At 50.8% G+C, this 115,343-nt stretch carries 107 protein-coding genes, 1 pseudogene and 1 other annotated feature (2 of these 109 only partly in view); of the genes and pseudogenes, 57 read left to right on the plus strand and 51 right to left on the minus strand.

The window, feature by feature from the left end:
- Positions 1-2,254 carry the 3' portion of a DNA polymerase II gene (locus tag JIG40_RS13975; RefSeq protein WP_100268325.1) on the plus strand. The gene continues 110 nt to the left of window position 1, outside the view, so the window shows 2,254 of its 2,364 coding nt (coding positions 111-2,364); the start codon falls outside the window, past its left edge; the stop codon is at positions 2,252-2,254.
- Here the strand turns inward: JIG40_RS13975 and JIG40_RS13980 are convergent.
- Positions 2,236-4,332: an EAL domain-containing protein gene (locus JIG40_RS13980; protein ID WP_100268324.1), complete on the minus strand. Its 2,097-nt coding sequence runs from the start codon at positions 4,330-4,332 to the stop codon at positions 2,236-2,238. The two genes, JIG40_RS13975 and JIG40_RS13980, sit on opposite strands and share 19 nt — an antisense overlap.
- 106 nt (positions 4,333-4,438) lie before the next feature.
- The gene (locus tag JIG40_RS13985; RefSeq protein ID WP_100268323.1) at positions 4,439-5,206 is read right to left on the minus strand and encodes a nucleotidyltransferase domain-containing protein; all 768 of its coding nucleotides are present in this window, start codon (positions 5,204-5,206) and stop codon (positions 4,439-4,441) included.
- A gap of 200 nt (positions 5,207-5,406) precedes the next feature.
- On the opposite strand from JIG40_RS13985, the gene yeiP reads away from it, so the two are divergent.
- Both yeiP and JIG40_RS13995 read left to right on the plus strand, forming a co-directional pair.
- Entirely contained in the window at positions 5,407-5,973 is a 567-nt protein-coding gene (yeiP, locus tag JIG40_RS13990) for an elongation factor P-like protein YeiP (protein ID WP_020327612.1), read from the plus strand.
- Between the two features lie 4 nt (positions 5,974-5,977).
- The gene (locus JIG40_RS13995) at positions 5,978-6,298 is read left to right on the plus strand and encodes an HI1450 family dsDNA-mimic protein (protein ID WP_020327614.1); all 321 of its coding nucleotides are present in this window, start codon (positions 5,978-5,980) and stop codon (positions 6,296-6,298) included.
- A gap of 66 nt (positions 6,299-6,364) precedes the next feature.
- On the opposite strand, the gene yqfB is transcribed toward JIG40_RS13995, so the two are convergent.
- Positions 6,365-6,679, minus strand: a complete 315-nt coding sequence (yqfB, locus tag JIG40_RS14000) for a N(4)-acetylcytidine aminohydrolase (RefSeq protein ID WP_024374212.1) — start codon at positions 6,677-6,679, stop codon at positions 6,365-6,367.
- A gap of 318 nt (positions 6,680-6,997) precedes the next feature.
- Between yqfB and hutC the strand changes: the two genes are divergently transcribed.
- The 5 genes from hutC (at position 6,998) to hutH (ending at position 13,455) form a co-directional block, all read left to right on the plus strand.
- On the plus strand, positions 6,998-7,717 hold the full coding sequence (gene hutC / locus JIG40_RS14005) for a histidine utilization repressor (protein ID WP_100268322.1): 720 nt from the start codon (positions 6,998-7,000) through the stop codon (positions 7,715-7,717).
- Between the two features lie 156 nt (positions 7,718-7,873).
- Complete coding sequence (gene hutI, locus JIG40_RS14010; protein WP_199465533.1) at positions 7,874-9,076, plus strand: imidazolonepropionase; 1,203 nt, start codon at positions 7,874-7,876, stop codon at positions 9,074-9,076.
- Positions 9,069-10,073 (plus strand): formimidoylglutamase, encoded by a 1,005-nt coding sequence (gene hutG / locus JIG40_RS14015; protein WP_047458917.1) that lies wholly within the window; start codon positions 9,069-9,071, stop codon positions 10,071-10,073. The genes hutI and hutG overlap by 8 nt, the downstream gene beginning before the upstream one ends.
- 137 nt (positions 10,074-10,210) lie before the next feature.
- Complete coding sequence (gene hutU / locus JIG40_RS14020) at positions 10,211-11,908, plus strand: urocanate hydratase (protein WP_024374208.1); 1,698 nt, start codon at positions 10,211-10,213, stop codon at positions 11,906-11,908.
- Positions 11,909-11,913: 5 nt separating this feature from the next.
- Positions 11,914-13,455, plus strand: coding sequence for a histidine ammonia-lyase (hutH, locus tag JIG40_RS14025; RefSeq protein ID WP_171933550.1), 1,542 nt, complete (start codon positions 11,914-11,916; stop codon positions 13,453-13,455).
- A 36-nt stretch (positions 13,456-13,491) separates the two neighbouring features.
- Here the strand turns inward: hutH and JIG40_RS14030 are convergent, their stop codons facing one another.
- On the minus strand, positions 13,492-13,638 hold the full coding sequence (locus tag JIG40_RS14030) for a DUF2256 domain-containing protein (protein WP_081035108.1): 147 nt from the start codon (positions 13,636-13,638) through the stop codon (positions 13,492-13,494).
- A 179-nt stretch (positions 13,639-13,817) separates the two neighbouring features.
- On the opposite strand from JIG40_RS14030, the gene JIG40_RS14035 reads away from it, so the two are divergent.
- The gene (locus tag JIG40_RS14035) at positions 13,818-14,543 is read left to right on the plus strand and encodes a DUF3581 domain-containing protein (protein ID WP_100268320.1); all 726 of its coding nucleotides are present in this window, start codon (positions 13,818-13,820) and stop codon (positions 14,541-14,543) included.
- A gap of 28 nt (positions 14,544-14,571) precedes the next feature.
- Here JIG40_RS14035 and JIG40_RS14040 read toward each other — a convergent pair whose 3' ends face one another.
- Both JIG40_RS14040 and JIG40_RS14045 read right to left on the minus strand, forming a co-directional pair.
- Entirely contained in the window at positions 14,572-15,033 is a 462-nt protein-coding gene (locus JIG40_RS14040) for an isoprenylcysteine carboxylmethyltransferase family protein (protein WP_020327623.1), read from the minus strand.
- A 79-nt stretch (positions 15,034-15,112) separates the two neighbouring features.
- On the minus strand, positions 15,113-18,151 hold the full coding sequence (locus tag JIG40_RS14045; protein ID WP_100268319.1) for an FAD-binding and (Fe-S)-binding domain-containing protein: 3,039 nt from the start codon (positions 18,149-18,151) through the stop codon (positions 15,113-15,115).
- Between the two features lie 358 nt (positions 18,152-18,509).
- Between JIG40_RS14045 and JIG40_RS14050 the strand changes: the two genes are divergently transcribed.
- From JIG40_RS14050 to JIG40_RS14080, 7 genes are all read left to right on the plus strand, one after another.
- Positions 18,510-19,190 (plus strand): DUF3334 family protein, encoded by a 681-nt coding sequence (locus JIG40_RS14050; RefSeq protein ID WP_020327627.1) that lies wholly within the window; start codon positions 18,510-18,512, stop codon positions 19,188-19,190.
- A gap of 113 nt (positions 19,191-19,303) precedes the next feature.
- Positions 19,304-19,987, plus strand: coding sequence for a DUF2786 domain-containing protein (locus JIG40_RS14055; protein ID WP_032080123.1), 684 nt, complete (start codon positions 19,304-19,306; stop codon positions 19,985-19,987).
- A gap of 105 nt (positions 19,988-20,092) precedes the next feature.
- The gene (locus tag JIG40_RS14060) at positions 20,093-20,761 is read left to right on the plus strand and encodes an OmpA family protein (RefSeq protein ID WP_180953965.1); all 669 of its coding nucleotides are present in this window, start codon (positions 20,093-20,095) and stop codon (positions 20,759-20,761) included.
- 96 nt (positions 20,762-20,857) lie between these two features.
- A complete protein-coding gene (locus JIG40_RS14065; protein WP_100268317.1) occupies positions 20,858-21,871 on the plus strand; it encodes a J domain-containing protein in 1,014 nt (337 codons plus the stop codon).
- 166 nt (positions 21,872-22,037) lie between these two features.
- A complete protein-coding gene (locus JIG40_RS14070) occupies positions 22,038-22,223 on the plus strand; it encodes a hypothetical protein (protein WP_020327630.1) in 186 nt (61 codons plus the stop codon).
- Between the two features lie 380 nt (positions 22,224-22,603).
- Positions 22,604-22,999 (plus strand): hypothetical protein, encoded by a 396-nt coding sequence (locus tag JIG40_RS14075; protein WP_100268316.1) that lies wholly within the window; start codon positions 22,604-22,606, stop codon positions 22,997-22,999.
- A gap of 263 nt (positions 23,000-23,262) precedes the next feature.
- Positions 23,263-24,366: a phosphoribosylaminoimidazolesuccinocarboxamide synthase gene (locus JIG40_RS14080; RefSeq protein ID WP_020327632.1), complete on the plus strand. Its 1,104-nt coding sequence runs from the start codon at positions 23,263-23,265 to the stop codon at positions 24,364-24,366.
- 159 nt (positions 24,367-24,525) lie between these two features.
- Here the strand turns inward: JIG40_RS14080 and gabT are convergent, their stop codons facing one another.
- From gabT to JIG40_RS14120, 8 genes are read right to left on the minus strand one after another with little or no spacing between them, the layout of a single operon-like run.
- Positions 24,526-25,797, minus strand: coding sequence for a 4-aminobutyrate--2-oxoglutarate transaminase (gene gabT / locus JIG40_RS14085; protein ID WP_199465534.1), 1,272 nt, complete (start codon positions 25,795-25,797; stop codon positions 24,526-24,528).
- An 11-nt stretch (positions 25,798-25,808) separates the two neighbouring features.
- Positions 25,809-27,242 carry an NAD-dependent succinate-semialdehyde dehydrogenase gene (locus JIG40_RS14090; protein ID WP_172570850.1) on the minus strand — a complete coding sequence of 478 codons (1,434 nt, stop codon included), beginning with the start codon at positions 27,240-27,242 and terminating at the stop codon, positions 25,809-25,811.
- 21 nt (positions 27,243-27,263) lie between these two features.
- Positions 27,264-28,352, minus strand: a complete 1,089-nt coding sequence (gene aguA / locus JIG40_RS14095) for an agmatine deiminase (protein WP_199465535.1) — start codon at positions 28,350-28,352, stop codon at positions 27,264-27,266.
- 14 nt (positions 28,353-28,366) lie between these two features.
- Positions 28,367-29,236, minus strand: a complete 870-nt coding sequence (gene aguB, locus JIG40_RS14100) for an N-carbamoylputrescine amidase (RefSeq protein WP_024374605.1) — start codon at positions 29,234-29,236, stop codon at positions 28,367-28,369.
- A gap of 28 nt (positions 29,237-29,264) precedes the next feature.
- Positions 29,265-30,542, minus strand: a complete 1,278-nt coding sequence (locus JIG40_RS14105; protein ID WP_199465536.1) for an FAD-binding oxidoreductase — start codon at positions 30,540-30,542, stop codon at positions 29,265-29,267.
- A 12-nt stretch (positions 30,543-30,554) separates the two neighbouring features.
- Complete coding sequence (locus JIG40_RS14110; RefSeq protein WP_199465537.1) at positions 30,555-32,042, minus strand: aldehyde dehydrogenase; 1,488 nt, start codon at positions 32,040-32,042, stop codon at positions 30,555-30,557.
- Positions 32,043-32,067: 25 nt separating this feature from the next.
- Positions 32,068-32,622: an HTH-type transcriptional regulator PuuR gene (gene puuR / locus JIG40_RS14115; RefSeq protein WP_020327640.1), complete on the minus strand. Its 555-nt coding sequence runs from the start codon at positions 32,620-32,622 to the stop codon at positions 32,068-32,070.
- On the minus strand, positions 32,579-33,379 hold the full coding sequence (locus tag JIG40_RS14120) for a gamma-glutamyl-gamma-aminobutyrate hydrolase family protein (protein ID WP_199465538.1): 801 nt from the start codon (positions 33,377-33,379) through the stop codon (positions 32,579-32,581). The genes puuR and JIG40_RS14120 overlap by 44 nt, the downstream gene beginning before the upstream one ends.
- Positions 33,380-33,574: 195 nt before the next feature.
- On the opposite strand from JIG40_RS14120, the gene JIG40_RS14125 reads away from it, so the two are divergent.
- Positions 33,575-34,921, plus strand: a complete 1,347-nt coding sequence (locus tag JIG40_RS14125; protein WP_020327642.1) for a glutamine synthetase family protein — start codon at positions 33,575-33,577, stop codon at positions 34,919-34,921.
- A 20-nt stretch (positions 34,922-34,941) separates the two neighbouring features.
- A complete protein-coding gene (locus tag JIG40_RS14130) occupies positions 34,942-36,414 on the plus strand; it encodes a Na+/H+ antiporter NhaC family protein (protein ID WP_020327643.1) in 1,473 nt (490 codons plus the stop codon).
- 43 nt (positions 36,415-36,457) lie between these two features.
- Here JIG40_RS14130 and JIG40_RS14135 read toward each other — a convergent pair whose 3' ends face one another.
- Complete coding sequence (locus JIG40_RS14135; RefSeq protein ID WP_020327644.1) at positions 36,458-36,850, minus strand: hypothetical protein; 393 nt, start codon at positions 36,848-36,850, stop codon at positions 36,458-36,460.
- A 215-nt stretch (positions 36,851-37,065) separates the two neighbouring features.
- Positions 37,066-39,414: a helicase-related protein gene (locus tag JIG40_RS14140; protein WP_199465539.1), complete on the minus strand. Its 2,349-nt coding sequence runs from the start codon at positions 39,412-39,414 to the stop codon at positions 37,066-37,068.
- 203 nt (positions 39,415-39,617) lie between these two features.
- Here JIG40_RS14140 and JIG40_RS14145 point away from each other — a divergent pair, with 203 nt between their 5' ends.
- Positions 39,618-41,306, plus strand: a complete 1,689-nt coding sequence (locus tag JIG40_RS14145; RefSeq protein ID WP_020327646.1) for an NAD-dependent malic enzyme — start codon at positions 39,618-39,620, stop codon at positions 41,304-41,306.
- A gap of 94 nt (positions 41,307-41,400) precedes the next feature.
- Here the strand turns inward: JIG40_RS14145 and JIG40_RS14150 are convergent, their stop codons facing one another.
- The 4 genes from JIG40_RS14150 to JIG40_RS14165 form a co-directional block, all read right to left on the minus strand.
- Entirely contained in the window at positions 41,401-41,841 is a 441-nt protein-coding gene (locus JIG40_RS14150; RefSeq protein ID WP_024374186.1) for a hypothetical protein, read from the minus strand.
- Positions 41,842-41,984: 143 nt separating this feature from the next.
- Positions 41,985-42,803: a hypothetical protein gene (locus tag JIG40_RS14155; RefSeq protein ID WP_020327647.1), complete on the minus strand. Its 819-nt coding sequence runs from the start codon at positions 42,801-42,803 to the stop codon at positions 41,985-41,987.
- Positions 42,804-43,097: 294 nt separating this feature from the next.
- A complete protein-coding gene (ampC, locus tag JIG40_RS14160) occupies positions 43,098-44,234 on the minus strand; it encodes a class C beta-lactamase (RefSeq protein ID WP_199465540.1) in 1,137 nt (378 codons plus the stop codon).
- Positions 44,235-44,327: 93 nt separating this feature from the next.
- Complete coding sequence (locus tag JIG40_RS14165) at positions 44,328-44,813, minus strand: DUF4865 family protein (protein WP_199465541.1); 486 nt, start codon at positions 44,811-44,813, stop codon at positions 44,328-44,330.
- A 104-nt stretch (positions 44,814-44,917) separates the two neighbouring features.
- Between JIG40_RS14165 and JIG40_RS14170 the strand changes: the two genes are divergently transcribed.
- The 4 genes from JIG40_RS14170 (at position 44,918) to JIG40_RS14185 (ending at position 47,364) form a co-directional block, all read left to right on the plus strand.
- Positions 44,918-45,787, plus strand: coding sequence for a LysR substrate-binding domain-containing protein (locus JIG40_RS14170; protein ID WP_199465542.1), 870 nt, complete (start codon positions 44,918-44,920; stop codon positions 45,785-45,787).
- A 157-nt stretch (positions 45,788-45,944) separates the two neighbouring features.
- A complete protein-coding gene (locus JIG40_RS14175) occupies positions 45,945-46,247 on the plus strand; it encodes an antibiotic biosynthesis monooxygenase (protein WP_075988665.1) in 303 nt (100 codons plus the stop codon).
- 26 nt (positions 46,248-46,273) lie between these two features.
- The gene (locus JIG40_RS14180; RefSeq protein WP_024374182.1) at positions 46,274-46,657 is read left to right on the plus strand and encodes an amino acid-binding protein; all 384 of its coding nucleotides are present in this window, start codon (positions 46,274-46,276) and stop codon (positions 46,655-46,657) included.
- 59 nt (positions 46,658-46,716) lie between these two features.
- Positions 46,717-47,364, plus strand: a complete 648-nt coding sequence (locus tag JIG40_RS14185) for a helix-turn-helix domain-containing protein (RefSeq protein ID WP_199465730.1) — start codon at positions 46,717-46,719, stop codon at positions 47,362-47,364.
- A gap of 56 nt (positions 47,365-47,420) precedes the next feature.
- Here the strand turns inward: JIG40_RS14185 and JIG40_RS14190 are convergent, their stop codons facing one another.
- Positions 47,421-48,167 carry an NUDIX domain-containing protein gene (locus tag JIG40_RS14190; RefSeq protein WP_199465543.1) on the minus strand — a complete coding sequence of 249 codons (747 nt, stop codon included), beginning with the start codon at positions 48,165-48,167 and terminating at the stop codon, positions 47,421-47,423.
- A gap of 123 nt (positions 48,168-48,290) precedes the next feature.
- Positions 48,291-49,493: an MFS transporter gene (locus JIG40_RS14195; protein WP_100268306.1), complete on the minus strand. Its 1,203-nt coding sequence runs from the start codon at positions 49,491-49,493 to the stop codon at positions 48,291-48,293.
- A 115-nt stretch (positions 49,494-49,608) separates the two neighbouring features.
- Here JIG40_RS14195 and soxR point away from each other — a divergent pair, with 115 nt between their 5' ends.
- From soxR to JIG40_RS14220, 5 genes are all read left to right on the plus strand, one after another.
- A complete protein-coding gene (gene soxR, locus JIG40_RS14200; protein ID WP_020327655.1) occupies positions 49,609-50,049 on the plus strand; it encodes a redox-sensitive transcriptional activator SoxR in 441 nt (146 codons plus the stop codon).
- A 232-nt stretch (positions 50,050-50,281) separates the two neighbouring features.
- Positions 50,282-50,605: a DUF3392 domain-containing protein gene (locus JIG40_RS14205; RefSeq protein WP_038126994.1), complete on the plus strand. Its 324-nt coding sequence runs from the start codon at positions 50,282-50,284 to the stop codon at positions 50,603-50,605.
- The gene (locus JIG40_RS14210) at positions 50,578-51,384 is read left to right on the plus strand and encodes an ElyC/SanA/YdcF family protein (RefSeq protein WP_180953963.1); all 807 of its coding nucleotides are present in this window, start codon (positions 50,578-50,580) and stop codon (positions 51,382-51,384) included. The genes JIG40_RS14205 and JIG40_RS14210 overlap by 28 nt, the downstream gene beginning before the upstream one ends.
- Before the next feature lie 93 nt (positions 51,385-51,477).
- Positions 51,478-52,305: a DUF2797 domain-containing protein gene (locus JIG40_RS14215; RefSeq protein WP_199465544.1), complete on the plus strand. Its 828-nt coding sequence runs from the start codon at positions 51,478-51,480 to the stop codon at positions 52,303-52,305.
- A 131-nt stretch (positions 52,306-52,436) separates the two neighbouring features.
- Positions 52,437-53,204, plus strand: coding sequence for an IclR family transcriptional regulator (locus tag JIG40_RS14220; RefSeq protein ID WP_100268304.1), 768 nt, complete (start codon positions 52,437-52,439; stop codon positions 53,202-53,204).
- Between the two features lie 10 nt (positions 53,205-53,214).
- On the opposite strand, the gene JIG40_RS14225 is transcribed toward JIG40_RS14220, so the two are convergent.
- The 7 genes from JIG40_RS14225 to JIG40_RS14255 form a co-directional block, all read right to left on the minus strand.
- Positions 53,215-53,967: an IclR family transcriptional regulator gene (locus tag JIG40_RS14225; RefSeq protein ID WP_158151259.1), complete on the minus strand. Its 753-nt coding sequence runs from the start codon at positions 53,965-53,967 to the stop codon at positions 53,215-53,217.
- 176 nt (positions 53,968-54,143) lie between these two features.
- Complete coding sequence (locus JIG40_RS14230; RefSeq protein ID WP_199465545.1) at positions 54,144-55,640, minus strand: CoA-acylating methylmalonate-semialdehyde dehydrogenase; 1,497 nt, start codon at positions 55,638-55,640, stop codon at positions 54,144-54,146.
- Positions 55,637-56,803, minus strand: a complete 1,167-nt coding sequence (locus tag JIG40_RS14235) for an iron-containing alcohol dehydrogenase (RefSeq protein WP_199465546.1) — start codon at positions 56,801-56,803, stop codon at positions 55,637-55,639. The genes JIG40_RS14230 and JIG40_RS14235 overlap by 4 nt, the downstream gene beginning before the upstream one ends.
- A gap of 208 nt (positions 56,804-57,011) precedes the next feature.
- Entirely contained in the window at positions 57,012-58,238 is a 1,227-nt protein-coding gene (locus JIG40_RS14240; RefSeq protein WP_024374170.1) for a cysteine desulfurase-like protein, read from the minus strand.
- The gene (locus JIG40_RS14245; protein WP_020431537.1) at positions 58,222-58,878 is read right to left on the minus strand and encodes a 2OG-Fe dioxygenase family protein; all 657 of its coding nucleotides are present in this window, start codon (positions 58,876-58,878) and stop codon (positions 58,222-58,224) included. Before JIG40_RS14245 ends, JIG40_RS14240 begins: the two co-directional genes overlap by 17 nt.
- A gap of 454 nt (positions 58,879-59,332) precedes the next feature.
- Positions 59,333-59,731 (minus strand): ACT domain-containing protein, encoded by a 399-nt coding sequence (locus JIG40_RS14250; protein WP_055451944.1) that lies wholly within the window; start codon positions 59,729-59,731, stop codon positions 59,333-59,335.
- Between the two features lie 46 nt (positions 59,732-59,777).
- Positions 59,778-60,092: a DUF4144 family protein gene (locus JIG40_RS14255; protein ID WP_061056625.1), complete on the minus strand. Its 315-nt coding sequence runs from the start codon at positions 60,090-60,092 to the stop codon at positions 59,778-59,780.
- Between the two features lie 304 nt (positions 60,093-60,396).
- Between JIG40_RS14255 and trxB the strand changes: the two genes are divergently transcribed.
- The 3 genes from trxB (at position 60,397) to cydC (ending at position 65,037) form a co-directional block, all read left to right on the plus strand.
- Positions 60,397-61,356: a thioredoxin-disulfide reductase gene (gene trxB / locus JIG40_RS14260; protein ID WP_199465547.1), complete on the plus strand. Its 960-nt coding sequence runs from the start codon at positions 60,397-60,399 to the stop codon at positions 61,354-61,356.
- 179 nt (positions 61,357-61,535) lie between these two features.
- Entirely contained in the window at positions 61,536-63,323 is a 1,788-nt protein-coding gene (gene cydD, locus JIG40_RS14265) for a cysteine/glutathione ABC transporter permease/ATP-binding protein CydD (protein WP_199465548.1), read from the plus strand.
- The gene (gene cydC, locus JIG40_RS14270; RefSeq protein ID WP_199465549.1) at positions 63,316-65,037 is read left to right on the plus strand and encodes a cysteine/glutathione ABC transporter ATP-binding protein/permease CydC; all 1,722 of its coding nucleotides are present in this window, start codon (positions 63,316-63,318) and stop codon (positions 65,035-65,037) included. The genes cydD and cydC overlap by 8 nt, the downstream gene beginning before the upstream one ends.
- A gap of 542 nt (positions 65,038-65,579) precedes the next feature.
- On the opposite strand, the gene JIG40_RS14275 is transcribed toward cydC, so the two are convergent.
- Positions 65,580-66,116 carry a HEPN domain-containing protein gene (locus JIG40_RS14275; RefSeq protein ID WP_199465550.1) on the minus strand — a complete coding sequence of 179 codons (537 nt, stop codon included), beginning with the start codon at positions 66,114-66,116 and terminating at the stop codon, positions 65,580-65,582.
- A 92-nt stretch (positions 66,117-66,208) separates the two neighbouring features.
- Here JIG40_RS14275 and JIG40_RS14280 point away from each other — a divergent pair, with 92 nt between their 5' ends.
- The gene (locus JIG40_RS14280) at positions 66,209-67,234 is read left to right on the plus strand and encodes an IS110 family transposase (protein WP_199465551.1); all 1,026 of its coding nucleotides are present in this window, start codon (positions 66,209-66,211) and stop codon (positions 67,232-67,234) included.
- A gap of 276 nt (positions 67,235-67,510) precedes the next feature.
- Here the strand turns inward: JIG40_RS14280 and JIG40_RS14285 are convergent.
- From JIG40_RS14285 to JIG40_RS14310, 5 genes and pseudogenes are all read right to left on the minus strand, one after another.
- Positions 67,511-67,628, minus strand: a pseudogene (locus JIG40_RS14285) (DUF3265 domain-containing protein).
- Positions 67,618-68,511 (minus strand): CBS domain-containing protein, encoded by an 894-nt coding sequence (locus JIG40_RS14290; RefSeq protein WP_140259276.1) that lies wholly within the window; start codon positions 68,509-68,511, stop codon positions 67,618-67,620. Before JIG40_RS14290 ends, JIG40_RS14285 begins: the two are co-directional and overlap by 11 nt.
- 142 nt (positions 68,512-68,653) lie before the next feature.
- Entirely contained in the window at positions 68,654-69,640 is a 987-nt protein-coding gene (locus JIG40_RS14295; protein ID WP_199465552.1) for a hypothetical protein, read from the minus strand.
- Between the two features lie 151 nt (positions 69,641-69,791).
- The gene (locus JIG40_RS14300) at positions 69,792-71,252 is read right to left on the minus strand and encodes a hypothetical protein (protein ID WP_199465553.1); all 1,461 of its coding nucleotides are present in this window, start codon (positions 71,250-71,252) and stop codon (positions 69,792-69,794) included.
- A 643-nt stretch (positions 71,253-71,895) separates the two neighbouring features.
- The gene (locus JIG40_RS14310; protein ID WP_199465554.1) at positions 71,896-72,111 is read right to left on the minus strand and encodes a DUF6434 domain-containing protein; all 216 of its coding nucleotides are present in this window, start codon (positions 72,109-72,111) and stop codon (positions 71,896-71,898) included.
- Between the two features lie 320 nt (positions 72,112-72,431).
- Between JIG40_RS14310 and JIG40_RS14315 the strand changes: the two genes are divergently transcribed.
- Positions 72,432-73,391, plus strand: coding sequence for an integron integrase (locus tag JIG40_RS14315; protein WP_199465555.1), 960 nt, complete (start codon positions 72,432-72,434; stop codon positions 73,389-73,391).
- 495 nt (positions 73,392-73,886) lie between these two features.
- On the opposite strand, the gene rluB is transcribed toward JIG40_RS14315, so the two are convergent.
- The 3 genes from rluB to JIG40_RS14330 form a co-directional block, all read right to left on the minus strand.
- Entirely contained in the window at positions 73,887-74,843 is a 957-nt protein-coding gene (gene rluB / locus JIG40_RS14320) for a 23S rRNA pseudouridine(2605) synthase RluB (RefSeq protein ID WP_020327673.1), read from the minus strand.
- 146 nt (positions 74,844-74,989) lie between these two features.
- Positions 74,990-75,610: an L-threonylcarbamoyladenylate synthase gene (locus tag JIG40_RS14325; protein WP_020327674.1), complete on the minus strand. Its 621-nt coding sequence runs from the start codon at positions 75,608-75,610 to the stop codon at positions 74,990-74,992.
- A 2-nt stretch (positions 75,611-75,612) separates the two neighbouring features.
- Positions 75,613-76,485, minus strand: coding sequence for a PHP domain-containing protein (locus JIG40_RS14330; RefSeq protein ID WP_024373590.1), 873 nt, complete (start codon positions 76,483-76,485; stop codon positions 75,613-75,615).
- Positions 76,486-76,581: 96 nt separating this feature from the next.
- On the opposite strand from JIG40_RS14330, the gene JIG40_RS14335 reads away from it, so the two are divergent.
- The 13 genes from JIG40_RS14335 to JIG40_RS14395 all read left to right on the plus strand — a co-directional run bounded on the left by JIG40_RS14335 (position 76,582) and on the right by JIG40_RS14395 (position 87,542).
- Positions 76,582-76,692: a Trp operon leader peptide gene (locus tag JIG40_RS14335; RefSeq protein WP_075988675.1), complete on the plus strand. Its 111-nt coding sequence runs from the start codon at positions 76,582-76,584 to the stop codon at positions 76,690-76,692.
- Positions 76,639-76,740, plus strand: a sequence feature (Trp leader region). It overlaps the preceding gene by 54 nt.
- A gap of 113 nt (positions 76,741-76,853) precedes the next feature.
- Positions 76,854-78,419, plus strand: a complete 1,566-nt coding sequence (locus JIG40_RS14340) for an anthranilate synthase component 1 (RefSeq protein WP_199465556.1) — start codon at positions 76,854-76,856, stop codon at positions 78,417-78,419.
- 11 nt (positions 78,420-78,430) lie between these two features.
- Positions 78,431-79,030, plus strand: a complete 600-nt coding sequence (locus tag JIG40_RS14345; RefSeq protein ID WP_020431554.1) for an aminodeoxychorismate/anthranilate synthase component II — start codon at positions 78,431-78,433, stop codon at positions 79,028-79,030.
- 91 nt (positions 79,031-79,121) lie between these two features.
- Positions 79,122-80,120: an anthranilate phosphoribosyltransferase gene (gene trpD / locus JIG40_RS14350; RefSeq protein WP_100268624.1), complete on the plus strand. Its 999-nt coding sequence runs from the start codon at positions 79,122-79,124 to the stop codon at positions 80,118-80,120.
- Positions 80,121-80,128: 8 nt separating this feature from the next.
- Complete coding sequence (trpCF, locus tag JIG40_RS14355) at positions 80,129-81,559, plus strand: bifunctional indole-3-glycerol-phosphate synthase TrpC/phosphoribosylanthranilate isomerase TrpF (RefSeq protein ID WP_199465557.1); 1,431 nt, start codon at positions 80,129-80,131, stop codon at positions 81,557-81,559.
- Between the two features lie 86 nt (positions 81,560-81,645).
- A complete protein-coding gene (trpB, locus tag JIG40_RS14360; RefSeq protein ID WP_020327680.1) occupies positions 81,646-82,836 on the plus strand; it encodes a tryptophan synthase subunit beta in 1,191 nt (396 codons plus the stop codon).
- Positions 82,836-83,642, plus strand: a complete 807-nt coding sequence (gene trpA, locus JIG40_RS14365) for a tryptophan synthase subunit alpha (protein ID WP_044362935.1) — start codon at positions 82,836-82,838, stop codon at positions 83,640-83,642. Before trpB ends, trpA begins: the two co-directional genes overlap by 1 nt.
- 318 nt (positions 83,643-83,960) lie before the next feature.
- Positions 83,961-85,220 (plus strand): dicarboxylate/amino acid:cation symporter, encoded by a 1,260-nt coding sequence (locus tag JIG40_RS14370; RefSeq protein ID WP_061056638.1) that lies wholly within the window; start codon positions 83,961-83,963, stop codon positions 85,218-85,220.
- 140 nt (positions 85,221-85,360) lie between these two features.
- Positions 85,361-85,612, plus strand: a complete 252-nt coding sequence (locus tag JIG40_RS14375; protein WP_020327683.1) for a hypothetical protein — start codon at positions 85,361-85,363, stop codon at positions 85,610-85,612.
- An 87-nt stretch (positions 85,613-85,699) separates the two neighbouring features.
- Positions 85,700-86,245 carry a septation protein A gene (locus JIG40_RS14380; protein WP_020327684.1) on the plus strand — a complete coding sequence of 182 codons (546 nt, stop codon included), beginning with the start codon at positions 85,700-85,702 and terminating at the stop codon, positions 86,243-86,245.
- Positions 86,246-86,359: 114 nt separating this feature from the next.
- Entirely contained in the window at positions 86,360-86,761 is a 402-nt protein-coding gene (yciA, locus tag JIG40_RS14385) for an acyl-CoA thioester hydrolase YciA (protein WP_020327685.1), read from the plus strand.
- A gap of 93 nt (positions 86,762-86,854) precedes the next feature.
- On the plus strand, positions 86,855-87,151 hold the full coding sequence (locus JIG40_RS14390) for a YciI family protein (protein ID WP_024373581.1): 297 nt from the start codon (positions 86,855-86,857) through the stop codon (positions 87,149-87,151).
- 1 nt (position 87,152) lies between these two features.
- On the plus strand, positions 87,153-87,542 hold the full coding sequence (locus JIG40_RS14395; RefSeq protein ID WP_024373580.1) for a GspS/AspS pilotin family protein: 390 nt from the start codon (positions 87,153-87,155) through the stop codon (positions 87,540-87,542).
- Between the two features lie 91 nt (positions 87,543-87,633).
- On the opposite strand, the gene metE is transcribed toward JIG40_RS14395, so the two are convergent.
- Complete coding sequence (gene metE / locus JIG40_RS14400) at positions 87,634-89,922, minus strand: 5-methyltetrahydropteroyltriglutamate--homocysteine S-methyltransferase (protein ID WP_199465558.1); 2,289 nt, start codon at positions 89,920-89,922, stop codon at positions 87,634-87,636.
- Between the two features lie 264 nt (positions 89,923-90,186).
- Between metE and metR the strand changes: the two genes are divergently transcribed.
- On the plus strand, positions 90,187-91,098 hold the full coding sequence (gene metR, locus JIG40_RS14405; RefSeq protein WP_020327687.1) for an HTH-type transcriptional regulator MetR: 912 nt from the start codon (positions 90,187-90,189) through the stop codon (positions 91,096-91,098).
- A 5-nt stretch (positions 91,099-91,103) separates the two neighbouring features.
- Here the strand turns inward: metR and JIG40_RS14410 are convergent, their stop codons facing one another.
- Positions 91,104-91,304, minus strand: a complete 201-nt coding sequence (locus JIG40_RS14410; RefSeq protein ID WP_020327688.1) for a DUF4250 domain-containing protein — start codon at positions 91,302-91,304, stop codon at positions 91,104-91,106.
- A gap of 114 nt (positions 91,305-91,418) precedes the next feature.
- On the minus strand, positions 91,419-92,099 hold the full coding sequence (locus JIG40_RS14415; protein ID WP_055451997.1) for a hypothetical protein: 681 nt from the start codon (positions 92,097-92,099) through the stop codon (positions 91,419-91,421).
- Positions 92,100-92,341: 242 nt separating this feature from the next.
- Between JIG40_RS14415 and JIG40_RS14420 the strand changes: the two genes are divergently transcribed.
- Positions 92,342-95,095: a M16 family metallopeptidase gene (locus JIG40_RS14420; protein ID WP_199465559.1), complete on the plus strand. Its 2,754-nt coding sequence runs from the start codon at positions 92,342-92,344 to the stop codon at positions 95,093-95,095.
- 55 nt (positions 95,096-95,150) lie between these two features.
- Here JIG40_RS14420 and JIG40_RS14425 read toward each other — a convergent pair whose 3' ends face one another.
- Genes JIG40_RS14425 through JIG40_RS14445 form a run of 5 tightly spaced genes read right to left on the minus strand, consistent with a single transcriptional unit; the run spans position 95,151 to position 97,733 of the window.
- The gene (locus tag JIG40_RS14425) at positions 95,151-95,339 is read right to left on the minus strand and encodes a hypothetical protein (RefSeq protein WP_199465560.1); all 189 of its coding nucleotides are present in this window, start codon (positions 95,337-95,339) and stop codon (positions 95,151-95,153) included.
- A 42-nt stretch (positions 95,340-95,381) separates the two neighbouring features.
- Positions 95,382-95,813 carry a GNAT family N-acetyltransferase gene (locus tag JIG40_RS14430; RefSeq protein ID WP_020431568.1) on the minus strand — a complete coding sequence of 144 codons (432 nt, stop codon included), beginning with the start codon at positions 95,811-95,813 and terminating at the stop codon, positions 95,382-95,384.
- Between the two features lie 14 nt (positions 95,814-95,827).
- Positions 95,828-96,433: a glutathione S-transferase gene (locus JIG40_RS14435; protein WP_199465561.1), complete on the minus strand. Its 606-nt coding sequence runs from the start codon at positions 96,431-96,433 to the stop codon at positions 95,828-95,830.
- Between the two features lie 33 nt (positions 96,434-96,466).
- Positions 96,467-97,117: a glutathione S-transferase family protein gene (locus JIG40_RS14440; RefSeq protein WP_199465562.1), complete on the minus strand. Its 651-nt coding sequence runs from the start codon at positions 97,115-97,117 to the stop codon at positions 96,467-96,469.
- A gap of 10 nt (positions 97,118-97,127) precedes the next feature.
- Positions 97,128-97,733: a glutathione S-transferase N-terminal domain-containing protein gene (locus JIG40_RS14445; protein ID WP_158148216.1), complete on the minus strand. Its 606-nt coding sequence runs from the start codon at positions 97,731-97,733 to the stop codon at positions 97,128-97,130.
- Between the two features lie 354 nt (positions 97,734-98,087).
- On the opposite strand from JIG40_RS14445, the gene JIG40_RS14450 reads away from it, so the two are divergent.
- Positions 98,088-99,614, plus strand: coding sequence for an EAL domain-containing protein (locus tag JIG40_RS14450; RefSeq protein ID WP_199465563.1), 1,527 nt, complete (start codon positions 98,088-98,090; stop codon positions 99,612-99,614).
- A 54-nt stretch (positions 99,615-99,668) separates the two neighbouring features.
- Here the strand turns inward: JIG40_RS14450 and JIG40_RS14455 are convergent, their stop codons facing one another.
- From JIG40_RS14455 to JIG40_RS14470, 4 genes are all read right to left on the minus strand, one after another.
- The gene (locus tag JIG40_RS14455; RefSeq protein WP_032082309.1) at positions 99,669-101,318 is read right to left on the minus strand and encodes a methyl-accepting chemotaxis protein; all 1,650 of its coding nucleotides are present in this window, start codon (positions 101,316-101,318) and stop codon (positions 99,669-99,671) included.
- A 326-nt stretch (positions 101,319-101,644) separates the two neighbouring features.
- Positions 101,645-102,052 (minus strand): GFA family protein, encoded by a 408-nt coding sequence (locus tag JIG40_RS14460; RefSeq protein WP_199465564.1) that lies wholly within the window; start codon positions 102,050-102,052, stop codon positions 101,645-101,647.
- Positions 102,049-102,231: a hypothetical protein gene (locus JIG40_RS14465; protein WP_024373567.1), complete on the minus strand. Its 183-nt coding sequence runs from the start codon at positions 102,229-102,231 to the stop codon at positions 102,049-102,051. Before JIG40_RS14465 ends, JIG40_RS14460 begins: the two co-directional genes overlap by 4 nt.
- A gap of 12 nt (positions 102,232-102,243) precedes the next feature.
- Positions 102,244-102,936, minus strand: a complete 693-nt coding sequence (locus tag JIG40_RS14470; RefSeq protein WP_020327699.1) for an aspartate/glutamate racemase family protein — start codon at positions 102,934-102,936, stop codon at positions 102,244-102,246.
- A gap of 189 nt (positions 102,937-103,125) precedes the next feature.
- On the opposite strand from JIG40_RS14470, the gene JIG40_RS14475 reads away from it, so the two are divergent.
- From JIG40_RS14475 to JIG40_RS14510, 8 genes are all read left to right on the plus strand, one after another.
- Positions 103,126-103,548, plus strand: a complete 423-nt coding sequence (locus JIG40_RS14475) for a VOC family protein (protein ID WP_020327700.1) — start codon at positions 103,126-103,128, stop codon at positions 103,546-103,548.
- A 137-nt stretch (positions 103,549-103,685) separates the two neighbouring features.
- Positions 103,686-105,074 carry a DUF3404 domain-containing protein gene (locus tag JIG40_RS14480; protein ID WP_199465565.1) on the plus strand — a complete coding sequence of 463 codons (1,389 nt, stop codon included), beginning with the start codon at positions 103,686-103,688 and terminating at the stop codon, positions 105,072-105,074.
- The gene (locus tag JIG40_RS14485; RefSeq protein ID WP_020327702.1) at positions 105,071-105,721 is read left to right on the plus strand and encodes a response regulator transcription factor; all 651 of its coding nucleotides are present in this window, start codon (positions 105,071-105,073) and stop codon (positions 105,719-105,721) included. The genes JIG40_RS14480 and JIG40_RS14485 overlap by 4 nt, the downstream gene beginning before the upstream one ends.
- Complete coding sequence (locus tag JIG40_RS14490) at positions 105,718-106,533, plus strand: DUF2861 family protein (protein ID WP_199465566.1); 816 nt, start codon at positions 105,718-105,720, stop codon at positions 106,531-106,533. The genes JIG40_RS14485 and JIG40_RS14490 overlap by 4 nt, the downstream gene beginning before the upstream one ends.
- 122 nt (positions 106,534-106,655) lie before the next feature.
- Positions 106,656-108,881 (plus strand): glycoside hydrolase, encoded by a 2,226-nt coding sequence (locus tag JIG40_RS14495; protein WP_244662685.1) that lies wholly within the window; start codon positions 106,656-106,658, stop codon positions 108,879-108,881.
- Positions 108,882-109,095: 214 nt separating this feature from the next.
- The gene (locus JIG40_RS14500; RefSeq protein ID WP_020327705.1) at positions 109,096-109,668 is read left to right on the plus strand and encodes an NADPH-dependent FMN reductase; all 573 of its coding nucleotides are present in this window, start codon (positions 109,096-109,098) and stop codon (positions 109,666-109,668) included.
- 264 nt (positions 109,669-109,932) lie between these two features.
- Positions 109,933-111,528, plus strand: a complete 1,596-nt coding sequence (locus tag JIG40_RS14505; protein ID WP_020431592.1) for an ABC-F family ATPase — start codon at positions 109,933-109,935, stop codon at positions 111,526-111,528.
- 516 nt (positions 111,529-112,044) lie between these two features.
- Positions 112,045-114,378 (plus strand): YgiQ family radical SAM protein, encoded by a 2,334-nt coding sequence (locus JIG40_RS14510; RefSeq protein ID WP_199465568.1) that lies wholly within the window; start codon positions 112,045-112,047, stop codon positions 114,376-114,378.
- A gap of 139 nt (positions 114,379-114,517) precedes the next feature.
- Here JIG40_RS14510 and serC read toward each other — a convergent pair whose 3' ends face one another.
- Positions 114,518-115,343, minus strand: partial view of a 3-phosphoserine/phosphohydroxythreonine transaminase gene (gene serC / locus JIG40_RS14515; RefSeq protein WP_199465569.1) — the 3' portion only. It continues 269 nt past the right edge of the window; only the last 826 of its 1,095 coding nucleotides appear in the window; the start codon falls outside the window, past its right edge; it ends in the stop codon at positions 114,518-114,520.

Genomic DNA, 115,343 nt, shown 5'->3' on the forward strand with positions numbered 1-115,343 from the left:
TCGCGGCGAGCACCCCGTGTTCTTTATTCTTCAGCAGGATATCGAAGCCGCGCAATCCATCGCCAAGCAACATCAGTTGAACGTTGACATTCGCCCGCTAGAGCTAAAGTCTTTCGATCAGGAACCGCTGGCGGCCTGTTACTGCACGCTGATTCAACATGCACAAGCATTGGCTGGCCATTTGGAACAAGCGCAACTGCTGACGCTGGAAGCGGATATTCGTCTCGCTGATCGCTACCTGATGGAGCGTTTTGTCAAAGGCAGCGTCGAATTTACTGGTCAGGTCACCACTCACACGGACTATCGTCAGGTGCGTCAAGCTAAATGCCGTCAGGGGGATTATCTGCCGTCACTGAAAGTGGTATCGCTGGATCTCGAGTGTTCGGAAAAAGGCATTCTCTATTCCATCGGCTTAGACAGCCCGATGGACAGCCGCGTGATCATGATTGGCGATCCGCAGCAAGCCGACACCCCAATGCAATGGGTGGAAGATGAGTATGCGCTGCTCAATGCTATGGTTGACTGGTTTGAACGTTTCGATCCCGATGTCATTATCGGTTGGAACGTCATCGATTTTGACTTCCGCCTGCTGCACAAACGCGCTGAATGGCACAAGATGAAGCTCATGCTCGGGCGAGGAAAACAACCAAGTTTTTTCCGCAGTGCCAGTCAGACTCAACAGGGATTCATCACCATTCCAGGTCGTGTGGTGCTCGACGGCATCGATACGCTCAAAACGGCAACCTACCATTTCCGCTCCTGGTCGCTGGAGTCTGTGTCTCGTGAACTATTGGGCGAAGGTAAAGAGATTCACAACGTGCATGACCGGATGGACGAAATCAACCGCATGTACCGTCACGACAAACCGTCGCTGGCGAAATACAACCTGCAGGACTGTGTGCTGGTAAATAAGATTTTCACTCACACGCATCTGTTGGATTTCGCCATTCAACGTTCGCGCCTGACTGGCGTTGAACTCGATCGCGTCGGAGGCTCGGTGGCGGCTTTCACGAACCTTTACCTGCCGCAGCTGCATCGCGCAGGTTACATCGCGCCGAATCTGCATTCGGAAGATTGGCTCGCCAGCCCCGGTGGCTATGTGATGGATTCCGTTCCCGGTTTGTATGATTCCGTACTGGTTCTCGATTTCAAAAGCCTGTATCCATCGATTATCCGCTCATTTCTGATTGACCCAATGGGGTTGATTGAAGGTTTGCAGATCCCGATTGGCAACGCGCCTGACCAAGCGGTCCCGGGTTTTCGTGGCGGTCAGTTCCACCGCAGCAGACATTTCTTGCCGCAGATGATCGAAACCTTATGGGCGGCGCGCGATGTAGCGAAGAAGAACAATGAGAAAGCCTTTTCTCAGGCGATCAAAATCATCATGAACTCGTTTTATGGCGTGCTCGGTTCATCGGGGTGCCGCTTCTTTGATACCCGTTTGGCTTCGAGTATTACCATGCGCGGGCATGAGATCATGAAACAAACCAAACAACTGATTGAAGCGCAGGGCTATCAAGTCATATACGGCGATACCGACTCGACGTTTGTTTCGCTCGGACGCGAACATTCCCAGCAAGATGCTGACATGATCGGGCGTGCGCTGGTTCAGCATATCAACCAATGGTGGACCGATCATCTCCATCAGCAATACGCGCTGACCTCCATTCTGGAGCTTGAGTACGAGACCCACTATCGCAAGTTTCTGATGCCGACCATTCGCGGCGCGGAAACTGGTTCGAAAAAGCGCTACGCAGGTTTGATCGGAGAAGGCGACAAAGAGCGCATGGTGTTCAAAGGATTGGAAAGCGCCCGGACAGACTGGACACCACTCGCGCAACGTTTTCAGCATCAGTTGTACTGGATGATTTTCCACGGCGAGAATCCGGACGACTACATTCGTACCACGGTGGAAGCCACGCTGACTGGGGAATACGATAGCGAGTTGGTGTATCAGAAGCGCCTGCGCCGCAAACTGCACGAATACCAGAAAAATGTACCACCGCAGGTGCGAGCGGCACGCATGGCGGACGATATCAATGCCCGTCTTGGCCGTCCGCTGCAATACCAGAACCGCGGCCTAATTGAGTACTGTATTACCGTCAACGGCCCAGAGCCGAAAGAGTACATGAAAAGCCCGATCGATTATCAGCACTATATCGATAAACAGCTTAAACCGGTCGCCGATGCGATTTTGCCGTTCATTGGCCGACAGTTTGAACAGATCAGCGCCCCTCAGCTCGGCTTGTTCTGACTGGATTTCACCGGACTGGCGTTGATGAAATCAATAAAACGCTCGGCAGGCAATGACTTGGCGTAGTACCACCCCTGAATAGAGAGTACGCCGTTGGCCTTAATCGCATCCAACTGCTGCTTGGTTTCCACCCCTTCAACGATAACCGCCAGATCGAGTGCATGCGCGACCGACTGCAAACTGGCAAACACCTTGCGCCCTTTGGGATTGTCTAAAGCCAGCACAAATGAACGGTCAATCTTGATGGTGTCAATGTCGAAGCGGTTAAGATAGCTCAATGACGAATAGCCGGTTCCGAAATCGTCGATATGGATTTTCACCCCGAGCTGATGCAGTTGGTTAAACGCCATCATCAGCGACTGCTCGTCCGCCAGCAGTGACGCCTCGGTGATCTCGATATCGATTTGACCGCTCAGAGGCTCGATGAGTGAAGCGATGGTTTCCATACACGCCTCATCCATCAAGGTTTCCGGCGTAATATTGATGCTCACTGGCACCATCACGCCTAGACGATTCCAACGTTCTATGTCTCTTGCTGCCCGGCGAAACACCCACAGGTCCATCTCTTTCATCAGCCCCGCCTTTTCTAGCCAGGGTAAAAAGGCGCCGGGATACTGCATCTGGCCACTTTCATCCATCGCACGAATCAGCGCTTCGCAGCCCGTCACCCGCCCGGATATTGGCTCTACCTGCGGCTGGTATTCCAGGCAGAACTCTTTGCTACTGATACCCAGCAGTTGCTGTTCGACGGTTTCCAGTTCACGCTCCTTTTGCTGCGCCATCAAAATCGGATCATCCTTAAGAACCTGCGCCTCTTCCTGACGACGCATATACGTGGTGTTGAGTGAAGAGATTTTGATTTCGCTCGCGCTGTAAATCTGGTTCATGCGCCGCACGGCCGGAAAATAAATTGCGCAGCCCACCAGCACATTGAACAACTGGAGCAGCACCGCATTCCAGTCACCATCAGTAGCAACCCAGGCATTAAACAAAATGGGACTGTTAAACGGCACGGAGACACTCGGCGCAGTCACCCAACCCATCTGCACGGCTCCGAGTCCCAGCAATACATTGACCAATGGAGTGAGGACAAATGGCAGCAGCAGACGCGGGTTGTAAATGATCGGCAGGCCAAACAGCAGAATCTCATTCACGTTGATCAGAGCAATCGGTACGCTCGCCATTGCAATCAGACGCAAGGTGCGCTGTTTAGCAAACAGCAGCAACGCCAACACTAGTGACAGTGTCGAACCACTACCGCCAATAAACACAAACGACCCCATAAACGACAGGTTCATCGGATAAGGTGCAATCCCGCCTGCCATCATAGTGGAGTAGCTGAGATTGCTCGCTTCCTGCAACATGTCGACCATCGGCAACAAGGCGTAATAACCATGGATGCCGAAAAACCACAGTAGAGAATTGAGCGAAGCGAACGTCAGCCCGAAGACATAAGGATCATTGGCATAATCCATCAGCATCAGCTTGTCCAACGAGATATCCGATACCGCCGTAAGGAACAGACTGTTAAACGCCATGACCACGAATGCCACCACAATGGCAGGAATCACCATATTCAGTGATTCACGGACAATCGAACCAGCGCTGTCGGATGACGTCATTTTCAAGACTTTGATTGCCATCAGTTTCGCCATCAACGGGGTGATATAGAGCGGAGTAATAATAGCCAGAATAATATGGAAGGTGATCAGGGTGGTGCCAGAATGGGTCATGGCGGACGCCATCACCAGATAAACGATCGCCAGCAACGCCATCGGCGGGCGAGGTAAACGCCACTGCATCGCCAGTACATAAGCAATCGTCGCCGTCATTAAGTAAGGGAAAAAGTCCGCAACTACTTGGTTGGTTTGGTAGAGAACTTCAACCCAAGTCGGTCGATTACCTAGCAACAACTCGCCCATACTGGCGAGCAAAAGCGCAAACGAAGAGAGCATTAAACACGGAATGAGCCACACCATGCTTTCCCGAATGGCATGCATTGAGCTGAGCACGTAACGAGAGCTGGTATCCAGCACCCGCTCCCACCGAATCGTAAAGTGCTTTGACAATGCAGGCATGGCGCAATTCCGTTTGCAGAGATACTACTAACCTTAGCACATCTATTGATAAGTCTATTAAATAACTACACTTTCTCGTGATTTTGTGGATAAAGTCGAGCGTCAATCAGCCAATACGAAATTCGGTTTTTTCGTACTGTTTCACCAGCCATGGGCCAAAGCTGTCGAGCAGCCCAATCACCGACCGTTTAGGAATCACGCGCCCGCTGAGCAGGATAGCCAGCCGATCAATATCGAGTTGTTTTTCAGGGTGGTAACGTAAAAATTGGGCGCCGCATTCCAGTGGATCTTCCAGCCACTGTTTATCGCGATACATGATCAACGAATAACTGGCTCGCAGCAGTTTTTTCGCAATGGTCTTTTGCGCCGCGCTCTGCTCGGCGGCACTGCCCGCTTTGGCAATTTTGTCACGATAGAAGGTCAGCCAGTCGCCGACATCCTGATTCCAGTGCTTGGCGATTTCCCAGCTCGGTTCATAATGGCCAAAACACTCAGCCAGATCGTCGCCATACACACACACGCAGCAGTGACGCAGCATAAATCCCCATGAAAAAATGCTGTCGAGCGTCGCAACGTCACTCACCAATGCCGTTTTGACCGAGACATCAGTAATCAGCGGAAAACTTTTTTGAAAGCGCCAGCGGATAGTATTGAGCAACGTCGCCTTCGTGTCCTCAAAAGGCTGCTTGGTTACTACCACCACATCCAGATTTGACTCACCCGGTTTGGCGGTTTTGCGCGCCACACTGCCGTACAGATAAATGCTGTGCAGGCGCTCGCCAAGCCCGGCGCGCAGAAATTTCACCAAATCCGCAACGGCGGGCTGGTATTCTGGCTGAAAAGGCTGTTTAGGATCGATAACCGGCAGTGTCATAGTTGAAGGCAGTTTCCGTGGGTATGGGTTGGCGTTATGTTCGCCCAAGGCTACCGTTGAATCAATACCTTGCCGAATCCGTTGCTGAAGAAATACACATTGGAGTCACGAACATAGGGTTAAGTCGCATCTCAGATATTCCTTTTCCCCCACTGCTTTAGTTATAATGCGCCGAATTTAAGAACCAAGGAACTTATTCCATGCCAAAGGCAAGTGAACTGAAAAAAGGTTTTGCGATCGTTTCTAACGGCAAAACGCTACTGATCAAAGATATCGAAGTGACCACTCCGGGTGGCCGCGGCGGCTCAAAAATCTACAAACTGCGTTGTACTGACCTGACAACAGGTGCACGCGTTGATGAGCGCTACAAGTCTGACGATTTCCTAGATACCGTAGACATGAACAAACGCAACATCTCGTTCTCTTACGTAGACGGTGATGAGTACATCTTCATGGATAACGAAGACTACTCACAATTCGTATTCAAGAAAGACGACATCGAAGACGAACTACTGTTCATCACTGAAGAAATTCAGGGCATGCAGATCGTTCTGGTTGACGGCAAAGCGGTTGCTATTGAACTACCATCTTCAGTTGAAATGGTTATCGAAGAAACTGACCCATCAATTAAAGGCGCTTCAGCGTCTGCGCGTTCTAAACCAGCTCGTTTCGCAACTGGCCTTGTTGTTCAGGTTCCTGAATACATCGCAACTGGCGAACGCGTAATCGTGAACACGGCTGAACGCAAATTCATGAGCCGAGCGTAATTGCATGTCTGATTTAATTTCTTACGACGACGCAATCGAAGCCGCATACGATATTTTCCTCGAAATGGCACCCGACAACCTGGAGCCGGCAGACGTGATTCTGTTCACCGCGCAATTTGATGACCGCGGCGCAGCAGAAATCGTTGAAGTTGGTGATGACTGGGATGAACAGGTTGGTTTCGAAGTCGATAAGGAAGTGTTCACGGAAGTACGTATCGGCCTTGTCAATGAAGAGAACGATGTACTGGATGACGTGTTCGCACGAATGCTGATCAGCCGCGATCCGGATCAGAAAGCTTGCCATATGATGTGGAAGCGCGATTAATCAGCTTCAAAAACGCCAGCCTTTCGCTGGCGTTTTCATTTTCGGTAGGTCACTGAACCAAGGCTATTACACCAACTGGTACGTAATCACATACAACTCTTCGATGCCCGGATAAATATCGCTGATCACGTGTTTCAGTTCATCCAGCGTCATGTTCTCTTGATCAGCGTGATATTCCGTCAACGCCGAGAACTGAACCGGTTCCACACTCTCAATATGCAGGCGGCAGAACCAGCGCCCCTCTTCCAACGTACTGACATCCACAACCGTACCCGGCTGATAATCTTTTTCGCTGGCGTCACGAATCGTGATCACTTTCTTGCCCGCCAGAATGTCGCTCTCAAATCGGGCGAAAAACGTCATGGTAGTAGGAGCTGTCATAACAAACCTTTTTTATTCAAATCAATCACACACTGTGGCCGCCACAGCGTTGCCCCCTGAATTTGCACAGGAGCAAGCATCGGATACCGCGGCGATTATGCGAGATCGCAAGGGGAAAATCACCAGATTAAACGGTGATATTTCACGATCGTGCCTGATTTATCCCGTCGGCATGATCATTTCATCGCACTTTGACGGAACTGCGCCCTCAAAAATCAGACCTTGCTAACACCCTGAAGCAAAAACCCCCGCCATCAATTGCAATTTGTCTTGCAGTTATAGATTATTTGTATATTCAATTAAATTATTCGTAGCGCTATGTCAGAGTCACCCCTTTATTTACAGATCAAACACTTCATTCTGGATAACATCGAATCCGGTCGCTGGCCTGTCGGCCATCGCATCGCGACGGAAATGGAGCTGACGGAGCAGTTCAATGTCAGCCGAATGACGGTCAATAAAGCGATTCGCGATCTGGTGACAGAAGGCAAACTGCAGCGCCGCCCTCGTTTGGGTACTTTCGTTTGCGCGCCGGAAGAGAAAGCCGAATCCCCGCTGCTCGATATTCGTAACATCGCCGATGAAGTGGTCAGCCGGGGTAAGCGCTACGACAGCAAAGTAATTCAACAGCAACAGATTATTGCCGATGAAAGCGTCGCAACCAAGTTGGGGGTAATGCTCGGCACGCCGGTGTTTTACAGCGAAATCCTTCATTACGCCAACGACGCACCGCTGCAACTGGAAGTGCGCTGGGTCAATGCCCGTTATGCGCCTAACTATCTCCAGCAAGATTTCTCGCGCATTACGCCCAACCAATATCTTTCAGAAAACTGCCCGCTGAGCGCGATTGAACACACTGTTGAAGCCATCGTGCCGGATAGCCACATCAAAACCACGTTGTCGCTCAACCCAAGCGAGCCTTGCCTGCTGCTCAACCGCCGCACCTGGAGTGGTGATAAGCTGGTCAGCTCTGCCCTGCTCTATCACCCGGGTTCCAAATACAAGCTCACCTCGAAAGTGTTGCTAACTGAAAATTAAACCTTAAGACTGAAACTTGATCACATTTTTGCAACATCAGTCTTGCCGACTTCCTTCGTTTCCACTATTAATTGTATATACATTTAAACATACAAATAAACTTCACTCCGAAGTGCTCATTTGGTCATGACCGACGCATGACTTACCGAGGGAAACATGGAACTGATTCTGACCAACGCACGAATTGTCAGCATGCAAAACGGAAGCGCTGGCTACCAGCCAAGCGAGCCGATGAACGTGTTGATCCAAAACGGTCAAATTATTGCCATCAGCGCAAAGGTCATCGACGCCGATGCTCAGCGCATTGATTGCAGTGGCAAACTGGTCACGCCTGGACTGATTGATTGCCACACCCATCTGATTTATGCCGGTAACCGTGCAAATGAGTTTGAAATGCGCTTGCAAGGCGTACCGTATCAAACCATCGCGGCGCAAGGGGGTGGCATTATCTCTACGGTAAAAGCGACGCGTGGTGCCAGCTTGGATGAACTGGTTGAATTGGCCTTGCCGCGTCTCGATGGCCTGCTTAAAAGCGGCGTGACGTCAGTAGAAGTCAAATCCGGTTACGGCCTGACGCTCAATGACGAAGTGAAAATGCTGCGCGCAGCCAAAGCGCTGGAAAATCACCGCCGGGTAAAAATCACCACGACGCTGCTGGCCGCCCATGCTCTGCCACCGGAATACATCGGCCGCGCGGACGACTACATCGAGCATGTCTGCCAAACCATCATTCCGCGAGTTGCGGAAGAAAAACTGGCCACCAGTGTGGACGTATTCTGCGAATCGGTTGGTTTTAATCTCGCGCAAACTGAGCGTGTCTTTCAGTGCGCCAAAGAACATGGTTTGCAGATCAAAGGCCATACCGAGCAACTGTCTAATCTGGGTGGCACGGCCTTAACCGCCCGATATCAAGGCTTGTCAGCGGATCATATTGAATACCTCGACGAAGACGGCGTCAAAGCGCTGGCTGAGTCCGGAACCGTCGCCACTCTGCTACCGGGTGCGTTTTATTTCCTGCGTGAAACGCAAAAGCCACCGGTTGCGACATTGCGCGAGTATCAGGTGCCGATGGCACTGGCGACCGACATTAACCCGGGCACATCGCCGTTTGCCGACCTAACCTTAATGATGAACATGGGCTGCACACTGTTCGGCCTGACCCCAGAAGAAACTCTGCGTGGCGTTACCGTTCACGCAGCCAAAGCACTGGGCTTTGCAGAAACACGAGGTCAAGTTGCAACAGGCTTTGATGCCGACCTTGCGATCTGGAACATCGACCACCCGGCGGATCTCAGCTATCAGGTCGGCGTTCCTCGTTTACATGCACGAATTGTGGATGGAGCTTTCTGCCATGACTGATTTTCCTCAAACTTCCCATCACTACCAATGGCTTGGCCGTCACGACGCTGAAGATGGCCAACTGGGCACACGGGTTCACCATGTGATGCAATGCCTGCAAGCCAGTGAACTCAACGGCGAGCAACATGCCGTCTCTCTGGTCGGTTTTGAATGCGATGCTGGTGTAGCGCGCAATAAAGGACGTGTAGGCGCCAGCCAGTCGCCAAACCTGATTAAACAGGCGCTGGCCAACATGGCATGGCATCGCAGCTCAGCGCTCTATGATCTGGGCAATATCCGTTGTGATGATGACGCATTGGAACACGCTCAATCGCGCTGCGCACACGTGGTGGCGAAAGCGCTGTCTCATACGCCAGTGATCGTGTTAGGCGGTGGTCACGAAGTCGCATGGGCAACATTTCAAGGCTTGGCTCAGCATCTGCATGCGCAAGGCATCAAGCAGCCACGCATTGGCATCATCAACTTCGATGCGCACTTTGACCTGCGTGCCTTTGAATCGGAGCTGGCCCCGGTCAAACCGAGTTCAGGCACACCATTTAATCAGATTCAGCACTACTGCGCCGAGCACAACTGGTGTTTTCACTATGCCTGCCTGGGTGTCAGCCGCGCGAGCAATACCGCCGCACTGTTTGAACGCGCCGATGAACTGGGCGTGTGGTATGTGGAAGATCGCGCGCTGTCGCAAGCCAACCACATCTATCACATGACGCAACTGCAACACTTCATCGATGACTGCGATTATCTCTATCTCACCATCGATTTGGACGTGTTCCCCGCCGCGACTGCGCCGGGCGTGAGTGCGCCAGCAGCGCGCGGAGTCAGTCTGGAAACGCTGACGCCGTATCTCGACAGGATTCTGCACTACAAAAACAAACTCATGATTGCCGATATCGCGGAATACAACCCGACTTACGATATCGACAATCAGACTGCCCGCCTCGCGGCCAGATTGTGTTGGGATATCGCCAACACCATGGCCGAGAAAAATGTGCGCTGAATGTCAGCCACGGGCAAAGCAACGCTAAAAAATAAACCCTAAAACGCTCAACGGAAAACGAGCGAAGCAAATGAAACACGGCGAATCCTTACCCTACACAACGGGGTTCGCCAACCCAAACATAAAGGAGTCGTAACATGACGCAGCACCAAGCTCAAGGTACCCGTCTGGACACAAGCCGCACCATTCGTGCACCCCACGGAACCACACTACGCGCCAAATCTTGGCTGACTGAAGCACCACTACGTATGCTGATGAACAACCTTGACCCGGACGTTGCTGAACACCCGCATTCACTGGTGGTGTATGGCGGTATCGGCCGCGCAGCGCGTAACTGGGAATGTTACGACAAAATCGTCGAAGTGCTGGAGCGTCTGGAAGACGACCAAACTCTGGTGGTTCAATCCGGTAAGCCAGTCGGCGTGTTCCCAACACACAAAAACGCACCCCGCGTGCTGATTGCTAACTCCAACCTGGTTCCACACTGGGCAAACTGGGAACACTTTAACGAGCTGGATAAACAAGGCCTGATGATGTACGGCCAGATGACGGCGGGCTCTTGGATCTACATCGGCTCTCAGGGCATCGTTCAGGGTACTTACGAAACGTTCGTTGCAGTCGCGAAGAAGCATTTCGACGGCAACGCGAAAGGTCGCTGGGTACTGACTGGCGGTTTGGGCGGCATGGGTGGCGCACAGCCTCTGGCCGCGACCATGGCCGGTTTCTCTATGATTGCGGTGGAATGTGACGAGTCACGTATCGACTACCGTCTGCGTACCGGTTACGTGGATAAGAAAGCCACCAGCCTGGACGAAGCACTGGCGATCATTTACGAATCGGATGAGCCGGTCTCAGTTGGCCTGCTGGGCAACGCCGCGGACATTTTCCCGCAGCTGCTTGAGCGCAACATCACGCCTGATGTGGTCACTGATCAAACTTCGGCGCACGATCCGCTCAACGGTTACCTGCCACTGGGCTGGAGCATGGAACACGCAGCAGAAATGCGTAAAATCGACGAAGCGAAAGTCGTCAAAGCAGCGAAAGAGTCGATGGCGATTCAGGTTCGCGCCATGCTGGAACTGCAAAACCGCGGCGCTGCAACCCTCGACTACGGCAACAACATTCGTCAGATGGCGCTGGAAGAAGGCGTTGAGAATGCCTTTGATTTCCCAGGCTTTGTACCGGCGTACATTCGCCCACTGTTCTGTGAAGGCATCGGTCCTTTCCGCTGGGCTGCCCTATCCGGCGATCCAGAGGATATCTACAAAACGGATCAAAAAGTGAAAGAACTGATCCCGGATAACCCGCATCTGCACAACTGGCTGGACATGGCGCGCGAGCGCATCCACTTCCAAGGTCTGCCAGCACGCATCTGTTGGGTCGGTCTGAAAGATCGTGAACGTCTGGGTCAGGCATTCAACGAAATGGTGAAAAATGGCGAACTGAAAGCGCCAGTCGTCATCGGTCGTGACCACTTGGATTCAGGTTCTGTCGCCAGCCCGAACCGTGAAACCGAAGGCATGATGGACGGCTCAGACGCTGTGTCTGACTGGCCACTACTGAATGCGTTGCTCAATACGGCTGGCGGCGCGACGTGGGTGTCTTTGCATCACGGTGGCGGCGTCGGCATGGGCTTCTCCCAACACTCCGGTATGGTGATTTGCTGTGACGGTAGTGATGACGCTTCACAACGTATTGCTCGCGTCTTGCATAACGATCCGGCAACGGGTGTGATGCGTCACGCTGATGCAGGCTACGATATCGCGAAACGCTGTGCAAAAGAACAAAAGCTCGATCTGCCAATGCTGAACGACGAGCTGGCTCAACTGAAGTAAGGACAATGGACATGTTGAATTTAGTCATTAAACCGGGTTCGCTCACGCTGAACCAACTGCGTCAAATCAGCCGCTCACCAGTGACACTGTCACTCGATTCAGCAGCAATTCCTGCCATTGAACAGAGCACGCAGGTTGTCGAGCAAGTGATCGCGGAAGGTCGTACCGTTTACGGCATCAACACCGGTTTTGGATTGTTGGCTAATACCAAGATTGCACCGGAAGATCTGGAAATCCTGCAAAGAAGTATCGTGCTTTCGCATGCAGCGGGTATTGGTGAATTTATGTCAGACGAAACTGTTCGTCTGATGATGGTGCTGAAAATCAACAGCCTGGCACGTGGTTTCTCGGGCATTCGCTTGAAAGTGCTGGAAGCGCTGATGGCACTGGTTAACAGCGAAGTGTACCCATGCGTACCACAAAAAGGGTCTGTGGGCGCATCAGGTGACTTGGCTCCGCTGGCTCACATGAGTACCGTACTGCTGGGCGAAGGTCAGGCACGTCACAAAGGTGAAATCGTTTCGGGTCTGCAAGCGCTGAAAATCGCAGGTCTAGAGCCTGTCACGCTGGCGCCGAAAGAAGGTTTGGCACTACTGAACGGAACTCAAGCATCGACGGCGTTTGCACTCGAAGGTCTGTTCATGGCGGAAGACCTGTTTGCGTCGGCGACCGTCTGCGGCGCCATGTCCGTGGAAGCGGCTCTGGGTAGCCGCCGTCCGTTCGATGCTCGTATTCACGCCGTTCGTGGCCACCGCAGCCAGATGGATGCCGCTGCCGCGTATCGTCATATGCTGGATAACCAGAGTGACATCGGTGATTCGCACCAAGGCTGTGAAAAAGTGCAGGATCCGTATTCACTGCGTTGCCAGCCACAGGTAATGGGTGCGTGTCTGCAGCAAATCCGCAACGCCGCTGACACATTGGTGGTCGAAGCGAACTCTGTTTCCGACAACCCGCTGGTATTCGCTGAAGACGGCGACATCATCTCCGGCGGTAACTTCCATGCTGAACCGGTTGCCATGGCGGCGGACAATCTGGCACTGGCGATTGCAGAAATCGGCAGCCTGTCTGAGCGTCGTATGGCCCTGCTTATCGACAGCGCGCTGAGCAAACTGCCACCGTTCTTGGTTGACAATGGCGGCGTGAACTCAGGCTTTATGATTGCGCAGGTAACCTCAGCGGCACTGGCCAGCGAAAACAAAACGTTGGCTCATCCAGCATCGGTGGATAGCCTGCCAACGTCTGCCAACCAGGAAGACCACGTTTCAATGGCCACCTTTGCAGGTCGTCGCCTACGTGAAATGAGCGAAAATACCCGTGGTATTCTGGCCGTAGAATACCTCGCGTCTGCTCAGGGTCTGGACTTCCGTGCGCCAAACAAGTCGTCCGCGCGTGTGGAAGAAGCGAAGCAGATCCTGCGCAACAAAGTACCGTTCTACGACAAAGACCGTTACTTCGCGCCAGATATCGCTGACGCGAATGAGCTACTGAAACAGGCGGTCCACAACCACCTGATGCCCGAGCAAATTCTGCCAAGCTTCCAGTAAGCATCGTAAAAGCCAAAAGAGCCCTGCGGGGCTCTTTTATTTTGCTGGCTTATTGCGGCGGCAGCGCTGCGAGCAATATTTCACGTCATCCCAGCACTGCGCCCACTTTTTCCGCCAACTGAACGATCGCTCGCATACGATACAAATCTTGTGAGGCAGATGAGGTTTCTGATGGCCTGTCATCATCGTCTCCGACTTTGTAGAACAGAGAAAAATACGCAGCCTCGCCTCTCAAGATCACTGCAAATTGTCTCTCTTTTGCTCTCAAAGCTAAGATTTCACAATAAGTTGGCACTGATTGGACCATTAAAACTTTTCAGACGGCTATAATCCGACACAGTTTAGACGAAATAGCGTAAATTATGTTTCTAGCTCCTTACTTCTCATCTCAAGAACACCAGTTCCAGTTTACCCGCGAGCAGGCAAGTCACTTTGCCAAAAAAGTAGCGGGCGACTTTAACCCTATCCACGACGAAGACAGCAAACGCTTCTGTGTGCCAGGCGATCTTCTGTTTGCGGTGCTGCTGCAAAAAGAAGGCATTAGCCAAAAAATGCACTTCAACTTCTCGGGTATGGTGAGTGACGGAACGGCACTTCACATTGAGAACAAGTGCAGCAAAGAAAGCGCCGTGGTTGACGCGTCAGGTAAAGAGTACCTGCACATGAACCGCGAAGGTGATGTTAGCCATAACGCCGCATTCATTGAACACGTGGTGACGAACTACGTGCAGTTTTCAGGCATGAACTTCCCGCACATCATGGTGCCGCTGATGGAAGAGAAGCAAATGATGATCAACTGCCAGCGTCCGCTTGTCATATACGAAAGCATGGAAGTGGAATTCGATCACCTGAATCTGACTCACCCGGAAGTTGCGTTTACTGGCGCGACCTTTGATGTCGATGGTAAGCGTGGTCTCGTGACCCTTAACTTCGCGTTTAAAGAAGAAGGCAAAGTGGTCGGTAAAGGCGTCAAGCGCATGGTGGCCAGCGGCCTGAAACCCTACAGCCAAGAAGAGATTGACGATCTGGTGAATCGCTTCAATGAGCGAAAGGATGCCTTCCTGGCAAAGTTCGCTAAAGCGGCATAAAGAGAAAAAGCTCCCGAGGGAGCTTTTTTCATATCCAGCGACGCACGCGCGCTTTGTAATCCGTATAAGCCCGGCCGAACAAACGCTCGAGCACCCTCTCTTCCGGTTGAATCTGGAATCGGTTCATATAAATCACAAACAGCGCCACCACCAGTAGGCTGGCGACATTCTGATGCCAGTAAGCAAACCCGAGCAGAAGCAGCAACAGTGCCAGATACATCGGGTTGCGGCTGTAATGAAAAATTCCACTATCCACTACGGTTGATGCTTCATGCGGTTTGGTCGGATTCACCGTGGTCTTCGCGCGGCGAAACTGTACCACCCCCGCAATCCCGATCACACCGGACAACACAAAGCACGCCGCGAATACCAGGTATTTGAAGGGCAACGCCACATCCGCAAACATAAAGGCCTGAGCAAGGCGATTGACCATCACCAGCGCAATCAGAAACAGCGCCACAGGCGGGATTTTTAACTCAAGAAATCGCATAACCACTCCCATCATCTCTGCATTCAGTATATGCAAAGCGCGCCAGAAAGAACAAAGCCCGGCAAAGCCGGGCTTTCGATTACAGCAGAGCCAACAGCGCCTGCAACGGATGCTTCGGCTTAACCTGCTCAAAGCGTTTCACCTGACTGCGGCACGAGTAGCCGGTAATCAGGCAACGATCTTTTGGCAGCTTGTCTAAGCTTGGCTTCCAGCTCAGGCCATAAATGTCTTTCGACATTTGCAGCTTATCCACTTCATGACCAAACGTCCCCGCCATACCACAACAGCCGACTGGTACGGTTTGCAGCTTGGCTCCAAAGTGAGCAAAGATAGCGCCCCACTCTTTCTCGGCGTTTGGCATTTTAGTTTTTTCAGTACAGTGTGCCAGCAGATACCAAGGCTCGTCCGTGGCCGCTTCATGCGCGTCGAACTCACGCAGACGCGGCTGCAACCATTCGTGCACGGTCAGTACCTGATAGTCACCACGTTCAGCGCCCAACACTTCGACGTATTCGTCGCGGTAACACAGCACCAACGCCGGATCGACACCCACCAGAGGAATGTTCAGGTCCGCGACCTGTGATAGGAAGGCCGAGGTATTGGCCGCCGTGGTGCGGAACTGTTGCAGGAATCCTTTGATGTGCTGCGCTTTACCGTTTGGCTTGAACGGCAGCAGAATCGGCTTCTTACCCAACTTGATCGCCAGTGCGATGAAGTCTTCCACCACATCCGCATCGTAGTAGCTGGTGAACGGATCTTGCACAATGATCACGTGCTGATCGCGATCCGCCTGCGACAGTGACGCAAGACGCTGCAGGTCGAATTGCGCAACCGGGTGACGACGTGTGCGCTGAGCCAGCGTCGGCACTGACAACAGCGGTGCATCCACATACCCAACCGTCGACGCCGTCAGGCTTTGTACCCATTTCTGCGACATCACACCATTGACCAGCTTCGGAGCTTTACCCATCATCGGTAACATGGTTTCAATATTCGCCACCAAGTAATCCTTCACCGGACGTTGGTAACGGGAGTGATAAATGTTCAGGAAGCGCGAACGGAAACTCGGCACGTCCACTTTAATCGGACACTGACTGGCACACGCTTTACACGCCAAACAGCCATTCATCGCTTCATACACTTCATGTGAGAAGTCGTACTCGTGACGTTTGTTCATGCGGTTACGCACGCGCTCAATCATGGTCTTGATGGTTGGTGCGGTTTCCAGCGTCTGTTTTTCCAGATCGAGAATATCGATGCCCTGCTCGGTCAGTTGGCGCAGCCATTCACGCACCAGACCAGCGCGGCCTTTTGGTGAGTGACGGCGATCTGCGGTGACCTTCATCGACGGGCACATCGGCGAGCTGGTGTCGTAGTTAAAGCACAAACCGTTACCGTTACACTCCATCGCTTGCTTGAAGCTATCACGCACTTGCACATCAATTTGACGATCAAAATAGCCGCGTTTGGTGTCAGACACTTTGACCAATTCAAAATTGGTGTCGAGTGGCGTACAAATTTTACCCGGGTTCATCTTGTTATGCGGGTCAAACGCCGCTTTAACGCGACGTAACTCGGTAAACAGTTCATCGCCGAAAAACTCAGGGCCGTATTCAGAGCGGTAACCTTTACCGTGCTCACCCCACATCAAACCGCCGTATTTCGCGACCAGTTTGACCACCTCATCCGAGACTTCATGCATCATCAGTTCTTGCTTAGGGTCGCACATATCCAGCGCCGGACGCACATGCAGTACGCCTGCATCCACGTGACCGAACATGCCGTAAGCTAGGCCTTTTGAATCAAGTAACTGGCGGAATTCTGCGATGAAGTCTGCCAGATTTTCCGGCGGCACACAGGTATCTTCAGTAAACGGAACCGGCTTAGCACGACCTTTCGCCGCACCGAGCAGGCCAACCGCTTTTTTACGCATGTTGTAGATGCGGTTGATGCTTGGCAGATCGTCACACACCTGGAAGCCGATAATGCCCGCTTCCTGATTCTCAACCATCTTTTCTAAGCGTTCGGTCAGTTTTTCCACCTGCGATTTCACCAACGTTTCGTCCTGGTCCGCAAACTCGACGATGTTGATGCCCTGCATCACTTTACCCGGAACGTCAGTGATCAAATCGCTCACGCTGTGCCAGACGATGTCTTCTTTAGCAAGGTTAAGCACTTTCGAATCGACCGTTTCTACCGACAGCGCGTTCGCTTCCACCATCACGGGCGCGTTGCGCAGTGCGGAGTCAAAGCTGTCATATTTAATGTTGACCAACGTACGGGCTTTCGGAATCGGAGTCAGGTTCAGTTTGGCTTCGGTAATAAACGCCAGTGACCCTTCCGCGCCACACAGCACACGGGTAATGTTGAACTGGTCCGTCTGCTCATCTATTGCATTTTTCAGATCGTAACCCGTCAGGAAACGGTTGAGCGGCGGGAATTTTTCCACAATCTGCGCACGTTTTTCACGGCATACCGCTTCGGTCACCTGCATAGCGACCGCCGCGTATTCACCTTCACTCGGCAAACCACGTGATAAATCGGTTTCCAGCACAGAGCCATCGGCAAATACCGCTTGCAGCGATAACACGTGATCCGATGTTTTACCGTATTTGAGTGAGCCTTGGCCGGACGCATCGGTATTGATCATACCGCCCAGCGTGGCTCGGTTACTGGTAGAAAGATCCGGAGAAAAGAAGAAACCATAAGGACGGACCGCATCGTTGAGCTGATCTTTAATCACGCCGGCCTGAACTCGAACCCAGCCTTCTTCCGGATTCACTTCCAGGATCTGGTTCATGTGACGCGACAGATCAACCACCACACCCTTAGTCAGCGACTGACCATTGGTGCCGGTACCGCCGCCACGGGCCGAAAACGTCACACGTTCAAATTCAGGTTTGGTGCTCAATTTACCGATCAGGGACACATCGTAGGTCGATTTCGGATGAATAACCGCTTGCGGCAGTTGCTGATACACACTGTTGTCGGTTGAAACAGCCAGACGGCTTGAATACTGAGTTTCAATGTCGCCGCTAAAGCCTGCTGCTTCCAGTTCATGCAAAAAGGTCAAAACAACTGGGTCGACATCGGATTGGAGGTGAAGTCTAGGTAACATTTGCTTCCTGCCCGTACTGCGCTGATCCTATCAGCTCTGGGTTGTGAGTTAATTTTGGAATTAATCTTTGAATCAGGTCACTTTACAACATTTAAAAAGGTGATCAAATCAGAATCTCAATGACAGAATGAATTGAAACGGAATTTTTTATCAACCTGCCCCAACAAGCACCAAACCGGGGTCATTTGGTACAAAAATGCGACACAAAACCGTGACGCAAACGTTTAGGTGGTCATTTTAGTCGAATTCGAAAAGTCAGATTTATTGAATGGTTTTACGATTTGGGCTGCCACTTGGTTGATGAAGGGTATATTCTTCTTATTCCGCTTTCGTCTTATCAGCATTTACGGACAAACACATGAAAAAAAACAAAATCGTCACCACTGAAGATATTTTGTTGAAACTTTGCCAATCGGTTTCAACCGTTCTGACTTCAGCCACAGGTTCTAACATCTCCTATTCTGCGATGGTACAGAAGATCAACAAAACCTCATTGAAACCTGATTTCGGCTGCTTCGTTCTGTTTGACGGTGGCTTTACCGGTCTGGTGGTCATCAACTTTACCGCCAAAGCGGCGCTGGAAGTGTATACCAATTACATGCGCAACATGGGCATGCCAGAGGACGAACTGGCGGTGCTGCACACCTCGGACGAAGTGGGCGACGTGTTGGGCGAACTGATGAACCAGCTGGTTGGTGACTTCACCAATAAGGTGCGCAAAGAGCTGCAAACCAACATCACTCAGAACCAACCGAAAATGCTGTCGTTGAACAAACAGGTGATTCTGTCGGTCGATACCAACCTCGATCGCCCGCAAGCGCGCCGCGTGACTTTCTCCACAGCAAACAACAACATCTTCTACCTTGAGCTGGCGATGGACAAAACGGAGTTCATCCAGTTGGAAGAGTTTGAAGTCCAAGAAGATGAAAGCCCGGATTCGATTCTTGAAGCGACCCAACAGAAAATGGCGTCGAACAAAGAGTCTACCAAAAACAACGACATCGACCCTTCTGACCTGCTAGACGAGCTCGGTCTATAATCTCTCAGGGCGTCAATCTTTCACGAGATTGGCGCCCTCGCTTTAATTTCCATGACAGAAACGTTAAAATGGCGGACTTTTCTTAATGCCGTAGAAACGTTTTTTGCATGTCGATGGATAAACAAAAAGCCCTCAAAAAAATCGCAAAATGCCTGGAATTGGGCAATTCAGCCAACGTGAACGAAGCCGCGAACGCCATCAAAATGGCCCATCGCCTAATGCTCAAGTATGGTCTGGATAAAGATGACATTGAGTTCATCAAAATGGGGAAGACTCAGTCGACGCACCTGCTGCCGGCTTCGATCTCTTCGGCCATTTTACGTGTCATTCGCGGTATCAACACCAAATTTGGTGTTGAAGCAGTGCTGCTTAATCACAAAGGCCTCAAACGCGTTGAATTTATCGGCGAAGCGGATCGCGCTATCTTTGCGGCGTTTGCATTCGACATCGTTTACCGCGAAATGAACGAACAAACGGGCCAGTTCCGCAACAGCTTTGCTGGTAGTGGCACGTCAAATCTGGAAGTTCAGCGTCGCGTAAACTCCTTTCTCTCTGGTTGGGTCGAAGGCGCATTGGAAAAACTGCCTGTCATCACACCAGATGAAGATTCCGCGAACAAGATCAACAGCTACATCGATAAAGAATTTAAAAATATCGACCGTGAAACCTTTAAGCAGCAATTGCGCGAAGCGATGAAGAACCTGACGGCCGATTATGAAGTCGGGCTGAAAAAGGGGCGTCGAATCTCGGTCAACCGTCCGATCGACGGCGGACAAGCTCCGAAGTTGTTAAAGTAAATCTTGCGTCAAACCTAGGTAAAATCGTCTAAGCTTGGATTGACGTGAACACGCTTTTCTCGTTTATTGCGAGCGTAAAAAATAATGACTCACGGAGATGATGTTTTGAAAAAAATAACCCTGGCTCTAGCAGTGTTGATCGCACTTTCTGGTTGTGCTGCCACACAACGCCAAAATGCCACGACGGGCGAAACGGAAACGAACTCAGCAACCAAAGGCGCTCTGATTGGTGCCCTAGCGGGAGCGGCGGTGGGCCTTGCCAGCGGCGATGATGCCAAAGAGCGACGTCAACGTGCGCTGATTGGTGCCGCAGGTGGCGCCGCTGTCGGCGGCGGCATTGGTTACTACTTCGACCAGCAAGAAGCCGCACTACGCCAAGAATTGCTGAACTCAGGCGTTCAGGTACAACGTGTCGGTGAAAACCAACTGCTGCTGCGTATGCAAAACGGCATCGGTTTCCAGACCAACTCTTATCAGCTTGACTCTTCTATTCACAACACTTTGCGTGGCGTAGCAAAAATTCTGGTGGAATACCCGGATACCAGTCTGGTGATCGACGGTCATACGGACAGTACCGGTAGCGACACCACCAACCAGATTTTGTCAGAGCGTCGCGCTGAATCCGTTCGTTCGTTCCTGCTTTCACAAGGTGTCGCCGCTGGCCGTGCTGTTGCTCGTGGCAATGGTGAACGTTACCCACTGTGTTCAAACAGTACAGCGGAAGGCCGTTCATGTAACCGCCGCGTAGAGATTCAAATTCTACCGCTAAAATGATTTAATGCCCCGGCCACCTTTATGGGATGTGTCTGAACTTCAATGACTTAAAGCCTGGCCCTGTGCCGGGCTTTTTTATAGGGACCGATAAAAAGAATGAAGCGAGTTGTCCGAGGTTTGATGATTATCGCCAGTGTCATGCTGTCGCTGAGTGCGCATGCCGATTTGTCGGAGCTGATCGCGCAAGCGAATCAGGGCGATCGCAACGCGCAATATCAACTCGCGATTGACTACCAAAGCGGTCAAAACACACCGGTAAGTCAGGACGATGCGTTTTATTGGTTCCAGCAAGCCGCGGAGTCCGGGCACCCCGCCGCCATGATTCAGCTCGCCAACACTTACCTCAGCGGCAGTGGCACAGAAAAAGATATCGACAAAGCGCTGCTCTGGCTGACCAAAGCGTTTGCCACGGGTAATCAGGATGCGGCAATCCAAATTGGCCAATTGTATGAGTCGCTCAATCGCTCTCCCGCGCCGCAAACGATGGCCGAGATTTGGTATCACACCGTTGCTGGCAGCAACCCCAAAGCAGAGCAGCTCTATACCCAATTGCTGGAACAGAAATTCAACCAGCAGCGCGCTCGCCAGGTTTCCTCCATCGAGCAACTGGAATCCACCATTGACCAGTCGGCAACTTCACAAGAGCCCACCGCGACCACCACCAGCCACACCCAGAACCAGACCGAGAGTCTGATGAGCGATTACCTGTTCATTATTCTGTTTGTGCTGGTTATCGTTGCCCTGCTGTCGGTATACCGTTACGTCAAGCAAGCAAGGCGGCAGCAGTCAACCCAGGAGCAGGAAAAGCTGACGACTCAACTCAACGAGCAGTCGGGTGTGGTTAAGCAGCAGAAGCGACAACTGGATAAACTCTATCGTGAGTTGAAAAAGCTGCAATCGACGCAGGCAACGCAGAACCAGGATCATAAACTCGCCCTCGCCTGTGCCATGTTTGGCTTCCACCCTAGCCAACTGCCCGATGAGCGCAACGTCAAAATACGATACAAACAATTATCAAAAATTTACCACCCCGACATGAAGGGCAGTGAAGAAGAAATGAAGCGTTTGAACGGCGCATTAAAGATTATTATCAGTTACGTTAATAAATAGTTACAAATTCTTAATTCCGACTTATAACGCCAGTCATCAATAGCTCCCAGCCCTTATAGCGCAATCGATTACCATCTCAAACAACATAACAAATACTTAACTTCCCCTCGGCGGATATGCGATAATCCGCCGCGAATTGAGCACCTGATCCAGGTGGGGAGAAAACATGTTCACAATCGAAGGCATTTGCGATTGGTGTAAACAACCAAGACTGCTGACCAAACACGAATATATCGACGGAAAATCACATCACTCTTGTGCAAACTGCAATGAGTTTGCTCGTATGGATGTACGACAATTTAATATTGCCGAACAAGCGTTCCGAGAGCGACAGGCCCAGCAGCCGCACTAAGACCTTAATCCGATGAAAAAGCGCCAGGACGGCGCTTTTTTGATCTCCGTTATTCTGCACTTTTCCCTTTCCGCGGCATTCCGACATCCCTCTGCTTGGTAAGCTGATAGCAACGCCATTCCTGCGCAATAGCGTCGTTTTACTGGCTATACAGGTATGCATCCAGTAGTAAACTACCGCTTTGATCACAAAACACCACACTAACAGAACAAAAAACAATCAGATCTAATTTTAAAAATAATGATAAATATCATACAGATAACCTAAATTCCCACTTAATCGAGCCGCAATTCGTGCAATCCATAAGCAAATTACTACTTGATCAGTACCGCATTTAATAATACTGTATACACATACAGCATGTATGAAAGGACAGTATTATGCTTCACGCAGATTTCAATACCACACGTTTTGTAAACCACACTTACAACACCACTCGTTACACCACACAAGGTGCTAACACCGGCATGATGTCTCGCCTGGCTAATTTATCGCAGCAGCAACAGTGGATTCTTTACACTGCTCAGTGCCCGCGTCCTCAATACGATGAGCTTGCCGCTCATCACGTACAGTGCAGAAAAATTATTCATATGAAGCCTTCTCAGTCTCAATCTGAAATCGAAATCGTGATGAAAGCGATTCAGTCCGGCAATGCCAGCGCGATTGTGGCCTCCAGTGAAATCGACATCGTCAGCCAGAAGCTACTGACTCAATTGGCTACGGAACATCACTGCGAAGTGTTCTTTCTGAGCAGCATGCAAACCGCTTTCCATTAATCTTTATTTTCACTGTCTTTTCCCCTCAGTTCCGGCTGAGGGGCTTTTCTATTTCTCTTCGTCATTCACACGTCTAGGAACCTTTGTCGCTGTACACACCTCTGGCCAGACAGTGTGCTGAGTTATTTAGGCAAACGTTTGCTTTTTCTCTGGCGACAGAAAATAGTTCTGGTATGATGCGCTCAGTATTTGATATCTCATCCCGTTTTTACGCTACGGATATCTTCTCTCAACGACGTTTGAAATAAGATAGGAATGTCTAAATGAGCCTTGCTGACCAAGTTCTTGCCGTCAATGACGACCTCCCAATCCGCACTAACCAACCTGTTCACAGCGGAAAAGTCCGCTCGGTATACTGGCTGACTGAAGAAGACAGCCGTCGCCTGATCAAAGAAAAAGGCTACAACGTGGCCGAAGATGCGCCGTTGGCCATCATGGTGATCAGTGACCGAATTTCTGCTTTTGACTGTATCTGGCACGCCGAAGGCGGCGTCAAAGGGGTTCCGGGTAAAGGTGCGGCACTGAACGCGATTTCAAACCACTGGTTTAAACTATTTCAAGAAAATGGTCTGGCCGACAGCCATATTCTGGACATCCCTCACCCGTTTGTGTGGATCGTACAAAAAGCCAAACCAATCAAGATTGAAGCGATTTGCCGCAAGTACATTACCGGTTCTATGTGGCGTGCGTACTCAAAAGGCGAACGTGAATTCTGTGGTATTGAGCTGCCAGAAGGTCTGGAGAAAGATAAAGCGCTGCCAGAACTACTGATGACGCCATCGACCAAAGGTATTCTGAAAGGCATTCCAGGCGTGCCGGAAGCGGACGACGTCAACATCACACGTCAGAACATTGAAGATAACTTTGCGGCATTCAATTTCAGCAAAGCGTCGGACATCGCTCTGTACGAAAAACTGCTGAAAGAAGGCTTTGGCGTAATCAGCGATGCACTGAAAGCGATTGGTCAGATTTTTGTCGACACCAAGTTTGAATTTGGCTACGTGACCGATGCCAATGGCGTTGAAAAACTCATCTATATGGATGAAGTGGGTACGCCAGACTCGTCGCGCATTTGGGACGAGCAGGAATACCAAGCGGGTAAGATTGTCGAAAACTCAAAAGAAGGGTTCCGTCAGTTCCTGCTGAACTACTTCCCGGATCCAGACATTCTGCTCAACAAAGAGCGCATGCCTGAGCGTGAAGCACTCGCACGTGACAACGCGCTGCCTCTGGAATCACTGATGGATATCTCGCGCACTTACCTTGGTATTGCCGAGAAAATCGTCGGCCATAAGATTGAGCTGAGCACGAATCCAAAACAGGAAATCATCGACGTACTGGCAAAAGAGTACGGTTTGATCGATTAAGTGTTTCATCCCGCATGAAATAGAAAAACGGTCCCGCTGATTCAGCCGGACCGTTTTTGTTTGTGTCGATTTGAAGCAAGCGCGATTGAAAACCACCCATCGCACTCGCTTTTATCGACAAGCCATACCTTCGATCTGCCTCAATGAGATCAGCATCAGTTAGATTAGCGTGCTCAGCGCTTGCTTCACTTTGTCTAGGCCTTCACGCAGTACGTCCGCCTCAATCGTCAGTGGTGGCAGGAAGCGAATCACGTTACCTTTCACGCCGCACGAAAGCAGGACAACTCCCTGATCGCGCGCCGCAGCCACCAACGATTTCGTCAGTTCGGCCATCGGTTTGCCATCGTTCGGGTCAATAAACTCCATCGCGATCATTGCGCCCAAATTGCGCACATCCCCGATTTGTGGCCAGCGTTGCTGCCACGATTTCAGTTCAGTTGTCATCACTTCACCGATATCCAGCGCTTTTTCACACAAACGCTCTTCTTCGATGATCTTGAGCACTTCCAGACCCGCCACACAGCCCAGCGGAGAACCCGCATACGTGCCGCCCAAACCACCCGGGGCCGCCGAATCCATCACTTGTGCTTTCCCCACCACGGCTGAGATCGGGAATCCGCCCGCAATGCCTTTGGCCATGGTCATCAGATCCGGTTCAATACCCAGATATTCGGTGGCAAACAGTTTGCCGGTACGAGCAAAACCCGTCTGAATTTCGTCGGCGATCAGCATGATGCCGTGACGATTACACAGCTCGCGCAGTGCATGAGCAAACGCTGGGGGAGCGGCGTAGAAGCCGCCCTCTCCCTGCACAGGTTCAAAGATGATCGCGGCCACACGTGAGGGCTCGATATCACACGCGAACAGATCATCCAGCGCCTGTAAACTTTGCTCAATAGAAATGCCGTGTACGTCATTCGGGTACGGCACGTGGAAGATTTCGCCCGGGAACGGACCAAAGCTGCTCTTGTAGGGCGCCACTTTGCCCGTCAGTCCCATGGTCATGTTGGTGCGGCCGTGGAAGCCGCCTTTAAACGCAATCACGCCCGGTCGACCAGTGTGAGCACGCGCGATTTTCACGGCGTTTTCTACCGCTTCAGCGCCGGTGGTCAGAAAGATCGCTTTCTTCTCCGAAGGACCCGGCGCGCGGCGCGTCAACGCTTCAGCCAGCTCGATGAATGACGCATACGGCGTCACCATCGAACAGGTGTGGGAGAAACGCTGCAATTGCGCGGTCACGGCGGCCACAATGCGCGGGTGCGAATGACCCGTGTTGTTGACCGCAATCCCCGCAGCGAAATCGATGTAACGATTGCCTTCGATGTCCCACAGCTGCGCGTTGTTCGCTTTTTCCACGTAAATCGGACTCAGGTTCGCCATACCATTGGCGATCACCTGCTGCTTTCTTTCCTGCCATTGAGAGTTATTCATCGCTATGTTCCTTATCCTTTGAGTCCGCCAAAGCAGAGGTATTTGATGTCCAGGTATTCGTCGATGCCTTGTTTGGCACCTTCCCGGCCGATGCCGGATTGTTTGACGCCACCAAATGGGGCGACTTCAGTTGAAATCATGCCGTCGTTGATGCCGACCATGCCGTATTCAAGAGCTTCTGCGACCTGCCAAATGCGAGCAATGTTCTGGCTGTAGAAGTACGCCGCCAAGCCGTAAATGGTGTCGTTGGCCATCTCAATCAATTCAGCGTCGCTGTGGAAACGAATCACCGGCGCAACCGGGCCGAAGATCTCTTCCTGCACGATGTCCATATCGTGGCGAACATCAGTCAGAATGCACGGCTGAATAAACAGACCATCCAGCGACGCTTTGCCCGTCAATTGAGTCGCGCCCTGCTCAACCGCAGTTTCGATCAGCGCCAGAATGTTCTCTTTGGCCTTTTGCTCAATGACTGGACCGACCGTCACGCCGTCATCCAAGCCATTGCCCACGACGAGTTTTTCCACTTCTTGTTTGAAACGATTGACGAACGTGTCGTAGACGGAGTCATGCACGTAGAAACGGTTCGCGCATACGCAGGTCTGCCCGGCATTACGAAACTTTGATGCCATCGCGCCTTTGACCGCCAGTTCAATGTCCGCATCGTCAAACACGATGAATGGCGCGTTGCCGCCAAGTTCCATCGACATGCGTTTCACACTGCCCGCGCACTGCGCCATCAGCAGACGCCCAACCTGAGTTGAACCGGTAAATGACAACTTGCGAATCAGCGGGCTGGCGGTAAACAGCTCACCAATCATGGACGACGATTCATTGACCACCAGCTGCAACACATCGCGCGGTATACCCGCCTGATACGCCAGCTCTGCAACCGCATAGGCCGACAGCGGCGTCTGGTTGGCCGGTTTGCAGATGAACGCGCAGCCGGCCGCCAGTGCTGGCGCCGCTTTGCGTGTGATCATCGCAATCGGAAAGTTCCAAGGCGTGATTGCACAAGCCACACCGATCGGCTGTTTGATGGTGACGATGCGCTTGTCACTGGCTGGCGCAGGGATGGACTCGCCATACGTACGCTTGCCCTCTTCGGCAAACCACTGAATGAAACTGGCGCCGTACGCCACTTCACCCTTGGCTTCCGCCAGAGGTTTACCCTGCTCCAGCGTCATCAGGCGACCGAGATCATCCTGATTGGCCATGATCAAGTCATACCAACGCTCAAGAATGGCACCGCGCTCTTTCGCGGTGCGCGTTTGCCACGATTTTTGTGCCAAATGTGCACGTTCAATCGCATCCAGAATTTCGCCTTCACTTTGAGTCGGAAGGTAGCCTAAAACGTCGCCGGTCGCCGGATTTGAGACGGCCAACTCCATGCCGCAGGGTTCACCAAGGAACGCCAGCAGCGCTTTATTTTTTATCTGTTCCATTTTGTTTACCTGAGTGACGTATTAACGAGCGGCGGGAATCTGCTGGGTAATACAGTGTATGTTGCCGCCACCAAGCAGGATTTCTCGCGTGGCGACGCCAATGATCTCGTAACCGGGCAGCGCCGTTTGCAGCACCGCGATCGCTTTGCTATCCATCGTGTCATCCAGCAGCGGCAGAAAAATGCTCTGGTTACACATCAGAAAATTCGCGTATGAGCCGCCGAGTCGTTCACCCGCCGCGCGCTTCATCCCCTGTGAAGCCGCAATGCCCACAGCTTCATGTTCATCAAGATAGAGCGGCCCGGGAATCGGCAGCTTGTGCACCACAATGCGCCGGCCCTGTGCGTCGGTTTCACGCTTGAGCACATCGTACGCTTGGCGCGAAATCGCATACTGCGGATCTGATGCATCGTCGCACCAACTGAGCACTACTTCACCCGGCGCAATCACGTGCATCAGGTTGTCGACGTGGCCGTCAGTTTCGTCGTTAAACAGACCGCGAGGCAGCCAAATCACTTTGCGAATGCCAAGATATTGCGCCAGTTGCAATTCAATCTCTTCACGGCTGAGGTGCGGGTTGCGCCCCGGAGACAGCAAACATTCTTCCGTGGTATACAGCGTACCTTCGCCATCGGTGTGAATCGCGCCGCCTTCCAGCACAAACGGCGCTTGGTAGTGATCGACGTTCAGCTGATTGCAGATCTGTCTCGCCACTTGGTCGTCCTCGCTCCAGTGCGAATACAAACCATTGTATTCACCGCCCCAGGCGTTGAACTGCCAGCTGATACCACGACGTTCGCCGTCGGAGTTCACCACCATCGTCGGGCCGATATCGCGCATCCAGGCATCGTTGTATGCCATTTCCACCACCGAAATCGGTTCAGGTAGCAACGCACGCGCCGCCTCAAGATAATCCGCGATGACCGCGACGGTGACTTTGGCTTTGCGGCTGATCGCTGTCGCGACATCTGCAAAAGCGCGCTGCGCATGCTCGCCGTTGTCGCGCCAGTTGTCCGGGCGAAACGGCCACGCCATCCAAACTTGCTCCTGCGGCGCAAATTCGGCCGGGAAGTAAAATCCGTTCTCTTTAGGTGTGCCGGTAAGTTCCATATCCGACCTCCGCGTTATTTTCCGGTCAGCGACTGAATCGCGCCGTAAAGGTCCGGACGACGGTCGCGGAACAAGCCCCAGCTATGACGCGCCTGAGCAGTTTGCTCAAGGTCGATGGTGGCGTAGAGGATGGTCTCTTCATTGCGCTCCGCTTCCGCCAGTTTCTTGCCGGTGTGGTCGGTGATAAATGACGAGCCGTAGAAGGTGGTTTCGATGCCATCATCGGTTTCAACGCCAGTGCGGTTAGACGCAATCACTGGCACCAAATTCGCCGCCGAGTGGCCTTGCATGGTGCGCTGCCAATGGTCGCGTGAATCCAGCGTGGGATCTTGTGGCTCCGAGCCGATGGCAGTGGGGTAAAAAATGGCTTCCGCGCCCGCGAGTGCCAGGCTGCGCGCCAACTCGGGAAACCATTGATCCCAACAGATGCCGACACCAAAGCGACCAAAACGGGTATCCCACACTTTGAAGCCGGTATCGCCGGGGCTGAAGTAGAATTTTTCGCTGTAGCCCGGCCCATCCGGAATGTGCGATTTGCGGTAGTTGTCCAGCACCGTGCCGTCCGCATCCACCATCACCAGTGAGTTGAAAAAGCTGTTGCCCGCTTTTTCAAAGTAAGACACCGGAATCACCACGTTGAACTCTTTCGCCAGCAGGCTCATCTCTTTAATCAGGCGGCACTGGTCAGTTTCCTCGGCCAGCGAGAAATATTTCGCTTCCTGCTTTTTGCAGAAATACGGCGCGGCAATCAGCTCCTGCAGGACTACCACATTCGCGCCATGTGACGCGGCTTCAGCCACCGCCAGACGGATTTTGTTCAGGTTCTCTTCCATATTCCAGGAGATCGCCAACTGAACGGAAGCAAACGTTACGTTTCTAGACATTGGATTTTTCCTTTTACCCGCAGGCTGGTTAGATAGCTAATTTATCGCGAAGGTTGTAGTAAGCAGCGCCGAGCGCAGTGAACGGCACCTGGAAGTGGCGTCCGCCCGGGAAGGCGTAATGTTTGAGCGATGCAAAGGCATCGAAACGCTCAGCGTGTCCGGTCAGTGCTTCTGCCAGCAATTTGCCCGCCAGATGCGTGCACGTCACGCCATGGCCGCTGTAGCCTTGCAGGTAATAGATGTTATCGGCAAACGCGCCAAACTGCGGCATACGCGAATAAGTCAGCAGGAAGTTACCCGTCCAGGCAAAGTCGATTTTCTTGCCTTTGAGCTGTGGAAACACGGTTTCCATCTTCGGGCGAATCAGTTTTTCGATATCGCTTGGATCGCGCGCGCCATACACCACACCGCCACCAAACAACATGCGGTTGTCAGCCGTCAGGCGGAAATAGTCCAACAGATAGTTGCAATCTTCGACGCAGTAACGCTGTGGCAGCAGCTCGTTCGCCAACTCGTCGCTCAGCACTTCGGTAGTCACAATCTGAGTGCCGCACGGAATCGCCTTGTTGCTGATATTGGGAGCCAAACCGCCAAGATACGCGTTGCCGGCCAACACCAGATATTTGGCTTTGACTGATCCGTTTGCCGTGTGCGCGATAGGGTTCGTCCCTTTTTCGATGCGCGTGACTGCCGACTGTTCAAAGATCTGCCCACCAAGAGACAAAATCACTTCGGCTTCGCCCAGCGCCAGTTTCAGCGGATGAATGTGACCGCCACGCATGTCTAGCAAGCCGCCTTCGTAGGCGTCGGTGCCGATCATGGTTTGCAGCTCTTGTTTGTCCAGCAGCGTCAGATCGTGGTTGCCGTAGCGTTCCCAGTGATGTTTGTGCGCAGCGAGCCCGGCTTGCTGCTTCTTGTTGACCGAGGTAAACAGTCCGCCCTGACGGTAATCACAATCGATGTTGTGATCTTTGATCAGGCCGCGAATGATATCGCCGCCTTCAAAAATCATGTTACACAGTGATTGCGCTACATCCGGTGAGTAACGTTTTTCGATCACTTCCACGTCACGACTGTAGCTGTTCACAATTTGGCCGCCGTTGCGGCCGGTTGCGCCAAAGCCCACTTTGGCACTTTCCAGCACCACGACTTTGAAACCTTTCTGCGCGAGATGCAGTGCTGAAGAAAGGCCACTGAATCCAGCGCCAACAATACAGATATCGCACTCCATGTCGCCTTCAAGCACAGGGAAATCACGATGGTAATTCGCCGTTGCGGCGTAATATGAACTGGTATGATTAATCACAGCTAACTCCTTTTAGTACGAGCCCAGACGTAGCCAGGTCGTCTTCACTTCCGTAAATTTTTCCAATGCGTGCAGCGATTTGTCGCGCCCGTTGCCACTCTGTTTGAACCCACCGAAAGGCACTGTCATGTCGCCTTCGTTGTAGTTGTTGATCCACACCGAGCCCGCTTCCAGTTTGCGCGCCACACGGTGAGCGCGGTCGAGATCGGAGGTCCACAATGCCGCGCCCAATCCGTATGGGGAGTCATTGGCAATCTGAATCGCTTCTTCTTCGGTCGAGAATGGGATCACACACAATACCGGGCCAAAAATCTCTTCCTGCGCCACGGTCATGTCGTTGGTGACGTTATCGAGAATGACCGGTGACACAAACGCACCTTTGCATTGCACGCTGCCGCCGCATAATTGGGTTGCGCCCTCTTCCACGCCCTGACGAATGTAGCTCAGCACTTTGTTCTTGTGCTCTTGGTCAATCAGCGCGCCCATGCTGCTGCTTGGGTCGAGTGGATCTTTCGGAGTGAAGGCTTCGCTCGCGGCAATCACCTTACGCACAAACTCTTCTTTGATGCTCTCGTGCACCAGCAAGCGGGTCGCCGCGACACAGACTTCGCCTTGGTTGTAGAAGCAGCCGGCCGCCGTTTCTTGCGCTGCTTTATCTAAGTTTTTATAGTCAGCGAACACGATGTTGGCGTTCTTGCCGCCCGCTTCCGCCCATACGCGCTTCATATTGGACTCGCCAGAGCAGATCATCAGTTGGCGAGCGACACGAGTGGAACCGGTGAACGCAATACAATCGACGTCATGATGACGCGCCAGCGCATCGCCCACTTCGTGGCCAAAGCCAGGCAGAACTTGAAAAACTCCATTGGGCAGCCCGGCTTGTTGCGCCAGTTGACCAAGGAAGATAGCGGTGAGGGGCGATTTCTCTGACGGTTTGAGGATCAGGCTGTTGCCTGCGGCCAATGCCGGACCAATTTTCCAGCATGCCAGCCACAACGGGAAGTTCCAGGGAACAATGGCGGCCACTACGCCGACCGCCTGATGAGTAATGTAGGCGTGAACATTGTGTTCGGTGGTCGCGACCTCGCCGTAGATCTTGTCGATGGCCTCCGCATACCAACGGAGGCAGGCAGCCGCGCCGGGAATGTCAGTCTGATAGCTGTGACTGATGGGTTTTCCTGTATCTAAGGTCTCCAGCAGAGCCAGAGTCTCTTTCTCCTGTTCAATCAGATCCGCCAGTTTGAGCAGAACCTGTTTTCTCGCTGCCGGTGACTGACCGGCCCATTCTCCGCTTCGGAAAGCGCCCTTTGCATACTCAACTGCGGCTATTGCATCCTGATCACTGCATCGCGCCACATAAGCGATGACTTCTTCAGTGGCGGGGTTGATGACTTCAAACGTCTCGCCGCTGAGTGAATCCTGATATTGACCATTGATGAAGGCTCGTCCTTCAATATTGTGTTGCTGCCGCAAATCCATCCATTGCTGTTGAGTTCTCATCACGCTTCCTTAACAAAGAAAACGTCTAGAAGCTTGGCGGCGTATGAGCACTAATTATCCGGCAAACTCTATCCGTTTTATTGGTAAATTTATGAGGCACGTTGGTATCGAAGAGGTAACACTCACCCTCGCGAATGACATAAGTTTTATCGCCCAGGGTCAGCTCGATTTCACCTTCGAGTACCGTTCCGCTTTCCTCGCCTTCGTGTTTAATACTGATCACACCGGTATCGGTATGAGGTTGAAAACACTCAATCAAGAAGCCCATCCGGCGTTTATCACGACCATCACACACCAATCGCATCGATACACGTTCGTTACCGATTTCAATCAGCTGATCCGGAGCAATCACCACCGGGCGCTCTTCAATTGTCTGGTCCTGAGTGAAGAACTCGGACAGAGACAGATTGAATACTTTCACAATCTTGTGCAGCGAACTGACAGAAGGACTCACTTTGTTATTCTCAATCGACGAGATAGCGCTGTGAGTTATATTGGCTTTCTCCGCCAGTTCACGTTGAGATAATTTGTGTTCCTTACGCAGTTGCGCAATTTTTTGACCAATTGAATCTGTTTCCATTTAAAAGACTCCGACGTTCCGAAGCCGCTATGATAAACCGATCGAATAGAATTCTGGAAAAGATCCTTTTACGAGATTGCCATTCTGGGTGCCATTGCACACCAATGAAGTACGGATGACCCTTGAGACTAAAGGCTTCAACCAACCCATCCGGCGCTTCGGCCTCTTTCGTCAGTCGCGGTGCAAGTTGGTTGACACCCTGGCCATGCAGAGAATTGACCTCAATGTCTTCCTGAGAACCGAGCCAGTGAGCAAAGCTGCCGTTGGACGATATTTTTACCGTATGCACGTAGGCATACTTCTCGTTGAAGTCCGGACTCTGGCTTTCACGGTGATCCATAAAGCCGTCGGTCTCGTGCACTTTCGGGTGCAGTGTTCCACCCAAAGCCACATTCATTTCCTGAAAACCGCGGCAGACACCCAGCAGCGGAATGTTCTGTTCGATGCAGTGATCAATCAGAGTAAAAGAGAGCGCATCGCGGGACTCGTCCGTTTTCGGTTCATCGTGCGTAGCTGCATAACGATGTGGAGCGACGTTTGAGTGACTCCCGGTGAGCAACACGCCATCAAGCATGGTTAGCAATTGCTTGAGCTCTTGTGCATCGGCACCGGCTGGCAGCAACAGTGGCGAGGCTCCGGCATCGCGAACCGCATTCAGATACAGCTCATTCACACTTTGTACGTCATAGCCTTCTACCTGCTTACGACAACAAATCACGCCAATCACGGGCTTGGTCATTCCGTTCTCTTTACTCATCGCGACGTCCTACTCGCTTGTTCAATATATTTACCAACCTAAAACTCAAAAACCAAAAACACAACCCAAAATTAACAAAAAAGACACAAAATATGATCTTCGTTAAAAATTTCTACCAATTCGGCATTAATTATTGCCAAAAACATAAAGCTTGTTAAATATAAGTTACATGTCAGCCATACGGAGTGTCTGAAAATGGACGGATTCATACAAGAAGTTAAAAATTTTAAACAAGAATGGCCCGAGATACGCTTCATCGATCTCATTTTTCCTGATATCAATGCGCGACCTCGCGGCAAACGCATCCCCATTGAAGCGCTCGATAAAGTGTACAAAGGGGTCTATCTGCCGCTGTCGACGCTGTCATTGAGTGTACACGGCAAGGTGGTAGAAGAAGCGGGACTGGGCGAAGCCATCGGCGAACCAGATCATATTTGTTATCCGATTCTGGGCACCTTAACCCCGACCTTTAACCCTGAAGTCGGCCAGATCATGCTCAACATGATGGACCGCAAAGGAGAAAAAGAGACACTGATGTCACCGCGCGTGGTTCTGGCGCAGATGATGGAACGCTTACACGCCAACAATCTTTTTCCGGTCACCGCGATTGAGCTTGAATTTTATCTGATCGACAAAAACCGCAACGACAAAGGCGAAATCCAGCCCCCCGTCAACCCCATTCATCAGGGACGCGAATTCAAATCGGATGTGTACAACATCGAAAACCTGGATGACTACGCCGACTTCCTCAGCGATCTCAACTTCGCCGCGCAAGCCCAGGGCCTCAATACGTCCGGCGCATTGTCTGAGTCCGCACCGGGCCAGTTCGAAATCAACTTCAACCATCAAGCCGATGTCATCAATGCCTGCGATCAGGTCATTTATGCCAAACGTCTGATCCGCCAGGTGGCGCTCAAACACGGGTTTGATGTGACCTTTATGGCGAAGCCATTCGCTGACGAAGCGGGTAACGGCATGCATATTCACCTGAGTGTATTAGACGAACACGGTCATAACCGCTTCTCAGACAGCCAAGGTGATTGCAGCCCGTTTTTTTACAAAACTTTAACAGCAATGCTTGCCATGATGCCGGAATCTATGGCACTACTCTGCCCCAACGTGAACTCCTATCGACGCTTCTGTCCGATGATGTACACCCCAACCCGTGCAGACTGGGCTGAAAACCACCGCGGTGTTGCCCTTCGTATCCCGATGAGTGACAGCAAAAACCGCCGCATCGAGCACCGAATTGCCGGCGCAGACGTGAACCCATATTTGCTGGCGGTCGTGGTACTGAGCGGCCTGCTCGCCAGCCAACAATTCGGGCCGGAGCAATGTCCTCCCGCTCTGGATGAACACGCAGCCTCATTGCCAACGCGCATGGCGGATGCACTCCGAACACTGAGCTCCAGTGAGCTGATTGGCATGTACTTGCCACAGGAATTTGTTTCGCTTTATACCGCATGTAAAGACAAAGAGCTGAGGGAGTTTGAACAAGCAGTAACGCCACTTGAAGTGGAATGGATGCTTCATTCAGCCTAATTGAGAAAGGATCTCTATTTATGACGACTAAAAACCCAGCAATAAAGATGCAACCCGCATTCGACTTTAAAAGTCTGATTGCGGTCCTTGGTATCGCGGTGCTCATTGGCATTTTCGCCACCATCGGGACCAGCCACCAGCCAGATACGGAATACGGTTGGTACAGCATACTGCCAACAGTCTTCGTTCTTGCCTTCGCCCTGCTGACCCACCGTACGGTGGAAGCGCTGTTCAGCGGCGCGATTGTCGGTTTGATCATGCTTAACCCGACCGAAGTGGTTGGCGGCGTGGTCGACATGTCAATGTCGGTCATGATGGATGAAACCATCGCCTGGCTGATTCTGGTGTGTGGCCTGATGGGCGGTCTGATCACGATTCTTGAGAAAGGCGGCAGCATTCTCAGTTTCAGTGAAGCGCTGGTGACGAAAGTAAAAAGTAAGCGTCAGTCGATGCTGCTGACTTTCGTGCTGGGTATTTTGGTCTTCATCGACGATTATCTCAACGCTATCGCGATTTCATCGTCAATGAAGCGCATCACCGACAGCTACCAGATCTCACGCGAAAAGTTGGCGTACTTGGTCGATTCAACGGCTGCGCCAGTGTGTATCCTGATCCCCATTTCAACCTGGGCGATTTTCTTTGGTTCACTGCTGGAAGCCAACAATGTGGCAGACGCAGGGAAAGGCATTCAGGCTTACATCGAAGCAATTCCTTACATGGCCTACGGTTGGGTGACGCTGCTGGTAGTGTTCCTAGTTGCGATGGACAAAATTCCAGACCTCGGCCAGATGAAAATTGCCGAGCAGCGCGCGCAAGCCGGTCAGGTTCAGCCTGATGGTGGCGTGGATATTTCGATGGGCGAAGAAGTCACGGCGCATCCGAACTCAACCATGGGCGTGCTGAACTTCGCGCTGCCGATGGTGGTGTTGGTCGGCGCAAGCTGGTACTTCGATATCGACCTGCTGGCCGGTGTGTTTGTGGCGATTATTTTCACCATTTTCCTGTACGGCGTACAGCGCCTAATGCCAGTCAATTCTATGTTCGAAGCGATTTACGACGGTATCAAAATCATGATGCTGCCATTGGCGACCGTAATTGGCGGTTTCATGCTCAAGAACGTGAACGACCAACTTGGCCTGACTTCCTACGTAATTGAAGCGGTTACGCCTTGGCTGTCACCCGCCCTGTTCCCGGCGATTATCTTCCTGGTAATGACCGGCCTGGTCTTTGCGACGGCGTCATCCTGGGGTTTGTTTGCAGTTGCGATGCCGATTGTATTCCCGCTGGGCGAGCAAATGGGTGTGCCAGTGTCGCTGACTATCGGTGCTCTGCTCTCTGCATCAGCGGCAGGCAGCCACTCGTGTTTCTTCAGTGACTCCACAGTGCTGTCGGCACAAGGCAGTGGCTGTACTTCGATGCAACACGCCATTACGCAGTTCCCTTATGCTCTGATTGGTATCGTTGCTACGACGCTGTTCTTTCTGTTTATTTAGAATTTGACCGATAAAAAAACGGGGCAATCAGCCCCGTTTTTCTTTAAAAGGTAATAATAAATTCTTCCGGTGCACACACTTTTACTTGCGCTTCACCTCGGGTCTGAATCGCAGCGATCTGGTCTGCATCCAATGAATAGGGCATCACCAGTTTGAGCTCTTCAATCCCTTCCAGCTTGGCGAGCTTCACCAGCGTCACCAGATTGGATTCATCGCTTCTGCGGCTGGACAGTCGCTGCAGCGCCATGTCCCACAGCCTCTCTTCATGACTTTTGCCATCTTTCACTGTGTCATGCCACACCGTTCCGAAAACAGGGGCAAATGAAACGAGCGCATCTGAAAAAGTCCATTTTTTTGTACAAGAGGTGCCTAAGAAGCTGGTGTAATCAAACACGACAGAGATTCGATCGGTTTTTTCCATGTTGTCCCCCGACATCAGTGGTCTCGTTTGAGATCAATATTATTCAGGATTTCTTATATAGCAATACGATATATAAAAACATTCTTTTATGCCCCATCTTCAAACCAATGGGCTATATAAAAATCAATCTGGTAACAAAAATTGATCAAAGACAACAAAATAGGTGTGTGGTTGATTAATATTTCGGGCTACAAACAATTTATTCAACAATTATTCACGCCCGAACATCATTACTGAATATCAATCACCCGGCTCGCCTTCCTGAACTGGACCTTGTATCCGCTCCAGCGCGGGAGCTCCCAGCGTTTAGGGACAGTTTTGCGCAGGCCACTTTTGTACACCACCTGCACCAATTTACGTTTGACGAAATATTCAACCGTGAGCTGTAAATCACCCAGACTAAGTTCAAACGGATAGGCCTCAGCAAAATCGCTCAGTTCCCAATAAGGGATTCCCGCGAACGGTATATCATCAGCGTCAAACATCGCCAGATCTTCCGGCGACTCTATCCCTAGCGCCTGAAGTTGCTGTTCAAACCAGCTTTCGAAGGTGATCTCGCCATGTTGTTGCGCATTAGCATCCAACCCCAGCTCGACGTAAAGTTTCCACCACTCGATTTCATAATGGCGTCGCTCAGCAAAACCGGGCAGACACTCGTTTGCTTTCACGGCTTCCACCAAAGGTTTGAGCGCCAATTCACCGCTCGCCTGCACCGTTTTGCTCGCGACCACGCGGCCAGCATAGTGAAGATTGAGAACGGTGCTCAGTACGCCATCTTGCTGCACCGTTTCGCCCTGCTGCCACTGCCCCAATTCCAGCGTTTCAATCAGTGACAGTGGTACCGGCATCATGACCGTTGCCAGCGTCAATGTCTGCTTGACGCCTTTGCCCGGCAAACTGTGTTGATCCAACACCAGCGCAGCTTCAGAACGCACCGGGAAACGACTGTTGCGCCCCGTCAGCACTTCCATTCGCCCGTTGCCGAGCGCTTCTCGACGCCGTTCGCGGCGTACAAACAGCAGCTCAGGATGCAAACGGCCGACCGCTTCTGCCAAAGCTGCATGCTGATAGCGCGAAGCCACCTCCAGCTCAGGCAACTCATAGATATCACGCATCTGCTCGGATAAACCGCGCGCTTCCCGCAGTGCTTCTTCATCGGTTGTAACAGCGGAAAAAGCCTGGCCACGAACAAGCTGAATCAACAATTGTGCGTCACAGCCCAGCGGCTCTTCCTGCTGCAATTTTTCCAGCAGCTCGTCGTTTGAAGAGAGTGAATAGAGACTCGCCGGCACAGCCAATGCCGCCGTGAGGTCAATCATGGCTTCTTTCATCGCTTTCGGTTCGATGCGGGCCACCAAATCGGCGTAGAGCGCATCAACCGGCAAGGGTGCAATGCGGCGGCCGTGCTCGGTAATAGCCAAATGCTCATCCAGCGCACCAATGCCCTTGAGCATCTCCGCAGCTTGGGTCAGCGTCTTTTCCGGCAAAGTCTCAAGGAACGTCAGTGATTGCAGCGGCAAACCACAGCTGCCAGCGGCCAGCATCGGCTCAGTCAGATCTTCACGTTGCAATTGCGGCGGCGTGACGGCATCCAGCGCGGCGTGTTGGCCATATAAACGCACGGCTACGCCGTGCATCACGCGACCAGCCCGACCTGCACGCTGCTTGGCACTCGCTTTGGAAATGTGTTTTAAGACAAGCGCCGTGCGGCCATTGCGCTGTTCGTTGCGGCGCTCTAAGCCGCTGTCGATCACCCTGGCAATATTGGGAATGGTGAGCGAGGTCTCCGCCACATTGGTTGCCAGCACCACTTTTTGCTGGCGCTGCGGATTCAAAGCTAACGAGCGCTCATGTTCACTGACTGAAGCATGCAGAGGCACCACCAGCAGTGAGTCGATCCCGCTGAGAATCTGTTGGCACTGCTGAATCTCTTTGCGCCCGGGCAGAAAGACCAAAATATCGCCCTCGGTAGCTGACATCGCTTCTGTCACTTCGGCTTTTACCCGCTCGGCAAGATAGCGCCCATCGGGTAACTGCCGACTGTCGGACGCACGATACTCAATACTGACGTCATAAATGCGCCCACTCGCTTGCAGCCGCTGAGCTTGTAAATATGCCGCAAGGCGCTCCCCTTCCAGTGTTGCAGAGGTCACGACTAAACGGTGACTCTGACGCTCTTTCAGCAGTGCCACCAGCAAATCGGTATCCCAGCGACGCTCATGAAACTCATCGACCATGATGACATCAAACTGCTTAAGTCCATCTTCTGCAAACCAGCGCAGCGCGACACCCGGGGTAACAAACACCACTTGCGACTGTTCTGAATAACGGTTTTCGAGTTTGATGGCGTAACCAATGTGCTGGCCGATCGCTTCGTCGCGCTGCTGAGCGAGAAATTCAGCCAGAGAAGTACAGGCAATTCGGCGCGGTTCGATGACCAAAACCCGCCCTTGCTGCGCGGCCCAAAGTGGCAGACAAGTCGACTTGCCGGAACCGGTTTCCGCTTCGACAATCACATGATCTTGTTGCAAAGCCTGCAAAAAGGTCTCTTTTAGGGGCTGAATAGGAAGTAACTGCATATTTTATAAAAGAAAATTCTAAGGATGATTTCGATAAATAGTAAGCCGTTTGGGTATTGATTTGGCCAATTTTAACTAGGTTTAGGAAATGTTACTGACTTTAGGCAGAATAATCTCCTGAAGGTTACGGGTTGTCTATTTACAACCTAGCAGATAAGCCGTTATCATTTTTGCGTTTCCCGTCCACCCTACAAAGGCCGAAAATGAATAACGACAAACGTCCGCTTTATATTCCCTACGCTGGTCCAGCTCTGCTCAGTACCCCTCTTCTTAACAAAGGCAGTGCATTCTCCGCTGAAGAGCGTGCATCATTCAACCTGGAAGGTTTGTTACCAGAAGCCACGGAAACAATACAGGAACAAGTAGTTCGTGCCTACCAACAATATCGCAGCTTTGAAAGCGATATGGACAAGCACATTTACCTGCGCAACATGCAAGACACCAACGAGACACTGTTCTACCGTCTGGTGCAAAACCATATTTCTGAGATGATGCCGATCATCTACACGCCGACCGTTGGTGCAGCGTGTGAAAACTTCTCTAACATTTACCGCCGTGGTCGCGGTCTGTTCATCTCGTACGCGAACCGCGATCGCATCGACGATCTGCTGAACAACGCAGCGAACCACAACGTCAAAGTTATCGTCATCACCGACGGCGAACGTATTCTTGGTCTGGGTGACCAAGGCATCGGCGGCATGGGTATTCCAATCGGTAAACTGTCACTGTACACCGCGTGTGGCGGTATCAGCCCGGCTTATACTCTGCCTATCGTGCTGGATGTCGGTACTAACAACCCACAACGTCTGGCGGACCCAATGTACATGGGATGGCGTCATCCACGTATTACCGGCGTTGAGTACGATGCGTTTGTTGAAGAAGTGATTCAGGCGATTCAACGCCGCTGGCCAGAAGCACTGGTGCAGTTCGAAGACTTCGCACAGAAAAACGCGATGCCGCTTCTTGAGCGTTACAAAAACCGTATCTGTTGTTTCAACGATGACATCCAAGGCACTGCAGCGGTTACCGTGGGTTCTCTGCTGGCCGCGTGTAAAGCGGCAGGCAGCAAACTGTCTGAACAACGCATCACCTTCCTGGGCGCAGGCTCTGCGGGTTGTGGTATCGCCGAAGCGATCATCGCGCAAATGGTCTCGGAAGGCATTTCCGACGAACAAGCACGCTCTCAGGTTTACATGGTAGACCGTTGGGGTCTGCTGGAAGAAGGCATGCCAAACCTGCTGGACTTCCAACAACGTTTGGTTCAGAAAAAAGCCAACACCAAAGAGTGGACAACCGAAGGCAATGGTTACTCGCTGCATGACGTAGTTCGTCAGGCGAAACCAACCGTCCTGATCGGTGTATCTGGTGCACCGGGTCTGTTCAGTGAAGAAGTGATCAAAGAGATGCACCTGCACTGCCCTCGCCCAATCGTGTTCCCGCTGTCGAACCCAACCAGCCGTGTGGAAGCAACGCCAAGCGACATCATTCGTTGGACCAACGGTGAAGCACTGGTTGCAACAGGCAGCCCGTTCGATCCAGTGATCAACGAAGGCAAGACTTACCCAATCGCACAATGTAACAACAGCTACATCTTCCCGGGTATTGGCCTGGGCGTTCTGGCCGTTGGCGCAAAACGCGTGACTGACGATATGCTGATGGAATCAAGCCGTGCGCTGGCTGAATGTTCTCCGCTGGCGATCAACGGCCACGGCCCATTGCTGCCGCCATTGGAATCGATCCACTCGGTGTCGAAGAAAATTGCCTTTGCTGTGGCGAAGAAAGCCATTGAACAAGGCGTTGCTCTGGAGATCACCGATGAGGCACTGGAAGTGGCAATTGAACAGCACTTCTGGCAACCGGTATACCGTCGCTACAAACGCACTTCTTTCTAAGAGATTGAATTGATAAAGCCCCTGTAAAGGGGCTTTTTTGTTTTTTGGCGGGAGGAAAGACGCCACCATGTTTATCTGCTAACCCTTGGCGCGTTTACTTCATCCAATAGTTCAATACCACGACGCAAGTGTCATCCGCCGCGACGGTCATCTCCAGACTAGGTTGGTTATTTTCACTCGTACAAATAGGAAGGATATAGACGGCAGAATTTTTGGCTGGATATTGCGATTGGCCATCTTTCACTACGTGCCCGCCAAGGGCGTTGTGTGGGCACATTGCGCCAGTCGCACTAAGTTTACCGGGGTCTGTTCCACATTTATCTCGATATATCGCGATCCAAGAGCTGTGATCTATTTTCGGATCATCCGTTGACCCTATGACATTCCAGAATTTTTGCCCGCTGTTCCAAACGGTCGTATTTTTAAACGTTGACTTTGGCACTATGGAATTAGGGGATTCACTTGTTGCTGATGAGCTACATCCACTAATTATAAAAAAGCTGACGAACAACATAATGAGCGTTTTCATTGTCATATCTAGCCTCCTATCAGATTCCGGGGTTCATAGTTCAGAGAGTTCTTCATTTACATATAAGGTAGTGAATATCCTGAACATAAACATAAGCCCGCAGCTGCGGGCTTGGTTATTACGTCAGTACAACAACGTTTCTCTCAGCGTTATCTTTCTTCCAGACAAAGCGCTTTGACCGTACTGCCCGCTTTCGCTGGCGTCGTCATATCATTGATCCAATCGTCAACCGTCACTTTGTATTGTTGAGCGAAGGCTTCTTTCACGGTCTCCCAGTTCGCCGGAGACAACGAATACATCGCTTGAGAAAGTTCGTATTCAGAATGGAATGTAATAATACCTTTCTTTTCAGTCGCTGAAATCTGGAAAGTGCTGCTGTACAAACTGAACTGCACGTTGCCCGAAGAATCAACCTGCAGTAGGTTCTGAGCAAAGTTAGAGAGTTTCTCAGTTTGATTTGCATAAGATAAAGCCGCCGAAACCAGCCCCTGAACGGACGTGACGATCTGGTCTTTATCGCCTTTCTCAATCCCCCAAAAGCCGTCGACAAAGGAGTTGATCAGTACATCGGCATTTCTGCTCTGTTGTTTGATCTGAGTGGTTGTCGCCCAGTCCAATGTGACAAAAGGCATTGAGCTGATATATTGCGTGAACTGGATAAAGTGCGCCTTGTCACCATTTCCTTCTGGATCTAGTGGGTTATATCCAGCTTTAGTTCGGCACATGTTTACAGCGGTCTGCATACCATCAAACACGCTTTGTGGAGCGGTACCCGGTGTAGAAGCCTTAGCTGCCTGCGCTTTATAGTCGCCAACAGCAGCGGCTCGGGACGGGTTTTCTGTCAAGCTGTCAGTGTCTAACATCTTCAACAACGACTGGCTTGCAAAGACGGATTGCGGTAACAAAATCTTCTCTGCGCCAGTGATATGTCCCAGCCATGCGTTCGTTCTTTCTAGTAGATTACTCATTTATCTATTTCCTATATTTAGATGAATATCAGTACTACTTAAGTCAGAGAACCAATACCGCTGACTGCGTCTCCAACCGCTTCAATATAAAACTAGGTTTATATCAGATTTATGATAAATCCATGACGCACGCCGTTTGGTCGAACAATTTCCAATTTAATTAGATATGCATCCAAATTTATATTTGAAGAGGGCATTTTTGCTCACGAACACAGTGAACCAGCACACAGATCACTGTGTTCAAGACGTGTTGATGCCTACCGAGGCGATTGGGGACAGTAAGAACCGCCCACGTTATTTCATCGCAGCCGTCAAAATCTCATAGGCGACTTTCACACGTTCGGTGTTCGGATAACTCTTGTTAGCCAGAATGACCACGCCCGCTTTCTCACTCGGAATAAAAGCGATGTAGCCACCAAATCCGCCCGTAGAGCCCGTCTTGTTAATCCAGGCGTTGTTCATCCGCTTTCCATCAGCTTTGCTGATCGGTTTCGGATTGAGGATCACGTCCGCTGAATTACCTTCCAGCAGAACATCCAGTTTGACCGGATACGGATACATTTCCCACGCCAATCCTTGTACGAAGGTGCTCGCTCGGTAATACCCCTTGTGCGTGTGATTGATCGCCTCCTGCCACTCTTTATCTCCTGCCGCGCCCAGGTTGGCGTTGATGTACTGAATCAAATCCGACGCCGTCGATTTAATCCCGTAGGCCTCTGCATCCAGCATGCCCGGATTGACGCGCACAGCTTCACCTTTGGCGTTATAACCAAACGCGTAATCGCTCATCTTCTCTTTCGGTACGTTCACATAGGTGCTGTGCATGCCTAATGCTGGCAACATTTTCTGCTCGATAAGTGCAGAGTAATCCGCCTTTAAACTTGTGGCAGCAATGTAACCGAACAGACCAATACTCGGATTTGAATATTGGCGCTGAGTATCAACCGGAAAAGCTTTTGACCAGCTAGCGTAATAGCCCATCATCTCTTCGTGATTGGTGACCTCATCCGGAAATTGCAGTGGTAAACCACCCGCCGTATAGGTGCCAAGCGACAACACTGGCGTGCGACCGATTTCTGAGTTGGCAAGCTCTGGCAAGTATTGCTCCGCTTTGTCTTCAAATGACAAAGCGCCTTGTTGCTGCGCGTAACTGGCTAAAGTCGCTGCAAACGTTTTGCTGATTGAACCGAGTTCGAAAATCGTATTGTCAGTGACCGGTGATTGGGTCGCCGTTTCTGCGAAACCATAGTTGTAGACCTTGGTTACACCGTCCACGGTAACCCCAATCGCCATGCCCGGGACAGCAAACTGCTGCATGATTCGATGGGCTTGTTGATCCACAACCGATTGCAACTGGTCATTGGCTTGCGTCGTGAATGACAACGTTATGAGTGACAACGCAGTGATAAGGTTTTTCTTCTTAGGCAGCATGAATTGATATTTCCACATAATAAAGGGATGACTGATTCGCCGCCTAATTTACGGATTTCATTCATGTTACGCGTGAAGTCTGTGTAAAATCATTCACTCCCCACGGGCCACATACCCCACTGCGTAAATATCACCTTGTATCGGGCTACGATTATCAATCTGGCTGAGCCAAGTTACGCCAAGGGATTGCCAGGTCGTCACGTTGACGCCGCGAACATCAGCGTCCTGCAGCGCTGTGTGTTCGATACAGGCAAACACCACGTTTTCATCAGGTGCGCTTGGGACTTCGTCAACAAACCAGACCTGCACTGCCGGACGACCAAATTGCTCGCACAAGCCTTTAAATCCATCACTGCTTAAGAACGCACGCATTGAGCCGTGATCGCGCCAAACGTAAAACGGCGCGTAACTGTTCACGTCGTTGTGGTACATCGTGGCATCTTTACGCGAATAGAGATACGCCTTAAACAGCAAACCGGGATAACCATCCAACAGATGTCCTTTCTCGCGGATTCGGTTTTCAATGCTCTCCATTGGGTAGTCTGCGGGTAAAACCATTTTGTATTGCATCGCGATCATTGTGTTGCCTCCATTTCGTCTTTAGAGCCAGCATAAGTTGATCTTTTGATACAAAAAATCAAAACTATTGAAAGTAACTATTTTGATTTTCAGGATGATGAACGATGCGAACGCTGGATTTGGATGCGCTGCGATGTTTTGTATTGGGCATTGAGCTCGGCAGTTTCGCGCTGGCCGCCGAGCGACTGAATCGCTCCCCTTCGGCCGCCAGTGCCCAATTGAAAAAGCTGGAACAGCAATGCAATACGGCGTTAGTGACCAAATCAGGCCGCCATCTGCAACCAACCGAGGCAGGTGAAATGGTCCTGTCTTATGCTCGGCGGCTATTGCTGCTCAACGATGAGGCCTTGCAACGGCTCCAAGGCAATGCGCTGGAAGGCAAAGTGAGTTTCGGCATGCAGGAAGATTTTAGTGAAGCACTGCTGCCCCAAGTGCTCGGCTCTTTTTCGCGCGCTCACCCGCAAGTGCAGTTGCAATCGGTGGTCGGCCGCCATAAAGAGCTGCTTGAGGGAATTCAATCTGGCGACATTGATTTTTCCTTAGGGTGGGAAGGCCCGAAAGCCGCCCCTTACAGTGAACGTTTGGCAGAACTTCCCTTGCACTGGTTTGGTCCTGCCAACCCGCACTTGAGCAACACCATTCAAGCTACGCAGCCTCTCCCTTTGGTGATGTTGGATGGCGCCTGTGCGATTCGCCAGCAAGCCACCGAAGCGTTAGATGCTGCGGGTATTCCGTGGAAAATTAACTTTATCGGTCGCAGCCTGAGCAGCCTGTGGAAAGCGGTGGAAGCTGGCTTGGGCGTCACTGTGCGCTCTGCCTTTGGCCAGCCTGACTGTGTAAAAAAATTAACCGACCTGCCCGCTTTAGGCAGCCTGACCGTTTGCCTGGATCGCAGTCAGAATCAACTGGATGAGGTACAACAGCAACTGTACAACGCGCTAAAACAGCAGCTTCAACAGCATCTTGGCCAATAACCCTGCCGCGCACGGCGCTCAAGCCAACTGTGCGCGCCGCCACTCACGCTGCGTGTTCAACGATCCTGCCTTCACATTTCGCTGCGCAGCGAAGTATCCGGTTTTCAACCGATTATGATGGGCTTCATCCATGAGCCACATGCCAAAAGGAAACATCATGATCGCGGTTCTATTTGAAGCTCACGCAGCGTCAGACAAAAAAGAGCGTTACTTCGAGCTGGCAGCCACCCTCAAACCGCTGCTCAGTGAGATTGAAGGCTTTATTTCCATTGAACGTTTTCAAAGTACCACTGACCCCGACAAATTTATCTCCTTGTCGTGGTGGGAAAACGAAGCGGCCATTCAGCAATGGAAGCACAACATTCACCACCAAATGGCGCAGGATGAAGGGAAACGCGACCTTTTTTCTTCCTACACAATCAACGTACTCACCTCGGTTCGCGAATACCGTTCACACTAAGTAAAGAACAAGCAAAGGATAAGCAGATGCAAAACATTCACGTTATTTTCACTCATACTCCCGGCGAGCTCGCCCGTTTTGGCCAAGTATTGGGTGCCAATGGTGTCGGACTGGAAGGAGGCGGCGTATTCGCGGTCGGTGACTGCGCACACGCCCACTTTCTGGTTGAGGACGGCGAGAAAGCTCAAGCGGTACTGATGGAACATGGCTTTGACGTCCAAAGTGTCACCCGGCCATTGATCCGCAAACTGAAACAAGAGCAGCCGGGCGAACTCGGCGCCATTGCCCAAGCGCTGGCGGCTGAAGGCATCAACATTCTCGTCCAATACAGTGATCACGCTAACCAATTGATACTGGTGACCGATAACGATACATTGGCGAAAGACGCAACGCGAAACTGGGCAATTTAAACGTGAGCACACACCATTCGTCTGCCGAGCAGAGTGCAGATTTCAATCAGGAAGTGGATATGGCAGCCTTGGCGGCTGCTCTGTCTGATGCTTCGCGCATGAAAATTCTCTGTGCGCTGATGGATGGACGCGCCTGGACGGCCACGGAACTGAGTGCGGTGGCCGATGTTTCCGCGTCCACCACCAGCGCTCACCTTTCACGCTTGCTTAACGCCAAGCTGGTGACGTGTTTATCACAAGGACGCCACCGCTACTTTCGTCTTTACAGCACCCACATCGCAGCGCTGCTGGAGCAGATGATGGGCATTACGTTTCAGGCCAGTCACACGGTTCGCGCCACGGTGCCAAAAAACTTGCGCAAAGCCCGCACCTGCTACGACCATTTGGCCGGAGAAATGGCGGTCAAGCTCTACGACTCACTCATTGCACACGATTGGCTTACGCAAGATGGCTCTGGCCTGACACCACAAGGGAAAGAGCAGTTTTTGCAGTTGGGTATCGACATCGATGCCAGAACCAAGCGCAAGGCGTGTTGTCCATGTCTGGACTGGAGTGAGCGTCAATTTCATCTTGGCGGACAGGCAGGCGCGGCGCTGCTCCGCTTTTTTGAGCAGCAGCGTTGGATTGAACGTGTGGTCGGTTATCGCGAAGTCACCATCACCGCCAAGGGTAACCACGCGTTGAAAACGCATTTTCATGTCGAATAACGATGAATGTTTACCGCACGGCGCGCCAATCATCGCAAGACAATCCCCCAACCGAATCAGTCGCGGCTTACCTTAGCAAAAAACGTTTCATGTTTTCGGTAAGGCCCGGTGTTGTTCTCAGGCTCAAACGCTTTCAAGCCGTCAGCGTCATGCAACTCATCCACCATTTGGCGATTAAAATGGGCATTGTTGTCATCACCTAAAAACGCTGGCACATCAAGCCACTTCGCCTCGGCAATTTCGTCGGTATCGTGAATGTTTATCGCTTCCGACAGCGCCGTGAGCTTACACACCAAGTACATGTTGGTCTTTCCGAACTGGAACGGATGACGCGTGGTGAACCCCAGAATGGAATCAAACTCAGTTTCAACGCCCGTCTCTTCCAATACCTCGCGAATGATGGCCGTTTCGATCTTCTCTCCCAACTCGATATGGCCGCCCGGCAATTTGTAGCCTTTCATGCCATGCTCTTTGATCACCAACAGTTGTCCGAGATTGTTTTTGACTATCGCGCCAGCACCCAACGTATGCGTGGGGATAAACGGAATAAACGTGGTCGACGGCGCTTTGTGAATAAGGGTGACTTCGTCCTCAAGGCAATTGTGAAACACAAACCCGAGTTCGGTGGCAATCGGCACCAAGTGTGATAAACCAATCGGCAGCGTCAGCCAAATGATGTTCTTTGCTTCAGCGTGGGCCAACGCCACAATGTCTGCCAGTTGTGCGTGAAATGTATCAACATCAGCCGGCACATCTTCCCGGCCGATAATGATGCCGTTGAACTTATCCAACTCGAACTTCAAGGTGATCTCCTAAGTGGTGCTTAATTAGGCCGTCTTAGCCACAAGACAACGAAGCAACCATCTTAACCACCTTTTCTCGCTCAGTGACAGAACAAATTCACCTTCTCTTTAGCGAACAAGATATTACGCTGCGGTGACGGCCAGATCCGGAGTTTTGTTTAAACGCATCATGGTCAAGACTGCCAATACCATGACCGCCGCGGCGAAGAAAAATCCCCACTGAGTCAGGCCATAGTGACTCAGCAACGCAATCGACACATAGCTGAGACTCTGCACCAAGGTTGCGAACATTTGCAGCCCACCGTCTGCGCGCCCACGTTGGTGGATACTGATGCTGTGATGCATCCAGTTAGTTCGAGCGATACGATTCAAGGCGTTAAACGTGCCAAAGAAGAAGGTAAACACCAGTAACCAGAGTGGCGTCGGCGAAACGCTCATACCCACCAGCATGATGGCCGCCAGCCCCATGGTTCCGATCATCATATTGGGATGAGAACTCAGCCCCAGCAGACGGCTCACGAGCAGTCCGGTGACCAATGACCCCGTGCCAAAAGCGATGTTGTAGCCGGCAAACCAATCACCCGACACCCCCGTTTCGGAAAACCAAATCGGCACCAGCTTGGTCAAAAACGTCAGGATGGGATAGCTCAGCGCCGAGAGCATTAAAAACGCATAAAACTGGGGTCTTAATGTAAATATCTCCCGGCTCTCTTTCATCTGGTCAAGAAACGATACCGACGTCGAGTGGCGCAACTGGCGACGGTACGGCGTCATAAGATAGCTGACACACGCAATCGCCGAGGCGATGGCCGCAAAGCTGGAGAATTCAAACATGCCCCACATTTCCAGCAGCACCACACCGAGCGCGCCAGAACCCAGCGTCGTGCCCTGCATGATCACTTCCTGCTTGCCGGATATCGCCGCATATTCGTGTTGATGAAAATTCTCCTGCGTAAAGGCGTTGTTGGTCGCCCAAGCCAAATTACTGGAGGTCCAGAACAGCAATTGCGCCACCGCCAGCAACCAATTCGACTCATACCCGGCCCAATAAACCAAAGCCACCACCCCTGCGGTACTGGCCTGAAGCCCTTGCACCAAGACCAATAAGCGTTTGCGCGAAAATCGGTCGATCAAGGTCGAGAAAAACGGCGTCAGCACAAAAGACACGGCGGTACATGCCAGCGCCACCATCGCCACAAACGCGCCCATATTGGGCGTCGACAGCATGGCCCACGGCAGGGCCATCATAAACAGCCCGGAAGAGATACCGTCAAAGAAGCGTCCGGTCAGATAGGAGCGCGTGCGGGTTTTATTATTCCATTCCATATTTGTATTCCATATCAAGCCAACTTGGTGTTACGGTAATACCTCAAGTTAACTTTAGGTAAAGTACTTTTTTTATCGATTATCAGAAAAGAGTAGCTGAGCAGGAGTCCGGACGATGGAGATGACCGTCGGTGAAGTTGCCCAACGCGCAGGAGTGAAGGTATCCACCCTACACTTTTACGAACAGAAAGGATTGATTCATAGTTGGCGTAATGCTGGTAATCAGCGCCGTTACCATCGCAACGTGTTGCGTCGGATTGCGGTGATCAAAGCCGCGCAAATGGTCGGGCTCACCTTAGAAGAGGTGGCCGAATCGTTGGCGGATTTGCCCAAACATCAAGCGCCAAGCCGACAGGAATGGGAGCAGATGGCGTCAAACTGGAACGCCATGCTGGAGCATCGTATTGCGCAGCTCAAAGCACTGCAGAACGATCTCGGCGGCTGTATTGGCTGCGGCTGCTTGTCGATGGAGTCCTGCGCCATTTACAACCCACAAGATATTCGAGCGCAGACCTTTAGCGAAAAAACACGCCTGACGCACCCGGAAGAGTGGTGAAGATGAACCATTGCGCTCTGCAATAGGGGGAGTACAAGCCCCCTCCGAAAATTGGAGCTCACCCAAACGGTAACTCGCCTGCCGCGCACTGAACCTCATGAAGACTGAACCGCCTTAAAACATTGTTAACCCTTACAAGTTAAGAGCTTGATAGTTCACCGCAATATCCCTTATCATTTTTGCCACTGAAACGTTTACGCCTTTGCAGGCGTTCTACTGATAGATCACGGATATGATGAGCTTTTTTGCCCCGGCGGGACATTACATCGCCCCTTATCTCAGCGAAATTTCTACCGCGCTGATCGCCTGTTTGCTGGTTATGCTGGGCGGAGAAATCAACGCACTGCTGCGTCGCGTGATGCGCAATCAACATTTCATTCTGCGCACCGTCGCTTTTATCTTGATTAACGCGTTTGGTTACGGATTAATCATAATTAAAGCAAGCCCTTACCTGACTCGGACACTCTCTCATTTAGAGCAAGGCATGATGTTTGGCATCATTTTCATCAGCTTTGTTGTGATTGGCCTATGGGCTCAAAGAAACCGTCAAATCTAAATCTCAGAGTGTTGTTCACTCGTCTGAAATCCCGGCTTCGACGTATGAGGCTGGGACTCTGGCTGCGCCGAATTTCGCTGACTCTGCTTGGCTGCGCCGTCGTCATTTATGGCATCGACCGCTGGGTGAGCTGGCAAACTCAAGACAGCATCATCAGCGACATTAATAACGTCCCCAAGTTTCAGGTTGCCGTGGTGCTGGGCACCAGTAAGTACCTCGGCCGCACACTGAATGACTACTATGTGCACCGCATCAATGCGGCCATTGAGCTGTTCGAACAGGGCAAAGTGAATGGCTTTCTGCTCAGCGGCGACAATGCGCATCGCTCCTACAATGAACCTTGGACGATGAAGCGCGATCTGCTGAAAGCGGGCGTTCCGGATGAGCATATTTATCTCGACTACGCCGGATTTCGCACTCTGGACTCGATTGTGCGCGCGAAACGCATTTTCGATACCGATAATTTTCTGATCATTACCCAGCGGTTCCATTGCGAGCGCGCGTTGTTTATCGCTAATCATCACGACATCAACGCCACGTGTCTTGCCGTGCCCGGGCCGACCAACCACTCTGGTTTTCAGGTCAGATTGCGCGAAGTGTTTGCCCGCACGAAGGCATTTTTCGATCTGTATATCTTCGATACTCAGCCGAAATTCCTCGGCCCGAAAGAGCCCATTGTTCTCGATGACACGCAACTGGCTGAAATCGCCGATGATAGCGTCAGCGTGGCCGATGCTTTGCCACTGCCCGAATCTGCCGCTCCACCAGCGAACGAATAACCGACAAACAGCGCCTTCCATTCGGCTTGGCGCCCTTTCTGCTTTTCTTTTCTGATAGACTAGCGCCAAACACTAAAACTATAGAGTAATGTCATGTCGATAATCGCAACGGGCGTGCTGGATAAAATGCGCGCCAATCTAGACGGTACCGTCGCTTACCGACTGCCGGTGGGTGACGCAGAGATCGATCTCAATCCGCTGATGGGCCACACCATCACCCTCAAACACACGGGCAATATCTACTGCTGCTCATGCGGTAAGAAAACCAAGAAAAGTTATTCGCAGGGTCACTGTTTTGTGTGCATGAAGAAACTCGCCAGCTGCGATATGTGCATCATGAAGCCGGAAACCTGCCACTTTGATCAGGGCACCTGCCGTGAACCAGATTGGGCAGAAACGCACTGTATGGTCGATCACTACGTGTATCTGTCTAACACATCGAGCCTGAAAGTGGGCATTACCCGCCACACACAAATCCCGACACGCTGGATTGATCAGGGCGCGACCCAAGGCCTGCCTATCTACAAAGTAAAGACTCGTCAGATCTCAGGATTGGTTGAAGTTGAGCTCGCCAAACACATTGCCGACAAGACCAACTGGCGTGAACTGCTGAAAGGTGATGGCGAACCCCTGTCACTGGAAGAACGCGCGGCAGAGCTTAAACCTCTGCTGGCCGACAAAATTGCAGAAATCAAACAGCAATTTGGTGAAGATGCGGTTGTTGAAGTCTGTGAGCAAACTACGCAGCTTGCCTATCCGGTTGATGTGCATCCGAAGAAAATCACCTCGCACAACTTTGATAAGAACCCGGAAGTCACGGGCGTTCTGCAAGGTATCAAAGGCCAGTATCTGATCTTAGATAGCGGCGTGATTAACATTCGCAAGTTCACCTCATACGAAGTGGAAGTCAGCGCAGACTGAGTGTTGCTGTTTTCACACAGGCCCGATATTCGGGCCTGTGTTTTATCACATCCAGCGCCTGCAACTCTGGCGCCACTCCTCAGAGCCGATATACTGGCTCTCAGCATATCATCCTTCCGAAATGAGTGAGCATGGAAAGCAAAGCAAACGCTGTCAGCCGAATTGTTGAAATCATCGGTGAAAGCACCAAACGTGAGCAGCCTGTGGCCGTTTCAGAGCTGATTTATCACTCCGACATCGCCAAACCGACCTATCACCGCTTGGTTCAGCAACTGGATGAGGAAGGTTTTCTGACCACCGATCAGCGTGGCAATCTCTACCCTGGCGCTGCGCTGCGCAACATCGCGTTGAATCTTGCGAGCAACAACACCCAGCGAGCGCAGTTGCAAGCCATTTTGCATGGACTTTCGCGCCGGATTGACGAAACCTGTGGGATTGCGGTCCCCGATGGCGACGCGATGGTGTATCAGGAACGGATTGAAACCAACTGGCCGCTGCGCATTGTGCTGCCTGTTGGCATGAGAACGCCAGTCTGGGCCACAGCCAGTGGCAAACTGCTGCTCAGCACTCTGAGTAAAGCGCAGCGCGATCGGCTGTTTGAGCGCACACCCATTGAACAGTTAGCAAAAAATACCCACCGCGATCGGGAATCTCTGGAGGCCGAACTGCGCCAAATTCGTAGCCAGCAAGTGAGCGTGGATAATGAAGAGTTCATTGATGGTTTGGTTGCCGTCGCGATTCCCCTGTTTTCACCACAGGGCAAGTTACTCGCTTCACTCTTCTGCCATTGCCCGAAAACCCGCAAATCTCTCCCAACATTACTGAGCTATCTGCCGGATTTAGAACGTGCACGCGAACAGTTACTCAGCCTTTATCAACTCAACGACGATAACAACTAGCTGTTGATTGTCACTGCATCAATGCACCAATCTCTGCAGCGGCTCGGCGCAACTGAGGTAGATAGACTTCCAGTGCTTCGAGTGAATGACGTACTTGAGGACAGTGACAGAAAAGATAACCGAACAGATGTTCGCCACAATGAATCGGCACAGATACCGCTACCATGCCATCAATAAATTCACCATTGTCTCGTCCGTAACCCAGTTGCGCGATTGCATCAAGTTCCTGCGCCAGCGCCGTTTTGTCGACCAAGGTTTGCTGAGTAAACACTTCCAGCGCCAGATTATCCATAATCACCCGGCGTGCGCTTTGCGGTAAGGTCGCCAGATAAAGTTTGCCTGATGCAGTGGCAGCCAGCGGAACCCGGCTCCCTTCCGGCAGGTTAATCTGCAGTGGCCAGTTGGTTTGCACTTTTTCCAGATAGAGCATGTCGATACCGCTGGGGATAGAAATTCCGCAGGTTTCACCGATCTCGTTCGCGAGGGCTTCCAGCACGGTCAGGCGCTGCCGAGCAAAAACGTCGTTGCGCAATACCGCCAGCGCCACTTGTTGCAACTGAGGACCCGCCACCACCTTGCGCAGCAGATTTTCACTGATCATGCCGAGCTCATTCAATTGAGTGAGCAGTTTGCCTGTTGCCAATTCAGGCAAGCCCATCGCCGATGCCAACTGCTGGCGATCATACTGCCCATCATGCTGAGCAATAAACGCGAGCATTTGAAGCACGCGCTCAATCGTTGAGCCTTTTTCTCTTCTGACCACACTGATCCTTTTCAATCTTGTTTTCATGCCGAGCCCAGAGTAACCACTTCGTACAGCGCGTTCAACGTAATGCCTGATAAGACAAAGCGTTTTATTGCGAGTCTCACACACAAACGCTTCATCGCGTCTGTCACAAGGCTGCCTGCAAGCAGAACAGCAGCCCTGTGAAAGGAGGGTTATTTCATGGTTGGCATAACAAAATCCGCCGCCTGATGCTGATGTTTTGGCCAGCGAGTGGTGATGGTTTTCATTCGGGTGAAGAAACGGACGCCATCACTGCCGTGCATGTGCAGCGGTCCGAACAGAGAGCGTTTCCAACCGCCGAACGAGTGAAAGGCCATGGGAACCGGGATGGGTACGTTGACACCCACCATACCCACCTCAACCTGATCGCTGAAACGGCGCGCGGCTTCGCCGTCCGACGTAAAAATGGCGCAGCCGTTACCAAATTCATGAGCATTGATCAGCTCCAGCGCGTCGTTAAGGGAAGCAACACGCATCATCGACAGCACGGGTCCGAAGATTTCCTCGCGGTAAATGGTCATCTCTGGCGTTACATGATCAAACAGCGTTCCACCGACGTAGAAGCCCTCTTCATAACCGGGTACCTGATAATGACGGCCATCGACCAACAGCGTTGCACCTTCACTCTCTCCCCGGTCGATATACGCACTGACTTTTTGTTGATGCTCTTCGGTAATGAGCGGCCCCATTTCGCTTTCAACTTCCTGACCATACCCAGGCCCGACACGCAGTTGACTCAGTCGGGCGCTCAATGCCTGGGCCAGACGATCGCCAACCTCATCCCCCACCGTTACCGCCACAGAAATAGCCATACAGCGTTCACCAGCAGCGCCAAACGCCGCCCCCATTAAGGCGTTAACCGCTTGTTCAATATCGGCATCTTGCATCACCACCATATGGTTTTTCGCGCCGCCCAGCGCTTGTACTCGCTTACCGAAAGCCGAACCTTTGGCATAGATATACTCCGCAATCGGAGTGGATCCGACAAAGCTCACCGCTTTCACCCGCGGGTCAGTCAGCAGTGTATCCACCGCTTCTTTATCCCCTTGCACCACGTTAAATACACCGGGCGGTAATCCTGCTTGTTGCAGCAGTTCGGCCAGTTTCAGCGCCGCAGAAGGATTTTTCTCTGACGGTTTGAGAATGAAGGTGTTGCCCGTAGCCAATGCGATCGGGAACATCCACATCGGCACCATGGCCGGGAAATTAAACGGCGTGATCCCGACGCACACGCCAAGCGGCATCATCATCGAATGCGAATCGACCTCACTACCGACGTTGCGACTGTGCTCCCCTTTTTGCAGATGTGGAATACCGCAAGCAAACTCCACCACTTCAAGCCCGCGAGTCAGTTCGCCCAACGCATCGCTGTGCACTTTGCCATGCTCACGACTGATGAGGTCGGCCAATGCATCCATGTTCTGCTCTAACAGTGCTTTAAAGCGAAACAGGATCCGCGCGCGATTCAGCGGCGTTGTCTGCGCCCAGGATGGCCAGGCAGCTTCGGCTACCGCGATCGCCTGCTCGGTATCATGAACACTGGATAAACCGACTTCGCCGATGAGCTTACCGTTAGCCGGATCGCTAACCTTGGCTGAACGGCCGGACGTCGCCACTGAATGTTCGTTGTTAATGAAATTTCCAATCATTGTTCGCTCCATACTGTTTTATAAAGGTCGATCACTTCTTCCTTGCTTGGGACTCTTGGGTTGTTGCCCGGCGAACCCGACGCCAGAGCCTGCTCGGCCATGATGTCGAGCACACTGAAATAGTGGGATTTTTCAACGCCGAATTCGGCTAAGGTCGGCACATTAAGGTCGGCATTAAGCTGTTTCAGTTCGGCCAGTAAGCATTGCACGGCTTGCTCATCGCTGGTTTTAATATCCGCGAGCCCCATCGCACGGGCACACGCTGCATAGCGCTCTGGGCTTGCGGCCACGGAATACTCTGTAATTGCTGGCAGAAGCATCGCATTGCTCATGCCGTGCGGAACATGAAAGTGCGCGCCAATCGGGCGACTCATGCCGTGAACCAGAGCCACAGAAGCATTGGAAAAGGCCATGCCTGCCAATGTGGCACCGAGCATCAATTGCTCTTTGGCGCCGATGTTGTCCGGTTGCGTGACGGCTGTGCGCAGATTAGGCGCGATAAGGCGCATCGCCGCGAGTGCCTGCTGGTCGGTAAAGCCACTCGCCTTTACGCTGACGTAAGCTTCAATCGCATGCGTCAGCGCATCAATGCCAGTATCGGCGGCAATGCGCGCCGGAACGGAAAGCGTCAGCTCAAAGTCGATGATTGCCGCACGAGCTATCAACCCCGGCCCCATGCAGAGCATTTTCTCGTCACTGTTTTGATCGGTAATGATAGTTACGCGCGTGACTTCAGAGCCCGTGCCCGCCGTGGTCGGTATAGCAATCACTGGCAAAATGGCTTGGTTAACCACGTAAGGCACTTTGTAGTCACGCATGCGTCCGCCATGTTTGGCCAGTAGTCCAATCGCCTTGGCACTGTCGATGGCGCTGCCACCACCAAGCGCAATCAAGCTGTCAAACTGTCCGCTGCGAACCTGATCAACAGCTGGCAGAATCGACGCTTCCGTTGGCTCTGGCTCAGTATCAAGAAATACGCCGCACTGAATGCCCTGACTACTTAGCAGGGTTTCGACCCTTGGCACATAACCCAATTGCGCCATCACCCGGTCAGTGATGATAAGCGGCTTTTGGCAACCAATAAGTGTGAGTAATTCCGCCACTTTATTCAGCGCTCCGGCACCCACTTCCATCAATCCCGGCATAACGATTCGTTGTGTCATTCCTTTAACCTTCTCATTTGTGTTCTTGATTAAAAATTAAACCATAATGAGACAAAATAAATCATTATAATTAAATAATGCGATCTCAGGCAGAATTGGCGTGCGATAACAGAAGTGATGCTGGCAAGGCGGAACAGAGATAACGGAAGAGGTAAAAACGCACAAGGCCCGCATAAAGCGAGCCTTGTATTCAACATCTGAGGAAACGTTATAAGCGCTGCAAAGCGTCAAACAGAGAATCGATTTCCTCGGTGGTGTTGTAGTGCATACAGCCGATACGCACTACGCCGCCTTTGTCTTCCAAATCCAGTTGGCGAACCAACCCCAAGGCATAGAAGTGACCATTCCATACGCAGATGTTCTGCTCGCCCAGTGCTCTGGCGACCAATTCGGGATGGAAGTCATCCAAACGAATGGCAAACGTCGGCGTGCGATTTTCGCTCTGATAATCGTCACGACCATAGAGTGTGGCGCCTTTTAACTCCGCCAGTCTGGCAAGGAAATGCTTGCTCAGCGTCTGCTCGTGTTCGTTGAACTGGGCAAAGCTCTGCTCAAGACGTTCGCGCAGACTCAGCCCCGCCTCTCCCCACTGCGCCAGATAGTCAATAGCCGCAATGACGCCGGCCAGCCCTTCGAAACTCTGTGTGCCGGTTTCAAAACGGCCCGGGCCAATATTGGTCGCCGGTTCGACTTTATAAGGCTTGAGGGCATGCAGCCATTGCGACGAAACGTACGCAATCCCCACATGTGGGCCAAAGAATTTGTACGCCGAACAAGCGAGGAAATCACACCCCAATTCCTGCACATCAATGAGATGATGTGGCGCGTAATGCACCGCATCCACGTAAACCATCGCACCCGCTTGATGAGCCGCTTCGACGATGCGCTTCACATTGACGATAGAGCCTGTGGTGTTGGAGGCGTAAGTGAGCGCCACCAGCTTAGTGTTCGGATTGATGAGCGAAATCAGATGATCTTCATCCAGCGTGCAGTCTACAGGATTGATGCGCGCCTGATGCACAATCGCCCCTTTGTCTTCGGCAGCTTGCTGCCAGCTGGACACATTGGAATAGTGGTCGAGCGCTGTGACAATCACTTCATCGCCCACCTGCCAATCTCGGCTTATTGCGCGGCTGAGCGAAAACGTCAGCGATGTCATGTTCGCACCGAAGATAATGTTGCCGGAAGATTCTGCATTCAGCAGTGCCTGAGCATGTTCGCGCGCCTGCTGCATCAAATCCGTGGTGATCTGACTGGAAAAATAGTGTCCGCCGAGATTGGAGTTGTAATGGCCCAAATAGGCGGTCATTTTCTCCAGCACCGATTGGGGCACTTGCGATCCACCCGGGCCATCGAGGAACACCACAGGTTTGTCGTTAATACGTTGATTGAGCGCGGAAAACTGAACGCGCGCTTGATCAGGAGTGAAGCTCATGATTACTGCCTTTTGCTGTCAGGACAAACAGATCCATATAACCTTGTTCATTGCCGCTCAATGAGCGAATCGGACGGGCGTTATGCCACAACTTGTTGTCCGCCAGCATCGCAACTTCACCATTGCCCAGCACTTTGCGGAAAAACGGGTCGTCGTGACAATCCTGATACAGCAGAATTTCGCCGCCTTCGATATTGTGACGACCAATACCCACGATGGCGATGTGATCGAACCCATCCTGATGCACCCCTTCCGGAGCGACTTGTGTTTCATCGAACACGGTGGCGATGCGAATCTGATGAATCTCGATTTCCTGACCATTTGGCAGGCGGTTGGTTTCTACGAATAGCTTGCACATTTCGCGCATACCATCGCTTTGCAGCGTCGATTTTAAAATCGGCTCGAACTGACGGACGATGTTGCCCTGAAAATGGTTGAAGTGATCAGTTTGCATAAATTCGTTTTTGCCCGTTTCCAGCACAATCCCATCCTGGAATTGAACCACCGAATAACGGCGCAAACGATACTGGCCATCCGCGTGTTCAGTATGCGGCAGATCGACAAACGACGGCGCAAGCTGGTTGATCGCCTGATGACTCAGTTGAGTGATATGTAGGGTATTTTGGTGCGAGTGTAACATCATCGACTCCTTAATGAAGACACATTAATTATCAGTTTTGTTAACAAATAATTTACACACAGAATACGCAATTATTTTGTCAGATCAATTTTTCACCACAAATAAATCCAACGCAATTAAATAAATAACATATAAAACCAAAAAATATCAAATAACCAGAACTAACGACCAGTTTTAACATTGCAGACTTCAAAAAATTGAACGGTTTCACTAAAAAATAATTTTACCATTTAATATCAATAATTTAGTTATAAATACAACTGAACTCAGCACAAGAAAACCAGACCAAACCTTCGTCAAGCCTGACAGTGAATCATGCTATTTATGTCACAAGTATCCGCTATCTTCGGAGATAATCGTCGGTTCGGATTGCAGATAAACAAAACCCGGCAAGATAGCCGGGCGAGATGAGGAGAAGAGAGACTGCCGGACGGCGTTTCATGGTTGCTGATCATTACTCATTGGATAAAGCCTTCAGCGCGTTGAGCGCATCATTGGCGCGCTGAGTCGGGACAAAAATATGGTCGTGATAATAAGCGGCGATGACATTGGCACTGATCTCTTGCTGCGTCAGCGCGGCAGAGACGGCGGCCGTCAGACCAACCGCTTCAAGACTTGAATGGACATTCAGCGTGATCTGCTGAAAACTGCCATCAAATGCCAAGCCGTGGGTTTGCGCTGTGACTTTCGATAGTACCAATGTCAGCCCTTCCCGTTCGTGAAACATCGCCAGTGGCTTCAGCTCGAGATAATCTTGCAGGTCGCCGCTGACACTGCAAAACACCACCTCTTCATCGTTCAGTTCCGGCTGCATACTTTGCAGCAAAACTTGTAACTCTGTAATGCCTGCCATCGGATTTCCTCTCCTTTCTACGCAAGTCCTTTTTAGCGGGTGAAGATTAAAACGCCATTGCCCTGACCGCCTGCTCGACCGTCGGGAAATAAATTTTCGTCACACAGACCTGCGCCGCGGCAAATTCATGCGCCTGAATCAGTTGGCAAACTTCTTCAGCGCTGTAACATTTATCATCAGCCACCAAGGTCAGCCTGTTCTCTGCGCTACGAATGTGATGGCTCTGTCCTTGACAGTCGATAAGATGATCGCCCGTTCCCAAAATCATTTCGTCACACTCTTGATGAAATTGCACTTCGGAAGCGAGATAGACAAGCTCGTCATCACCGTCGAGTTTCAGTAGTGCGGGCCAGTTCACCATGGTTGATCCTTTATTGCTATGCAAAGCGCTACCTTACGCCTGAAGCAAAAACGTGCGCAACCCCAAACTTTATGTGGTCGGGACCAAAGGCAAATCCGCCCATTATTTACACACCATTGATTACGCTTTGCTCGAATCCATCCGCTTGTTGTCAAATCCTTTGTATTTAAAGGGATTTAGTGAGACTCGAAGTTCTAACTAATAACGAATAATTACAGTTTCTCCACGCGTTTAGGCTTTAATTGGTCGCTTATATTCCCTACAATCGATCAAATTTACTGAGCACATTGAACGTGGAGCAATCATGAGCGACGTTAAACATTGCAAACTTCTTATTCTGGGCTCGGGCCCGGCTGGCTACACTGCCGCAGTGTACGCAGCGCGCGCGAACCTAAACCCTGTTCTGGTAACAGGTATGCAGCAAGGTGGTCAGCTGACCACAACAACTGAAGTAGAAAACTGGCCGGGCGATGCTGAAGGCCTGACTGGTCCTGCGCTGATGGAGCGTATGAAAGAGCACGCTGAGCGTTTTGAAACGGAAATCGTGTTTGATCACATCAACCAAGTTGATTTTTCTCAGCGCCCTTACCGCCTGAAAGGCGACAGTGGCGAATACACCTGTGACGCCCTGATCATCTCAACCGGTGCATCAGCGAAATACTTAGGTCTGGACTCGGAAGAAGCGTTCAAAGGTCGCGGCGTATCGGCGTGTGCCACGTGTGATGGTTTCTTCTACCGCAACCAGAAAGTTGCGGTGGTAGGTGGCGGTAACACTGCGGTTGAAGAAGCACTGTACCTCTCGAACATTGCCGCCGAAGTTCACCTGATCCACCGTCGTGACAGCTTCCGTGCCGAGAAGATTCTGATCAACCGTCTGATGGACAAAGTTGAAAACGGCAACATCGTCCTGCACACCGATCGTACTCTGGACGAGGTGCTGGGCGACGATATGGGTGTGACTGGCGTGCGTCTGAAAGACACACAATCCGGTGCCACTGAAGAGTTCGACGTGATGGGCGTGTTTATTGCCATCGGCCACCAGCCAAATACCGCGATTTTCGAAGGTCAGTTGGACATGAAAGATGGCTACATCGTCGTGAAATCTGGTCTGGAAGGTAACGCAACACAAACCAGTATCGAAGGCATCTTCGCAGCCGGTGATGTGATGGATCATAACTACCGTCAGGCGATTACCTCTGCGGGAACAGGCTGTATGGCCGCGCTTGACGCAGAACGCTTCCTTGATGGGCTGAATGATAAATAACTCACGCCCTACCGCTTCATGGTGCAAGCAACACGCTGGCAACGTTAAGTGGATATGACGTACAAGTTTATTTTTCATTTTTGACAAGACAGCAACAAACCCGGCGGTATATCCGCCGGGTTTTCTTTTGTATACTAACGCCCTTCCAAAAACATAATAATTCTCAATAAGCCTTCAAAATGGATAAGAAAAAGCAACGTAGCTTGAATATTTGGCTCAAGCAGCAAAGCAAACTCGCCAAACGCTGGCTGATGCTTGCTGTGGGGCTTGGCGTGTTATCAAGTGTGTTCCTACTCGCCCAGGCCGCCCTTCTCGCCTCTATTCTGCATCAGCTCATTATTGAGCATGTCGACAAACACGAACTGATCCCTTATTTCGTCGGATTGGCCGTCACCATCGCCATTCGCGCCAGCTGTTCCTGGGCCCGAGAATTGGCTGGTTTTCGCGCTGGTCAGCAAATTCGAATCTATATCCGCCAGTTAATTTTCGACAAACTGCGCGCACTAGGCCCAGCCTACATCAAAGGCAAACCAGCGGGTGCATGGGCCACATTGACGTTGGAGCAAGTCGAGAACATGCACGATTTTTTCGCGCGTTACCTGCCGCAAATGTCGCTTTCTGTGCTGATCCCGTTTGTCATTCTTATTGTCGTATTCCCGGTCAACTGGGCTGCGGGTTTGATTTTCCTCATCACCGCACCGCTGGTTCCGCTTTTCATGGCCTTGGTCGGCATTAAAGCCGCTGACGCCGGACGCAAAAACTTCAAAGCACTGCAACGCTTATCCGGTCACTTTTACGACCGTCTGCAATCGATGACCACCATTCGTCTGTTTGACCGCACCAGTGCAGAAACGGAGCAGATGAAAGGCGCATCCGAAGTCTTTCGTAAACGCACCATGGATGTCTTGCGCATTGCGTTCTTGTCATCTGCCGTACTGGAATTTTTCACCTCAATCTCGATTGCGATTACCGCGGTGTACTTCGGCTTTAGCTTTATCGGCGAACTGAATTTCGGCGGCTATGGCGCCAGTGTCACACTGTTTGCCGGTATTTTTGTGTTGGTGCTTGCGCCTGAGTTTTATCAACCACTGCGCGATCTGGGCACCTTCTACCATGCGAAACAGCAAGCGGTCGGCGCAGCAGAAAGCATTGTTGAGTTTTTGAATATCGATGTCAGCCAGGTGCAGTCGGGTTCACAAACCCTGCCTGAGATGCAGGGCGTCGAAATTGTTGCGCGCGATCTGGAAGTGTTCAGCCCAGAAGGCAAATGCCTTGTCGGCCCACTGACCTTTACGCTCAATAGCCAACAGACGACCGCACTGGTCGGCCCAAGCGGCGCAGGCAAAACCAGTTTGATCAATGCCATTCTGGGTTTCATGCCCTACCGCGGCAGCCTTAGCATCAACGGCATCGAACTGAGTGAACTGGATCATGCGCACTGGCGCAAACAGATCAGTTGGGTGGGACAAAACCCGTTGTTGGTGCATGGCACCATTCGTGACAACGTCACTCTCGGTAAATCCAATATCGCGGATGCGCAAGTACAAGCGGTCCTAGACAGCTCTTTTGCGGCTGAGTTTGTCAGCAAGCATGGCCTGGATTACCCAATCAGCGATCGCTCCGGCGGTTTGTCGGTGGGTCAGGCGCAGCGCCTTGCGCTGGCGCGCGCTATGCTGCAAAACGGCCAGTTCTGGCTGTTGGATGAACCGACCGCCAGTTTGGATGCACGCAGCGAACAGCTGGTGATGCAAGGCCTCAATCAACAAATCACGCACAAGACGGCGCTGCTGGTGACGCACCAACTGCTGCCACTCAAGTCAGTGAATCAAATCCTGGTGATGCAGGATGGTCAGTTGGTTCAAGCGGGTGACTATGCCACGCTCAGCCAGCAAGATGGCTTGTTTGCCACCATGTTAGCGTCCAACCAAGCCCTTCAAGAAGCGAATAAGGGGAACCTCGATGCGTGATTTACTGCCTTATCTGAAACTGTATAAAAAGCATTGGTTCGGCCTGACACTGGGCATGCTGCTGGCGTTTGTCACGCTGTGCGCTTCGATTGGTTTGTTAACGTTGTCTGGCTGGTTCTTGTCTGCGGCAGCGGTTGCCGGCCTGACCATCGCCCGTGAAACGTTCAACTACATGTTACCGGGCGCGTTTGTACGCGGCTTTGCCATGGGTCGTACCGCTGGTCGTTGGGGCGAGCGTGTGGTGAGCCACAACGCAACGTTCAAACTCCTGACCGATCTGCGTATCTTCTTCTTTGAAAAGCTGGCACCGATGATTCCGGGCCGCGTGTCGAACCTGCGCGATGCAGACCTGCTCAACCGTTTGGTGGCAGACATCGATGCGATGGACCACGTTTACCTGCGCCTCATTAGCCCGGTGACGGTGGGCGTCTTAGGTATTGCAGCGCTTACGACATTGCTGTGCTGGTTTGACATGGCATTGGGTTTAACACTCGGTAGCGTACTACTGGTTCTGCTACTGGTGTGGCCGGTGATGTTCTACAAGCTGGGGAAACGCAATGGCGCTGAGCTGACACAGCACAAAGCCGAGATGCGCGTTGCCACGCTCGACTGGCTACAAGGCTACAGCGAACTGACCATTTTTGGCGCGGAGTCTCGCTACCGTGACGCGATTTACGCGGCGCAGGAAAAACTGCTGGCGAACCAGAAAGTCAACGCAAGTTTTACCGGCCTTGCCTCTGCCCTGCTTCTGTTAGCGAACGGCTGGACCTTGGTTCTGATGCTGTGGCTGGCGGCAGACGGCGTGAATGGTCAAGCGCCGGATCCGATGATTGCTTTGGTGGTGTTTGCGACCATGGCCAGTGTTGAACTGCTGATGCCAATCGCTGGCGCGTTCCAACACCTCGGCCAAACGCTGACATCAGCACGCCGCCTGAATGAGATCATTCTCTCCGAGCCGGACGTGAAATTCCCAAGCGAAGAGACGCGTCATTCGGGTCAGTTTGATATCACCTTTGAGAACCTGACGTTCAACTACAGCGGCGGCGAACAGCCAGCATTGAAAGACGTGAGCCTGACTATTCCAGCGGGCAACAAAGTTGCGATTGTCGGCCAAACCGGTTCAGGCAAATCGACGCTGATTCAATTGCTGTGTCGCTACTGGGAGGCACAACAAGGCGAAATCCGCATTGCGGGCACGCGCCTGCAAGAGTGGAAAGAGAGCGATCTGCGTGCAGCAATCAGTGTGGTGAGCCAGCGCGTCGACATTCTCAACGGCAGCCTGCGTGACAACCTTATCATGGCCAAACCAACCGCGAATGACAGCGAACTGAGCGCGATGCTGGAACGTGTCGGTCTGGGTAAGCTGCTCGAAGCACCGGGGCTGGATGCTTGGCTGGGTGACGGTGGACGTCAGCTATCCGGCGGTGAGAAACGTCGTATCGGTATTGCCCGTGCCCTGCTGCACAATGGCCCAATCCTGCTGCTGGATGAACCAACTGAAGGTCTGGATAAACAGACTGAACAACAAATCATGGCGCTGTTTCAATCCCATTTCGAGAACAAGACGGTCATCTTCATTACCCACCGCCTAGTCGAACTGGAAACGATGGACGCGGTTTGCCTGATTGAGCAAGGTGAAATCGTCGAGCACGGCAGCCACCGAGCACTCTTGGCACAGCAAGGTCGCTACTTCCAGCTCAATCAAACACTATGATTTGATTATCATTAAATAATAGCAAAAGCCCCGTCGCCGATTGGCCTGGGGCTTTTCTTTGTCTGCTGTGGGAGAGGAATCAAGTTTCAGATGGGTTGTCTTGATCATCTAATAAAACTTGTTTCTGGTTTAGTTTGGTGTGGTTTGTTGCGCTTTGAATTTAACGAACCACGTGGCTTTGGTTACAGCGCACCAGATACTCTTTGCTGGCACAAAGAGTATCCAGAAAGTGCCTTTTGCTTCGTAGTCGCTGGCCGGGACGGTTTTAGGCGTTCCCGACGCCGAAAACCTAAAAATTCATCCATGAATTTTTCCCTGTTTGTGGGGTATAACTCTAACTCGTAACTGGACATTTCCGAGTTTAAGCATTAACGCTAACTCGTCATTTTCGGATGAAAATTTCTATGGGCTAACGCTAAGCTAAGCTAAGGGGCTGAAAACGCATTACGCTAAACCTAAACAAGCCACCTTAAACACAAAACCCAATTTATACTAAAACCGCCAAGCGTTTACAGTCCCTCTTCAGCGCCTTGTTATATGAATTATATCTCTGACAATTTTTTATCTGTTACCGCCACCAACTCTCTGAAAAAGCGTATACATTTGTCCACTTCATCACGCTTTACTATATGAGATGACTGTTTATCAGTATGGGCTCGATGTACTGCTTCCCCTCGCTTACGTAACCATGAGTTTAAAGCTGTCCTTGTATCTTTAGCTGTATGGAAGTTACCCCACACCCAACTTTCCGTAACATCTATACCGAAGAATTCTTGGAATAGATCTTTGGTTTTCTTTGAATCTGGGTTATTGAAGGTTTTAAGGTGTTCGTTTAGCCGTCCCGTGATTACATTACCAATTTGTGAGCCCATCACCATTCCATATTTGCTATTGATAAGCTCAGTAGCAATATCTTCAACATATGTTTCCCAAGCGGTTAAAGTCATTATTAGACTCGCTCGCTTGAGAACTTCTGGTGGACGAGACGCACTATCGCAATGATTTAGAGAATCGTAACAAGCAATTAATTCTTCTGAATCTGAAATTGCCAACTCGAAATCGTTCTTTGCTTGAGACATATAGTTTTCCTTATTCATATAACGAATGACATGGATTCCCCCTCCCGAGGATCTGCCACACTTACGTGGTACTTATTAGCACTGGAGGCACCATGTCTGATTATTCTTATTTTGGCGGTATCGATTTAGCTAAAAACCACTTCAGTATTCATGTCGTTGACTCGAAAGGGAAAGTGGCTCTTCATAAATCGGTTACTCGCTCTAACTTACTGACCACAATAGCAAATATGCCCCCCATGCGTATAGGACTCGAAGCGTGTGGCGGTGCACATTATTGGGCAAGAACGCTTAATACATTAGGACATGATGCTCGCATTATGGCGGTTAAGTATGTTGTTACACATAGAACTAAAGGTAAAAACGACCTCAATGATGCCGTGGCTATCTGCCAAGCTGTACAACATCCATCTACACGATTCGTTCCTGTAAAGTCTCCTGAGCAACAAGCCATACTGTCCGTTCATCGAATGCGTGAGCATTGGGTTCGTGAACGCACGGCTTTAATGAACCGTATCCGCGCCTTACTTTCTGAATTTGGTCTAGTTATTCCTGTTGGGCGCTCTTCTTTAATGAAGCAAGTGCCTCTTATGCTGGAAGATGCCGAAAACGAGCTTCCACACTTAGCGCGAACCGTTATTGCTGACGCGTACTATCACCTTGAACAACTAAACCAACGTATTGCGGATACTGAGCAAGTGTTTGATGCCTTTTCAAAGATTAGCAAGAATGCTCAGCGTATTATGAAGGTCAGAGGAATTGGTCCACAAACAGCAACCGCTATTCTTGCCTCTATTGGTAACGGCTCTCAGTTTGATAAAAGCCGAGACTTCTCCGCTTGGCTAGGGTTAGTACCAAAGCAATATTCAACAGGCGGCAAACCCAGATTAGGCAGAATTACCAAACACGGAGACAAGTATCTACGCACCTTACTCGTCCATGGTGCTAGAACGGTCATTGCTAATCTAGGTGATAAACAAGACAGGCTCAGCCAGTGGTGTCGAGGCGTGTTGGGACGACGAGGAATGAACCGAGCTATTGTCGCTCTTGCAGCAAAGAATGCTCGAATTATCTGGTCGCTATTACACAACCAAACGGAATATGAGAATTACGCTGCTTAAGAAACCATTAAGCCAAGCAGCGTAACAATAGTACACCCACCGGGTCATAGCAGACGCAATGGATGGAGATAGGTTATGACCACTAGCGGAGAGCCTGTTAATGCGGCGGACACATATGATGTCATCTAACGAATAAGGCACTGCAGTCGCGCAAAGTCATCAGGGTCACGATGTTGCGAACCATCGATATAAAGACCGAATGTAGAGCGGCAGTCCAAAACCCATCACTTGAAGTTTAGCGGATGTTTGACAACCGGGGGAATCCATGTAGCCCTGTTAAGGTGTGAGCAACGCAATACCAAAGCCGCCGCATACCACCTTAAACACTAAACGCAACGCATAGCAAAAATGCCAAGCGTTGCGAATCACTCTTAAACAGTTTGTTATACAACAGTTACAGGAACCAAAACTGTCGATTCAAAGTCTTTAGCTTTCTCTTTGCCTTCAGCCTCAATTACGTCATCTGAAAGACTAACGAACTCTTCAGCCTTTGAGACCGTACGGGTAATATGTTCCCAACTTAATCGACCGATTATTGATGACTGACTATGTGCTATTTCGTTACGAACAACTTCCAGTTTTTCCAAAAAGTTTTTAAAGTTTGTTTTACTAAAACCAAACCTAGCTATAAATTCAGGAGTATTTCTAAGAATTTCTTTTTTGTCACAAAGCTGGGCACATTCAACCACAGCAAGGTAATCACTACTCCCTCGACGAAGTTCTATAGTTTCTTGTACTTTAGCTTGCCTATCTTCGTTTAACGCTTGAAGCCAAGTGTCATTGGGATAGTAGTAATTAATCCAAAAATTTATATGTAACTCAACTAAAGAAACCACACCAAATAGATATGTCCTTGGAATTGGCTTATTCAGGTCTGAACGTGTGACAATACCCACTATTTGACCATCTCTAGTCACATACTTAAATTCGGTTCCCTCCAAAATCTGGAGCAGATGAACTAGGGAGGTATTTTCGTCTATTTTTTGCTCTTCTTCTACATCCTTTACATATTCAGCTACCAAGCCTTGATTAAGAGCCTTTCTTTCTATTTGCCCAACAATAACACCATCATCATTAACAACACATGTCACATCAAAATCTCTCGATTTGAGAGCATGTTTTGCGTCGGATGCACTATCAGTATCTTTGCAGCAAAGGACTGGTTCGAGCAATGAAAGTAGCTTCGCATTTTCAAGGAAAATGCCGTGGAGGGACTCAAACCTAGTCCCCTGACGTCGATAACCAGTTTCTGGCGACATCCAAAGTTGGTAACCCATGTAGATAAATCCTAATTGTTGTATAACGCCGCATTAAGGTGTGAGCAACGCGACCACGAAACTTAACCAAACCACCGTAAACACAAAGCCCAACGATGGAATGAAAAATGCCAAGCGTTGGGAATCACTCTTAAATGCTTTGTTATGTGATGATGCTCGGGATCGTTTTCGTTGGCAATGGATTTACCCCTAGCGTAGCAAGTTTATTGGATACCAGTAGTTCCCGAAGATTTGAAATTAAATCGAGAACATGAGAGTCCCAGTTTTGTTTGATCAAATTCAAAACAGGAAGCAACGAAGAGTCATAATTTGCTCTTTGTTGAGGTCCAAGTGTCATAAACATTTGAATCGTTCCTATTGCATTATGAAAATCTTGAACAATGGAATGATCACTATCAACTATAACCACGTACTTCCAACCCAATTCAGTACCAACCCACCTACCGGTTATATGTGCAGGCTCTGGTTCAACTTTCCCTGTCAATATATTTGGTATTTTGAAGGTTCGTTGTTTAATCCCAAACCCAAAAGAATAGTACTCACCTTTTTTTCTGTTCCAAAAGGAATCTAATAACAATTCATGCCCGTGGTTGCCTTCAACCTCTCCCAAGATTCCATAATTTTCATCGTCTCGTTTTAGCAGAATACATAGGTCAGCGTAAGCAACTTTCTTAGCAACATCTTGATGCTGTAACTTTCCATAGCCCAAGAGAAATGGATTAAAAGTTTGTGCAAAGCGCAAACCGCTATTGAAGTCCCTACAACTAATGTGAACTCCGTACTCTTGAGTATTAGACATAAAATCGAAGCTATGGAGATCAGACAATTTTGACACAATATCATTAAATATCGGTCTCCCCTCTTCACTAGTTAAATAGTGACAAAGTAATGCTTGAAGACCAAAATTTTGCAGCGATTGCTTGATATCGTTGAAGAAAGCAAATCCTGCTTTTGAAGCCAAGTTTCCCAATGTAGGTTCGACATTATCCATATAAGGGCGGTTAAAACTATGAGTCATTGTCTTTTGTTCATATAGTGTTTCAAGTATGGAACAATAATGCATAGCCCAATAGGCGTTCAAATTCAGGTGAATTCCTGGCTTTATGATTTCTACTATATTCTCGTTCATTTATGCCGACCATCCAATAAATCACATAACGCTGCATTAAGGTGTGAGCAACGCTGCCACAAAACTTAACCATACCACTGTAAACACGAAACCCAACGATGGAATGAAAAATGCCAAGCGTTGGGAATCACTCTTAAATGCTTTGTTAGAATTATGGTTTCGGCGTGGTAATGAAAGTACCATTTCTAACATCTAATCCTGACTGCAAACTGTATTTAGGTTTCCTAGCATTACTTTGCTGGGTCTCTTGAGCTGATTTTTTTACTTTCCATGCAAAATATGACGGATTTTCTTTCACTTTCTCCTGATATTCCGCGTAAGTTTTAGCACCATGGAATAAGCACGCCAATGTTCCGATGAGACTAACTCCAGACGTAGCAACACCTGCTGATAAAGTAGCCAACGCTACACCAGCATCTGCTATACCCACTTTTTTTACTGATTTTAACTTTGCATTGATTTTTTGAACTTGAGATTCAAACAACTCGTGTTCAATATCTTCAATTTTTCGTCTGATTACGGAGCTATCGCTCTCATGCCTCAGTTCTTTTAGAGAGCTTTCAAGTTCGACACGGAATGTTTTAAACTCTTCACCATCATTTCTTCTAATATTCATTAGGTCAGCAGGTGACACTGATGACAAAAATGGCAAGTCCATCTGAAGTAATCCATCAACGGTATTCTCCTGTATGTTCTTTCCATCTGTGAAAAAATGTGTCGAAAGTAATTGAGCCTCTAGAACCGAACTGCAAGTTAGCGATGAATTAAGTTGATTTGCTAACGTCACTTTCTTACAAGTTTCAGCAAAGTACTCAAATGAACTACGATGAATTGACTGCTCAACCCAACTATCAAATTGCAATTTATCGGGAGGAGTGTCAGGTAATAGCATTCTAGTAACAAGCTTACCAGTCGCATCATTAGCTTCAATTACTTGAGGTTCAAATAAATTATATATTTCAATCTGATTTGAATCATGCCCATCGAACCAAAGTCCAATCGCTCGTCCTAGCTCTAAGCTATCCATTACTTCATAGCTTGAACCTATATGTTTCAAGCTTTTTACTATAGTTTTCTCTTTTAAGAAACTCATTATTGGCTCTGGCAACAAGTCAGAAAACCCAACTTCAGAATACCCAACTGGAATCTCCGTTGGGGGCTCGGAATGCAAAGATACCGGATAGAATTTCAAAAAATCACCTGCGACAAAAGGCCTTAAAGCAATTGCATATGCTGCACTTTCTGCAAGTCCAACCCGATTAATCTCTTGTTTATTTTCTAAACCAACAACTTTTGAAAAAACTTCTGATGGTTCATGCTTGGGTAATGAAAACGGAAATACTGGGTCGGGGAGCACCATTTGATCCATATATAGCGCAGCTCGCTTTAACTCTTGCTCACTATCAAAACCTTTGATCCCAAGGCAGCTAAGGCTAGATTGATGCTTTTGAATATCAAAAGCAATTTGAGGTAAATTCATAATGCAATACTGGCGATATTGTTGTAACTCAGATAATAACCTTGCTTCTGAAACCCCATAGTAATAAGTCTTGATCAAAGTTTCATCGAAAAGAATAGAGTCGTTCAAATAATCGTAAATATAGCTTCCCATGATACCCTCTTAATGAATGATGGTGTCCCAAATAATTCTAACGCCCTGCTAAGGGGTGAGCAATGCACTGCAAAAGCTACCGCACGCCAACTCAATCACAAAACTCACCGCATGCTGAAAATGCCACGCATTGCGAATCCCGCTTAAGCAGTTTGTTAGCTTAAATTTCAGCACCTTAGATTTACTAAGCCCGAGATTAACCTGATTTGGGAAGCCGGCAAACTGCCTAAGTTTTAAAACCCGAAATGACTCAAACTTTGTGGCCGTTCACTTGCTTTGAAACCAGTAGATTTTTGAGAATTCATCTTCGGAGAACTCAAAGCGAAAGCAAAACTTCCAAAGCGACTTTGCGCCAAACTGGCTAACCTCGCGCAAGCCCAAAACTCAATTGAGGCAACAGCTCAAAAATCGCGTTGGTAAACAATGCCGATTTGCCGAGAAACCTGAACGGATTTCCAAGGGAAGAAAAAACAGGCTGCAAACAATTGATTTTCATTGTTTTAAGCTAACGCCCTGTTAAGTAGTGAGGCATGCAATACAAAGGCTTCTGCACTACTCCGTAAACACTAAAATCACTGCAAACCAAAAATGCCACGCATGCCGAATCTGCTTAAACAGTTTGTTATACAAAATTTCGCGCGACTTACTTTGAATCTTGACGCCGAATCCATTCTTGAGAAGCGTCACCCATTGCTAAACCCACCGAACTTTTCATCCATTGCATGAAATCTCGGTCGAATTTAAATTGCTCACCAAATTTGGATTTAAAATAACGACGAACGTTTTGAGTTGTCTTGTAACTATCTGTAATGACTGTACCGTCATTAATATCATTTTTATGCCAATCAACCTTTTCCATAGTCTAATTTCTCCATTTTGTATAACAGCTTATTAGTGCGCATGCGCGTTTACCTCATTGGACCAGTAAAAACGCGCACAGTTAACTATCTGTATACAATGAACTTATCTTCATTTTGCTAAATATACCATCTAGAAAAACGCGCATGCGCGTTTTCCAAACCTATTATCTCAAGTCGTCAACACATAACTGATTGATAAAAAGGAATTATATGAATTAGTACGTGTATTAACGCGCAAAATTATTTCACTATTTTCCTTGATATTCGGAAATATCAAATAATACTGTATAAATAAACAGCTATTTGGAGTGAAGTTATCATGAGTCTAAAAAGCCCATTTCTAATCGGTGTTCAAGAAACAATGCGCATGCGTGGTTACAGTATTAGAACAGAAAAAACTTATCTGTATTGGATCAAGGCATTCATTAACTTTCACCACAAGCGTCACCCCGAAACAATGGGAACGGAAGAAGTTACACAATTTTTAACCTTCCTTGCCAACCAACGGAATGTGGCAATCAACACTCAAAAAATTGCACTTAATGCATTGGCCTATTTGTATCAGAAGCATTTGCACCATGAGCTTGGGGATTTAGGTTTTTGCTATGCCACTAAACAGCGACATTTACCGACAGTGTTATCCCCATTGGAAATATCATCGATATTAAATCAACTCTATGGCCGCGACAGGCTAATCATTGAGCTGCTCTATGGTAGTGGACTGAGAGTTTCAGAATGTCTCCGGTTACGTGTCCAAGACATTGATATGGAGCGGGCTACACTGACCATTAGAGACGGAAAAGGGCGAAAAGATAGGCAAACCATCCTCAGCCATAAATGCGCCGAAAAGTTTCCAGCATATATTGAGAAAGCTACTAAGATCCAACAGTATGACAACCAACGAGGGATAGGCCCTTCACTGCCAAATGCATTAGAACGTAAATACCCTAACGCTTTTAGGCAGCGCGGATGGATGTTTATTTTCCCTTCTAAAACGATCTGCATCCACCCGTATACTGGAATAGTTTGCAGGCATCATCTGCATCAGAGTGTTATTCGTAAAGCGCTCGGGAATGCCGTGCGTAGTATTCAAATAAATAAACGCGTCACCTGCCACACGTTTAGGCATAGCTTCGCAACTCATCTACTTCAAGCCGGTCGTGATATAAGAAGTGTTCAAGAGTTACTTGGTCACAATGACGTGAGTACAACACAAATCTATACACATGTACTTGGCCAACATTTCGCGGGGACAACGAGTCCGTTAGACACACTGTAAAGTCGGAGTACTCTAGAAACTCTGTAGCATTACTAAAATTTGGTCAACTTATAGTTTGTAGACTTAATTATCAGCTGCCCCAATAACTCGCAATGGGGCACAAGCTTTCCAGAGGTATGAAAAGCCCGTATCAGTCCTTCTAGCAATCCGTTTGCTCTGAGAGTCTCAGAGCGTCTTCTAGTTCAACGCCAAGATATCTAATAGTGAATAGCCACCAATATAGTAGCCACTTCTAGTATGACCAAAAGTATGTCAAATCACCGCTAGGTGAATAATATATCAACTAGGCGTAACACCGAATGGGGCATTAACGTTTTTGAAAAGCCAGCTTACCAATGTGATCGCAGCCTTTTTAGTATGAGACTTGATGACTCACTCTCACCTGCTGCTTATCTTTTGTTACTCATTATTTGGACTTGCGACTTCACGCTGTTTTCCGGGCATAAAAAATCCCGGGACGAGCCCGGGATTTTTATACGTTCTTAGAGCGAGAGATTAACGACCTTTACGCGGTGCCGCGCTGGTGTTGCCCGCTTTCTGGCGAGAGCCCGATGAACCACCTTCTTTGCGGCGAGAGTTGCCACTACGACCCGCAGGAGCAGTCACACGTTCTTCGTGACGGCGCACTGCACGACGGATTTTTTGGCTACGTGAACGCTCACGTTTACGTGATGTGTTGTCTTTGGACACGTCCAGCATGGTGGTTTTCTCTGGTTTCAGTTCAACCAACTCACGCAGGTAGTTCACATCTTTCAGGTCCAGTTCCATCCAACCGCCACGAGGCAGTTTTTTATCGAGGAAGATGTCACCGTAACGCACACGCTTCAGACGGCTTACTGTGGTTTCTTGCGATTCCCACAGACGGCGTACTTCACGGTTACGACCTTCGTTGATCACCACGTAGAAAGTATGGTTCATGCCTTCACCGCCCGCGTAGACTACGTCTTCAAAGCGAGCCAGACCATCTTCCAGTTGCACGCCGCGAACTAGGTTGCGGATTTTATCTTCGGTCACATCGCCGAATACACGCACCAGATATTCACGTTCAACCTGACGGCTTGGGTGCATCAGGCGGTTCGCCAGTTCACCATCAGTCGTGAACAGCAGCAGACCGGATGTGTTGGCATCCAGACGACCCACCGAAATCCAGCGAGAACCACGAATCTTGGGTAGACGGTCAAATACTGTACGACGACCTTCAGGATCGTGACGAGTACACAGTTCACCTTCTGGCTTGTAGTACGCCAGTACGCGGCAAATGACTTCTTCTTGCGCTTTTGCAGACACAGCATGTCCGTCAATACGCACTACGGCGTTTTCATCTTCCAGGCGCTCGCCCAGTACAGCTACCTTGCCATTAACACTTACGCGCCCAGCTCGAATCAGAGCTTCCAGCTCACGACGAGAACCATGACCAGCACGTGCTAAAACCTTTTGTAACTTTTCGCTCATTTATCTACCTAATTGTGTCGTCTTCTCAGACGTCGAATAACAAGATGCGACCTCAAAATCGCGGTCGCGTAGTATCGCAAATTCTCTCGCAAAAAGCACCCGTTTTATCAGGGGCTTTAACCCTCTCGGCTTTCTAGGCCCGAGGATTATTGGAATGGGGTGGGATCCCCGGCGCCAAAACGCACAACCTGCATGTCATCTTCGCTGAAATCGATCACGGTCGTTGGCTGCTCGCCCAGATAACCACCGTTCAAAATGACATCAACCGCGTGCTCAAGACGATCGCGGATCTCTTCCGGATCTGACTCAGTCGTTTCGTTACCCGGTAAGATCAGTGAAGTCGACATCAGCGGCTCACCCATCGCTTCTAATAAATCCAGTGCGATTTTGTTGTCAGGCACACGAATACCGATGGTTTTACGCTTTGCATTCATCAGACGGCGCGGCACTTCTTTGGTTCCTTTAAAAATAAAGGTGTAAGGTCCCGGCGTGTTGTTCTTTAACAGGCGAAACGCTGCGTTATCGACACGGGCATAAAGAGACAGCTCAGACAGATCGCGACACATCAGAGTGAAGTTGTGCTTGTCGTCTAAACGTCGAATTTGGCAAATACGTTCCAGCGCGTGTTTGTTTTCTAACTGACAGCCCAGTGCGTAGCCGGAATCGGTCGGGTAAACCACGACGCCGCCGTTACGAATGATAGCCACCGCTTGGTTGATCAGGCGCGCCTGCGGATTTTCAGGATGCACATAAAAAAACTGGCTCATTGTCATTCCTCATCATTGAGTCTCTCGACTCGCTTATCGGGGAGATTGGTCCAATCTCTCCAAACAGGTTCTACTCCGGAAGGCAACCAAAGATTACGGCCCAATTCCATCCACGGAGACGGGTAATGAAAGTCGCTGCCTTGAGAAGCTAATAGGTTGTATTGTATCGCATAATCGGCCAGATTGCGTTTTTCTTGTGGCGCTTGTTGCGGCTGCGCAACTTCCATTGCATCACCGCCTGCTTCCACAAACGCTGCAATTAAGCGCTTCAGCCATTTGGTCGTCAAGTCATATCGACCCGGATGAGCCAGCACCGCCTGTCCACCGGAAGCATGAATAGCGGCGATCGCCTCCTGCATTGTGCACCAGTTTGGCGGCACGTAGCCCGGATTGTTGCGCGTCAGATATTTCTTAAACACTTGCTGCATATTCTTCACATACCCAGCATCCACCAACCATTTCGCAAAATGCGCTCGGGTAATCGGTGCATCGCCGGCAATCGCTTTGACTTCGTCCAGCACGCCTTCGCGCGTTGCCTTTTGCAAACGCTCAGCAATCATCTCGGCGCGTACGATGCGATGCTGCTTTTGTTTGTCAATCAGCGCATTCAGCTCAGGATGATTCGGGTCGATATTCAGGCCGACAATGTGAATGTCCTTGTTCTGCCATACCGTAGAGAACTCAATACCATTGATCAGTGTCAGTGGATAGCCGCGCTCAGCAATATAAGCACGCGCAGGCGCCAGCCCATCTACCGTATCGTGATCGGTAATGGCAAGCACATCGAGCTCAAATTCAACAGCTCTTTCAATCAGTTGGTCGAAGCTCAGACGGCCGTCTGATGCAGTTGTGTGACTATGTAGGTCAATTTTCATCATTTTTTTGAATTTGCCTGTTTTTAAGGCTTGACTTTCGAACGTCGCACTAGTTTACTAGTACACAAATACGAGAGCACATGAATAAGGCTTCCTATGTTACAAGAATTTAACTCAAACCATAATCCAAATTTAAGCACAGCGTCTGCTGAGCTTAACTGGTGGCGCACTTGGGCAAGTTCTTGGTGGGCTCACGTGTACTTTTAAGAAAGGATACGCATGAAAAAAGCCCGCCAACTCAGCGGGCTTTTTTTCACCCATTTTTATACGAAATTCACCGGCTCTGTTCATCATACAAACTATGCATTCAACAGCGATACTTAGATAGAGCCGCGACGTAAACCGTTTAAAACAGATAAGGAGGTCTTGTGAACAAGGCCATTGAAATCAAAAATCTGGCAAAGCTTGAAGTACTCAACGCAACGCTACCTTACACGCAAGATCCAACAGCGCTGTTTCACGCACTGTGCGAAGGGAAAACGGATTGCTTGTTACTGGAATCAGCGGAGATCGACTCCAAACAGAACCTGAAAAGCCTGCTGCTGATTGATGCTGCCGTACGCATTATCTGCTTCGGTCATGAAGTGACATTTCAGGCGCTAAGCGATAACGGTCTTGCCCTGATTGATGTTCTGGCGCAAAACGTTGTGGCAGATATCCCGGCCAAACGCACCGAAGACTCTCTGATGCTGACCTTCACCACACCATGCGATACGTTGGATGAAGACTCTCGCCTGCGTGAAGCCTCATCGTTTGACGCATTGCGTCTGGTGCAGCACAGCTTTGATTTGTCGGGTCACGACAAACACGCGATTTTCCTTGGTGGTCTGTTCGCTTACGACTTGGTGGCCAACTTCGAACCGCTTGGCGACGCAAAAGCGACCAATCAGTGCCCGGATTACGTATTTTATGTCTCTGAGAACCTGATGATCGTTGATCACCAGAGTGCAAGCTGCCAGTTGCAGGCCACAGCATTCACGACCGACAGCAATGTGAAAGCGACACTGCGTCAACGTCAGGAAGCCATTCGTGCTCAGGCGTCCCAGACTCTGTCTCAGCCAGAGGCACAAAAACTGGCTGAAGTGAACGTGGACACCAACATCAGCGATGAAGATTTCTGCGATATCGTACGCGATTTAAAACAGTATGTGGTGAAAGGCGACATCTTCCAGGTCGTGCCTTCACGCCGCTTCACGCTGCCTTGCCCTTCTCCACTTGCGGCTTATCAGCGCCTGAAAGAGAGCAACCCAAGCCCTTACATGTTCTACATGCAGGATGAACGCTTTACCCTGTTTGGTGCCTCTCCGGAAAGCGCGTTGAAATACGCCACTGATACCAACCAAATCGAGATTTACCCAATTGCCGGCACGCGTCGCCGCGGCAAAAATTCTGATGGTTCGATTAACTTTGACCTCGACAGCCGCATTGAACTGGAGCTGCGCTGCGATAAAAAAGAGAACGCCGAACACATGATGCTGGTCGATCTGGCGCGTAACGATGTAGCACGTATCGCCAAAGCTGGCAGCCGCCATGTGGCTGATCTGCTCAAAGTTGACCGCTACAGCCATGTGATGCATCTGGTGTCACGCGTGGTGGGCCAACTACGTGAAGATTTGGATGCGCTACATGCTTATCAAGCGTGTATGAATATGGGTACCCTGACTGGCGCACCGAAAATTCGCGCCATGCAACTGATTCGTGAAGTGGAACAGGAACGCCGCGGTAGCTACGGCGGCGCGGTCGGTTACCTGACCGGTGAAGGCGACTTGGACACCTGTATTGTGATTCGCTCTGCGTTTGTCGAAAACGGCATTGCTCAGGTTCAGGCTGGCGCTGGCGTTGTGTACGACTCCGATCCACAGGCCGAAGCCGATGAAACTCGCGGCAAAGCACAAGCGGTTATTTCCGCCATTCAATTTGCACATCAGGCGTAAGGAATTTCATCATGGCGAACCCAACCCAACCAGCAAACATTGTCTTTATCGATAACTTTGATTCCTTTACTTACAACTTGGTGGATCAGTTCCGTTCTCTTGGCCACCACGTCACGATTTACCGCAACCACATTGCCGCGGACGTGATTGAAAATGCCGTCTCACAACTGGAAAACCCGGTCGTGGTTTTATCTCCTGGCCCGGGCGCACCTTCTGAAGCGGGTTCCATGCCGGAAATCCTGCAGCGCCTGAAAGGCAAAGTGCCGATGATTGGCATCTGTCTCGGTCATCAGGCGATGGTTGAAGCCTATGGCGGCACCGTTGCTGGCGCAGGTGAAATCGTGCACGGTAAAGTCTCCATGATGGAGCATGACAACCACCCGATTTATCAAGGCCTTCCTTCTCCACTGGCGATTGCGCGCTATCACTCGCTGGTCGCAACGTCTGTGCCGGACAGCCTAACGGTGACTGCGGAAGTCGATGGTCTGGTAATGTCGATTGTCAACGAACAGGACAAGCTGTGTGGCTTCCAGTTTCACCCGGAATCCATCATGACCACCCACGGCGCAACCCTGCTGGCCAATGCGATTAACTGGGCTCTGGCACGATAAGCCCCTCAGGACACACAGACACAACCAAGAATAAACAAGATTCGCAAACACAACGATTACAGCGGGTCTTCAGGGATACGGAGAAAGAATTATGCAACAGATCATCAATAAACTTTATGACCAGCAATCACTGACGCAAGCCGAAAGCCAACAGCTGTTTGACTACATCATTCGCGGTGAGTGTGAGCAACCACTAATGGCCGCTGCTCTGACAGCATTGAAGATCAAAGGCGAAACCCCGGATGAAATCGTTGGTGCCGTGCGTGCACTGCTGGAAAACGCGAGCCCGTTCCCTCGCCCGGATTATGACTTTGCCGACATCGTAGGCACGGGTGGCGACGGCGCCAACACCATCAACATCTCAACCACATCGGCCTTTGTCGCAGCCGCGTGCGGCGTCAAAGTCGCCAAGCACGGTAACCGTGGCGTCTCGAGCAAATCAGGCTCTTCCGATCTACTTGATGCCTTTGGCATCAACATGACCATGAGCGCAGAAAACTCTCGCCAGGCTCTCGATGAACTAGGCGTTGCTTTCCTGTTCGCGCCTCAGTACCACGGCGGCGTTCGTCACGCGATGCCAGTGCGCCAGAGCATGAAAACCCGTACAATTTTCAACATTCTTGGCCCACTGATTAACCCAGCGCGCCCTAATATCGAATTAATGGGCGTTTACAGTCTAGATTTGGTTCGTCCTATCGCAGAAACCATGGTACAAATGGGTTTGAAACGAGCCGCTGTGGTTCATGGTTCAGGATTGGACGAAGTGGCAATTCATGGAGTCACTCATGTTGCCGAAATCAAAGATGGCGAAATTTTCGAATACACCTTAACGCCGCAGGACTTTGGTTTAGAAACCTACCCGCTGGAAGCGATTAAAGGTGGCGAGCCTCAGGAAAATCGCGCCATCATCGAAAATATTCTGACTGGCAAGGGAACGCCTGCTCAAGTCTCCGCTGTTGCGGTTAACGTTGCCCTGTTGCTGCGCCTGTTCGGCTTTGAAGATTTGAAAGCCAACGCACAACGCGCCATTGATGTCATGAACTCAGGCAAAGCGTTTGATCTGGTAAAACAACTAGCAGAGCGAGGTTAAGCCCCCTGATGTCTGAAATTAACGTGTCTGAACAAAACGGCCAGCTGTCTGAACATATTTCGCTAAAGAATGCCCAGATGGCTGAAGTGCTGGCCAAAATCGTCAACGACAAAATTACCTGGGTTGCGGAACGTAAAGCCGTGCAGCCTGTAGAAACATTTAAACCTCTGCTGACAGCATCGGATCGCGACTTCTACGCAGCACTGGATAACGGCCAGACAGCCTTTATCCTCGAATGTAAAAAAGCTTCGCCATCAAAAGGCCTGATTCGCCAACAGTTCGATTTGGATTACATTGCATCGGTTTACAACCAATACGCCAGTGCCATCTCTGTGCTGACTGATGAGAAATACTTTCAAGGCAATTTCGATTTCCTGCCGCGCGTACGCGCTCAGGTCACTCAGCCGGTACTGTGTAAAGACTTCATGATCGACACCTATCAGGTGTACCTCGCCCGACACTACGGCGCTGATGCGATTTTGCTGATGCTGTCGGTGCTGAATGATGAACAATACCGCGAACTGGCCAATGTAGCGCACGAGCTGGGTATGGGCATACTGACTGAAGTCAGCAACGAAGAAGAGCTGGAACGTGCCGTGGCTTTACAAGCGCGAGTGATTGGTATTAATAACCGCAATCTGCGCGATCTCAGCACTGACCTTAACCGCACCAAGCAGTTGGCCCCGAAACTGCCGCAAGGCACCATCGTGATTTCTGAATCCGGCATTTACACCCACCAACAGGTACGTGACTTGTCTCGCTTTGCCAACGGTTTCCTGATTGGCAGCTCACTGATGAGCCAGGAAAATCTGGAGCTGGCGGTCCGCAAAGTCGTACTGGGTGAAAACAAAGTCTGTGGTCTGACGCATGCCGATGACGCCGTCAAAGCTTATCAGGCTGGCGCGGTGTTTGGCGGGCTGATTTTTGTTCAGCAATCCAAGCGCTGCGTGGATATCGAAACGGCACGTCTGACAATGAGTGGTGCACCACTGCAATATGTGGGTGTGTTTCAAAATCACAGCATTGAAACGATTGCCGACACGGTTACCGAACTCGGTCTGTTTGCGGTGCAACTGCACGGCGACGAAGATCAGGCTTACATCGATGCACTCAAAACCGCTTTACCTGAATCGGTCGAAATCTGGAAAGCCTACGGCGTGACCGATCACATGCCCGTTCTGTTGAATCAAGTCGATCGCCATCTGCTGGATGCCAAAGTCGGCAATCAGAGTGGCGGCACAGGAACCGTGTTCGACTGGTCACTGATTGAAGCTCCAGAGCGCATCATGCTGGCCGGAGGTCTGAATCCGGACAATGTCCAGCAAGCCGCGAAACTCGGCTGCCTCGGGTTGGATCTCAACTCCGGCGTAGAAAGTGAACCCGGTAAAAAAGACATCGCCAAACTGCGTCAGGCATTCAGCGAAATTCGTAATTATTAATGACAGGTAACCCGGCCCCTTCTCTTCGCTAACGCGAACGATATGAAGCCCAAAGGGGCCAAACAGGTTACGTAAGGAAGAAGATCATGGCTAAACTCAACGCCTACTTTGGCGAATACGGTGGTCAGTATGTACCACAGATTCTGGTTCCGGCATTGGATCAACTGGAACAAGCATTTATCGATGCGCAGGAAGATCCCGAATTTCGCAGCGAGTTCATGAGCCTGCTGCAGGAATACGCGGGCCGTCCGACAGCGCTGACGCTGACACGCAATATCGTAAAAGGCACCAAAACCAAACTCTATCTCAAGCGTGAAGATCTGCTGCACGGCGGCGCGCACAAAACTAACCAAGTACTAGGTCAGGCACTGCTGGCCAAACGCATGGGCAAACACGAAATCATTGCTGAAACCGGTGCGGGTCAACATGGCGTAGCCACAGCTCTGGCCTGTGCACTGCTGGGGCTGAAATGTCGCGTTTATATGGGTGCTAAAGACGTTGAGCGTCAAAGCCCGAACGTATTCCGCATGCGTCTGATGGGCGCTGAAGTGATTCCGGTTCACTCCGGTTCAGCCACACTGAAAGATGCGTGTAACGAAGCGCTGCGTGACTGGTCTGGCAGCTACGAAACCGCACACTACCTGCTCGGTACAGCGGCAGGCCCTCACCCATTCCCGACGATCGTGCGTGAATTCCAGCGCATCATCGGTGAAGAAACCAAGAACCAGATTCTTGCTCGTGAAGGTCGTCTTCCGGATGCGGTGATCGCTTGTGTGGGCGGTGGTTCTAACGCGATTGGTATGTTTGCCGACTTTATTGAAGAACAATCTGTACGCCTGATTGGTGTGGAGCCAGCTGGCAAAGGCATTGATACCGACATGCACGGCGCACCACTGAAACACGGTAAAACCGGTATCTACTTCGGGATGAAATCGCCGATGATGCAAGATGAGCACGGTCAGATTGAAGAGTCTTACTCCATTTCTGCAGGTCTTGATTTTCCATCGGTAGGTCCGCAGCACGCCCATCTGCATGCAACCGGCCGCGCTGAATACGAAAGCATCACCGACGATGAAGCACTGGATGCATTCCAGCAACTTGCGCGTACCGAAGGCATCATTCCTGCGCTGGAATCTTCACACGCACTGGCTCATGCCGTGAAAATGGCTTACGCCGAGCCTGAAAAAGAGCAGCTACTGGTTGTGAACCTGTCTGGTCGAGGTGACAAAGACATCTTTACCGTGCATAAGATTTTAGAAGAGAAAGGAGTGCTGTAATGGACCGCTATCAATCGCTTTTTCAGCGTCTGGCTGACAACAACCAAGGTGCGTTCGTTCCGTTTGTCACCATTGGCGATCCAAATCCCGAGCAGTCGTTACGCATTATGCAGACACTGGTTGAATCAGGAGCCGATGCACTGGAACTGGGTATTCCTTTCTCCGATCCGCTGGCCGATGGCCCAACCATCCAGGGTGCAAACCTACGCGCCCTGAAAGCGAAAACCACACCGGATGTCTGTTTTGAACTGATCGCTCAGATCCGTGCTCAGCACCCCGATCTCCCGATCGGTCTGTTGATGTACGCCAACCTGGTTTACTCACGTGGGATTGAAAACTTCTATCAACGCTGCCAGCAAGCTGGTGTCGATTCCGTGCTGGTTGCCGATGTACCGACCAATGAAAGTGCAGAGTTCGTGGCTGCGGCACGTAAATTTGGCATTAAACCGATCTTCATCGCCCCGCCAACCGCAAGCGATGAAACTCTTAAAGATGTGGCAGAGCTGGGAGGTGGTTACACTTACCTGCTGTCTCGTGCTGGTGTGACAGGTGCGGAAACCAAAGCAAACATGCCTGTGACCACCCAATTGGACAAGCTGACTCAATACAATGCACCGCCTTCACTGCTGGGTTTTGGTATTTCAGAACCTGATCAGGTGAAACAGGCGATTGCGTCGGGTGCTGCGGGCGCCATTTCTGGCTCAGCCGTCGTTAAAATCATCGAATCCAATCAAGATAACTTTGATGAAATGTTAAATAAGCTGGCACAATTCACGCAAAACATGAAAGCAGCCACGCACAAATAACTCTCCCCTAATATGTGTTCGGTTTCTTAACTCACTAAGAAATCGAACATTTTCTTAACAACCATCCCCTCTCTTTATTCATTTATCTGACACACAAAAACTGCGCTTCTTATTGTTAAAACCAATAGCAAACGTTTTCCTTTGAACAAAAATCCATCACACGTCAATGAAATAGCATTTCTACTGAGAATTCACTCGATTCACATATTGCCAATTGTGAAAGATAAGTGTAAAAAGCGAGGGCAATATATTTACCCATCGAACAACAAATGTTCAGTGAGTATCACTGGAAGTTTACATTTTATTAGCACAGAGGTTATGGAAGTGTTAAAGGAAAAGAATTTACTAAGCAACATCGGCGTACAAGTCGTTATTGCCATGATCGTTGGTACTGCAGTCGGTGCCAGCATGGGCCACGATGCTGCGATGTTTGCACCTCTTGGCGCCATCTTCATTAACTTAATCAAGATGCTGGTGATTCCACTGGTTGCCGTTGCCCTGATTTCAGGTGCTGCAGGTCTGGGTAACAGCCAATCTGCGGGCAAAGTGGGCTTCGTGACTCTGAGTTACTTTGCTGTGACTTCTGCTCTGGCAGTCGCACTGGCTCTGGTCATGGGTTCAGTATTCCAACCAGGTCTGGGCATCGACGTGTCTGGCGTGGAAGGCATGTTCTCATCAGAATACGCGTCAAAAGGTGAACTCCCAACTTTCTGGGCAACCATCATTGGTATGATCCCAACCAACGTTTTCCAGTCACTGAACGATGCAAACATTCTGCAAATCCTGGTGTTCTGTCTGTTCCTGGGCGTTGCAATTTCAAAACAGCCTAAAGACAAGCGCGATCCTGTGATCAACGGCGTAAACACGATTGTTGATTCAATGGTGTGGATGATCAACAAAGTGATGGTCATCGCTCCTATCGGTGTGTTCGGCCTGATGGCAGAAGCAGTAGGTACGTTCGGTTTCGGCGCTCTGATGGTCGTATTCAAGCTGTTCGTCGTTTACGTTGCAGCAATCCTGATTTTCGGCTTCGTTGCTTACCCACTGATGATTCAACTGTTCACCAAAACATCGGCGAAGAAATTTATTCTGGCGATGAAAAAGCCTCAGGCTGTGGCACTGTCAACAGCATCATCAATGGCGACCCTGCCTGTCACTATGGACACGGTTGAGCACGATCTGGGTGTACGCAACTCTACAGCGTCATTCGTTCTGCCACTGGGTGCGACTATTAACATGTCCGGTAACGCGATTTACTACGGTCTGGTTGCGATCTTCTTCGCTCAGCTGTTCAACATCGACCTGAGCATGGGCGCATACGCCGCGATCATCGTAACAGCTACACTGGGTGCAGTAGGTCAAGCGGGTGTACCGGGGCCATCATTCCTGGTTGTTGCGGTACTTCTGGCGGCTGGTATTCCAATCGAAGGTCTGCCGCTGCTGTTCGCTCTGGACCGTATCTTTGACATGATTCGTACAGCTCTGAACATCACGGGTGATGCCGCGTGTGCTGTGATTGTCGATTCACTGATCAAAGAAGAAGTAGCTGAGAAAGAGTACAAAAATCAGCAAGCGTAATCGCTTTTCGCTTTCAAAAGGCCGCCTTCAGGGCGGCTTTTTTATTGGTGCCGCTTCTGCTTCCTCATCGTGACTGTGCCGTATAAAGAGAACAACCAAGCAGAATTTGGCTGTAGCGGCCAAAGTAAGGAGTGAGCATCATGACAATGCAGCGCCATATTTACTATAGCCTGATCCACCACGGCATCGAGACTTTGCTGCAAGAGCGTATGGGATATTTTGACGAAGCGGCCTATCACCGCACTTTGCGCACCATGACTGGCAAATCCAGTTGTTTTAATTTGTCCGACGATGAATTGGATCTACTGGTCGAAAACCTGATGGCAGAAGGCTACTTAGAGGACATGAAGCATGTGATTCCTACGTTGGAGAACCAACACTGTGATCGATAAATTTGTTTCAAATTATCATTTACTGTTTAGCTGACAGTCTTATTTGGTTAGACTGTCGGCACGCTATTATTTGGACGTATCTGCACAATGAAACAACTGCTCGACTTCATCCCGCTCATCATCTTCTTTGCTTTGTTCAAGTTCTACGATATTTACGTCGCGACGGGCGCTCTGATTGCAGCCACTGCAGTTCAGGTCGCAGTAACGTATTTCATGTTCAAAAAAGTCGAAAAAATGCAGCTCATCACCTTTGTACTGGTAGCAGTGTTTGGTGGCATGACCATTTTTCTTCACGACGACAACTTCATTAAATGGAAAGTGACCATTGTTTACGTCATCTTCGCACTGGGTCTGACTATCAGCCACATGATGGGTAAATCTGCCATCAAAGGCATGTTGGGCAAAGAGATCACTCTGCCTGAAACGGTGTGGGCTAAGGTCAACTGGGCCTGGGTTGGTTTCTTCTCGGTTTGCGCGGTGCTCAATATTTACATCGCCTATCAGCTTCCGCTGGATGTGTGGGTGAACTTCAAAGTGTTTGGCCTGCTGGCTGCCACGTTCGCTTATACCCTGCTCACGGGCATCTACATCTACAAGCATCTGCCAAAAGAGCAAAAAAACTCCGGTGAATAACCAGTCATCCGAGCACTCAAAGATGAATTGGTGACGGAATTATTGTTATAATTCGGCCCTCTTTTTTACAGCGACCACTTTGGTCGCTGTTTTGTTTGTAGTGGATGTCAAAACATGAATCAGGAAGTGAACTCACCACGAGGTCAACTCTTACTGCGTACACTGGCCATGCCAGCGGACACCAATGCCAATGGCGATATCTTCGGTGGCTGGATTATGTCGCAGCTCGACCTCGCCGGCGGTATTCTGGCTAAAGAAATCTCCTGCGGCCGTATCGTCACGGTATCTGTCTCCAGCATTACGTTTAAGAAACCCGTCAAAGTCGGCGACGTTGTGTGCTGCTATGGCGAATGCACCAAAATCGGCCGCACGTCGATGTCAATTAATCTGGAGGTTTGGGTCAAACCTATCAAAGAAGATGGCGTATTAGATCGCTTTCAGGTGTGTGAAGCGACCTTCAACTACGTGGCAATTGATGCCGATGGCCGCCCAAGACCGATTAAGCAGGGTAGCTGATCACAGAAATATACGTTTTGGGCTTTAAAAGTCGCTCTGTTTCAGTACATTAAGGCCTACACTTACTGTTAAGAAATCAATAAGGATATCAATATGTGGTACGTCATCTTTTCTCAGGATGTTGAAAACTCGCTTGAAAAACGCATGAGCGTTCGCCCTGCTCACCTTGAGCGTCTGCAAGCACTGCAAGATGAAGGCCGCCTGTTGACCGCAGGTCCGATGCCAGCGATCGACTCAGACAATCCGGGCGAAGCGGGTTTTACCGGTTCAACCGTGATTGCAGAATTCAACTCGCTGGAAGAGGCTCAGACATGGGCGGACGCGGATCCTTATGTGGGCGCTGGCGTATACGCAAACGTGATTGTTAAACCTTTCAAAAAAGTATTCTGATATGAAAAAGTCATCTTTGGGTCTGGCACTTCTCTCTCTCGCAGTTCTGGCTGGTTGTAGTGCCAACGCCGAACGCGAGAAAAATCTGGAGCTGCTTGCTGCCAACCGAGCCAGCATTCTGAGTTCAGAGCTTCCGCTGGAATACGGCCCGCTCAATATCATGCGTGCCAATGCCAAAGGCAGTACGATTGAACTGATGATGGTCTACAACACCGACCATCAGGGCGCGAAGCCTATTGACCAAGTGCTGAAAAACAGCATTCATTCTTTCTGCAACAATTCCGATGTCCGCGCCAATTTGGATGTCGGTGTGGGTTACCGAATCAAAATGCGCAATACCCGTGGCCAGTTGATGGTTGACCAGATGGTGACTAAAGAAGACTGCAAATAAATCTCACGGGCGCTTCCCGCTTGTGATTTGCAGACTCAGCAACACAAAAAGGCCTCATTTGAGGCCTTTTCTATTCGTGGAACGTTGATTTTTACGCAGGTTGCAACTCTTTACGTAGTGCTTTGGCCGCCAGAACCAGGTTGGTCAGCGCCGCTTCCACTTCGGGCCAGTTGCGGGTTTTCAGGCCACAATCCGGGTTGACCCACAGGCGCTCCGCCGGAATTTTCTCCGCAGCTTTGCGCAGTAAATCTTCAATCCACTCCTGATCCGGAATATTTGGCGAGTGAATGTCATACACTCCCGGACCGATTTCATTCGGATAATTGAACTCTTCGAATGCTTTCAACAGCTCCATATTGGAGCGTGACGTTTCAATGGTAATCACGTCTGCATCCAGCGCCGCGACCGATTCAATGATTTCATTGAATTCGCTGTAACACATATGCGTGTGAATCTGCGTTTCCGGGCGGGCGCTCGCGGCGGAAATCTTAAACGCTTCGACTGCCCAATTGAGATAGGTTTGGTGATCACGTTTTTTCAAAGGCAAACCTTCACGAATCGCTGGCTCATCAATCTGAATGATGTTGATACCAGCGTCTTGCAGATCCGAGACTTCATCACGCAGCGCCAACGCCAGTTGCTGCGCAATCTGTTTACGGGAAATGTCTTCGCGCGGGAAGGTCCAGCACAGAATCGTCACCGGGCCGGTCAGCATGCCTTTCATCTGTTTCGAAGTCAGCGACTGCGCGTAGGTTGACCACGAGACCGTGATCGGTTGCTCGCGTTCAATATCAGCCACCACAATCGCGGGTTTTACGCAACGTGAACCGTAGCTCTGTACCCAACCAAATTGCGTGGTTTGAAAACCCGCCAGATTCTCAGCAAAGTATTCCACCATGTCGTTGCGTTCTGCTTCTCCGTGCACCAGCACGTCCAGATCCAACGCTTCCTGACGTTTAACCGCATCAGCAATGTGCCCTTTCAACGCCGTGATGTATTCCGCTTCCGACAATTTACCCTGACGATAGGCGCTGCGCTGCGTGCGGATTTCACCCGTTTGTGGGAAAGAACCGATGGTTGTGGTCGGTAAAAATGGTAAGCCCAGCACTTCTGCCTGATGGTGTGCACGCTCGGCGTAAGGCGCGCTGCGCTGCGCCAAAGCATCCGTAATTTGATTCAGCCTTGCCTGAACCTGTGGTTTGTTCACGTGAGTCGCGGTTTTACGCGCGGCAATCGGCTGGCTGTAGGTATCACAAGCCAGAATCGCAGCCTGATCGCCATCCAGCGCGCGGCCGAGCAGTGCCACTTCGGTCACTTTCTGCTTGGCAAATGCAAACCAGCTGCGCACTTCTTCCGACAGATTTTTCTCCAATTCCAGATCGACCGGACTGTGCAACAACGAGCAAGAGCTTGCCACCCAAAGGCGCTCGCCCAGCTCGGCTTTGACGGGTTCCAGTTTGTGCAGCAGCGTACTCAAATCCGCGCGCCACACATTTCGGCCGTTGACCACACCAGCCGACAAGACCCAGTTTTTCGGCAGTTTGGCGAGCACCTCATCCAATTGCTCTGGCGCCACAGATAAATCAATATGCAGACCGTTCACCGGCAGTTCAATGACTTTGTCCAGTGTGTCCTGCACTGAATCAAAATAGGTGGTCAGCAGCAGCTTCACGTCGCCCTGAATCACCTGATACGCCAGCTTGAACGCATCCTGCCAAGTTTGATCCAGTTCCAGAGAAAGAATCGGTTCGTCGATTTGTACCCAGGTTACGCCCTGCTTCGCCAGTTTTGCAAGAATCGCCTGATACGCAGTCAGAAGACGCGGTAACAATGTCAGACGTTCAAAATCCTCTTCCACCTCTTTACCCAGATACAGGTAGCTGACCGGGCCAAGCAGTACAGGTTTGACGTCAAAGCCACTCTTGGCCGCTTCGTTCACCTCTTCAAACAGTTGCGGCCAGCTCACTTCAAAACTGTCGTCTCGGCTGAATTCCGGCACGATGTAGTGGTAGTTAGTATTGAACCACTTGGTCATGTCCGACGCTGCGCTGCCACTGCAACCGCAGCTGTTTTGCGACTGGCCGCGACCCACACGAAACAGCGTATCTAAGTCTGGAAAGCCGTGTTGATGGCGTTTCGGTACATGTCCCAACAATAGGGTGGTCGTCAACACATGGTCGTACCATGCGAAGTCGCCGGCGGTGGCAAAGCTCAGACCCGCTTCTTTTTGCAGCGTCCAGTTACGCTGACGAATATCACGACCAACGGTCTGAAGTTCTGCCTGATTGATTTCGCCGCGCCAGTATTTTTCCAGCGCAAATTTCAGTTCACGTTTTTCGCCGATACGTGGGTAGCCGAGGATGTGTGTAGTAGTCGCCATAGCCTGATTCCTTATTGTCATTAATTGAGTCAGACATCCCTGTGCTTAAATCAATCAAGATGTCTGGATGGCTAAACTATCTCGCTCGACTGACGTTTACTCAACATCCAAATATTCAACTTGTTTATTAAAAATATTCATGGTGCACTGGCTGTGATTCGTAAATACTCACAACAAATGGACGTCTAGATGTTTACAGCTCCAAAAAATCGGCGTACTTTAAATAAAAATTCATGTTGGCCCAGGGAAAGATGAGGAGAACTCATGATAGAGCTCAAACACTTGCGAACGTTAGTTTCATTGCGCGACACCGGCTCGCTGACTTCCACCGCCACCGCGTTGCACTTAACTCAGTCTGCGCTCTCTCATCAGATTAAAGATTTAGAAGCCCGCATTGGCGGTCAGCTATTTCTGCGCAAAACCCGTCCGGTACGCTTTACTTCCGAAGGTGACATTTTGCTCAAGCTGGCAGATGACATTCTGCCAAAGCTAGCCAAAGCAGAAAACGAGCTGGCGAGCTTAAAAGAGGATGTGAACGGACGCCTGCACATGGCGATTGAGTGCCACTCCTGCTTCCAGTGGCTGATGCCGGCGCTACGTGAATATCAGATTTCCTGGCCAAGTGTGGCGCTGGATTTCTCATCCGGTTTTGGCTTTGAACCCCTGCCCGCTCTGCTGGCGGGAGAACTGGATCTGGTGATCACCTCTGATATTCTGCCGCGCTCTGAAGTGCATTATGAGCCGCTGTTTGATTTTGAAATGCGTTTGATCACCGCAACCAATCATCCGCTGGCGGAAAAAAGCGTGATTACTCCGCAGGATCTGGCGGGGCAAACCATGCTCAGTTATCCGGTGCAAAAGCAACGTCTCGATGTGGTGAAGCACTTTTTGCAACCAGCCGGAGTGGAACCAGCTAAATGGAAACAGGCAGATAATACGCTGATGTTGGTGCAGATGGTGTCGGCGGGATTGGGGGTAGCGGCCTTGCCAAACTGGGCTATCAGTGAATTCTCCCGTCAGGGACTTATCACCAGCAAACCGCTGGGGAAAGGTTTATGGCGCCGCCTGTTTGCTGCCACGCGTAACAGTGAAAAAGATAAGCGCTATCTGCAGGCTTTCTTTGCCACGGCGCGCCAGCAATGTAAAAGCCACCTTGACGGAATCAAGATGGCTTAATCTTTCTATCGTTCGACAGATTTAAACTGGTTGGTAAGCGGATCGTACTGAAAACCCAGTCCGCTCAGCTTATCCACCACATGATCCATATCCATTTCGTAAGTGACCACCAGCTCGTCAAAGCTGTCACACTCCAGACGCAGTTTTTCGTTCACAATGCCCAGCAAAATCACACTGTCCAACTTACCGACGTTACTCAGATCCATCTCCGTGCTCCTTCTTTCGAAACGCTTTCATTAAGCTTAGTTCGAAATTGACACCTGAACCGTGATTTTGCTCTAGCCAAACAAAAACGGCGCTTAGCGCCGTTTTCTCGACAGTTACATCAGATACAAACCGTGAAAACCCGTCGCAGCAGCCAGCATCAGCAGCTGCGCCACTGCCAGTTGCACTTTATCTACCGTTTTGGACATCATGATGTGCCAACACCAGACAATAATGCCTGCCACCATCAGGGCGAAACTGATCAGCAACGGTTGGGTCAGCGACGCCAGTAGTTCCGCATCAAGGCGATGGGCAAACGGCACCACACACAAAGTGGTGAGCATTGCAGCCAGAATACCCGCCACTGGCAAAATGCGGTGAAACGCCTGCAGACGCGTGCGAGCAATGGTCAATAATAGGTGCGCAAACATCGCGCCCAGCATGGCCACCATCGCCAGAATTGACAGTGATGCGGCCCAGTTTGGCGCTTCCCCCATCAAAATCGCGACATAAGCAATCGACAAACCGTTGGCCAGATACAACACCCACAAAGGACCTTCATCACGAGTCTTTTTAGTCTGCACTTGCGAATAGAAATAAAAGATCGCCGCAACAATCATAAACGCTTCAATTTTGACCGATGCCACCGCCAACCAGAGCACACCGATAGCGGGTAACACCTTGTGAATACGGCCACGCTGGCCCGGGCAGATTTCCCCTTTGACCAGAACCAAGGTCAGGATGATTTGTGCTCCCAGTAACATCGGAGCAAAAACAGAAAGCAGTGAATAAAGCATAAATCCAACAATCAATGGCAATAAAAACTGGCGCGATAATAGCAAACTCCGCCAGCGCATGCCTAGAGCATGTTGTCACGCACAGTTTGACGTTCACATTTCATCATCCGTGACTACAAAAATATAACAAACTTAATGCATATGATTAGATAGCACGCATTTTCCCGCTAAATTGGTTTTAAATATTTAATAAATCATATGGATAGGTATATAGTGACGCAAAAACAAGAACAGAGGTTGTTATGAAATACCGTCATTTGGCAGGCATTTTTGCTCTGACATTAGTGGGTTGCGCGAGTCAGCCAACATCCACGCCTTTCGAACCGAGTCAACATTGGGTAACACAAACCCTTGATAACGGGCTCACCTATCATCTCTATCCTGACAGCAACGAGTCGGTCTCCATCCGCTTATACGTGCACGCCGGGTCGTTCCAGGAAACGCTGCGACAAGCGGGCTACGCACATTATGTTGAACACATGGCATTCAACGGCAGCATCCATTACGAACACAATGATGTGATCGATATGGTAGCCAAAAGTGGCGGCCAGTTTGGTGCTGACCTTAACGCCTACACCAATTACTCGCAAACCGTGTATCAGTTGGATCTGCCGGACAACCAGCACATGGATGACGCGCTGTTGTGGATGCGTGATATTGCCGATGGCCTGACGTTTGATCCGCAAGAAGTCGAAAAAGAGAAAGGGGTCATTCTGGGCGAATTCCGTTTTCGTCGTTCAGAGCCAGATACGCTGTATGAACATTTCGCCGACGGCTCCGATTATCTGACCTACGATCCATTGGGCAATCGCAGCAACGTGCAAATGGCGACAGCAGACGGGCTACGTGAGTTCTACCAGACCTGGTACCAGCCACAGCTCACCGAAGTGATCATTACTGGCAATATCACCTTAGAACAAGGCGAGAAATGGGTGCGCCAGTATTTCTCAGACTGGAAGCAAGGCACAACGCCACGTCCCGCTCGCCCGGCGTTATCGCAGCAAAACACCAGCGATCTGATTTACACCGCCTCGGCGGGTGATGCTCCGCGCCTGTCGCTGTTTTACCCGCAGGGTGAAATCCGCATTGCGGATCAAGAAACTTTGTTGGAATACCGTTTCGACGAAATTGCGACTCGCCTGATGGAACATCGCTTGCAAAACGCGTTTTACAACGCAGCGCTGCCGACTCAGGACTTAACCGCGTTCAATTACAATACGGACGATCAGCGCTATACCGAGCTGACCATTGCGTTTCCGGTTGAGCAACGCGCGGCTTCCCAATCGCTGTTCCTGAACACCTTAGCATCCCTGCGTGATCATGGCGCAACTCAACAAGAGCTGGACATGGTTCTGCAAAGTTACCGAGACGATCTGGAGAATTTTGATTGGTATCGCTCACAACTGGCACCAAATACGCTGGCCGATGACCGCGTCTATGCCATCAGTTACGACGAAGTACTGCCATCCGATTTGGAATACAAGAAAGGTTTGAAAACACTACTCTCCGCCGCCACACTCCAACGCATCAATCAGCACCTCAACACCTTTTTGACGGTGGATCCTATGATTGAACTGGTGGGCGCTGAAAGTGAAGATCTTAATGCCTTGGAAAAATCGACCGACAGCCTGCGCCAAATCCTGCAACAGCCGGGACTGATGGAGACGGTTAGCCAGGTCGACACACCGTTTTTGTCTCCAGCCGCACCTGGCGATATCGTGCATACTCAGACCTTCAGCAACTATCCGGATCTGACGCAATGGACCTTGTCGAATGGCGTCGAAGTTTATTATCTGCGCAGCAGCCACGCGGGTGACGATGTTTACCTGCGCTATGCCAGCCTCGGTGGAGCGTCAGCTCTTCCACGCGACCTGTATCCTGCCGGCCAACTGGCCGTCAACGTCGCCAGCCGCAGCGGACTGGGCAACCTGTCCAACGTGCAGCTCAATAATTATCTGAAAGAGAACAACATCTACTTAGGCCCTTATATCAATGAAACGTCACACGGCGTGGAGATGAGTGCCAATAAGAAACAACTGGGCAATGTGTTCGCGCTGTTGAACCAACTGACACGTGAAATTCACGTGGACGACAATCAGCTGGCATCGGTGAAATCAGAAACGGTTCAGGCCATTGAGCAAGACAAAGCGTCCCCGGCGGGTCAACTGCTTTACGCGATCAATCACGGCTCCTACACCGAAGGTTCTAAGCATTGGTTGTTTAGCGAGGCCGATTACCAACAAGTGACGCCTGAGCAGATTTATCAGGTCCACCATGAACTGTTCCAAAAGCAGCGCAACAACACACTGGTGATTGTCGCAAACACGTCACCAACCGAACTGCAAACCCTACTACGCCAATATGTGGGCAGTCTGCAATTTGATGCGGGCAGCACACCCGATTTTAGTGTCGGTTATCGCGATCCGATTCAGGCTCGTCTTGAGTTGCCGATCAATAACCACGCCAATACGCAGTACTTTGTTCGCATGATCGCTCCGGTACGCACCGCTGATGCCAAAACGGTATTCATGGACGACTTGTTGATGCGCATCGTCAATAAACGCCTGACCGCCGTTGTACGTGAGAACCAGAGTCTGGACTATTCACCTTTTGCGATGGCCGTAAACTCGGACAGTGAACACGGCGTTGACTGGATTCTGAGCGCTTCGGTTGAGCCAGCTGATGCGCAAAAAGTCGAAAACGCGTTCGATGAAGTGATACAAAGTTTAGCGCAATCCATTAGCGCTGATGAAACCGCGATCGTCGCCAAGCAGTTGATTACCGATCTGAATAACATGCAGAAAAATGCCTCTGGTATGGCTTGGTATATTAACCGTTACGTGATCAACGATTTTGGCCTGGATGCCGCGCTGGATATGGAAGCGACCACGCGCAGCATTACGGCAAGCGATCTGACGCAGCGTGCTCAGCAAATATTTGGCGCATCAGCCACGAAACAGAAAGTTCTGATGACGCCTCAGCCCGATGCCATCTAAGCGGTAACAAAAAAAGCGGTGTCAAACACCGCTTTTTTATTGTTTTAAATTCAAGTTAGTAGCGGCCCATACCATGGAACATGCCGCCGAATAACAAGCCAAAAATAGAAAAAATGGCACCGAGAATGATCATCGCAGGGATCGATGCAATGGCAAACTTCACCATAAAGATCACCATCGACATAAACGGCATTTTAATCTCCACCACGGTGACTTCTTGTTTTCTGTTATCCATATCTGACATGGTTTTCTCCTAGCACAACGTGAATGATTGTTAGCAGCCGGATTACGACTGTCTTTGATAGATATCGGGATGCCACACTTCCATAAATAATTCCGGTTTGGCAATCGATTCGAATCCATACTGAGCGTATAAGCCATGGGCGTCACTGGTTGCCAGCACCATACGGCGTAGCCCTTGCAGATCCGCGTGACTCACCACCGCATCCATCAATCGCTTGCTCAAGCCTTGTCCGCGATGCTCAGGCAAAATGAACACATCGGCCAGATAAGCAAACGTCGCCCGATCGGTGATCATGCGTGCAAACCCGACCTGACCAGCAGCGTCGTCATATACCCCAAAGCAGAGTGAATGCTGCAGCGCTTTTTCGACCACGCTGCGAGGCACGCCTTTAGCCCAATAGCTCTGGGCCAAAAAGCCATGAATGACGTCCAGATCCAGTTTGGACGGCTCGCTACTCACTGAATAGTTTTGCATCCTGCTTGCTACTGTCATTTTTTGCTGTCTTCCCAACGCAGAGCTTCAACAACGGCATCTTTGGTCAGCGGCCACTCCAGTAAACTCTGCTGGTACTCACCCGCTTTCCCTTCGAGAGCCACGCCATAGCTTTGCAGACGAAACGCAAGCACCGCATAAAACGCATCCACAGCGCCCGCCTGTTCAAACATAAACGGTAGCTGCGCCTGATTAAATACCGTCGTTGCTCGTGCAATATCGGCTTCCAACTCTGACGTCAGTTCTGTCAGCGGCTCGACAGGCTCAAGGCTGAACGGACACAACCGGCGCAGTGACAAAAAGCCCGAATGCATTTCAGCGCACAGACTGCGGGCGACAGCACGCTGCAACGCATCGCGCGGATAAAGTCCGCCGTCTGCCAGTTCGTTAAAGTACTCCGCAATCGCCAATGAATCGTGAATCACCGTCCCATCAATATTCAATGCCGGAACCAAGCCAGAAGGAGACTGAACCGCCAGCTGCTTTTTGTAATCAGAGTTAGTCAAATCGACCACTTTGATACCCAGTTCAACGTTCGCCAAGCGCCCACACATCCACGCGCGCAGCGACCAGGTTGAACCATTACCCACTAACATTTCCATTTGAATTCCTTATCAATTAACGGCGAATGACTGTCACTCAACATACGAGATAAACGGGCTGAGATCCATCTCTTCGATCGCACACACCGCAGCGATAGTCGGATGGCCAGCCAGACGCTGAAGATAACGCGCCAGATTTGGAAACGTCAGTGGCGAGCGAGCCACTGGCAGGCACCATTCCGCGAGCATAAACAGGAAAAAATCGCACGCCGTCAGCCTTTCTCCCACCAGATACGCATGTTTGGCTAATTGGCCATCAATCACCGCCAACGCATCACCGATGCGCTCATCCTGCGCCGCGACGACATCGGGAATCGTCGCGGGATCATTGGTATGACGCTGCGGGTAATAACGCACCATCAGTTCAGCCTGAAGCGTGTTATTGAGATACGCCAGCCATTGATAAAACAGCGGACGAGCTGGATCTCCTATTTCCGGCATCAACCCGTGTTCAGGGTGCTGCTCACAGAGATGAATACAGATTGCAGAGCTTTCAAAGATGGCCTGCCCCTTGTCCACCAGAGTTGGAATTCGCCCCGCCGGATTGAGCTTCAGATACTCAGGCGATTTTTGTGACTGAGTACGCTTATCCACCAGCACCAACTCATACGACAGTTGCATGTAATGCAGCAGAAAATGCGGCGCCAGGCTGGCGTTATTCGGATAGTAATAAAGTTGATACACCGTAAGTTCCTTAGGTTGACGATTGAGGCTCTGCATGCGCGATACGTTGGTGCTCACGCAGTTGAGCGAGATGGCAGTCATAGAAGGCAATCGGACGTGCGCCGTGCTGCAACGCTTTCTTGTAGATGGTGGCCACAAAAATGTCAGCTAATGAAAAAGTTTCACCCACCGCGAACGGCGAATCGAGGCACAGTTTGAGCGCCAGTTTCTCTAGCCCTTGCGCGATCCATTGGGCGCGTAACTTACGTTTGTCGTGCTCATTGAGTTCCGGGCGAAGTGCCTTGAGCACACTACGGTTCTGCGGCGTATGAATGGATCCATTGACGTATTCGCAGATCTCGCGCACTCGGGCTTTGGTCATCACATCGCCGCCCAATAGCGGCGGATGAGGAATAAGCTCCTCCATACACTCAATGATGGCCATCGACTCCGTGAGCACCAGCCCGTTCACCGACAATGCCGGCACATAACCAAGCGGATTTATCTGCAAATAAGTGGACGTCAGTTGCTCGCCAGTCACTTCCACCCGAGCATACGCAATGGCTTTGTACTTAAGCGTCCACTCCACTCGCTCCGAGCTGTTCGAGCCCTGCGCGCTATAGAGAATAATGTCCATCGTTCTCCTTGTGGTCCTTTCCATGATGGGATGTCGAACACGCCCGATTTGAACAATCATTGTGGCATAACGAAGAAAAATAAAGCGACGTTGCGCCCTCAAAAATATGAATCGATGCGCATTTACAAACCGAATAAAAGAAGCGATGATGCGCAAGCTTTTATCGTTCTAAACAACAATGTAATCGATTGAACCACCGAAAGTTTTGCCAGATAGACTCATTTTCTAAGCTTTACCCGGATCACAATTTTTGTGATTGCCCCAAGCTGTCGCACGGACAGCATTCGTTATAAGTTAAAGTATTAGTAATCCACGGCTATTTTTCGCTTCCACGCAGTTAAGGGATGAAAAATTTTGTTCAACACGTCTTCGACCAGTTATCGTCAGTCCCGCCTGCTTAAAGCTCGTCTTTATGCGGGACTGCTGTTTATTGTTCTCGCCTTAAGTTCTGTGGCGCTGGCGTATCAGCTCGTCGCGCGCCAGATCGCTCTGCAGGCGCAAGGTGAAGCCACCAATGTGTTGGATCAACTGGACAATCTCTTCGCGCAACTCGACAAAGCGACCCAACATCTGGTGCCGAGTCTGAGTGATTCCTGTCAGTCACTCAAACCGCAATTAATGGAAGAAATTCTTAAGGTTCCAGGTGGATTGACCGCCACCAAACCACTACGTCTCGGCTTTTGCAACTCGTTGCGTGGGTATATGGATCAGTCGCCAGTGGCGGTAAGCGGCCCCTCCATTAGCCTGGATACCGGCATCATTGAGCCCGTTTCGGTCTATTACCGTGACAAGTCGCTGGTGTACGAGCTGTCGATGAACTACTTTCTCTATCAGTTGAAAATCAATCCCGATTTCATCAAGCCGACCCTGATCCTGGCCGACAAAGAGCTCACCACTGGCTATCCGGCCTCACGCCTCATCAAGGGCGAGTTGTTTCCATCCTCCAAATACGACTACACCATGCGCGTTCAATTCGATCAGAAGATGTATTTTTGGGAACTTGCGCAGCGCGTGGCGTATTACCTGGTGATCCCGTTTGCCCTGTATTTGTTTGCCAGCTATCAGTTTTATCGCTTTCTTTGTCAACCAGAGCGCCTCGCCAGTGAACTGGCACGCGGTTTGGCGCACCATCAATTCAAACCTTATATTCAGCCGATCTTTGACTGTGGCGGCAGTCTGGTCGGCGGCGAAATTCTGGTGCGCTGGCATCACCCGAAACTGGGTATCATCGGGCCGTATGAATTCATTTCGATTCTGGAACGGGGTGGCCTATCGCACAAACTGACCGAATCCCTGATGGAGCAAGCTGCCGAACAGTTGGCCCCGATAGCCAACGCGTTGCCGGACGGTTTCCATCTGTCATTTAACATCAGCGCCGAACAACTGACCGACCGTAAGATTGTTCACTGCTGCCAGCGCTTTCGCCAGATGATCAACGCGCCTCACGTCCAGCTGATTCTGGAACTGACCGAACGCGAACAGGCGGTGGAAGCCGTCGAACTGATGGATACCTATCAGGCGCTCAAAGAGGAAAATGTGCTGATCTCGGTCGACGATTTCGGCACCGGCCACTCGAGCCTGATCTACTTCCAGATGTTTAAAGCCGATTACCTGAAAATTGATAAGAGTTTCGTCGATTTGATTGGTGAGAATGCGCTGTCGAATCACATCGTCAATAACGTGCTCGATTTGGCTCGCCGCCTGAATATTCCAACCGTCGCGGAAGGCGTTGAACGCCCGGAGCAGTTGCAATACCTGACGGTGCATGGCGTGGACTTCTTTCAGGGTTATTTGTTCAGTAAGCCGATCACCATGGATGACTTCGTCGAGGATTACTGCCAGCCGGACTCTTTTGCCTCTGCCAGACGTTTTCCGGATTAAACCAAGAAAAAAGGCGCCTCGGCGCCTTTTAGGTTATTCGGTTGGTGCTCCACACTAAGCCAGACGGAACTGCCCGACCAGTTTATCGAGTTGGGAAGAGAGTTTTTGCAGGCTGGCACTCGACTGATTAAGCTGCGCCGCGATATCCGTGGTTTGCATTGTCAGTTGGTTGATGTCTTCAACGTTACGGTTGATGTCTTCCACCACACTCGCCTGCTCCTCTGTGGCGGTTGCCACCTGAATGTTCTGATCACTGATTTGGTCAATGTGGCCGTTGATCTGCTCCAGAGAGTCGTTGGCCTTGTTGGCGTAATCGACCACCTGAACACTTTTCTCGCGACCTTTTTCCATCACGGCCACCGCACGTTTGGATTCGGCCTGAAGTTTATCAATCACTTCCTGAATCTCATCGGTCGATGCCGCCGAACGGCTTGCCAGAGTACGCACCTCATCGGCCACCACCGCAAAACCTCGGCCCTGCTCGCCAGCACGCGCCGCTTCAATCGCAGCGTTAAGCGCCAGCAAGTTGGTTTGGTCGGAGATACTGCGAATCGTATCCAGTGTAGAGCTGATGGCATTAATTTGTCCGGCCAGCGCCTCCACAACACCGGTCGCCTGCTGCAACTCGCTCGACAGTTCCGTGATACGCATCTGAGCCTGATTCACCACTTCACGGCCATCCGCTGAACGATGCGTTGCTTCGCGGGCTACGTCAGCGGCCTGCGCGGCATTTGAGGCAATTTCATTCACCGTCGCTCCCAACTCATGAATGGCCGTCGCAACCTGAACGGTGCGATCGCGCTGGGCAACGCAGTTGTTTTGGGTGTGGTGAGCCTGATCAGCCACGTTATGCGACATCGTTGCCAAATCGCGGGCACTTTTCGCGACCTGATCAATCGAGGCATGCACCTTTTCAATGAACTGGTTGAAACTGTGGCCGATGTCGGTCAGTTCATCCTGACCTTCCAGCTTAATGCGCGTGTTGAGCGACATATTTTTCGCTGCATCACCGATGGTTTCGCGCAGGAACGACACACGATTACGCAGATTGGCGATGATGAACCAGGAGGTCAGAATCGAAATGACAATGGATGCCACGATGATCAGCATACTGTCGCGACGTCCGGCCTGATAACTGATCGCGCTGTTTGCGTTGCGACGCTCCGCCTGCGCGAGCAGCGCATCGAGAATATCGTTAGCGCCTTTGCGCATCACACCATAGGTTTTGGCGTACTGGTCGCGATAGATGCGCTGGGCGCTGGCCATATCGCCGCGGTCAAACGCATCCAACATAGGGTTAAGGTCGGTTTTGACCATGGTTTCAAACTGATCAAGCAGCTTTTGCGCCTGCTGTTTCATCTCCGGATTCAGCTGAGCATCCACCGCCTGTTTCATGGTTTGGCGCATCTCAGGGATATCTTCATTACGCGCTTCCTGGACACGTGTTTTGACGCCTTTCTCGTCGCGCAGCGGAGTTTCCTGAAGCAGCATCATGTCGATCCCCACTCGCATACGCGGAATACGCGAAGCCGCTTCTGCCATCGCACGCAGCGGTGATGCGGTGTTGAGGTAGAGTTTCTCCGCCTGAAACTGCATAGTCGACATCGTATTGAGGCTGGTAAGCCCGGTAATCACCAGCGCCAGGCAGGGGATTGCAACCGCGATGATCAAGCGGGTTTTCAAAGTCAGATTGTTGATGAACATGTTACGTTCCTTTTAGACAGCCATTGGTTCACTCACCCGTTAAATCAGGATATTGCTGTTATTGTTGTTGGTGACGTCATTGTGCAGCAGCTGGCAAGCCAGATCCCGTAAACTCAATGACGTTAATTCATTCTGAGACCACCGTTCCAACAAAGCAGAAACGGCGTGCTACAGGACAAACCACGACGGCAGAAATGCCAAAGATTTGTCCGCTAACTTATCAAGAATAGACGCGAGTGAGCTGAACGTCGCCCGAAGCTTGTGGGGATCAGGGGCCAAAGTTAAAAAAAAGCGCCTCCACCGGCGCTTTGAGATGAGAGTGACACTCAGGAGCGGCGCCCCTCGCCTTTTTGCGGCAGCGAATCTTCGATCGTGTACCAATTGGCTTTGTAGTGAGTATAAATATGGGTGTCTGGCGAGACAGGAATAGGTTGATCAAACAGGCCCAGCGCGACTTCCATCTGCTCCGGGGCACCCCCCTTGCTGCGAAAACCAATACTCGACCCGCATTCCGAGCAGAAAGTACGCACGGTACCATTGGCGGCAGTAAATTCTTTAAGCAGCGAGTGACCACTCAGCCACTGTAGGTCTTGCGTCGCCGCCAGAGTACCAAATGCCGCGCCGTGAAATTTGCGGCACATGGTGCAGTGGCAATGCGCCACCAGCGGCTCAAAACCGGCAACGCTGAACGTCACTTGCTGACACAGGCAACTGGCATGATAACGAGAGGTCATTGTGCACCTCCCGTGGATTGGCCAGCCTGTTGCTGAGTGCCCCGTTTGGGTTTACGCGGCATGAAAAAGCCACATGCAGCCCGCTTTGCCTGCGTCGGCTGATCCCAGGCGCCACAAATATCTGCTTGCCCGCCCTCTGTGCGGGTAAACTGGCGGCACTGTCCACAATAGTCACTCATCGTTACTCTTCCTTAAGTTAAGGCAAGCTGCACCGCCTGCTCGGCATGAATTTTCGTCGTATCGTACAACGGCACGTCGGTATCGTGCTGCTGAATCAGCAACGCAATTTCCGTACACCCCAGAATCACCGCCTGAGCGCCACGTCGGTGGAGATCTTCCACAATCTCAACATACTGCGCACGGGACTCCGGTCGAATTGTGCCCAGACACAACTCTTCATATATCACACGGTGCACCTGCTGCCGTTGTTCTGCATCAGGGATCAACACATCAATACCAAACTGCTGTTGCAGCCGTCCTTTGTAAAACTCCTGCTCCATCGTAAAGCGGGTGCCGAGCAGTCCGACGCGCTCAATACCATCTTGTTGCAGCTGTTTCGCCGTCGCATCCGCAATGTGCAGAATCGGAATCGAAATCTGCGCCTCAATCTCTGGCGCGACTTTGTGCATGGTGTTAGTACAAATCAGCAGAAAATCTGCGCCACCCGCTTCGACAGACTTCGCCGCCTGAGCAAGCAGCTGCGCGGTTTCATCCCATTTCCCTTCATGTTGCAGTTTTTCAATCGGCTCAAAGTTGACGCTGTACAGGCAGATTTGCGCCGAATTCAGCCCGCCTAACGCCGCTTTAACGCCTTCATTGATCGCCTTGTAGTAGCTGAGCGTCGATTCCCAGCTCATGCCACCAATCATTCCGATGGTTTTCATTGCGTTTCCTTTCATCACCAAACTGCGTTCTCCATCCTAACAAACCAAGCCGAGATGTAATCGGCTTGGCTCACACTTTCCTTTCAATAACGGAGAGAACCTGACTCTTGAGGGCAGTGTCTTTTTGCCTGATTTGCGTTAAGGTGTGTGACCTAATCTCCCATCGAAAACCTCCAACAAGGGAACAGCATGAAACAGTCGATCATTCACATCAGTATCGTCGTGCACGATTATGATGAAGCGCTGGATTTCTACATCAATAAACTCAAATTTGAACTGGTTGAAGACACGTATCAACCTGAGCAGGATAAACGTTGGGTGGTGGTCTCTCCGCCGGGTTCACAGGGCGTTACTCTGCTGCTGGCCAAGGCATCCAAACCGGAGCAAAAGCCTTTTATCGGCAACCAGACTGGCGGTCGCGTATTTCTGTTTTTGAATACCGATGATTTCTGGCGCGACTACCATCGTATGGTCGAAGATGGGATTCACTTTGTCCGCCCGCCCGCCGAAGCCGATTACGGAACCGTCGCGGTGTTTGAAGATCTGTATGGCAACCTGTGGGATCTGCTGCAAATGAACGACAGCCATCCGATGGCAAAGCGTTCGCACTAAATCTGCATGCCAAAACGTCAACGTCTGTAATAATGCAGCGTTGGCGCATTCCACATCCCGATGTTGACATTGCGGTTACAAAACCGCGGCATTTCGCACTACAATCTCAGCAATTTCACGCTTTAGACGAGTCTGCAATGCGCCCATTTTCGCTGGCAATCTGTTTTGTTCTGCTGCTCCCTTGCGCCACACAGGCTCAGAGTGTGCAAGAACAATGGCAACAGTTTTATCAGCAAAGCTGGCAATCCCAACCCTTGAGCGTCACTCAGTCACAACTGAGTGATTCACCGCTCGAAGTACTGTTGGAGAGTGCCCGTTACCCCGATTTTCGCCGCTTCAGTTGGCAGGATATTGAGCAGTTGTATCAGGTGGCGAAAACTTGTCAGCGCCCGGCTAAACCGCCCGCTCGCCTCGCGACAGCGGTGGAGTTTGAACTGGCACTGTGCAACAACCAACCGCTGAGTCATCACTGGTTCGCCAGCCACGAACCGCTCCACCCGGCCGGAGGCAGTTACGCCGATCGCTATCTGGCACACTACCCGACCTTGGTACCCGGTTCCGCACTGGCACGTTATCTGACGATTGGTCATAAGCAGCACCCTTTGCATGCTCCGCTCGCGAGCCTGTCTTCTCAGGGGCGGGATAGTCTGCTCAATGGTTATCGCGCCTGGCTGGAGGGCAACACGCTCTGGCTCAGTGGTGAGCAGGGTTGGAAAACGATCGACGCCGCGCACTGGCAGCCCCTTGCAAAGCAGTTGAAGCTGGATCTGCACGCGCAAAACTGCACGTTTCGTTACAGCAACCTGTGTATGGCGTCCATTGAGGCGAGCGCCCGATGGCTTACTCTGTTGGTCAGTGCGCTCATCGCAGCCGTCACGTTTCTGCTCGTCAAATCACTCTATACACGTCGTCAGCACAGCCGCGAAAAACGCTTTGTGCTGCAACTGCTCACGCACGAATTACGCACGCCGATCACCAGCTTGGGGCTGACTGTCGAGCTGTTCCGCGAGCAGTTTGATCAATTGTCGCCAAACACTCAGGATACCGTGTGGCGGCTGATGTCCGATCATCAGCGTCTCACCCAACTGACAGAAAACAGCAAAGTCTACCTGAGTGCCCGCCGCTCAGAGCCACTGCTTAAACAGACGGCGTCGCTGGATGACTGGCTGAGCCACATCGCGGAGAAACACGGATTGAGTTATCAACTGAATGACGATCGTGAGCTGGCGCTGCCTTTTTACTGGCTGACTATCTGTCTCGACAACCTGATCAACAACGCTCGTCAACATGGCAAAGGGCCGATATCACTTAAGGCCGAAGTGGCGGAGACGCTCAGGATTGAAGTTCGCGATGGCGGTGAGTTTCCTTCGTCGCTCACGCGCTGGCTGCGCCGCTTTCAGCCGCAATCGGACACCAACAACATGGGCATCGGGCTGAGCATCGTGGCTCATCTGATGTCGATGATGGGTGGCAGACTGCGCCTTCTTCGCCATCCCACCCGCTGTATTCTGGAGCTGCCGTTATGAACACCCTACTGTTGATTGAAGATGATACGCTGCTTGGTCAGGGACTGGTGACGCTGTTCGAGTCACAAGGGTATCAGTGCTTGTGGGTTCAGGAAGCCCGTCAGGTAGAGACTTTGTGGTACAAGGCCGATTTAGTGATCCTTGATCGCCAACTGAATGACGGGGATTCACTCCGGCATCTGCCGCAATGGCTACAGCGCAAAGCACTGCCGGTTATCATGCTGACTGCCAAAGTGGAAACCGAGGAGAAAGTGGCCGGATTAATGGCTGGGGCCAAAGATTATGTGACCAAGCCGTTTGCACATGAAGAGTTAGTGGCGAGGGTGTTCAGTCAGCTCAGACCGCTCGGCACCAGTTCCCTGCAATATGGCGAGATCCACATTGAACTCGCCAAACGAGAGGTGATGACAAACGGGCAAGCCGTTGTGCTCAAGCCAAAAGAATTTCAGCTTCTGGTGTTGCTGGCGCAGAATCCGGGCCGGGTTTTTCATCGCGACGAACTGCTCAACAAAGTGTGGGGCTATGAAGCTTTTCCCAGCACCCGCACGATTGACAACCACATTCTGCGTTTAAGGCAGAAACTGCCGCAACTCAATATCGAAACTTATCGCGGTGTTGGCTACCGACTCAATGAGGCACCGGAATGAATTACCTGCGTTTGCTATTTCCCGTCGCATTGGGGCTATCGTGCCATGTTGAGGCGGGCTGGTTTCCAGACTCACCATTGCAAAAAACCTATTTGGCACTGGCTGAACACCAGCCCAATCTGGCGTGGCAAGAGTTGCAGATTGCACTCGGTGAACAGCAGCTCGATCCCCGGTACTGGTATGCGGCGAAACAAGCCATCTTAACGCAGACTCGTTGTGGTAAAGCGTTGCGCGCAGAGCCAGTACACGTCGCATCTGGCGTCAGCGTCAGTTTCATTCGTCGCTCAGGTGTAGCCTCTCAGGGGTATCAGATCAAACTGAGCGCCGATTCGGTCCCCTCTTCCGTGCCCGTTGAACTTGTGGCCCCTTCGGGAGAGTCGTTGCTTGTAGGCCAACTGGCCCCGAGCGCCGACTATCAGGAAATCGAAACCAGCGAAATGCTCACTCCGCCACCGTTTGGGCTCTATCAGCTTAAACTCGGCACCAATCGCTACCCTTTGGTTGTCTCGGTCGATGATTCACAACCTTGGTTGAGTGTGAACGTGCAGACTCATACCCTGTCACTGAGTCTGCCTGAGACCGTTGCAGGATGCGCAGACCCCATAGCAAACTGGCTGTGGCTCGATGAGCACTATGACATGGTCAAGCTATCGACCGTCATCACCTCAACACAAACGTTACTGCCCGGCACTGGGCAAACTCCCTTTACGGCCAGGCACCTCAGCGCAGTAGCAACACAGTTCGAATATCAGCATGGCGTGAAGGTGGAGTATGTGCAGAGGATAGCCATCCCGTTACCGCAGGAGCCATAGCTGCACCAATAGAGACAATGCGGTGACAATCGTCAGCGTTACTCTGGCTGTAATAGTGACATTCATTGACACAGGAATTCACTATGACTCATCGATTGCTCTCTTGGGCTCCACTTTCACTGATGGCGCTGACCTTGTCCGTTCACGCCGTCCCTGTCACGCTCAATAGTGACCAGCAGCAGATTCAAATTTCACCCGACAACCTCGCGATCCTCTGGAACGGAATTCACGTCAACAGCGCGGCGCTAAGCGTTAACCAGCAGCCGCAGCAGGCTTCAAACATTGAGGCTACCAGCACTCGGTCAGCGCGTTGGCAGCTCCGGCCAAGCCAGATCAACGTCTCGGCCACACTCGATCGCGATGGACTAGAACTGAGTTTCGCTCCCGCGGCTCAGCCGCGGATCACGCGTAATCATCCCGTCACCTTGCGCTGGTTTGATCTGCCGCAGCGCGACACCGATGCCCTGTTACTGCCATTTAGCGAAGGGATGCGCATTCCGACAGACAACCGCACCTGGAGCGACTTTCTGATCGACAACTATTCCGGAGCCAACACGACTCAGGATCTCAAAATGCCGTTCTGGACTGCGCAGCAGGGAGCGAATTTTGTTTCGGTGCAGTTGCTTAGCGCCACTAACAATACGCTGACCTTCTCCCAAGCAGATGAACGTCTCGACATGCAGGCTGACCATCAGTTCACCGCTCTGAATCAGCATGATCCGTTTCAGGTTCGCTTGTCGCTCGGCAAACATGCGCTTGATGGTGCGAAAGCCTATCGCCAGTGGCGCAAACAGCATCAGCAATCGACACCATTGCAACAACAAGTGGCGCGCAACCCCGCCATTTCCCGCTTGATTGGTGCCAGTCAGGTATATCTGTTCGGGCAAGGTTTGCTGAGCACACAAGATGTACGCGACTGGTGGGGGCTGAACGACTGGTATCTCAATGCCTCTACGTTATCTGTCGATCCTGCCAGCCGTAAAGAACTGCAAGCTCTGAAAGCAAGGCGAGACGGATTCAGCCGCTACCATCAACAATTGCTGGTCGATGCATTGAACAATTCGCTGGCAGCGCGATTCGCCGCTTCCCCGCCGACCTTGAGCAACAACGCAATTGCAGCACAGTTTGATGCGGCTCAAAAGCAAAAGCGTTGGCTCGCCTCCGCCGCGGCGCGCTACCTCTCAACGCCTGAGCGCTGGGGTCAAGCGTTAACATCAGAAATGGTCAACACCTTGCAATCTGCCGGGCTGACTCAGTTATGGCTCGGTTTTGACAACTGGATGCCGGCCTTCTATCAACCCGACGCTGTTGAGCAGGCTAAAAAGGCGGGCTATTTAGTGGCCACTTACGATTCGTACAACACCGCTATTCCCCTTGGCGTGAACGACAGTTGGCTCACCGCGCAGTTGCCCGGCGAAATGCGCGAGCAATGCGCCATCGAACGAGCCAGTGGCGAAAAGCAGCCAGGCTTTCGTGGCCAAGGTAACTACCTCAATCCAAACTGTCACTTAGCGTATGTGCAGCAGCGCGTGCTCGATATTATCCTCTACGGCCACTTCAACAGTCTGTTTCTCGATGTGGATGCCACCGCCATGGCCCGCGAGGATTATCGCGATGCAACCAGTGAAAACGCCATGCTTAGTGCGTTTAATCAGCGCATGCTGTGGATAAGCGAGCAGCAAGGCCTGGTTCTGGGGTCGGAAGATGGCAACAGCCTCACCACACAAGGCATCAGTTTTGCTCACGGCCTGGAAACCATCGGCTTTGGTTGGCAGGATAATGAGATGAAGCGCGATACCCGTTCACCCTATTTTCTCGGCCGTTGGTATCCGAATCACAAACCGGATTTCTTCTTTAAATCAGCAGCAGTTAAAGAGCCATACAAAACTCTGCTGTTTAGCCCGCAGTACCGGGTTCCGCTGTACCAAACCGTTTTTCACGACGAGGTGATCAACAGCCATCACTGGTACAGCGACAGCCTTAAATTCAGTAATGTGCAGGCAGAACGCGATTTAACCAGCATGCTCTACAACACGCCGCCGATGGTGCACCTGACCCGGGATGAAGCGTTGTCGCCATCAAGCCCGAGAATCAAGGCGCTAAAGCATTACCAGCAAGGATTTTCGCCTATCCACCAGCAGCTCTGGAACCAGGCATTGACGGACTTTCAATGGTTGGATGATGTCGGCCAGTTGCAACAAACAACCTTTAGCGACGGCTCCACCATCATTGCCAATTTTTCACCGCATTCGCGAAATCATCATGGCGTAACCATCAAGGCGCAATCGGTGCTGGCAACGCTGAGTGATGGTAAACAAATACACTGGACGGCGATGCCTAATCGCTAACGGCAAAACTGTTTGGCAGATTAAAAGGGCGGCGCTGAATTGGTGGCCGCTCTTAGCGTGCACTAGACTTAGGGGCGGTGATCTGCCTGTTTGTGACGGCCGAAGTCGTTTTATATCAGCCCCCAACAGCGGATTTTACAACACGTTTTATTGACCTTTTTTCCCTTGCCATTCCCAAAACAGCTTGTGGGCAAGGAAAAACCAGGAGCTTGATATGACCAAGTACAAAATCGGCTATTTCGTCGGGAGTTTGTCATCTACCTCCATCAACCGTAAGCTGGCTCATGCGCTGGCCAAACTCGCCCCACCGGAGTTAGAACTGGTGGAAATCCCCATCAAGGATCTACCGCTATACAGCCAAGATTACGACGCAGACTTTCCTGAGGTAGCAAAAGCGTTCAAACAGGCGATCGCCGATTGCGATGGCCTGCTGTTTGTTACGCCGGAGTTCAACCGCTCCATTCCCGGCGGACTGAAAAATGCCATTGACTGGGCAAGCCGTCCCTGGGGGCAGAACTCGTTTGCCAGCAAGCCTTCCGGCGTTATCGGCACTTCACCCGGTGCTATCGGTACAGCGGTTGCGCAGAGCCAGTTGCGCAGTGTGCTCTGTTTTTGTAATTCACCGCTGATGAATACCGTTGAAGCGTATCTGCAATATCACGATGGCATGATAGACGACGATAACAATGTCACCGCTGAGCGAACCAAAGCGTTTCTGGAAAACTACATGAAAGAGTTACACCAGTTTGTGATTCGCGTACTCACTGTGCTACCGCGGCAACGCTGATAACACAGGACGCAACGCAATAATCCAAGGCGCAGAATGCAGTAAATACCGGGCTTGCAAGCCGATTCGCATCAAGTTGAACGATCATGGGTGATGTTAATCACAAAAACTGTTACTATCGCGCAGCTTTGAAAGTTGGCCTTGGCCAACTTTTTACTTATTTACTGTACCCAATCGACTTCGAAGCCTGCTCCTCTGCCACTTCAGCGCTAAGGCACTGTCACTTCAAGTCAGAACGGGTAGACCAACAACTTGGAATGCCTTGTGTTAACGACTGCAAACATCACCATGCAATTTGGCGATAAGCCATTGTTTGAAAACATCTCGATTAAATTTGGTAATGGCAACCGTTACGGCCTGATTGGTGCCAACGGTTGTGGTAAATCCACATTTATGAAAATTCTCAGCGGCGAGCTGGAGCCATCGGCAGGTTCTGTTTCGACCGATCCAAACGAGCGTATGGCTAAACTGGGTCAGGATCAGTTCGCGTTTGAAGAGTTCACGGTGGTGGACACAGTTATCATGGGTCACAAAGAGTTGTGGAAGGTCAAAGAAGAACGTGACCGCATTTACGCTCTGCCAGAAATGACCGACGAAGACGGCATGCGTGTTGGCGATCTGGAAACTGAATTCGCAGAAATGGACGGCTACTCCGCCGAAGCGCGCGCGGGTGAACTGCTGCTGGGCTTGGGTATTCCTGAAGCACAACATTTCAGCCTGATGAGCGAGCTCGCACCGGGTCTGAAACTGCGTGTGTTGCTGGCGCAGGTGCTGTTCGCAGAACCAGAAATCATGCTGCTCGACGAGCCCACCAACAACCTGGACATGCACACTATCGCATGGCTGGAGCAAACGTTGCTGGCGCGTAACTGCACCATGATCATCATCTCGCACGACCGTCACTTCCTGAACACCGTATGTACGCACATGGCGGATCTGGATTACGGTGAACTGCGTCTGTTCCACGGTAACTACGACGAATACATGATCGCGGCTGAACAAGCGCGTGACCGTCTGCATGCCGACAACGCGAAGAAGAAAGCTCAAATTGCTGAGCTGCAAACCTTCGTAAGCCGCTTCTCTGCGAACGCATCAAAAGCGAAACAGGCGACTTCTCGTCAGAAACAGCTGGATAAAATCCAACTGGAAGAAGTGAAACCGTCAAGCCGTCAGTCACCATTCATCCGTTTCGATCAGAAGAAAGAACTGTTCCGTAACGCGCTGGAAGTGGAAGGTTTAAAACAGGGTTACGGCGAGAACATTCTGATCAACAACGTCAACCTGATGGTTGAAGTGGGTGAACGCATCGCGATCATCGGTGAGAACGGTATCGGTAAATCCACCACGCTGAACACTCTGGCGGGTGTGATGGAACCGATGGCGGGCATGATCAAATGGTCTGAAAACAACAACATCGGTTTCTACGCTCAGGACCACGCACATGATTTCGCGGAAGACATGTCGTTGCTGGACTGGATGAGCCAGTGGAAAAACGAAGGCGAAGACGAGCAAACCGTACGCGGTATTCTGGGTCGTATGCTGTTCTCACAAAACGACATCAAGAAATCGGTCAAAGTGATTTCTGGTGGTGAGCAAGGTCGTATGCTGTTTGGTAAGCTGATCATGCAAAAACCAAACATCCTGCTGATGGACGAACCAACCAACCACATGGACATGGAATCGATCGAAGCATTGAACCTGGCTCTGGAAAACTACAAAGGCACGCTGCTGTTTGTTTCTCATGACCGTCAGTTCGTATCATCGATTGCGACTCGCATCATCGAAATCACCAAAGATGGCGTGAACGACTTCCACGGTACGTACGATGAGTACCTGGCGAAACAAGGCCTGATTGGCTAATTCGCCACCCGGTTTTAAGCCAAAACGCTTGCTAAAAAGCCATCGCATTTGCGGTGGCTTTTTTATTGGCGCCATCCCCTTACCAAGCAACTTCATCGTCCTATCACCCACAATGTAAAGTTTTTGGTTATCCGTCACAGAAATTGAGCGACTCTGCCGAGAACGTGATACACTCCACCGCTATTTTGTTTGGCTGCTTTTTTCACCTAGTATTACTGCAGGTATTAAGGCCACACAGAGACCTTAATCCGTGATATTAAGGCGCAATCTAAGCCGAACAAAGCGGAGCGGAAAACGGAGGTTGGACGCTCGTAATACGCGTAAATAACGCCAGCGGGAAGCGATGAGCGTGAGGCGAACCTGAGTGATGAAGATCAGGAAGACTCTAGCGCGCAAGAATGTCGGGCGTTGAGTGGAAGACCGCACAACAGAGGCCAGGCTTTTGCCCTGTGACCACATAATAATGGTCAGAACGCCACTCAGCCCCTTTAGTAAAGTGAGCAAGTTTTTAAACTTATGAATACACCAAAGATTAACGAATACAAGAAATACTGGGCCGAGTGTTTTGGCACTGCCCCATTCCTGCCGACATCGCGTAAAGAGATGCAGGCGCTGGGTTGGGACAGCTGTGACATCATCATCGTCACTGGCGATGCGTATGTCGATCATCCGAGCTTCGGTATGGCGATCATTGGCCGTTTGCTGGAATCGCAGGGTTTCCGCGTGGGCATCATTGCGCAGCCAGAATGGAGCAGCAAAGACGCCTTTACCACGCTGGGTAAACCAAACCTGTTCTTTGGCGTAACGGCCGGGAACATGGACTCGATGATCAACCGTTACACGGCGGACAAAAAGCTGCGTCACGATGATGCTTACACGCCAAACAACGAAGGCGGTAAACGTCCGGATCGTGCCACTCTGGTGTATTCACAACGTTGTCGCGAAGCGTACAAAGATGTGCCGATTGTGCTGGGTGGTATTGAAGCCAGCCTGCGACGCGTCGCGCATTACGACTACTGGTCAGATAAAGTTCGTCGCTCGGTCCTGTTTGATGCCAAAGCGGATATCCTGCTGTTTGGTAACGCAGAGCGTGCACTGGTCGAAGTCGCGCATCGCCTAGCCAATGGCGAAAACATCAGCGACATGACTAACGTGCGCGGCACCGCAGTCAACCTGCCTGCCGCTCCGGAAGGCTACACCATTATCGACTCTTCGCGTATTGATAAACCAAGCACGCCGTTCGTACCAACCAACCCGTACGAAGTGGAAACGCAGTGCGAAACCGGCAAAAAAGAAGAAGCCGAAGCCAAACCGATCACCATTCGCCCTTCTCGCCACGATGCCAAGACGACCGCCGTGCGTCTGCCTTCTTACGAGAAGCTGCAAAACGACCGCATTCTTTACGCACACGCCAGCCGCGTGCTGCACCTGGAAACCAACCCATATTCTGGCCGCGCGCTGCTACAGAGCCATGGCAACCGTGAACTGTGGGTAAACCAGGCACCGATCCCACTCTCGACAGAAGAGATGGATTTCGTGTTCGACTTACCATACGCGCGTGTTCCGCACCCAATGTATGGCAAAGCGAAAATTCCGGCTTACGACATGATCAAGACATCGGTCAACATCATGCGCGGCTGCTTTGGTGGCTGTTCTTTCTGTTCGATCACCGAACACGAAGGCCGCATCATTCAGAACCGTTCGAAAGAGTCGATCATTAATGAACTGAAAGAGATTCGTGACAAGGTTCCGGGCTTTACCGGCACCATTTCGGATTTGGGCGGCCCTACGGCCAACATGTACCGCCTTGGCTGTTCGGATCCAAAAGCGGAAGCCAACTGTCGCCGTCCGTCGTGTGTGTTCCCGGGTATCTGTCACAAACTCAATACCGATCATAAGCACACCATCGACCTGTATCGCGAAGCGCGTAAAGTCGACGGCATTAAGAAGATCATGATTGCCTCAGGCGTGCGTTACGATCTGGCGATTGAGTCTCCGGAATACATCAAAGAACTGGTCACGCACCACGTAGGTGGCTATCTGAAGATTGCACCGGAACATACCGAGAAATCGCCGCTGGATCTGATGATGAAACCGGGCATGGGAACGTACGATCGCTTCAAAGAGCTGTTTGAAAAATACAGCGCAGAAGCGGGTAAGAAACAGTACCTGATCCCGTACTTCATCTCCGCGCACCCGGGCACAAAAGACGAAGACATGCTCAACCTGGCGCTGTGGCTGAAGAAGAACAACTACGAGTGTGACCAGGTACAAAACTTCTACCCTTCGCCAATGTGTAACGCGACGGCGATGTATCACTCAGAAGTGAACCCGCTGAAACGCGTTAAGTACAAAAAACGTGAAGACGTGGCGGTGCCAAAAGGTGAGCGTCAGCGTCGTCTGCACAAAGCACTGCTTCGCTACCACGATCCAGCCAACTGGCCACTGATCCGTGAAGCGCTGATCAACATGGGTAAAAAGCACCTGATCGGCGACAAACCAGGTTGTCTGGTTCCGTCGGAGGATGGTGAGAAACTGACACCGGCACAGCGTCGTAAATCAGGCCGTCACGGCTCTAACCGTTTTGCGACCAAGCATACGATGTCACAACCGGGCTTTGATGCACTGCGTGGCGACAAACCAGTCGGTCAGCGTCAGGGCAACAGCAAACCAGGCGGTCAGTCGAAGCCGGGAGCTAACGGCAGACCTGCGGGCAATCAGGCAAAGTCAGGCCAGAACGGTAAACCGAGTGGCAATGGCCGCCCCAATACCAGTGCGGGTCAGGGTCAAAACCGTTCCCGTCCGGCCGGAAAAGGTAAAGCGCAGGGTCGCAGCAGCCAACGAGCCTGATAACCATGTAGAAACCGCCAGCAATGGCGGTTTTTTTATCGCTGTGCTCAAGGCCCCTGAGCAACGGAAACAAAAAAGCCCAGTGTGACCACTGAGCTTTTTAAAATGTGCGTTCAAGCTTGCAAGCAAGCTCTGGCAATTACGCGTACTGAGCTTCGAACTCTTTCATGAAATCAACCAACGCCTGAACGCCTTCCAGCGGCATTGCGTTGTAGATAGAAGCACGCATACCACCCACGACGCGGTGACCTTTCAGAGAAGTCAGTCCACGCGCTTCAGCCAGTTCCAGGAAAGTACCATCCAGTTCTGGTTTTGCCAGCTGGAACGGAACGTTCATCAGTGAGCGGTTGTTAGAGTGAATTTCGTTACGGTAGAAGTCTGAAGAATCGATGTAACCGTACAGCAGTGCCGCTTTTTCACGGTTGATCTTTTCAATCGCTTTAACACCGCCCTGCTCTTTCAGCCATTTGAACACCAGGCCAGACAGATACCAAGCAAACGTTGGTGGCGTGTTGAACATCGAATCCTGTTCCGCCAGCAGTTTGTAGTTCAGAATGCTGGGTAGAACGTCATTGGCTAAGCCCAACAGATCATCACGCACGATCGCAATACAGATACCTGCAGGGCCGATGTTTTTCTGAGCACCCGCGTAAATCACGCCGTATCTCGATACGTCGATTTCGCGCGAAAGAATGGTAGAAGACATGTCAGCAACGATCGGTTTGTCAGTCACAGGCAGGTCGTTAATTTCGATACCGTCGATAGTTTCGTTTGGACAGAAGTGAACGTAAGCGGAGTCCGCGTCAATTTTCCATTCGCTGGCAGGCAGGACAGCCGTTTTGCCGTCTTTTTCGATTTTCGCGTCAAATACCGCCGGTTTGCAGTATTTTTTCGCTTCTTTCACGGCACTCGCCGCCCAGTAACCTGCGTCGATGTAGGTCGCCTGAGTTTTGTCACCCAGTAGG

Source organism: Vibrio sp. bablab_jr001 (assembly GCF_016464285.1).
GTDB lineage: Bacteria > Pseudomonadota > Gammaproteobacteria > Enterobacterales > Vibrionaceae > Vibrio > Vibrio fluvialis.

Excerpts from the sequence above, each read along its gene's own strand:
- JIG40_RS13980 (WP_100268324.1), bottom strand. The coding sequence starts at position 4,332 with ATGCCTGCATTGTCAAAGCACTTTACGATTCGGTGGGAGCGGGTGCTG.
- JIG40_RS13985 (WP_100268323.1), bottom strand. The coding sequence starts at position 5,206 with ATGACACTGCCGGTTATCGATCCTAAACAGCCTTTTCAGCCAGAATAC.
- yeiP (WP_020327612.1), top strand. The coding sequence starts at position 5,407 with ATGCCAAAGGCAAGTGAACTGAAAAAAGGTTTTGCGATCGTTTCTAAC.
- JIG40_RS13995 (WP_020327614.1), top strand. The coding sequence starts at position 5,978 with ATGTCTGATTTAATTTCTTACGACGACGCAATCGAAGCCGCATACGAT.
- yqfB (WP_024374212.1), bottom strand. The coding sequence starts at position 6,679 with ATGACAGCTCCTACTACCATGACGTTTTTCGCCCGATTTGAGAGCGAC.
- hutC (WP_100268322.1), top strand. The coding sequence starts at position 6,998 with ATGTCAGAGTCACCCCTTTATTTACAGATCAAACACTTCATTCTGGAT.
- hutI (WP_199465533.1), top strand. The coding sequence starts at position 7,874 with ATGGAACTGATTCTGACCAACGCACGAATTGTCAGCATGCAAAACGGA.
- hutG (WP_047458917.1), top strand. The coding sequence starts at position 9,069 with ATGACTGATTTTCCTCAAACTTCCCATCACTACCAATGGCTTGGCCGT.
- hutU (WP_024374208.1), top strand. The coding sequence starts at position 10,211 with ATGACGCAGCACCAAGCTCAAGGTACCCGTCTGGACACAAGCCGCACC.
- hutH (WP_171933550.1), top strand. The coding sequence starts at position 11,914 with ATGGACATGTTGAATTTAGTCATTAAACCGGGTTCGCTCACGCTGAAC.
- JIG40_RS14030 (WP_081035108.1), bottom strand. The coding sequence starts at position 13,638 with ATGACAGGCCATCAGAAACCTCATCTGCCTCACAAGATTTGTATCGTA.
- JIG40_RS14035 (WP_100268320.1), top strand. The coding sequence starts at position 13,818 with ATGTTTCTAGCTCCTTACTTCTCATCTCAAGAACACCAGTTCCAGTTT.
- JIG40_RS14040 (WP_020327623.1), bottom strand. The coding sequence starts at position 15,033 with ATGCGATTTCTTGAGTTAAAAATCCCGCCTGTGGCGCTGTTTCTGATT.
- JIG40_RS14045 (WP_100268319.1), bottom strand. The coding sequence starts at position 18,151 with ATGTTACCTAGACTTCACCTCCAATCCGATGTCGACCCAGTTGTTTTG.
- JIG40_RS14050 (WP_020327627.1), top strand. The coding sequence starts at position 18,510 with ATGAAAAAAAACAAAATCGTCACCACTGAAGATATTTTGTTGAAACTT.
- JIG40_RS14055 (WP_032080123.1), top strand. The coding sequence starts at position 19,304 with ATGGATAAACAAAAAGCCCTCAAAAAAATCGCAAAATGCCTGGAATTG.
- JIG40_RS14065 (WP_100268317.1), top strand. The coding sequence starts at position 20,858 with ATGAAGCGAGTTGTCCGAGGTTTGATGATTATCGCCAGTGTCATGCTG.
- JIG40_RS14070 (WP_020327630.1), top strand. The coding sequence starts at position 22,038 with ATGTTCACAATCGAAGGCATTTGCGATTGGTGTAAACAACCAAGACTG.
- JIG40_RS14075 (WP_100268316.1), top strand. The coding sequence starts at position 22,604 with ATGCTTCACGCAGATTTCAATACCACACGTTTTGTAAACCACACTTAC.
- JIG40_RS14080 (WP_020327632.1), top strand. The coding sequence starts at position 23,263 with ATGAGCCTTGCTGACCAAGTTCTTGCCGTCAATGACGACCTCCCAATC.
- gabT (WP_199465534.1), bottom strand. The coding sequence starts at position 25,797 with ATGAATAACTCTCAATGGCAGGAAAGAAAGCAGCAGGTGATCGCCAAT.
- JIG40_RS14090 (WP_172570850.1), bottom strand. The coding sequence starts at position 27,242 with ATGGAACAGATAAAAAATAAAGCGCTGCTGGCGTTCCTTGGTGAACCC.
- aguA (WP_199465535.1), bottom strand. The coding sequence starts at position 28,352 with ATGGAACTTACCGGCACACCTAAAGAGAACGGATTTTACTTCCCGGCC.
- aguB (WP_024374605.1), bottom strand. The coding sequence starts at position 29,236 with ATGTCTAGAAACGTAACGTTTGCTTCCGTTCAGTTGGCGATCTCCTGG.
- JIG40_RS14110 (WP_199465537.1), bottom strand. The coding sequence starts at position 32,042 with ATGAGAACTCAACAGCAATGGATGGATTTGCGGCAGCAACACAATATT.
- puuR (WP_020327640.1), bottom strand. The coding sequence starts at position 32,622 with ATGGAAACAGATTCAATTGGTCAAAAAATTGCGCAACTGCGTAAGGAA.
- JIG40_RS14120 (WP_199465538.1), bottom strand. The coding sequence starts at position 33,379 with ATGAGTAAAGAGAACGGAATGACCAAGCCCGTGATTGGCGTGATTTGT.
- JIG40_RS14125 (WP_020327642.1), top strand. The coding sequence starts at position 33,575 with ATGGACGGATTCATACAAGAAGTTAAAAATTTTAAACAAGAATGGCCC.
- JIG40_RS14130 (WP_020327643.1), top strand. The coding sequence starts at position 34,942 with ATGACGACTAAAAACCCAGCAATAAAGATGCAACCCGCATTCGACTTT.
- JIG40_RS14135 (WP_020327644.1), bottom strand. The coding sequence starts at position 36,850 with ATGTCGGGGGACAACATGGAAAAAACCGATCGAATCTCTGTCGTGTTT.
- JIG40_RS14140 (WP_199465539.1), bottom strand. The coding sequence starts at position 39,414 with ATGCAGTTACTTCCTATTCAGCCCCTAAAAGAGACCTTTTTGCAGGCT.
- JIG40_RS14145 (WP_020327646.1), top strand. The coding sequence starts at position 39,618 with ATGAATAACGACAAACGTCCGCTTTATATTCCCTACGCTGGTCCAGCT.
- JIG40_RS14150 (WP_024374186.1), bottom strand. The coding sequence starts at position 41,841 with ATGACAATGAAAACGCTCATTATGTTGTTCGTCAGCTTTTTTATAATT.
- JIG40_RS14155 (WP_020327647.1), bottom strand. The coding sequence starts at position 42,803 with ATGAGTAATCTACTAGAAAGAACGAACGCATGGCTGGGACATATCACT.
- ampC (WP_199465540.1), bottom strand. The coding sequence starts at position 44,234 with ATGCTGCCTAAGAAGAAAAACCTTATCACTGCGTTGTCACTCATAACG.
- JIG40_RS14165 (WP_199465541.1), bottom strand. The coding sequence starts at position 44,813 with ATGATCGCGATGCAATACAAAATGGTTTTACCCGCAGACTACCCAATG.
- JIG40_RS14170 (WP_199465542.1), top strand. The coding sequence starts at position 44,918 with ATGCGAACGCTGGATTTGGATGCGCTGCGATGTTTTGTATTGGGCATT.
- JIG40_RS14175 (WP_075988665.1), top strand. The coding sequence starts at position 45,945 with ATGATCGCGGTTCTATTTGAAGCTCACGCAGCGTCAGACAAAAAAGAG.
- JIG40_RS14180 (WP_024374182.1), top strand. The coding sequence starts at position 46,274 with ATGCAAAACATTCACGTTATTTTCACTCATACTCCCGGCGAGCTCGCC.
- JIG40_RS14185 (WP_199465730.1), top strand. The coding sequence starts at position 46,717 with ATGGCAGCCTTGGCGGCTGCTCTGTCTGATGCTTCGCGCATGAAAATT.
- JIG40_RS14195 (WP_100268306.1), bottom strand. The coding sequence starts at position 49,493 with ATGGAATGGAATAATAAAACCCGCACGCGCTCCTATCTGACCGGACGC.
- soxR (WP_020327655.1), top strand. The coding sequence starts at position 49,609 with ATGGAGATGACCGTCGGTGAAGTTGCCCAACGCGCAGGAGTGAAGGTA.
- JIG40_RS14205 (WP_038126994.1), top strand. The coding sequence starts at position 50,282 with ATGATGAGCTTTTTTGCCCCGGCGGGACATTACATCGCCCCTTATCTC.
- JIG40_RS14210 (WP_180953963.1), top strand. The coding sequence starts at position 50,578 with ATGGGCTCAAAGAAACCGTCAAATCTAAATCTCAGAGTGTTGTTCACT.
- JIG40_RS14215 (WP_199465544.1), top strand. The coding sequence starts at position 51,478 with ATGTCGATAATCGCAACGGGCGTGCTGGATAAAATGCGCGCCAATCTA.
- JIG40_RS14220 (WP_100268304.1), top strand. The coding sequence starts at position 52,437 with ATGGAAAGCAAAGCAAACGCTGTCAGCCGAATTGTTGAAATCATCGGT.
- JIG40_RS14230 (WP_199465545.1), bottom strand. The coding sequence starts at position 55,640 with ATGATTGGAAATTTCATTAACAACGAACATTCAGTGGCGACGTCCGGC.
- JIG40_RS14235 (WP_199465546.1), bottom strand. The coding sequence starts at position 56,803 with ATGACACAACGAATCGTTATGCCGGGATTGATGGAAGTGGGTGCCGGA.
- JIG40_RS14240 (WP_024374170.1), bottom strand. The coding sequence starts at position 58,238 with ATGAGCTTCACTCCTGATCAAGCGCGCGTTCAGTTTTCCGCGCTCAAT.
- JIG40_RS14245 (WP_020431537.1), bottom strand. The coding sequence starts at position 58,878 with ATGTTACACTCGCACCAAAATACCCTACATATCACTCAACTGAGTCAT.
- JIG40_RS14250 (WP_055451944.1), bottom strand. The coding sequence starts at position 59,731 with ATGGCAGGCATTACAGAGTTACAAGTTTTGCTGCAAAGTATGCAGCCG.
- JIG40_RS14255 (WP_061056625.1), bottom strand. The coding sequence starts at position 60,092 with ATGGTGAACTGGCCCGCACTACTGAAACTCGACGGTGATGACGAGCTT.
- trxB (WP_199465547.1), top strand. The coding sequence starts at position 60,397 with ATGAGCGACGTTAAACATTGCAAACTTCTTATTCTGGGCTCGGGCCCG.
- cydD (WP_199465548.1), top strand. The coding sequence starts at position 61,536 with ATGGATAAGAAAAAGCAACGTAGCTTGAATATTTGGCTCAAGCAGCAA.
- cydC (WP_199465549.1), top strand. The coding sequence starts at position 63,316 with ATGCGTGATTTACTGCCTTATCTGAAACTGTATAAAAAGCATTGGTTC.
- JIG40_RS14275 (WP_199465550.1), bottom strand. The coding sequence starts at position 66,116 with ATGTCTCAAGCAAAGAACGATTTCGAGTTGGCAATTTCAGATTCAGAA.
- JIG40_RS14280 (WP_199465551.1), top strand. The coding sequence starts at position 66,209 with ATGTCTGATTATTCTTATTTTGGCGGTATCGATTTAGCTAAAAACCAC.
- JIG40_RS14290 (WP_140259276.1), bottom strand. The coding sequence starts at position 68,511 with ATGGGTTACCAACTTTGGATGTCGCCAGAAACTGGTTATCGACGTCAG.
- JIG40_RS14295 (WP_199465552.1), bottom strand. The coding sequence starts at position 69,640 with ATGAACGAGAATATAGTAGAAATCATAAAGCCAGGAATTCACCTGAAT.
- JIG40_RS14300 (WP_199465553.1), bottom strand. The coding sequence starts at position 71,252 with ATGGGAAGCTATATTTACGATTATTTGAACGACTCTATTCTTTTCGAT.
- JIG40_RS14310 (WP_199465554.1), bottom strand. The coding sequence starts at position 72,111 with ATGGAAAAGGTTGATTGGCATAAAAATGATATTAATGACGGTACAGTC.
- JIG40_RS14315 (WP_199465555.1), top strand. The coding sequence starts at position 72,432 with ATGAGTCTAAAAAGCCCATTTCTAATCGGTGTTCAAGAAACAATGCGC.
- rluB (WP_020327673.1), bottom strand. The coding sequence starts at position 74,843 with ATGAGCGAAAAGTTACAAAAGGTTTTAGCACGTGCTGGTCATGGTTCT.
- JIG40_RS14325 (WP_020327674.1), bottom strand. The coding sequence starts at position 75,610 with ATGAGCCAGTTTTTTTATGTGCATCCTGAAAATCCGCAGGCGCGCCTG.
- JIG40_RS14330 (WP_024373590.1), bottom strand. The coding sequence starts at position 76,485 with ATGAAAATTGACCTACATAGTCACACAACTGCATCAGACGGCCGTCTG.
- JIG40_RS14335 (WP_075988675.1), top strand. The coding sequence starts at position 76,582 with ATGTTACAAGAATTTAACTCAAACCATAATCCAAATTTAAGCACAGCG.
- JIG40_RS14345 (WP_020431554.1), top strand. The coding sequence starts at position 78,431 with ATGGCGAACCCAACCCAACCAGCAAACATTGTCTTTATCGATAACTTT.
- trpD (WP_100268624.1), top strand. The coding sequence starts at position 79,122 with ATGCAACAGATCATCAATAAACTTTATGACCAGCAATCACTGACGCAA.
- trpCF (WP_199465557.1), top strand. The coding sequence starts at position 80,129 with ATGTCTGAAATTAACGTGTCTGAACAAAACGGCCAGCTGTCTGAACAT.
- trpB (WP_020327680.1), top strand. The coding sequence starts at position 81,646 with ATGGCTAAACTCAACGCCTACTTTGGCGAATACGGTGGTCAGTATGTA.
- trpA (WP_044362935.1), top strand. The coding sequence starts at position 82,836 with ATGGACCGCTATCAATCGCTTTTTCAGCGTCTGGCTGACAACAACCAA.
- JIG40_RS14370 (WP_061056638.1), top strand. The coding sequence starts at position 83,961 with ATGGAAGTGTTAAAGGAAAAGAATTTACTAAGCAACATCGGCGTACAA.
- JIG40_RS14375 (WP_020327683.1), top strand. The coding sequence starts at position 85,361 with ATGACAATGCAGCGCCATATTTACTATAGCCTGATCCACCACGGCATC.
- JIG40_RS14380 (WP_020327684.1), top strand. The coding sequence starts at position 85,700 with ATGAAACAACTGCTCGACTTCATCCCGCTCATCATCTTCTTTGCTTTG.
- yciA (WP_020327685.1), top strand. The coding sequence starts at position 86,360 with ATGAATCAGGAAGTGAACTCACCACGAGGTCAACTCTTACTGCGTACA.
- JIG40_RS14390 (WP_024373581.1), top strand. The coding sequence starts at position 86,855 with ATGTGGTACGTCATCTTTTCTCAGGATGTTGAAAACTCGCTTGAAAAA.
- JIG40_RS14395 (WP_024373580.1), top strand. The coding sequence starts at position 87,153 with ATGAAAAAGTCATCTTTGGGTCTGGCACTTCTCTCTCTCGCAGTTCTG.
- metE (WP_199465558.1), bottom strand. The coding sequence starts at position 89,922 with ATGGCGACTACTACACACATCCTCGGCTACCCACGTATCGGCGAAAAA.
- metR (WP_020327687.1), top strand. The coding sequence starts at position 90,187 with ATGATAGAGCTCAAACACTTGCGAACGTTAGTTTCATTGCGCGACACC.
- JIG40_RS14410 (WP_020327688.1), bottom strand. The coding sequence starts at position 91,304 with ATGGATCTGAGTAACGTCGGTAAGTTGGACAGTGTGATTTTGCTGGGC.
- JIG40_RS14415 (WP_055451997.1), bottom strand. The coding sequence starts at position 92,099 with ATGCTTTATTCACTGCTTTCTGTTTTTGCTCCGATGTTACTGGGAGCA.
- JIG40_RS14420 (WP_199465559.1), top strand. The coding sequence starts at position 92,342 with ATGAAATACCGTCATTTGGCAGGCATTTTTGCTCTGACATTAGTGGGT.
- JIG40_RS14425 (WP_199465560.1), bottom strand. The coding sequence starts at position 95,339 with ATGTCAGATATGGATAACAGAAAACAAGAAGTCACCGTGGTGGAGATT.
- JIG40_RS14430 (WP_020431568.1), bottom strand. The coding sequence starts at position 95,813 with ATGCAAAACTATTCAGTGAGTAGCGAGCCGTCCAAACTGGATCTGGAC.
- JIG40_RS14435 (WP_199465561.1), bottom strand. The coding sequence starts at position 96,433 with ATGGAAATGTTAGTGGGTAATGGTTCAACCTGGTCGCTGCGCGCGTGG.
- JIG40_RS14445 (WP_158148216.1), bottom strand. The coding sequence starts at position 97,733 with ATGGACATTATTCTCTATAGCGCGCAGGGCTCGAACAGCTCGGAGCGA.
- JIG40_RS14455 (WP_032082309.1), bottom strand. The coding sequence starts at position 101,318 with ATGTTCATCAACAATCTGACTTTGAAAACCCGCTTGATCATCGCGGTT.
- JIG40_RS14460 (WP_199465564.1), bottom strand. The coding sequence starts at position 102,052 with ATGACCTCTCGTTATCATGCCAGTTGCCTGTGTCAGCAAGTGACGTTC.
- JIG40_RS14465 (WP_024373567.1), bottom strand. The coding sequence starts at position 102,231 with ATGAGTGACTATTGTGGACAGTGCCGCCAGTTTACCCGCACAGAGGGC.
- JIG40_RS14470 (WP_020327699.1), bottom strand. The coding sequence starts at position 102,936 with ATGAAAACCATCGGAATGATTGGTGGCATGAGCTGGGAATCGACGCTC.
- JIG40_RS14475 (WP_020327700.1), top strand. The coding sequence starts at position 103,126 with ATGAAACAGTCGATCATTCACATCAGTATCGTCGTGCACGATTATGAT.
- JIG40_RS14480 (WP_199465565.1), top strand. The coding sequence starts at position 103,686 with ATGCGCCCATTTTCGCTGGCAATCTGTTTTGTTCTGCTGCTCCCTTGC.
- JIG40_RS14485 (WP_020327702.1), top strand. The coding sequence starts at position 105,071 with ATGAACACCCTACTGTTGATTGAAGATGATACGCTGCTTGGTCAGGGA.
- JIG40_RS14490 (WP_199465566.1), top strand. The coding sequence starts at position 105,718 with ATGAATTACCTGCGTTTGCTATTTCCCGTCGCATTGGGGCTATCGTGC.
- JIG40_RS14495 (WP_244662685.1), top strand. The coding sequence starts at position 106,656 with ATGGCGCTGACCTTGTCCGTTCACGCCGTCCCTGTCACGCTCAATAGT.
- JIG40_RS14500 (WP_020327705.1), top strand. The coding sequence starts at position 109,096 with ATGACCAAGTACAAAATCGGCTATTTCGTCGGGAGTTTGTCATCTACC.
- JIG40_RS14510 (WP_199465568.1), top strand. The coding sequence starts at position 112,045 with ATGAATACACCAAAGATTAACGAATACAAGAAATACTGGGCCGAGTGT.